Source organism: Brucella cytisi (assembly GCF_038433355.1).
Lineage (GTDB): Bacteria > Pseudomonadota > Alphaproteobacteria > Rhizobiales > Rhizobiaceae > Brucella > Brucella cytisi.
Genome location: NZ_JBCAUP010000014.1, coordinates 1 through 113,775, shown reverse-complemented (window position 1 = coordinate 113,775; position 113,775 = coordinate 1). Strand labels below are relative to the sequence as shown.

The window sequence follows — 113,775 nt, the reverse complement described above, 5'->3', positions numbered from 1 at the left end:
CGAAACCGGCGTGCAGCCGGAATGGTTCTACAAGGGTGACGGTTCGGCGCTGGTGGCAACCGGCGGCGAACTGGTTTCGCCTTCCTTTGCCGAGGATGGTGGCGAAGAGCCGGAGCTGGCAGGCATCTACCTGATTGGCCCGGATGGTACGCCGTTCCGGCTTGGCTTCTGCCTTGCCAACGAATTTTCCGACCATGTGACCGAGAAGCAGAACTATCTCTGGCTTGCCCATTCCAAACTGCGTCAGGCCGCGTTGGGGCCGGAGCTATATGTGGGGGCGTTGCCTGACCATGTGGAGGGCGTTTCGCGCATTCGTCGCGGCGATCAGGTGATCTTTGAAAAGCCGTTCCTTTCTGGCGAAGCGAACATGTCGCACACGATCGCCAATCTGGAACACCATCATTTCAAATATGAGCTGTTCCGCCGTCCGGGCGTCATTCATGTTCATTTCTTTGGCACGGCAACCTTGTCGTTTTCGGAGGACGTAAAGACGGAAGCTGGCGACCAGTTCGAGATTTCCGCCAAGCCGTTCCGTTATCCGCTGGTCAACAGGCTGGCTCAGGCAGCAGCCGAAAACCTTGTCGTGAAGGCGCTCTGAAATGGCACGGGAACCGAACATCGCTCTCGCAATCGTCGGTCTGGGCAAGATTGCGCGTGACCAGCATCTGCCGTCCATTGAAGCCGTCGATGGCATTGAGCTGAAAGCCATTGCCAGCCGCAATGCCGGGCTGGATGGCCTGCCGTCTTTTCACGACATCGATGAGCTGCTGGGCAGCGACATTGCCATTGACGCGGTGTCGCTCTGCACACCGCCGCAAGGGCGCTTTAGCCAGGCCTACGCAGCCTTGAAGGCGCGCAAGCATGTGATGCTGGAGAAGCCTCCGGGTGCGACCATTTCGGAAGTGCAGGCGCTGGAGCGTCTTGCGCAAGCGGAAGACGTGACGCTTTACGCCACGTGGCACTCGCGCGAGGCGGCAGCGGTCGAACCGGCGCGGGAATTCCTGAAAGATGCGGAAATTCGTTCGGTTTCGGTCACGTGGAAGGAAGATGTCCGCCACTGGCATCCCGGCCAGCAATGGATCTGGGAACCGGGCGGCCTTGGCGTGTTCGATCCTGGCATCAATGCGCTTTCCATCGTCACGCATATTTTGCCGGAGCGCTTCTTCCTGACGCAATCCGATCTTTATTTTCCAGAAAACCGTGCGGCGCCCATCGCAGCCAACCTCAAGTTCCAAACGAAAAGCGGCATACCGGTTTCGTTCGAACTGGACTGGCGGCAGACCGGTCCGCAGACCTGGGATATTCGCGTCGAGACCGACAAGGGCACGGTTCTGCTCAGCCATGGCGGCAGCCGCCTCACCATTGCCGGGACCGAGAAAATGGCCGAGCCGGACCGCGAATATCAACGACTTTACAAGCGTTTCGTGCAATTGATCGGCGCGGGGCGTTCGGATGTTGATCTCGCTCCACTGACCCATGTGGCCGATGCGTTTCTGCTCGGAAAGCGGCATGTCGTCGAAGCTTTTGAAGATTAGGAATCGAGGTTGTCGTAACGCGGCCTCTCACCCACGCAGGACAATGAAATGAACAAGCCCGTCTCTCCGAAAACGCCAAAGCTCCGCTCGCGCGCCTGGTTCGACAATCCTGATAATGTCGATATGACGGCGCTCTATCTGGAGCGCTACATGAATTATGGCCTGAGCCAGGAAGAGCTGCAGTCCGGTCGTCCGATCATCGGCATTGCGCAGACGGGCTCCGACCTCTCACCTTGCAACCGTCATCATCTGGAGCTGGCCAAGCGCGTGCGCGAAGGTGTTCGCGAGGCGGGCGGCATTGTCATTGAATTTCCGGTTCATCCTATTCAGGAAACCGGCAAGCGCCCGACCGCAGGTCTGGACCGCAACCTTGCCTATCTTGGCCTCGTGGAAGTGCTTTATGGCTATCCGCTTGATGGTGTCGTGCTGACAATCGGCTGTGACAAGACCACGCCTGCCTGCCTGATGGCAGCTGCAACCGTCAATATTCCGGCGATTGCGCTGTCGGTGGGTCCGATGCTCAATGGCTGGTTCCGTGGCGAACGCACAGGTTCCGGCACCATCGTCTGGAAGGCGCGCGAGCTGCTTGCCAAGGGCGAAATCGACTATCAGGGCTTCGTCAAGCTGGTTGCTTCCTCGGCTCCATCGACCGGCTATTGCAACACGATGGGCACGGCCACAACGATGAATTCGCTCGCCGAAGCGCTCGGCATGCAGCTTCCGGGCTCCGCCGCCATTCCGGCGCCTTATCGCGACCGTCAGGAAGTTTCTTATCTATCGGGACGCCGCATCGTTGAAATGGTGCATGAGGATTTGAAGCCGTCGGACATTCTGACCAAGGATGCCTTCGTCAATGCCATCCGCGTCAATTCCGCTATCGGCGGTTCGACCAATGCGCCGATCCATCTGAACGCTCTGGCCCGTCATGTCGGCGTGGAGCTGACGGTCGATGACTGGCAGAAATATGGCGAGGAAATTCCGCTTCTGGTCAATCTGCAGCCTGCCGGTGAATATCTTGGCGAAGATTACTACCATGCGGGTGGCGTACCGGCCGTCGTCAATCAGCTGATGGGGCAGGGCCTCATCAATGAAGATGCGCTGACCGTCAATGGCAAGACCATCGGCGAGAATTGCAAGAACGCGATCATCGAAGACGGCAATGTCATCAAGACCTACGATCAGCCGCTGAAGAAGCATGCCGGATTCCGCGTGCTGCGCGGCAATCTGTTTTCGTCGGCGATCATGAAGCTCAGCGTGATTTCGGACGAGTTCCGCAATCGCTATCTGTCTGACGACAAGGACCCGAATGCATTCGAGGGTAAGGCGGTCGTATTCGATGGGCCGGAAGATTATCATCACCGCATTGACGATCCGGCACTGGAAATCGACGAGAATACGGTGTTGTTCATGCGTGGCGCTGGCCCCATCGGTTATCCAGGTGCGGCGGAAGTCGTCAACATGCGCGCGCCGAATTACCTTCTGAAAAAGGGTATCAGCTCACTGCCATGCATCGGCGACGGTCGCCAGTCGGGCACGTCGGGTTCGCCGTCGATCCTCAATGCCTCCCCGGAAGCTGCTGCTGGCGGCGGTCTTGCTATTCTGAGGACCGGTGACCGCGTGCGTATCGATCTTGGTCGCGGCAGCGCTGACATTCTGATCTCTGACGAAGAACTGGCGGAGCGTCGCAAGGCTCTGGAAGCTGCCGGTGGCTACAAATATCCGGAAAGCCAGACACCATGGCAGGAAATCCAGCGCGCCGTTGTCGGCCAGATGGAAACCGGTGCAGTTCTCGAAAACGCGGTCAAGTATCAGGACATCGCGCATACGCGTGGCCTGCCGCGAGATAACCACTAAGGTTCCCCGGATGGCTCTCGATAAAAAGCCATTTGCGGCAGTTGCGGACTGGGGCACCACCCGGTTCCGCCTCTGGACGCTGGATGTCGATGGCAATGTGCTGGGCGAAAGCCGTGGCGATGACGGTCTGCTGCAGGCAAAGGAAGCCGGTTTCGAGCCAACGCTCGAACGGCACCTTGCTTCTGTCGGCGCGTCGGACGATCTGCCGGTGGTGATCTGCGGCATGGCCGGTTCGCGGACCGGCTGGATCGAAGCGCCCTATATGAGCTTGCCCGCCGGGTTGGATGGCATCGTGAAGGCTGCGGTGCGCGTGCCTGCGCGCCGTCACGTCATCATGTTGCCGGGCGTCGCGCGTCGGGACGAAACGGCACCCGATGTTATGCGTGGCGAGGAGACAAAACTGCTCGGTCTTGTGCACGGCGGCACGCATGATGCGGTTGTCGTCATGCCCGGCACCCATGCCAAATGGGTGCGGATTGCCGACGGTGGCCTTGCCGATTACCGAACCTTCATGACCGGCGAAATGTTCGCTCTTTTGAAGGACAAGTCGGTGCTGGCCGGTGCGCTGGAAGGTGCTGCTGCGGTCGATCCGAATGGTGTGGCTTTCGCTGCGGGCGTCAGGGCGTCGCTCGAAAACCAGGCACTGATTTCCAACGCGCTGTTTTCCATTCGCGCAGGCTGGCTCGTCCATGATCGCAAGCCGACCGATCAGCTGGCCCGTTTGTCGGGCTTGTTGATCGGGCTGGAAGTGGCAGGCGGGCGCATGCTTTATGGCAAACCCGAAGAAGTGCTGCTCCTTTCAGACGACACGATGGGTGCGCTCTATGCCAGCGCGCTTGAAATTGCCGGGCTGACAGTCAGGCGCGTTGCAGCCGATGAGCTGGTGCGAAACGGTCTGTTCATGGCTGCAAAACACGCCTTCGGAGGAGTTGCGCAATGAGCGACCGCATTGCATGGCCAAAGCTGCGCTATCCGCTGGTCGCGATCCTGCGCGGCATTCGCCCGGAAGAAACGGAAGCAATCGTCGGAGCGCTGATCGAGACGGGTTTCGAGGCGATTGAAATTCCGCTCAATTCGCCGGAGCCTTTCGTCTCGATTGAGAAGGCGGCGAAGCTTGCGCCTGCGGGCGTGCTGATCGGGGCCGGGACCGTGTTGAGCGTCGAAGATGTGGACCGTCTCAACGATGTCGGCGGCAGGCTTCTGGTCAGCCCCAATGTCGAGCCGGATGTCATTCGTCGTGCCGGACAGCACGGCATGGTGACGATGCCCGGCGTTTTCACGCCGACGGAAGCCTTTTCAGCGATCCGGGCGGGCGCATCGGCGCTGAAATTCTTTCCGGCCAGCGTGCTCGGCGCGGACGGTATCAAGGCGATATCCGCCGTCTTGCCGAAGGATGTTCCGGTCGGCGCTGTGGGTGGTGTGTCCGAGACTGATTTTGCAACTTATCGGGCAGCGGGAGTGAGCTGCTTTGGACTCGGTTCCAGTCTTTACAAGGCCGGATTGACGGTTGCTGAGGTTCGCGAACGCGCTGAGCGCGCGGTTGCGGCATGGGACAAGATCGCGGGCTGACGGCCCCTTGAGAACTTGTTCCGGAGGAATTCCGCATGGCCGGAAGGCGGGGGCGGAAATTTTGGGAGAACGACAGGCGGAAAAGCCTGTCCCAATTTGGGAGTGAGACAATGGCAGGCATGAAATCTCTAACATTGGCAGTCGCGATGGCCGCGCTTGCCTTTAGCGGTCTGGCGCATGCGGAAGACAAGGGTCTTGTCGCCGTCGCCATGCCCACGAAGTCTTCGGCACGCTGGATTGCCGATGGCGACAACATGGTCAAGGTGCTGAAAGAACGCGGCTACCAGACCGATCTTCAGTATGCTGAAGACGACGTACCTAACCAGCTGGCGCAGATCGAAAACATGGTGACCAAGGGCGCCAAGGTTCTCGTCGTTGCATCCATCGACGGCACGACGCTTTCCGATGTTCTGGCCAAGGCACACGATGCGGGCATCAAGGTTATCGCCTATGACCGCCTCATCCGCGATACGCCGAATGTCGATTATTATGCGACCTTCGACAATTTCCAGGTTGGCGTGCTTCAGGCCCAGTCTATCGAAACGGCTCTTGACCTGAAGAACAAGCCGGGTCCGTTCAATGTCGAGCTTTTCGGCGGTTCGCCCGACGATAACAACGCCTACTTCTTCTACAACGGCGCGATGTCCGTTCTGCAGCCTTATATCGATAGCGGCAAGGTAGTCATCGGCAGCGGCCAGACCGGCATGGACAAGGTCGCAACGCTGCGCTGGGATGGTGCAACCGCTCAGGCCCGTATGGATTCCATCCTTTCGGCCTATTATTCCGACAAGAAGCTCGACGCGGTCCTGTCGCCTTATGACGGCATCTCCATCGGTATCCTGTCGTCCCTCAAGGGTGTAGGCTATGGCAGCGGTGACATGCCAATGCCGATTGTTTCGGGTCAGGATGCGGAAGTGCCTTCGGTGAAGTCGATCCTCGCTGGCGAACAGAATTCGACCATCTTCAAGGATACGCGTGAGCTCGCCAAGGTCACGGTTGACATGGTCGATGCGCTGATGACCGGCAAGGAGCCGGAAGTCAACGACACCAAGACTTATGACAATGGCGTCAAGGTCGTGCCGTCCTATCTGCTCAAGCCGGTGATCGTCGACAAGTCGAACTGGAAGCAGGTTCTGGTCGATAGCGGTTACTACAAGGAAGACCAGATCCAGTAATGCGGTTTCGGGCGTATCGGAGGATATGCCCGTAACCTTTCTGCGTGCCTTTGCCCCAAATCCCCAGCCTTTCGGCTGGGGTAGGCTCGGCGATTGACAGCGTTGTCTTTCTGTTGAGGGCAATGGCAAAGCAGATTTGTAATGGGAGCGAGCGATGAATGTAGCCAATCCTGTCCTGCGCGAGCAGCCTGACGGTAAGCCGGAAATCGCCGGCAAGCCGCTTCTGGAAATGCGCGGCATCAGCAAGTCTTTCGGCGTCGTCAAAGCGCTGAGCGATGTCAATTTCACGGTCATGCCGGGTGAGATTCATGCCTTTGTCGGCGAGAACGGAGCAGGCAAGTCGACCTTGATGAAGGTGCTGTCGGGCGTTTACCCGCATGGCAGCTACGAGGGGTCGATCTTCTTCGACGGAGAAGAGCGACAGTTTCGCGACATCAACGATTCCGAAGCGCTTGGCATTGTCATCATCCATCAGGAGCTGGCGCTCATACCGCTCATGACGATTGCCGAGAACATTTTCCTCGTCAATCCACCGGCAAGTTACGGGGTCATCGACCGCAGCACGGTGCACAAGCGCACTCGCGAGCTTTTGCAGAAGGTTGGCCTGTCGGAATCGCCCGATACGCTCGTCACCGATATTGGTGTCGGCAAGCAGCAGCTTGTCGAAATTGCCAAGGCATTGTCGAAGCGCGTGCGGCTTCTGATCCTCGACGAACCGACCGCAAGCCTCAACGAGACGGACAGCGCGGCATTGCTGGCGCTTCTGCGTGAGTTTCGTGCTCAAGGCATCACCTCGATCCTCATTTCGCACAAGCTCAATGAAATCCGCGAAGTTGCCGACAAGATCACGGTGCTGCGCGATGGCAAGGCAGTGGCCACGCTCGACTGCAATGCGGGCGAGGTCGAGGAAGACGATATTATCCGCAAGATGGTCGACCGCGATCTGGAAAGCCGCTACCCGAAGCGCGATCCGAAGATCGGTGAGGTGATTTTCGAAGTCGACAACTGGTCGGTGCATCACCCGCTGCATCCGGAACGGCACTCGGTCAAGAATGTGTCGTTTAAGGTGAGGGCAGGTGAAATCGTCGGTATTGCCGGATTGATGGGGGCGGGACGCACAGAATTCGCCATGAGCCTGTTCGGGCGTTCATGGGGCACGAATATCAGCGGCGAGGCGCGTATCAACGGCAACAATGCCGATATTTCCACTGTAGCGCGGGCCATCAAGGCGGGGCTCGCCTATGTGACCGAGGATCGCAAGAAGCTCGGCCTGGTCTTAGGCGAAAATATTTCGCGCAACATCTCGCTTGCGCATTTACGCGGCGTCAGCCCGAAAGGCATCATCGACGATATTCGCGAAATGAAGATCGCGAATTCCTATCGCGAACAGATGAGCATTCGCTGTCACAATGTCTATCAGGAGACGGGCACGCTTTCGGGCGGCAACCAGCAGAAGGTGGTGCTGTCGAAGTGGCTCTTCACCGGGCCCGACGTGCTGATCCTCGATGAACCGACGCGCGGCATCGATGTCGGCGCGAAATATGACATCTACACAATTATCAATTCACTGGCGGATAGCGGCAAGGGCGTGGTCGTCATTTCTTCGGAAATGCCGGAGCTGATCGGCATCTGCGACCGCATCGTCGTCATGCATGAAGGAGCCTTTGTCGGCGAAGTCGCTGGCGAGGAAGCAACGCAGGAGAACATCATGCGCGCCATCATGCAGAACAAGGGAAAACGGCCATGAGCGAGAATATCATCGGAAGCAGTGGATCGAAAGCTCCGGCGAGCAGCGTGGGGCGGTATCTCAAGAACAATCTGCGTGAATCCGGCATGCTGATCTCGCTTGTTGCGATCATGATCTTTTTCCAGATCGTGACTGGCGGTGTGCTGATGAAGCCGCTGAACCTCACCAATCTGGTTCTGCAGAACAGCTATATCGTCATCATGGCGCTTGGTATGCTGCTCATCATCGTCACCGGGCACATCGACCTTTCGGTCGGCTCGGTCTGTGGCTTTATCGGTGCGCTTGCCGCTGTGATGATGGTCAAATGGGGCGTGCCGTTTCCCATTGCAGCCATTCTCTGCCTGCTGGCCGGCGGCATTATCGGCGCAATGCAGGGCTTTTGGGTCGCCTATTTCAATATCCCGTCCTTCATCGTCACGCTGGCGGGCATGCTGGTCTTCAAGGGGCTGATGCTTGCCGTGCTTGGCGGCCAGTCGGTGGGGCCGTTTCCGGTCGTGTTCCAGAAACTATCGTCCGGCTTTATTCCGGAAATCATCGGCACGACGGGTGGCGTCTATCTGACATCGCTTATCATCGGCGTGCTGCTGGCCGGTTTCATGATCTGGCAGAATGTCAAATCGCGTCAGCGTCATATCGCGCATGAAGTGGAAACCGAGCCTTTTGGCCTTTTCGTCATCAAGAACATCCTGTTCTTTTCGGCGATTGCCTATTTGTCGTTGCTGATTTCAATGCATCGCGGCTTGCCGAACGTCCTCATCATTATGGCCGTTCTGATTGCGGCCTATGCGTTCCTCACCAATCGGACCGTACTCGGGCGGCAGATTTATGCGGTGGGCGGGAACCGGCATGCGGCCAAGCTTTCGGGTGTGAAGACCGAACGGCTGACATTTCTGGCTTTCGTCAATATGGGTGTGCTGGCGGCGCTTGCTGGCTTGGTCTTTGCGGCGCGCCTTAACACGGCAACGCCCAAGGCCGGTATCGGCTTCGAGCTGGACGTGATCGCGGCCTGCTTCATCGGCGGTGCTTCCGCCTATGGCGGTGTGGGCCGTGTGACAGGTGCCGTGATCGGCGCGCTCATCATGGGCGTGATGAACAACGGCATGTCGATCCTCGGCATCGGTATCGACTATCAGCAGGTCATCAAGGGGATCGTGTTGCTGGGGGCTGTCTGTATCGACGTCTATAACCAGAAACGCTGATATTTCGGCTCTGGCGGCCTGCAAATGGCGTTGTTTTGCGCTTCCGGTGCTCACGTACCTTGTTTAGGCACATAATCTTATCCGAAAAGTCTGCAACTTTTCGGGATTATGTTCAGAAGTACGCTGCGCTCCGGTTCTCAAACTTCACCATTTTCGGCTCGCCATAACCAAAATCTTAGCCGCTTCACTGGCGTGCGGCAGTTCAGTTTTCAGATTGCCGTGCGGCGGGCGTGATCGAGATAGATCTCGCGCAGGCGCTGGGCAACTGGACCGGGTGTTCCAGCGCCGATGGTCTTCTCGTCGATGACGGTGATCGGTGTGACGAATGTGCCAGCACTGGTGAGGAAAGCTTCCTTCGCCGCATAGGCTTCATCGATGGTGAAGAGGCGCTCTTCCAGCTTCATGCCGGTCTCGGCGATCAGCTGCAGGAGCGACAGCCGTGTGCAGCCGGGCAGAATGGAATTGCTGTTCGGGCGTGTAACGACGACATCATCTTCGGTCACGATATAGGCGGTCGACGATGCGCCTTCGGTTACATAGCCGTCTTCAATCATCCACGCTTCATCGCAACCGGCGTTCTTGGCGATTTCCTTGGCAAGCGCTTGCGGCAGCAGACAGACCGTCTTGATGTCGCGGCGCTTCCAGCGCAGATCACCCAGCGAAAGCACGCGGGCGCCGGTCTTCAGCGCAGGCTTGTCGAGCAGATTGGCTTCCTGCGTGAACAGGACAACCGAAGGCTTCATGCCTTTCGCGGGCACGAAATCACGGTCGCGTCCGTCGCCGCGTGTCACCTGCAGATAGACCAGACCTTCAGTCAGATTGTTGCGGCGGATCAGCTCGCGCTCGATGGCAACGATCTCGTCTTCGTTCATCGGCATCGGAATACCGATCTCGCCGGTCGAGCGGCGCAGGCGTCGCATATGCGGCTCGCTGTCGATGAGCTTGCCTTCGAGCACGGCAGTCACTTCGTAAATACCGTCGCCGAACAGGAAGCCACGGTCAAAGATGGAAATGCGCGCATCGCGGGCGACGACATATTCGCCGTTGACATAGACGATGCGGTTTTCAAGTTCTTCTGCTGAAACGGCCATGATTGGATGTGTCCTGAAACGAAAAGACTGCGATCACGTCGCAGTCTTTTCATAGGTCAGTCGGCTGCAATGGGAAACAGCTATTTTCAGGCAGCCTGCTTTGCTGCCGCAATGGCTTCGCTGCGGATTTCTTCGGTCAACTTCAGACGTAGTTCGGAGAATTCCGGGCTTGCCTTGACGTGGTAGGTACGCGGATGCACGATATCGACCGGTGTGATCGATTTGATCTTGCCCGGACGGGCCGTCATCGTAACCACGCGGGTTGCCATGAATATGGCTTCTTCAATATCGTGGGTGACGAAGATGACCGTCTTGTGCTCCCGCTCCCAGATGCCGAGCAGCAGCTCCTGCATCAGTCCGCGGGTCTGGTTGTCGAGCGCGCCGAACGGCTCGTCGAGAAGCAGGATCTTTGGGTCGTTGGCGAGTGCGCGGGCAATCGCTGTGCGCTGCTGCATGCCGCCCGAAAGCTGCTTTGGCCAGTGATCTTCAAAGCCGCGTAGTCCGACCTTGTCGATATAGCTGTCCACGATTTCACGCGCCTGCTTTTCCGACACGCCCTTCTCACGAAGCCCGAAGCCGACATTCTGCCGGATGGTGAGCCAAGGAAACAGTGTGTAGGACTGGAACACCATGCCGCGATCTGCACCCGGTCCGGTGACAGGATTGCCCTCCAGCATCACGCTGCCGGTGGTGGGCCTGTCGAGACCGGCGATGATGCGAAGAAGCGTGGACTTGCCGCAGCCCGAGGGGCCGAGGACGGTCACGAAATCATTTTTCGGGATGACGAGGTCGGTCGGCTGCAATGCCAGTGTCGGCTTGCCGCCATGCACGCCCGGAAAGGTACGGCTCACGCCCTTGATGACAAGTTCCTGGTCGCTTTTGGTAACCATTATGCGAACCTCCATGCAAAGAGCCAGCGGTTGAAATATTTGAAAGCGAGATCAGAAATCAGGCCGATAACACCAATCACGATGATGCCGAAGATGATCTGGCCGGTGGCCATCAGGGCCTGAGAGTTGATGATCATGTAGCCGATGCCGGACGATGCACCGATGAGTTCGGCAACGATCACATAGGTCCATGCCCAGCCAAGCACGAGGCGCAGCGTTTCGGCAATGTCCGGCGCACTGGCAGGCATAAGTACGCGGCGAATGATGCCGCTGTTCGACGCGCCGAGCGTGTAGGCTGCTTCGACAAGATCGCGACGCGTATTGGAGACCGTCACGGCGATCATGAGAATGATCTGGAACACCGCGCCGATGAAGATGACGAGCAGCTTCTGTGTTTCACCAATGCCTGACCAGAGGATCAACAGCGGAACGAAAGCCGAAGCGGGAAGATAGCGCGCAAAAGAGACGAAGGGCTCCAGCAGCGCCTCGATGGGCTTGTATGCGCCCATGGCGATGCCGAGCGGAATGGCAACGACGCTAGCGAGTACGAAGCCGCCCAGCACGCGCCAGACAGTCATTCCGATATCGGACATAAAGCCTTGATTGGCGATGAGATCCCAGCCGTCCTTCACCATGGTGATGGGGTCGGCAAGAAAAGTCGGGGAAACGAAGCCGCCCAGAGTGGCTATACCCCAGAACACAAAGAAGAGAATGAAGAATAGAATGCCCAGTAATATCCGGGTCTGACTGCCTATCGGCTGCAAGGGCTGCATATATTTTCCTGTTTAGTCGTGCATCCGCCGCACTCGACGGGCGGAAAATAAGGAAGCCCGGCCGTGTCGTCCGGGCCTGCATATGAAGCGATGTTACTTGATGAAGCTTGTATCCACGATGTCATCGAGATTGGGCTTCGACTTGATCACACCCGCCTTCAGCAGAAGATCGGCGGCTTCGGTTGAAAACTCCTTGAATTCACCTTCAAAGAACTTCTGATTGGCTGCCTTGTCCTGCCAGCGCAGATAGTCTGCCGACTTGCCGAAATCCTCGCCCGACTGCTTCACGTCCTTGCCCATGATTTCATAGGACTTCGCCTTGTCGGAAGCGATCATCTGCAGCGCTTCAAAGTAGCTGTCGGCAAGCGCCTTGGCGGCTTCGGGGTTCTTTTCAAGGAAATCGGGCGTGCAGCCGACCGTGTCCATGACCGCCGGATAATCGAGCGTGGTGGCAAGAATCTTGCCCTTGTCGGGTGCTGCGCGCACGGTGGAAAGATAAGGCTCGTAGGTCATGGCGGCATCGTTCTGGCCGGCCACGAAAGCCTGTGCAGCCGGTCCCGGCTCCATATTGACGACCTTGACGTCCTTGGTCGTCATACCGTTTTTGGCGAGCATGAAGGCGAGAAGGAAATAGGGCGACGTACCCGGAGCAGAAGCGGCAACCGTCTTGCCCTTCAGATCGGCGAAGGAATTCACATCGGCACGCACCGCAATACCATCGGCACCGTAGGACTTGTCCATCTGGAATATCTGCTTGGTCTTCACGCCAGCCGCGTTCCAGACAATCCATGTTTCAACGGTGGTGGCCGCGCACTGGATATCACCGGAAGCGAGGGCCAGATGGCGGCTTGCCTGCGGGATTTTGGTCAGTGTGACGTCGAGGCCATTCTTCTTGAAAATTCCGGCTTCCTTGGCAAGCGTCAGCGGAGCAAAGCCGGTCCAGCCGGAAAAGCCAAGGGAAACGGCCGTTTCAGCGTGCGCTGCAGACGTTAACGTGAAAGCTGCTAGTGCCGCCCCGGCAAGCAATGATTTCTTCATGTGTAGTACCCCTTTTATAGTGAGACTTTTTTGTCTCTTACTCCTGTCAAATTAACAGGACCGTATCGTCTGTCCAGAGAGTTCGTTGCGGTTCTTTGAATACTTCATTCTCGATGGAATAGTCGTAAACTACTGATCAGATTGGGCTAATCGAAATCAGGTAAGCGGCTCCCTTCCCCTTTAGCTCAAGAGGCAAGGCGTCGCAGTTTGTGGCAACCGCGCAATCATGCTGCTCAAGTTTTGTCGTTTTCGCCGCGAGTGTCAGATCGATCTGACCTTCGGCACAGAAAAGAAGAACCAGATTGCCATTGGCCTGGGTGAGCGTAGTGCCGTTGACGGGCAGGCGCCGGACCATATGGGCAAACCGTCCGCGCCGGGTCATCACATTGAGGTCGGTAATGGCCGATCCGATCAGCCGTGCGCTGGATTGAGCATCCGCAGCGAAGAACAGCGGTACGCTTTCGCAGGTGAGGGTGCTCTGCTGTCCTTCGACATCGAGCAAGATGCCGTCTCCTTCCAGCACCGACAATGTGCGGTCGATGCCGGGAAAGACGGAAAACGGGCCATCGCTGGCGACGGTCGCCATAGAAATGCGCCAGTCGAAATTATCGACTGACGCTCCTTTCGGATGGACGGCGATTTCGACCGTAACGCCACCGCCATTTTTCCATGGCATGCGGCGATGACTTTCGGCCTTGAGAATTTCGACCATCAACCGAGCCATCCATTGGATGCTGCCCAGAAGGCAATTGGTGCCGTTAGCAGGATGCTGAGTGCCGTGCGGATATACCAGATCACGATCAGGTCCCGGAACTTGAGCGGGATCGAGGTGGCAAGAACGCAAGGGATTGAGGCCGACAGGAAGAGAACCTGACTGACCGAGACAACGGCGGCGACGAACTTCAAAACGACATCGGCGTCCTTCAAGAGGATGGCTGGCAGGAACATTTCTGCAAGGCCGGACGCCATGGATTTTGCGGCAAGCATCGGATCGGCCAGTTGCGCAAGCCATGTAAACGGATAGAGCGCCAGACCCAGAAGATCAAAGATCGGCGTATATTTGGACGCAAGCAGACCGAGAAGCCCGACGGCCATAATGCTGGGCAGGATCATGGCTGCCATGCGCAGGCCATCAAGGAACGTCGCCCCGAGAAGCGGCAGAAGCTTGGGGGCATTTTGTGCCTGCTGGATGCCGGTGTCGATTGCCGTTTGAATACGGCCCTTGCCTTCGGGCAATGGGGTGTCGCGGTCGCCCGGATGATCCATGCGGCTCAATGGCCAGATGCGTGCGGTGATAGCAGACACGATGAAGGTCACGAAGAAAGTGGTCCAGAAATAGAGGTTCCACGCATCCATAAGGCCCAGCGTCTTTGCGACGATGATCATGAAGGTGGCTGATACCGTTGAAAAGCCGGTGGCGACGATTGCCGCTTCACGGGCGGTGTATTTGCCTTCCTTGTAGACGCGATCGGTGATGAGAAGTGCCAGCGAATAGCTGCCGACGAACGATGCCACAGCATCGATGGCCGACCAGCCCGGCGTGCGCCAGATCGGGCGCATGACAGGCTGAACGATGACGCCGGTAAATTCGAGCAGGCCATAGCCAATCAGGAAAGCCAGTGCCAGTGCACCGATCGGCACGATCAGGCCGACCGACAGTACGAGCTTGTCGAACAGGAACGGCAGCATATCGGGCGTGAAAAGTGCAGCCGGACCGATATTGGCGAGATACATGGCAGTTGCAATGAGGCCGAGCAGACGTAGAACGGAGAAAATTCTTTCGGTTACATTCTTTTTCCACGTGCCCGTTACGAAAGGTGCAAAGGCACCATAAGCGATAAGCAAGCAGACGAAAACGAGAGCGGCAGGGCGAAGCTGCGTGGCAATCGCGGTCGCTGCGTGATCGAGCAGGATGGTCGATTTACCGCCAATGGTGACGGGTACGAAAAAGAAAAATATGCCTATGAAGCTGTATATGACCAGTTTCAAAGCCGCCGATCCACGAGAGGGCTCATTACGGCCAAGCGCTACGTCTGTCATCGTTATTCCCCAGTATTTACGTATTATCCAGCTATGAAAAAGGCGGCCCCCGGAAGGACCACCTTTCATTGATTTCTTAGTTGCCAAGGATGGCTGGAAGGCGCAGGCCCTGCTGCTTCGCCCAGTCGAGCGCGATATCGTAGCCCGCATCGGCATGGCGCATGACGCCGGTGGCCGGGTCGTTCCACAACACGCGACCGATGCGCTGATCGGCGTCTTCCGTGCCGTCGCAGCAGATGACCATGCCGGAATGCTGGCTGAAGCCCATGCCGACGCCGCCGCCGTGATGGAGCGACACCCACGTTGCGCCCGAAGCGGTGTTGAGGAGCGCATTGAGCAGCGGCCAGTCGGAGACTGCGTCCGAACCATCCTTCATGGCTTCCGTTTCGCGGTTCGGCGAAGCCACCGAGCCGCTATCGAGATGGTCACGACCGATAACGATTGGTGCCTTCAGCTCGCCATTGCGGACCATTTCGTTGAAGGCGAGGCCGAGACGATGACGGTCACCGAGGCCGACCCAGCAGATGCGTGCTGGCAGGCCCTGAAACTCGATACGTTCCTTTGCCATGTCGAGCCAATTGTGCAGGTGCTTGTTGTCTGGCAGCAGCTCCTTCACCTTGGCGTCGGTCTTGGCGATATCTTGCGGATCGCCGGAAAGGGCAGCCCAGCGGAACGGGCCAACGCCGCGGCAGAACAGCGGGCGGATATAGGCAGGCACGAAGCCCGGGAAATCGAAGGCGTTTTCCAGACCTTCTTCAAGTGCCATCTGGCGGATGTTGTTGCCGTAATCGACGGTTGGAATGCCAGCATTCCAGAAGTCGAGCATGGCCTGAACCTGCAACTTTATCGAAGCGCGGGCGGCTTTCGCAACGCCCTTCGGATCGCTTTCCTGCTTGGCGCGCCATTCGGCGACGGTCCAGCCGATTGGCAGATAGCCATGCACCGGATCATGCGCCGAGGTCTGGTCGGTGACGATGTCGGGGCGCACGCCGCGCTTGACGAGTTCCGGATAGATTTCAGCCGCATTGCCGATGAGCGCGATGGACTTGGCTTCACCTGCCTTGGTCCATTCATCGATCTTGGCCAGCGCTTCGTCGAGGCTATGGGTCTTTTCATCGACATAACGGGTGCGTAGGCGGAAATCGGCGCGGGTTTCGTCGCATTCGACCGCAAGGCAGCAAGCGCCTGCCATGACAGCTGCCAGAGGCTGTGCGCCGCCCATGCCGCCCAAGCCGCCGGTCAGAATCCATTTGCCCTTGAGGTTGCCATCATAATGCTGGCGACCGGCCTCCACGAAGGTTTCGTAGGTGCCCTGAACGATGCCCTGCGCGCCGATGTAGATCCACGAACCGGCGGTCATCTGGCCATACATGGCGAGACCCTTCTTATCCAGTTCGTTGAAATGATCCCAGGTCGCCCAATGCGGCACGAGATTGGAATTGGCGATGAGAACGCGCGGGGCATCCTTGTGGGTACGGAACACGCCGACCGGCTTGCCCGACTGCACCAGCAAGGTTTCGTCGTCATTGAGCGTCTTGAGGGTCGCGACGATCTTGTCGAAATCATCCCATGTGCGCGCAGCGCGGCCAATGCCGCCATAGACGACCAGCTCATGCGGGCGTTCGGCGACATCGGGATCGAGATTGTTCATCAGCATGCGAAGCGGCGCTTCGGTCAGCCAGCTCTTGGCGTTGAGTTCGTCTCCGCGGGGCGCGCGGACTTCGCGCTCGTTATGGCGTGGATTGGACATGGTGTTCTCCTCAGGATTTCAGTTCTGCGGCTATTGTTTCCAGCCGCTGCAAAAGGGTTTTGAGATGCACGCGAAGCTTGTCCGCCTTGGCCTCGTCATAGGCGAAGGGAACCGCTTCGGTCGCAAGATGCGTGGATTGGGCAAGCTCCATCTGGATGGCATGAACACCAGTTTCCGGCTTGCCATAATGGCGCGTCGTCCAGCCGCCCTTGAAGCGGCCATTGAGAATCGACGTGTAGCCTTCGGCCCGTCCCGTAACCTCAACGGCGGCAGCTTCGATCTTCGGATCGCAGGTCTTGCCCATGTCCGTGCCGATGTTGAAATCCGGCAATTTGCCTTCGAACAGGAACGGAATATGTGAGCGGATCGAATGGCAGTCATAAAGGATGGCGACGCCGTGGATCGCCTTCACACGCTCGATCTCGGCGGCAAGCGCGTCGTGATAGGGCTTGTGGAAGCGCGTGATGCGGTCGGCAATCTCGGCTTCCTTTGGTGCTTCGCCGTCTTTCCAGATGGCAATGCCGTCAAAGTCGGTTTCCGGGATCAGCGTCGTGGTGTTCTGGCCGGGATAGAGGCTGACACCTGCCGGATCGCGATTGGCATCGATGCAATAGCGATGGAAGGTGGCGCGCACCGTGGTCGCGCCACCAATAAGGCCATCATAGAGCTGGTGAATATGCCAGTCGGTATCAGCAAGGATGCGGCCATTGTCATTGAGCCGTGACCAGATGTCGTCGGGAACATCCGTGCCCGTATGGGGAAGGCCCAGAATGACGGGTGACGTGCCCTGCCTGACTTCAAAGGCGCTCATGATCACGCCTCCAGAGAGGGCAGGATGCCGCTCGAAACCGCCCCGGTAAGTGCACCGTCAGCCACCAGCTCAGCGGCATTCTTGAGGTCGTCAGCCATATAGCGGTCGTCTTCCAGCGTCGGCACGCGGCCGCGCAGCGCGGCGATCACCTTGGCAAGCTCAGGGCTGGTGGTCAGCGGTTCGCGCAGTTCGACGCCGAGCGCACCGGTCAGCGCCTCAATGCCGATGATGGCGTTGAGGTTGGCGGTCATCTGCAACAGGCGGCGTGCGCCATGGCAGGCCATAGACACATGGTCTTCCTGATTGGCCGAAGTCGGGGTGGAATCGACCGAAGCCGGATGCGCCATCTGCTTGTTTTCGCTCATGAGTGCCGCAGAAGTGACTTCTGCGATCATCAGGCCGGAATTGAGGCCCGGCTTGCGGGCCAGAAAGGCCGGAAGACCGAAGGAAAGCGCGGGGTCAACCAGAAGCGCGATACGGCGCTGGGCGATGGCGCCGATTTCGCAGACGGCCAGCGCAATCTGATCGGAGGCGAAGGCAACAGGTTCGGCATGGAAATTGCCGCCCGATACGGCGCGACCGTCCGAGAGAACGAGCGGATTGTCGGTGACCGCATTGGCTTCGATTTCCAGCGTGCGTGCTGCCTGACGCAGAATGTCGAGGCAGGCGCCATCGACTTGCGGCTGGCAGCGAATGCAATAGGGGTCCTGCACGCGCTGGTCGCCCTCAAGGTGACTCTGGCGGATGACGGAACCTTCGAGCAGGGCGCGCAGTGCCCGGCCAGCGTCGATCTGGCCCTTATGGCCGCGTAGCGTGTGGATTTCCTCGTGGAAAGGTGCGTCCGATCCCATGGCGGCATCGGTGGACAATGCGCCGGTGATGAGCGCGGTCTGTGCTGCACGATGTGCACGGAAAAGACCTGCCAGTGCCAGAGCAGTCGAGGTCTGTGTGCCGTTGATCAGCGCCAGCCCTTCCTTGGCGGCAAGCACGACCGGCTTCAACCCGGCCTTTTCCAGCGCCTTCGCACCGGACAGGCGCTCGCCTTTATAGAAGGCTTCACCTTCACCGATCATGGCCGCAGTCATGTGCGCCAGCGGTGCAAGGTCACCGGACGCGCCAACGGAACCCTTTTCCGGGATCATCGGGATCACGCCTTTTTCCAGCATGTTTTCGATGAGGGTGATGACTTCAAGCCGCACGCCGGAAGCGCCGCGACCGAGCGAAATCAGCTTCAGCGCCATGATGACGCGCACGATATTTTCCGAAAGCGGTTCGCCGACGCCACAGCAATGCGACAGGATCAGATTGCGCTGGAGCGTGGCAACATCGCCTGCCGCAATGCGGATCGAGGCAAGTTTTCCGAAGCCGGTATTGATGCCATAAACCGGTTCATCCCCTGCCGCGATTTCTGCAATGCGGGCCGCAGCCTTTTCGACGCCTGCGTGAAAAGCAGTGTCGATGCGGACGGGGAGACCCTCGCGATAGATTGTTTCAAGTGTTTCAAGCGGCACGCTGCCGGGCTTCAATACGAGGGGCATGGAAAACTCCCAAAGAGCGCATCTCGAAAAACGTGAAGCGGTTTTCGAGATGCGCGTTGAAACAAAAACTCAGATTTGGCCTTTGAACACACGCTTCCAGAGCGGGTTGAAGCCGATGCGATAAACAAGCTCTGCCGGGCGCTCGACGTCCCAGATTGCGAGGTCGGCATCCTTGCCAATTTCCAGCGTGCCGGTCTGATCAAGAAGCCCGAGTGCGCGCGCTGCTTCGCGGGTCACGCCTGCAATGCATTCATCGACCGTCATGCGGAAGAGCGTTGCGCCCATATTCATGGTGAGCAGAAGCGAGGTCAGCGGCGAGGTGCCGGGATTGTTGTCGGTGGCGAGCGCCATCTTGGTACCCGCAGCACGGAAAAGCTCGACCGGCGGCTTTTGTGTTTCGCGAATGAAGTAGTAGGCGCCGGGCAGCAGCACAGCTACCGTTCCGGCCTTGGCCATAGCGGCAGCGCCGTCCGCATCCGTATATTCCAGATGATCCGCTGAAAGCGCATCATAAGATGCTGCAAGAGCCGCACCATGCAGATTGGACAACTGGTCGGCATGAAGCTTGACCGGAATATTATGCGCCTTGGCCGCATCGAATACGCGGGCGATTTCATCCGGCAGGAAGGCTATGCCTTCGCAAAAACCGTCAACCGCATCGGCCAGATTTTCAGCGGCGATAGCCGGTAGCATGTCGTTGATGACGTGGTCGATATAGGCGGCCTTGTCGCCATTCATTTCCGGCGGCAGGGCGTGCGCGCCAAGGAAGGTGGTGCGGACCGCCACGTCGCGCTCTTCGCCAAGACGGCGGGCGGCTTTCAACGACTTGATTTCGCTGTCACGGTCGAGGCCATAGCCGGACTTGACTTCAACGGTGGTGACACCTTCTGCAATCAGTGCATCGAGACGGGGCAGGGTTTCGCGCACCAGATCATCTTCGCTGGCAGCGCGCAGGTTCTTGACCGAGGAAACAATGCCGCCGCCTGCACGTGCCACTTCTTCGTAAGTGGCACCATTCAGGCGCAGCTCAAACTCATGGGCGCGGTTGCCAGCATGGACAAGATGCGTGTGGCAGTCGATAAGGCCGGGCGTGATCAGGCGGTTCTCGCAGTCGATTTTCTCGAAAGAAGCATATTCAGCAGGCAGTACATTTTCCGGGCCGACATAAGCGATCTTGCCGTCTTTCACGGCGAGCGCTGCATTGTCGATGAGCCCCAGACCCTCGGCGTTTTCACCCAAGGTGGCGATACGGGCGTTGCTGAAAATGTAGCTTGTTTTATCTGGCATGAGCGTTTTCTCGCTTCCCCTGTTTTTCAATAATGTATATACATATTAACGGAGCCGCCAAGAGAAAAAATGCATCCATTTGCGATCTGTTGAAAGATCGGCGTGTGAATTTGGCGAAATGAGGAGCTTGTTCGAATGTCTGCCGCAGCCACAAAAACGCAATTTATCCATGCCGGTCAGGCGCTTCTGCAAACAGGTTGGGCGGATGATGTGCGGCTTGGCATTGTCGATGGAAAAATCGCATCTGTGGAAACTGGCGTCAGCGCGCAGCCGGGCGACGAACACCATGCAGTGATCGTTTCAGGCATGCCAAATCTGCACAGCCATGCGTTCCAATATGGCATGGCAGGATTGGCTGAGCGGCGTGGACCTTCTGCTGACAGCTTCTGGAGCTGGCGCGAGATCATGTACAAGTTTGCGCTCACCATGTCGCCGGAACAGGCCGAAGCTGTGGCGCTGCGGCTTTATGTCGACATGCTGGAGGCCGGTTTCACCCGCGTTGGCGAGTTTCACTATCTGCATCATGACCGCGACGGCACACCTTACGGCAATATTTCCGAGATGGCGGATCGCATTGTTTCTGCGGCTGGGGCAGCGGGTATCGGCCTGACATTGCTGCCAGTGTTTTATGCGCATTCGACCTTTGGCGGTGCCGCTCCGAATGAAGGCCAGCGTCGGTTTATCAATGATGAAGCAAGCTTTGCGCGCCTAATCGAAGGCTGCCAAAAGGCGCTTGTCGGTTTCGATGGTGCCGTGCTTGGTGTCGCCCCGCACAGCTTGCGTGCTGTCACCCCCGATGAGCTGACATTTGCGGCAAAGCTTTTGCCGGATGCGCCTGTGCATATTCACATTGCCGAACAGGTCAAGGAAGTGGACGACTGCATTGCATGGTCGGGCCAGCGACCTGTTGAATGGCTGCTTGACCATCAGGAATTGTCGTCGCGCTGGTGCCTCATCCACGCGACCCATATGACCGATGATGAAACACAGCGTATGGCCGAGGCGGGCGCGATTGCTGGTCTTTGTCCTGTGACGGAGGCCAATCTTGGCGACGGAACCTTCAATGCCACGGTCTTCCACGAAGCAGGCGGCAAGTTCGGCGTCGGCTCGGATTCCAATGTGCTGATCGGCATTAGCGATGAGTTACGCCAGTACGAATATTCGCAGCGTCTCCTGCACCGCGCGCGCAATGTTCTGGCCGAGAACGCAGGCTCGACAGGCCGCGCATTGTTCGATGGCGCGGTGACCGGCGGCAATATCGCCATGGGACGCGCAGGCGATGGCTTGGAAGCGGGGGCTTCGGCCGATTTCATTGCACTTGATGCGGCGCGTCTGCCACATGCAAAAGGCGACGCAGTGCTCGATGGCTGGATTTTTGGCGGTCGCGCACGACCGTCGGATGTATGGGTGCGCGGCGTTAAACAGGTGGAAGGCGGGCGTCACCGCTTGCGCGATGAAGCCGAGCGTGCTTTCCAGACAGTGATCGGCGAATTACTCGCCTGACAGGAGATGGCATGGCTGGCGAAGATTTGATCGTAAAGGACGCACCGGTGCTTTCGCTGCATCAGCGTATTCTGGACGATATAGAATCGCGCATCCTGTCGGGAGAATGGCTGCCCGGTCATCGCATCCCGTTCGAACACGAGCTGACGGAACAATATGGCTGTTCACGCATGACCGTGAACAAGGCGCTGACGCAGCTGGCAAAGGCCGGTCTGATTGAGCGCAAGCGGAGATCCGGCAGTTTTGTTTCCTTTCCGCAATCGCAGGCCGCAATCCTCGAAATCCACGATATTCGCGATGAAGTAGCAGCGCTTGGCGCCGCTTATCGGTTCGAGCTGACGAGCCGGTGCGAGCGATTGAGCGGACCAGCCGATGCAAGGCATATCGACATGCCGCGCCATACGCCGCTGGTTGAACTCGTCTGCCGTCACTATGCCGGCAAGCGTGTTTTCGCTCTGGAAGAGCGCATCATCAGTCTGGATGCGGTTCCGACCGCTGCGCAGACTGACTTTGCTGAAAATTCGCCGGGGCCATGGCTGGTTTCGTGCGTGCCGTGGAGTAGCGCAAAACACTCGATATGTGCGATTGCCGCCACGCAGGAAAATGCTGGCATGCTCGGTATTCCGCTGGGCGCTCCCTGTCTGGTGATCGAGCGCCAGACCTGGAACGCTGACCAGCCGGTAACACATGTACGCTTTACCTATCCCGGCGACAGCCATGCGCTGGTGGCGAATTTCACGCCATCGCAAGGAGGATAAACAGCTGGTCGTGCACATTACGGCCCGGCAAACGCATCGGCGCGTTTTTCCTCATGGTTTGACTGTTAGCTTTCCGATCATATCGGGGTGAAAACGGCAGTAAAACTTGACCGCTTCTGGCGATTTCAGAACCTGTCTCGTAACCTTCCGGGGTGGCAGCAGAATATCCCATTCTCCCTTTACGGTTGCGGTGTGCTGCATGGGGTCCTTGTTGTTCCATTCGATCACATCGCCCACATTTGCCTCAATGTTCTGCGGCGAAAAAGCAAGTTTCTCGACCGTAATCTCAATCGTTTTCGCCTCTGCCGGGACACTGATAATCAGCAGCCCGGCAAGTATGGTGACAGCTTGAACATATCTCATCGGACTGGCCCTATTTCAAAGACATGGCGATGTGTTCGGCATGTTGCTCATGGCTCTGGAACAGTTTGAGACCGGTTTCGAGCAGGCTCTTCAGTTCAGTGTTGCTGGCGGACGGGATAAGCGCGGTTTTCAGCGCCTTGTTCACTTCCTTATGATAGGCAACCTCGTTGTCGACATAGGATTTGTCGAAAGCTGCGCCATCGAGCTTGCTCAACCTGGTCAGTTCTTCTGCTGCCGCTTTGGACAAGGCTTTGCTTGTGTCGTTATCCTCCGGCGTGACGTTCAGTTTCTTGACCAGAGCGAGCGCCTGCTGATTGACCGCTTCATGATCACGCATCATGGTCTGTGCGAACTCAAGCACCGTTTTGTTTTTGGATTTTTCGAGGGCCTGTTTGGCAGCCGCGACATCGATGGCGCCTGCCGTGTAGGCGATATGGGCTATCGCCGGATCGTGTAATTTTCCGTCATGGGCAATTGCCAAAGACAGACTGCCGCAAATGCAAATTGCAGCAACGGATACAACTGAACGAATAGACATGGAACTCTCCCTTGTCCGGCGCCTTTTTACGGGCTCCAGATAGTTGTTTCGTCGCATTATCCTGCGCAAAACCGCTTCGCACTTTTGCTGGAAATGCTCTAGTGACAACTATTGGATGCAGGAGAGTTCAAAAGGTTCCTGACATTATGTCAGTTCGTCCAGCCGCGCCAAAACGGCGGTTATAATCCGCTCGCAGCGTTTGCCTGCGAAGGGAAAGGCATCCAGTAATACAGGGCCGATTTTCTCGTCCAGCTGTTTTCGCAACAAATATCGGGCGCGGTGAAGACGTGTCTTTACGGTTTGCGGGCGCAGATTCAACAATTCGGCTGTTTCATCCACGCTCAAGCCTTCAATGACCCGTGCGACGAATACGAGGCGAAAAATTTCCGGCAGATTATCCGTTGCCTGTTCGACCAGCTGCAATATCTGGCGCTGCGCAAAACTGCGTTCGGGGTCATTCACGCTCATGTCGGATGGAAACGGGATGATATTGTTTGTGTCGGGCGTGGTCTCAAGAAGCTTCTCGACCTTCCGGGTTTTGCGCAGACGACCGAGGGCTTCGTGAATTGCAATACGGGATAGCCACGTGGTCAGGCTGGATTGGCCGCGAAAGCGATCAAGACTCCTGAAAGCCAGAAAATAGGTCTCCTGAACCACATCTTCCGCTTCGCTGTCGTTGCGCACGATGCCGCGAGCCAGACGATAGAGCCGCTGATTGTTGGTCTGCATGATTTTGCGCAGCGCTTCCAGATCGTGCATTTTTGCGCACTGGGCGAGGACAAGATCATCCTGAAATGTTGGAGAGGTGGCGGGTAACGCTGTTTTTGCACGCATGGGTCAAACTCCTGTGGAGTTTCATTGGATGTATGCGAGGCCAAAAGGTTCCCGAAACAAGACAATATACGTTCTGAATAGTATCGCGGTTTGATATTTCCCGATAGCGGCGAATGAATTGCTGTTATCAGAAAAAAAGCCGCCGCAGGGGAACAGCGGCGGCGAGCGCATCGGTCCAAAAATCGATGCGTAGTTTAAAAATAGAGCGCATCTTGTCCGAAAACCGTTTCACACTTTTCGGGATGCGCTCTAAAAGGCAGCATGACTTGGGTGAAGGTCAGGCTGCGCGTTTGATGGCGTCACCGATGACGGACACGATCGTGTCGATCTGTTCCTTTTCCACGATCAGCGGTGGCGAAAGCGCGATCACATCGCCGGTTACACGGATGAGCAGGCCCTTCTTGAAGCAATCCACGAAAACATCGTAGGCGCGGGCGCCCGGTGCATCCTTGCGCGACGAGAGTTCTATGGCGCCAACCAGACCGAGGTTGCGAATGTCGATGACGTTCGAAACGCCCTTGAGCGAATGGAGTGCCTCCTGCCAATGATTGGCAAGTTCTGCACCGCGCGTCAGCAAGCCTTCCTCGGCATAGACTTCCAGCGTTGCAAGGCCGGCAGCAGCGGCAACCGGATGGCCGGAATAGGTGTAGCCATGGAACAACTCGATGGCGTTTTCGGGGCCGGTCATGAGGCCATCATAGACCTTGCGGGCAGCGAAGACTGCGCCCATCGGGATGGCGCCATTGGTCAGGCCCTTGGCGGTTGTCACGAGGTCGGGCACGACGCCGAAATAATCAACGGCAAACGGCGTGCCGAGGCGGCCGAAACCGGTGATGACTTCGTCGAAGATCAGGAGGATGCCATGCTTGTCTGCCGTAGCGCGGAGGCGTTCCAGATAGCCCTTCGGTGGCAGGATGACGCCAGCCGAACCGGACATCGGTTCAACGATAACCGCAGCGATCTTTTCAGCGCCATGCAGCTGGACGAGACGTTCCAGATCGTCGGCAAGTTCGATGCCGTTTGCAGGCAGGCCCTTGGAGAAGGCGTTCTTCTCGATATCGAGCGTATGACGCAGATGGTCGGCAGGAATCTGCGGGAAGACGCGGCGGTTGTTGACGAGGCCGCCGACGGAAATGCCGCCGAAACCAACGCCGTGATAGCCCTTTTCGCGGCCCAGGACCATGGTGCGGGTACCCTGGCCGATGGCGCGCTGATAGGCGATGGCGATCTTCAGTGCGGTATCGACCGATTCCGAACCGGAATTGGTGAAGAATACGCGGTCGAGTTTTGCATCCGGTCCGCCCGGCGCGATGGCTGAGAGCTTTTCAGCAAAGTCGAAAGCCACATTATGGCCCATCTGGAAGGTCGGTGCGAAATCCATGGTCGAAATCTGGCGCTCGACAGCTTCGGTGATGCGCTTGCGGCCATGACCGGCATTGCAGCACCAGAGACCAGCCGTGCCATCCAGAACCTGATTGCCATCGGTGTCGGTGTAATACATGCCCGAAGCACTTGCGAGCAGGCGAGGCGCTGCCTTGAACTGCCGGTTCGCGGTGAACGGCATCCAGAAGTTCTCAAGGCTTGGCGTGTTGGTTTTGGTGAGCATAATTACCTCCTATTTGTAAGCAGCAGGCCACGCTTTGCGAGGTGCAACAAGTCCTTTTCTTCAAGGTATTAAGCTATTGTTTTTATGTGGGATAATTATCAAGTTTGTGCTATACCGAACATCATAAACATGGGGAAGAGTTCGATGAGCATCGATATCGGCGGGAGGCTTCGTTATGTGCGCATGCGGCAGAATCTGTCGCAGCGTGAGTTGGCCAAAAGGGCAGGTGTGACCAACTCCACCATCTCCCTCATCGAGGCCAATCAGTCCAATCCGTCCGTCGGTGCATTGAAGCGCATTCTCGACGGTATTCCCATCGGCATGGCCGAGTTTTTCGCGCTCGAACCGGATGCTCCACACAAGGTATTCTATCAGGCCGAGGAACTGGTGGAAATCGGCAAGGGCCCAATTTCCTATCGGCAGGTGGGAGACCATCTGTTTTCGCGCTCTTTACAGATGCTGAAGGAGCGTTATGAGCCGGGTTCCGATACGGGAAAAGTGCTTTTGATGCACGAGGGCGAGGAAGGCGGCATCGTCATTTCTGGCCGCATCGAAGTGACGGTCGGCAGTGAACGCCGCATTCTGGGGCCGGGTGACGCCTATTACTTTTCCAGCAAGCTGCCGCACCGGTTCCGTTGCGTCGGACCGGTGCCATGCGAAATCGTCAGCGCCTGCACGCCGCCGAGTTTTTGAAACGCCTTGAGGAAGGCGATTCAATTTCGTGCAAATAGTCTATTCGTAGCGGGAAATACCGAGATCGTCGGCCCGGATATCCGGCTTGTTGCCGGAAATAAGGTCGGCGAGCAATTTGCCGGAACCGCACGACATCGTCCAGCCGAGCGTTCCGTGACCGGCATTGATGAACACGTTGTCGTAGCGCGTTGCACCGATGATCGGCGTGGAATCCGGTGTCATCGGGCGCAGGCCGGACCAGAAGGTTGCCGCTTTCAGATCGCCGCCGGGGAACAGGTCCGTTACCGACAGGTCGAGCGTTGCGCGCCGCGCGGCAGGCAGGTCCGTGGTGAAGCCCGAGACTTCCGCCATGCCGCCAACGCGGATGCGGTCGCCAAGACGGGTGATCGCAATCTTGTAGCTCTCATCGAGAACGGTCGAAACCGGAGCGCGATCCTCGTCGACAATCGGTGCCGTGATGGAATAGCCCTTCACCGGATAGATCGGGGCGTTAAGGCCAAGCGATTTGACGAGCGCAGGCGTATAGCTGCCAAGAGCGACGACATAACGGTCGGCGGTCAGGATACCCTCGGAGGTCTCGACGCCGGAAACCTTGCCGCCGGACATCAGTAACGACTTGATGTTGACGCCGAAGCGGAATTTTACACCGAGTCCTTCGGCAATCTTTGCCAGCGCATTGGTGAACTTGAAGCAGTCGCCGGTTTCGTCATGCGGAAGACGCAGGCCGCCGACGAACTTGTCCTTCACGCGGGCAAGTGCCGGCTCCACCTTGGCGCAGCCTTCGCGGTCGAGGACTTCGAACGGCACGCCATCCTGACGCAGTACCTCAATATCCTTGCCGATACCGTCGAGCTGATACTGCTCGCGGAAAAGCTGGAGCGTGCCCTGCATGCGCTGGTCGTATTCGATGCCGGTTTCCTTGCGCAGATCGACAAGGCAATCGCGCGCATATTCGGCTACGCGCACCATGCGGGTCTTGTTGACCTTGTAACGGCTGTCGGTGCAGTTCGCGAGCATCTGCAGGAGCCAGCTATACTGAACCGGATCGCAAGTCGGACGCAAAACAAGTGGCGCGTGCTTCTGGAACAGCCATTTCGCGGCCTTGAACGGAATGCCGGGCGCGGCCCATGGCGAGGCATAGCCCGGCGAAACCTGACCGGCATTGGCAAAGCTCGTTTCCAGTGCGGGGCCTTCTTCGCGGTCGACAACGGTTACCTCGTGACCGAGCTTGGCGAGGTAGTAGGCGGTCGTAACGCCAATGACGCCGCTGCCGAGAATGGTGATCTGCATGTTCGCCTCTTGTCTTATACTTTTATGTCGCTCGCGCCGCTCTCCACGTAGACACGTGCATAACGGTTGCCGAGCGCAGTCAGAATTTCATAGGGAATAGTGTCGCAATCGCGCGCCACGTCTTCGAGGCGCTGGTGCGGGCCGATCAGCTCCACAAGACTGCCGAGTTTCAGCGTGCCTTCCGGCAATGCGCTGACGTCGAGCGTGATTGAGTCCATCGACACACGGCCGATGATCGGCAGTCGCGTATCGCCAAAGAAGGCCGCACCCTTGTTGCTGAGAGAACGGAACCAGCCATCGGCATATCCGACAGCAATCGTTGCAACCCGCATCGGCCCTTCGGCGATATAGGCGCCGCCATAGCCAACCGCCGCCCCCTTGTCGATCTCGCGCACCTGAATGACGCGTGCCGAAAGGGTGAGGACAGGAATGATCTCGCTTTTCGGTCCAACGCCATAAAGCGCGACACCGGGGCGGGCGAGGTCGAAATGATAGGTCTTGTCGAGGAAGCTGCCGCCGGAATTGGCAAAAGCAACCGGCAGTTTTGGCAGGCGCGCAAGCAGCGCGGTCATATTGGCAAGCTGACGGGCATTTGCCGCATTTTCCGGTTCGTCACCGCTGGCCAGGTGGCTGATGACAAACTTGATGTCGATGGCATCCAGAAGCGTGGCGTTCTCAAGAAAGCGTTCAAATTCCTTCGGCGACAGGCCGAGACGCGACATGCCGGTATCGAGCTGGAGCAGGGCGGGCAGCTTCTTGCCCTGTCTGGTGGCGAGTGCCGCCCAGTTTTCAATCTGTTCCAGCGAGTTGAGAACTGGCAGAATGCCTTCGCGGGCGCAGGCTTCTTCGGTTCCCGGTTGAAGACCGTTCAAAACGTAGAGCGTCGCGTCGGGCTGGAGAAACGGCTTCAGCGCTATCGCTTCGCCGAGATGGGCGACGAAGAAGTCACGGCAACCGGCATCGTAAAAAGCTGGCGCAACACGACTGGCGCCGAGCCCGTAGGCATCTGCCTTCACAACGGCAGCAGCGCGGGTGGGGGCGATATGACGGGCAATGGCCGAATAATTGTGACGCAGCGCCGACAGGTCGATGGTCAATACGCCACCGGCGGCAAGATCGCGCTCATCCTGTGAAAATTGCATCGACATCTCAACCATTTGCACGGTTCTTTCCAAACTGCTCACTACGCTACGAGAACGCCTGGAAGGTCATTGTCGATATGGATCGTCTGCCGCCCAAAGCATATAAGCCTCGGTTGAGAAACCTTGTGACTCCTCACTCCCAAAGCTTGCTCGCATATTAGTCGAAGACTATTCGAATGTTTTTGCTATTTGTCGCATATTATGCGAATTTTCGCACATCTTGCGCATATTTTAGCTCCAGGGTTGAAGATTATTCATGCCAACGCTCGACAGTATCGACCGCAATATCATCCGTTGCCTGCGCCGTGATGGGCGCATGACCAACAGCCATCTCGCCAGCGAAGTAGGGCTTTCGCAGTCCGCCTGTCTGCGGCGGGTGCAGATATTGGAAGAAAGCGGCGTTATCCGTGGTTATACGGCCATCGTCGGTTCATCCGACGGCGATGAGCGGCTCGTCGCTATCGTACGCATTACGCTTGACCGGCAGACAGAGGAGTTTCTGAATCGTTTCGAGGAAGCGGTGCGGCGGCACCCCGAAGTTCAGGAATGTTATCTCATGACAGGCGATGCGGATTACATTTTGCGCGTCGAAGCCGAAAACGCTGCGGCTTATGAGATCATTCACAAGGAAATCCTGTCGCGATTGCCCGGTGTCGCGCGCATCCATTCCAGTTTCGCAATCCGCACGGTGCTTCTGTCAAAAGCACCGACTTCACGCGGCTGAAATGAAAAAAGCCCGGCACTGACCGGGCTTTCTATCCGAAAGGTCACTTTCTTTAACGGAATTCGTAGCGAAGACCGGCGCGGATCGTGTGCATGTTGAAGCCATTGTCTTTGGCCTGCGTTCCCGTAGCGCCCGGTCCTTCGGCATTGCCGTAAGGGTTGGTGCTGCGATCGGCTGCGTCAAAACCGTAGGCTTTGCCACCGTTGATGCGCATATAGCGGTAACCGACATCAAGCTTGAGCTGCTCGGTGAGATCGTAGCTGACACCGGCCATGAGAGCCATTGCGAAGCGCCAGCTGTCGAGGCCGTCCTTTTCGCTGGAATAGGTGCAGCCTGCGCAGACTTCGTGGGTTTTCCAGTCGTCATATTGCACATAAGCGGCGCCAAGACCCGCGCCGAGATAAGGCGTCACAGGTCCTACACGCGGCAGGTCGACATAGGCGTTTGCCATGGCCGTCCAGATATTGGCTGTCGAGGAATCCTCGTAGTTGCAGTTGTCCTCGACCGGATTGAAGCCCTTGGCAGATTTCACATAGCTCGGACAGGCGGTGCGACCGTTGATGCCTGCACGGAAGAAGTCGAGTGTGGCATCGGCGCGGAACATATCGGTGAAGCGGTAACCGACACCCACGCCGTAAGTTGCGCCTGCTTTGAGGTCGAAATCATCGTAGCGCAGCGTGTCGTCAATGCCGCGATAGGGCGGATCGAACTGGTTCCAGAAGCTCCAGTCGCCATCCGTGCTGGATTTGAAATTGTAACCGAGATCGCCACGAATATACCAGCCGGACGAATTAACCGGTTCCGGCATGGGTTCAATAACAGGGTCTGCAATTATGTCGGCGGCAAACGCCGCTCCTGATCCCGCCATCAGACTGATAGCCACGATGGCAATGGCGGAAGTGCACTTCATCGGTTCCCACTCCAAATCCGAACAGAAAAACGGCTCACAAGCCGTACTGCCGGATATGGTAAAGAGATATGTTTAACACTTGGTTATTTTTAAGTAACCTTGCGGTGCATCAGTCGCCGGTACTCGCGTGTGACGCGATGTTAGGCAAGCAATTTCTAAAGTATAGGAGCCGACGCGAGGTCGGCTCCTGTCGTTATCAGAAGTTTATCGAATGGATGATCGACTTGTCGATATCGTTGATATCCCGCTTGCCGCAGAGCGCCATCGTGACATCCAGTTCCTTGCGGATGATGTCGAGTGCCAGCGTTACGCCGTCCTTGCCCATGGCGCCGAGGCCATAGAGGAACGGGCGACCGATATACACGCCCTGAGCGCCAAGGGCGCGGGCCTTGAGCACATCCTGGCCGGAGCGGATGCCGCCATCGACATGCACTTCGATCTTGTCGCCAACGGCATCAACGATCGGCTGCAGCATGGATATCGAGGACGGTGCGCCATCCAGCTGACGTCCGCCATGGTTCGACACGATGATCGCGTCGGCACCTGATTTGGCTGCCATCTTGGCATCTTCCACATCGAGAATGCCTTTAAGGATCAGCTTGCCGCCCCATTGTTCCTTGATCCAGGCAACGTCGTTCCAGTTGAGCTGCGGATCGAACTGTTCAGCCGTCCATGAGGAGAGCGAAGAAAGGTCGGTAACATTCTTGGCGTGACCGGCAATGTTGCGGAACGTGCGGCGCTGCGTGCCCATCATGCCGAGGCACCAGCCGGGACGGGTTGCCATCTGCCAGATATGCTTCGGGGTGAATTTCGGCGGGGCGGAAAGGCCGTTGCGGATATCCTTGTGGCGCTGGCCGAGAATCTGGAGATCGAGGGTAAGCACAAGAGCCGAACAGCCTGCCGCCTTGGCGCGACCGATCAGGTTCTTCACGAAATCGCGGTCCTTCATCACGTATAGCTGGAACCAGAACGGCTTCTTTGTCACCGAAGCGACGTCTTCGATGGAACAGATGCTCATGGTCGAAAGGGTGAAGGGAACGCCAAAGGCTTCGGCAGCCTGTGCTGCCAGCATTTCACCGTCCGCGTGCTGCATGCCCGTCAGGCCGGTCGGCGCAAGAGCCACCGGCATGGACACTTTCTCGCCGATCATCGTTGTTTCCAGCGAACGGTTCGTCATGTCGACGAGAATGCGCTGGCGCAGCTTGATCTTCTTGAAGTCGTCTTCATTTGAGCGATAGGTCGACTCGGTCCATGCGCCAGAATCCGCGTAATCAAAGAACATCTTGGGGACGCGGCGCTGGGCAAGCCGCTTCAGATCGGCGATTTCAACGATGTTGGGCATCTATCCCACCCCTTGTGGTAATTTTTCTTGACCAATCGCATGACGGATCGCGCGGCCGAAATCAAGTACGAACAAGTATCGAATAACAATTGCCTCGCGGTTAATTGAAGGACCGTGTAATTCCACTTATGATATTGGCACCCGCCCAAGGCATCTTTGCCACTCGAAGAAGGCGGTCCCGCAACTGGGTTAGAGGGTAACGGATGAGCAAGGCCACCAAAACCGGTTTCATCGGCAAGCGATCCGCTGCAGCGGGTGGATGGGGTGCATTGAAAAGCTGCGGCAAGCAATTGCTTGCAAGTGGCGCTCCTCTTTCCGGCGCGCGCACGCTTCTCAAGGCGAACCAGCCGGACGGTTTCGATTGCCCCGGTTGTGCCTGGGGTGATCCGGAGCATGGCTCATCTTTCGAGTTTTGCGAAAACGGTGTGAAGGCTGTCGCCTGGGAGGCGACCGACCGGCGCACGACGCCTGCCTTTTTTCGGGAGCATACGGTTTCGCAGCTGCGCAACTGGACGGATTACGATCTGGAAAATACCGGGCGCCTGACCCATCCGATGCGGTACAATGCTTCGACCGATCAGTATGAAGCCATCGAATGGGATGAGGCGTTCAGGACTATCGGCGACATTCTCAAGAGTTTCGACAGCCCAAACCGGGTCGAGTTCTATACGTCGGGCCGCGCCTCGAACGAGGCTGCGTTTCTGTATCAGTTGTTCGTACGCGCCTATGGGACCAATAATTTCCCCGACTGCTCCAACATGTGCCACGAGGCTAGCGGCGTTGCGCTGAAACAGTCGGTTGGCGTCGGCAAGGGGACTGTCCTGCTGGAAGATTTCGAAATGGCCGATGCCGTTTTCGTTGTCGGTCAGAATCCGGGCACCAACCATCCCCGCATGCTGGGTGATTTGCGTCGTGCTGCAGAGCGCGGTGCGCGCATTGTCGTTTTCAATCCGATCCGCGAACGCGGGCTGGAGCGTTTTGCCGATCCGCAGAACAAGCTTGAAATGCTGCATGGCGGCAGCGAAGCCATAGCGAGCGATTATTTCCAGCCGCGTCTTGGCGGTGATCTTGCCGCTTTCCGCGGTATGGCCAAGGCGGTTTTCGCAGCGGATGATGCCGCACTCGCCGCAGGCAAGCCATCAATCCTCGACCGGGAATTTCTCAGCGCACATACAGCGGAACTGGAAGCCTATCGCGCTGCGGTGGACAGCACGTCGTGGGAAGAAATCGAAGACCAGTCGGGACTTCTCCGGCAGTCGCTTGAGTGCGCCGCAAAGATCTATATGGAATCGGATCGGGTCATCTGCACCTGGGCGATGGGCATCACCCAGCATCGTCATTCGGTGATCACGATCCGCGAAATCACCAATTTCATGCTGCTGCGCGGCAATATTGGCAGGCCCGGTGCGGGTCTCTGTCCGGTGCGCGGTCATTCCAATGTGCAGGGTGATCGCACCGTCGGCATCAACGAACGGCCTCCAGTCGCATTTCTTGATGCGCTGGAAAAGGAATTTGGCTTCAATGTTCCGCGTGAGCCGGGGCACAACGTTCTGGGTGCCATAGGTGCCATGCTCGACGGGTCGGCTCAGGCATTTATCGGTCTCGGCGGCAATTTCGCCCGGGCCACTCCGGATAGTCCGTTGATTTCAAAAGCGCTTTCCGGCCAGCGCCTAACGGTTCATGTCGCAACCAAGCTCAACCATTCGCATCTGGTGCCGGGGCAGGAATCTTTCATCCTGCCTTGCCTTGGCCGCACCGAGATCGACCTCAATTCCAGAGGTGTGGCCCAGATCGTAACAGTCGAAGATTCCATGAGCATGGTGCACGGTTCGGGCGGCATTAATGCGCCTGCTTCATCACATCTTCGTTCGGAAGTGGCGATCATTGCGGGTATGGCGCAGGCGACGCTAGGGCCGCAGCCAGTCAACTGGCTGGAGCTTGCCGACGACTATGATCTTATCCGCAACCATATCGCCCGTGTGTTGCCGGACTTCTACGATTTCAACGCTCGTGTACGGGTTCCGCGTGGCTTCCATTTGCGCAATTCCGCCCGTGAGCTGGAATGGAATACGACAAAGGGCAAGGCCACATTCTGGACCGGCGCCCTTCCGGAAGCTGTCGAGCATCAGCAGGCACGCGGTACGCCGGGGCGTTATGTGCTGCAGACCTTCCGCAGCCACGACCAGTACAACACCACCATTTATGGCATGGATGACCGCTATCGCGGTGTCTATGGCGAACGACAGGTCGTCTTCATGAATGAAGCTGACATGGCGGATATCGGTGTCGAGGCCGGTGACCGGGCTGATATTGTTGGCGAATTCGATGACGGCGTGGAGCGTATCGCGCGCGATTTCCGCTTCGTGCCCTATGACATCCCGCGCGGTTGTATTGCGGGCTACTATCCGGAAATGAACGTGCTGGTGCCGCTCGCCAGTTCTGGTGATGAAAGCTACACGCCCACATCGAAATCGGTGATCGTTTCGTTCCGCCCCCTTAAATCGGCAGCTGCATGATGGATGAGGGCGAAGCGGAATATATGGCGTTCGTCGACGCTTTGATGACGGTGTCCAGCAATTTGACCGGGCTTGGTGCCGGGATCATCGCCGCGCTGGCGCTGGATATCGCGTCGGATAGCCGAACTTTTGCGCGTTCGCTGGGGATCGCTCATGCACTTGTGCTTCGGGAAATTTCAGTGCTCGGGCAGGACCATGGTTATGTGCGGATCAAACAGCGCGATCCGCGCACGCAACGCACACGTTACGAATTGAATGTTGCCGGTAAAAGGCTTGTCGAGGAGGCAACGAGTTAGCCGCCGCCTATATTCTTGAAATTCAACACAACTATATATTTCTACTTATAAATTCTCTGATCGAAGGCAATGCCTACCGATTGCTCCTGAGTAAGTGTTTTCGAAAAGACTTTAATAGCGATAACTATGATTCATCATCTTTTACAACGCCGCTTTTCTCTGCAAAGCTTTAGTTGCATTCTCAACAGAACCAAACCAGTGAGAATCGTGTAAATGGCAGCAAAACCATTCATTTACAGCGTGCAGAATGGGTGGAGGCGCGTTATGGGCCAGCTTGCTCCCCATTTCAAAGCACCCCGTATACTGCTCTTTTGCCTGGGGCTGCTTGCGCCGGGCGCAATGTTGCAGGCGCATGCCGACTCGCTCGACATCGTGCCGGTGGCAGCGGTAAAGGCAGTCGCCAGCGATTATCAACCGAAACTGACCTTATCCGGCGCCATTGCGGCACGGTCGCTTGTCAATGTCTCGTTTCGTTTGAACGGTCAGGTTGTGCAGCGTCTGGTCGAGATCGGCCAGCACGTGGAAAAGGGGCAGCCTCTCGCCAGCATCGATAATGTTGAGCAACAGGCCAATCTGCGCGTTGCACAGGCGTCGAAAGATGCCGCGCAGGCGCAGCTGGTGCAGGCCCAGGCCAATTTTGCGCGACAGAAGGCATTGCTGGCACAAGGGTTCACCACTCGCAGCACCTACGATCAGGCAAACCAGAACCTGCAAACGACGCAAAGCGCTCTTGCCAGCGCTGAAAGCCAGCTCAACGATGCACGCGATCAGCTCTCCTACACTGAATTGCAGGCACCCGTTTCAGGCGTGATTACGGCGCGCAATGTCGAGGCTGGTCAGGTCGTGCAGGCTGCGCAGACAGCGTTCTCGATTGCCGAGGATGGCCCACGTGACGCGGTCTTCGATGTGCAGGAAACACTGGTCAATCATGCCAAAATTGGAATGGACGTAACGATTGCGCTGCTGTCCGATGCGTCGATAAGTGCCGAAGGCAAGGTTCGTGAGATTTCGCCGGTGGTCGATGCGCAGACTGGAACCGTACGGTTAAAGGTCGGCATAGCGCAAACCCCGCCTCAGATGGCACTCGGGGCCACAGTGACCGGCACGGTTCATATGGACACGGTGAAGGTGGTCGTTTTGCCATGGAGCGCAATGACTTCGGATGCCGGGCGTACAGCCGTCTGGAGGCTCTCGAAGGATTCCAAGGTGGCAACGCTGGTTCCGATCAAGGTGCTCTCATACGAAAAGGGGCGACTACTCGTGGAAGGCGGGCTGCAGGAAGGCGAGCTGATCGTCACAAAAGGCGCACAAATGCTGCGTTCCGGCGAACCGACCGAAGTCGTGCAGGAACAGGAAGGACAAGTTGCGCAATGAAGGCGACAATCCAGTTTCCTAACATCCGCACCATGAGCAGTATTGCTGTTATCGCTGCCATGCTTGCGCTTGCCGCTTGCGGAAAAGGTGAAGAGAACACGGCTGAGACGGACCCTGTCCGTCCGGTTCTTTATATGGTGGTCGAGCCCAAGCCCGTAACGCAGACGGGTTTTGCAGGCACGATTGAGCCACGCTATTCCACTGATCTTGCATTCCGTGTGCTCGGGCGAATTATCAATCGGCCTGTTCAGGTGGGGGATATTGTGAAAAAGGACGAGATGGTTGCGATGGTTGATCCATCCAACCTCGATCTTGCCGTTCAGTCTGCGAGGGCTGATCTGGCGAGCGCCGAAGCACAATATGCCAACGCTGCGGCGAGCGAAGAACGCCAGAGCATCCTGCTTAAGGGCAACAACGTTTCGCAAGCCGATTATGATGCCGCCAGACAGGCGCGTGACAGCGCAGAGGCCGGGTTGGAAAAAGCCAGGGCAGGGCTGAAAAAGGCGCAGGATCAGCGCAGTTACGCTGTGCTGCGTCCGGATTATGATGGCGTCATTTCTGCAACGAATGCCGAAGTCGGGCAGGTGGTTGCCGCTGGCCAGACGGTTATGACGGTTGCGCGTCCCGATATTCGCGAAGCAGTGCTCGATATTCCTGACAGCATGACGCAATATTTTGAGCAGGGCACGCCATTCAATGTACAGCTCCAGGCCGATCCGAAAGTGACAGGGCAGGGAACAGTACGCGAGGTGGCGCCGCAGGCTGATGCGCAGACACGCACACGCCGTGTGCGTATTGCTCTCGACAACCCTCCGGAAGGCTTTCGCCTTGGTGCGACGATCCGGGCAGCCAAAGCCGCACCTGAACAGAATCTTGTGACGATGCCGATACAGGCTTTGCTCGACGAAAACGGCAAGACAAGCATCTGGGTCATCGATCCGCATAAACAGACGGTCTCTCTTCATGACGTGCAGGTGACTGAACGGCGCGGCAACAGTTTCGTTGCCGGTGGCGTGGATATCGGAAGCTATGTTGCGATTGCCGGTGTGCATGAGTTGAAAGAAGGACAGAAAGTCCGCCTGGACGAGAAAGGAACGGGCCTGTGAAGAAGGGATTTAATCTGTCTGACTGGGCTCTGAATCATCGGTCTCTGGTCTGGTATTTCATGCTCGTCTTTCTGGTGGCGGGCCTGATTTCCTATCTTGACCTTGGTCGTGAGGAGGATCCGGACTTCACCGTCAAGACGATGGTTGTACAGGCCAACTGGCCCGGCGCCTCCGTCGACGAAACGCTCAATCAGGTCACGGACCGGCTGGAAAAGAAGCTCGAAGAACTGGATACGCTCGATTATACGCGCAGCATAACCACGGCGGGCAAGTCGGTCGTGTTCGTCTTTCTGAAAGACACGACGCGGGCCGAGCAGGTCAAAAAGTCATGGACCGAAGTGCGTCATTTTCTGAACGATATTCAGAATACGCTGCCTCAGGGCGTTCTCGGACCGTATTTTAATGACCAGTTCGGTGACGTTTACGGAAACGTCTATGCATTCACATCGGATGGTCTTTCCATGCGACAGTTGCGGGACTATGCCGAAAGTACGCGGACGAAAATTCTGACATTGCCCAATGCGGGCAAGGTCGAACTGATCGGCGCGCAGGACGAAGCGATCTATCTGGAGTTCTCGACGCGCCAGATTGCAGCGCTTGGACTGGATCAGCAGGCAATCCTGCAGGCCTTGCAGGACCAGAATGCCATTACGCCGTCCGGTGTAGTGGAAGCCGGGCCGGAGCGCATCAGCGTGCGCGTCAGCGGACAGTTCAATTCGGAAGCGGATCTGCGTGCGGTAAACCTGCGCGTTAATGATCGCTTCTTCCGTCTTTCCGACGTCGCGACGATTACGCGCGGCTATGTCGACCCGCCCGCATCCATTTTCCGGGTGAACGGGCACGATGCGATCGGCCTCGGCATTGGCATGAAGCCGAATGGCAACCTGCTCGAATTTGGCGCGGCACTCGACAAAATGATGAGCCAGGTGACGGCGGAACTCCCGGTCGGTGTCAAGGTCTTCAAGGTTGCCGACCAGCCGGAAGTCGTCAAGGACGCTGTTTCGGGCTTTACCGAAGCTCTGTTTGAAGCGGTTATCATCGTTCTGGCGGTGAGCTTCGTCAGTCTTGGGGTGCGAGCGGGTTTTGTCGTTTCGCTTTCGATCCCGCTGGTGTTGGCAATCACCTTCCTGGCGATGTCTTTGATGGATATTTCCCTGCAACGCGTGTCGCTCGGTGCGCTCATCATTGCGCTGGGCCTGCTGGTCGATGACGCGATGATTGCAGTGGAAATGATGGTGGCCCGGCTTGAGCACGGCGATCCCATCAACAAGGCTGCGACCTATGTCTATTCGCATACGGCTTTCCCGATGCTGACAGGCACGCTGGTTACGATTGCCGGGTTCATCCCCATCGGACTGAACAACAGTCAGGCGGGTGAGTACACGTTCACATTGTTCGTAGTGATTGCGGTTTCGCTGCTTGTTTCCTGGATCGTGGCAGTTCTGTTTGCGCCTTTGCTGGGTGTCACTTTCCTGCCGAAGAAAATGAAGGCGCATGAGGAAAAGCACAGCCGTCTTTTCCAGATATTTTCGCAGGTCCTGCTTGCGTCCATGCGGCACAAGTGGATCACGATCATTACGACCATTGCACTTTTCCTCGTTTCGGTTTTCGGCATGGGCTTTATCGAACGGCAGTTCTTCCCGGAATCCGACCGTCCGGAACTGGTGCTCGACTGGACCTTGCCTCAGAACAGTTCCATCACCGACACCAAGGCCCAGATGGAGAAGTTTGAAGCCACGATGCTCAAGGACAATCCCGATGTGGATCACTGGAGCACGTATATCGGGGAAGGTGCTATCCGTTTCATTCTCTCCTTCGACGTGCAGCCAGCAAATCCTTATTTCGGGCAGATGGTCGTTGTCGCGAAGGACCTCGAAGCGCGTGACAGGCTCAAGCAGAAATTCAACGAGGTTCTGCGCAAGGATTATGTCGGGACGGATGTCTATGTGAAGTATCTGGAGCTTGGACCGCCAGTTGGCCGTCCGGTGCAGTATCGCATCTCGGGTCCGGATGTCCAAAAACTGCGCGGTGTTGCACAGGACTTTGCCGGCATCCTCAGTTCCGACAAGCGGCTTGGAGTGGTGAGCTACAACTGGAACGAGCCGGGTCGGGTTATCCGCGTCGACGTCATGCAGGACAAGGCGAGAAAGCTCGGAATTTCCTCGAAGGATATTGCAACGACCCTCAACGGCGTTGTCGGCGGTATCACCATCACCCAGGTGCGGGATTCGATCTATCTGATCGACGTTATTGTGCGGGCACAGAAACACGAACGCGATTCGATCGATACGCTGCAAAGTCTTCAGATCGCAACCGGTAACGGGACGTCGGTGCCATTGGCCGCGATTGCCAATTTCCGATATGAGCTGGAACAGCCGGTTGTCTATCGCCGGTCGCGTATTCCTACGATCACGGTTGCTGCAGGCATTATCGACAAGACGATGCCGGATACGATCGTCAAGGATCTGGCACCTGCCATCAAGACTTTCGCCGACAAGTTGCCGTCCGGTTATCAGATCCAGATTGCTGGCACGGTGGAGGAGAGCGGTAAGAGCCAGGGGCCGATTGCTGCCGTGGTGCCTCTGATGCTGTTCGTCATGGCGACAATCCTGATGATCCAGCTTCAAAGCTTCCAGCGCTTGTTCCTTGTTGTCGCCGTGGCGCCGCTTGGACTGATCGGTGTGGTGGCTGCCTTGTTACCGAGCGGCAAACCGCTCGGCTTCGTGGCCATCCTTGGTGTGCTGGCACTGGTCGGTATTCTTATCCGAAACTCGGTCATTCTGATCGTGCAGGTCGAAGAGCATATCACCGAGGACATGCACCCGTGGGATGCGGTGACGCAGGCCAGTCAGCACCGAATGCGACCCATCGCGCTGACGGCGGCGGCAGCAAGTCTGGCACTGATCCCGATTGCGCGTGAAGTGTTTTGGGGACCAATGGCCTATGCCATGATGGGCGGCATCATAGCGGGCACGGCAATCACGCTTCTCTTCCTGCCGGCACTTTATGTCGCCTGGTTCCGGATCAAGGAGCCCGAGCATGGCGTAGATGAGCCACCAGCCGAGGCGCATCCCGCTCCGCAATCGCATTAAACAAAAAGCCCGGTCATGACCGGGCTTTTTTCATGAGATTGTCACTTGCTATTGGTTCTATATAGGTTCTATTATGTGAAGTATGAATAGAACCACATTGATCACGGCCATCGAAGAGCGCGGTTTGCACGATCCGCAGCTTACGGGGCCGCTTTACCGGAACCTTGCGCGTATTCTCGGTGAACTGATCGAGGAGGGGCAACTTGCGCCCGCTGTCGGACTGCCTCCGGAGCGCGATCTGGCGGAGCAGCTTGGCGTCGGCCGCATCACCGTTCGCAATGCGTATAAGGAACTGCTGACCCAGGGCGCGGTCGAGGCGCGGCGCGGCAGTGGCACCTTCGTTGCCGAACGCCCGGCCCGCATCAGCCAGCATCTCTGGCGCCTGACTTCGTTTTCCGAGGATATGCTGTCGCGTGGCAAGGAGCCGGGCGCACGCGTTGTCACCAACAAGGTTGACAGGCCGTCGCCCGACGAGGCTTTCCGGCTGGGAATCGGCGTTGATACGACGGTGGTGCGGCTGGATCGTCTGCGCCTTGCCGATGGTGTGCCGATGGCCTTCGAGCGGGCTGTGGTCCCGCGCCATTATCTGGATCAGGACCGCGTCGAAGAAGCCTCGCTTTATGGCGCATTGGCAAGGCGCGGCCACAAGCCGGTGCGCGCCTTGCAGCGCCTGACGGCGGTTACACTCGACCCCGGCACGGCACGCCTGCTTGGTGTGCACAGGGGCGCGCCAGCACTTTTGATCGAGCGTGTCTCGCATCTCGAGGACGACCGGATCGTCGAATATACCCGTTCGCACTATCGCGCCGATGCCTATGATTTCGTCGCCGAACTGAAAATTGGAGAATGACCATGAACAGCCCTTCCTCCCTGATGCTGCAGGAAACCGAACAGTCACCTGCCGTCGTCGCCGGTCTGCTTGAGAAGGAGGCAGGCACATTCTCGGAAATCGCGCGCATTTTCCAGAAGAACGAACCTGCCGTCATCACCACCGCCGCGCGTGGTTCGTCCGATCATGCGGCGACATTCTTCAAATATCTGATGGAAATCACGATGGGTATTCCGGTGGCATCCATCGGGCCTTCGGTGGCGTCGGTCTATGGTTCCAAGCTGAAGCTCAAGAACGGATTGCACTTTACCGTGTCGCAATCCGGCGCGAGCCCGGACATTGTTGCAGCGCAGGACGCTGCCAAAAAAGGTGGTGCAACCACAATTGCCGTCGTGAACGTTGTCGATAGCCCGCTGGGTAATGCCGCCGACGTGGTACTCGCGCTCAATGCTGGTGAAGAAAAGAGTGTTGCCGCAACCAAGTCGTTCATTGCTGCGGTTGCAGCGCTGTCGGGCGTAGTCGCTTCGGCCAGCGGCGATGCAAGCCTGCAGGCCGGGCTGCAACGCCTGCCAGAGGCGCTTGCTGCAACACGGCCTGACGGTCGCGAAGCGGTTGAAAATCTCCTTTTCAATGCCCGCTCGCTTTATACCGGCGGTCGCGGCACGGCCTTTGCAATCGCGCTTGAGGCTGCGCTGAAGGCAAAGGAAACCGCCAATATCCATGCGGAAGCCTTCTCTCTGGCAGAGCTGATGCACGGTCCGATGCGTCTGGTGGAAGAAGGTTTCCCGATTATTTCCTTCCTGCCGCGCGATGAAGCGTTCGACACCAACATGCAGGCCCTGAAGCGGTTGCATTCGTTTGGAGCGAGCATCGTGTCGCTATCCGATGCGGAAACGCCGGGCTTCCGACTGCCATCGGCTAGCACAGGCAATGCGCATCTCGATCCGCTGGTTTCCCTCATCAATTATTACCGCGTCATTGAAGCGGTCACGCGCCGCAAGGGTTTTGACCCAGACAAGCCGCGCAATCTCAACAAAGTTACGGTGACGGTATGACAAGAAAATCGGCAATAGCAGGCGCGCGCATTTTCGACGGCGAGCGATTTCACGACCAAAGCGCACTGGTGTTCAGCGATGGCAAGATCGAAGCCATCGTGCCGGAAGCGTCACTAGGCGAAGCCTATGATGTCGAGCGCCTGAACGGTGGCGTTCTGGCACCCGGATTCATCGATGCGCAGGTCAATGGCGGCGGCGGGCGTATGCTCAATGACCAGCCGACACCCGAGACCATGTTCACGATTGCCAAGGGGCATCGCAAATATGGAACGACGAGCCTTCTACCGACGCTGATCACCGACACGACGCCGGTGCGCGATCACGCCATTGAAGCGGCAATTGAGGCAGTCAAGGCCGACAAGGGCGTTGCCGGTCTGCATCTGGAAGGACCGCATCTGGCACCGGCTCGCAAAGGCGCCCATCTGGCGGAACTGATGCGCCCCGTCAACGATGCCGATATCGCGCTCTATATCCATACGGCAAAGCAGATCGGCATCTTGCTGGTCACGCTTGCTGCCGAACAGGTCACGCCTGATCAGGTGCGTCGTTTGAGCGACGGCGGTGTGGTCGTCAGTATCGGCCATAGCGACACGACGGCAGATGAGGCGTTCAAGCGTTTCGATGCCGGTGCGCGAAGCGTGACCCATCTTTTCAACGCCATGAGCCAGATTGGCCATCGTGCACCGGGGCTGGCTGGTGCGGCACTTGATCATCCCGACATCTGGTGCGGTATCGTTGCCGATGGCCATCATGTCGATCCGATGGCGCTGCGGCTTGCTCTTCGGGCGAAACGGGGAGATGCCCACCTGTTCTTCGTGACGGATGCCATGGCTCTGGTCGGTTCGGATTCCGAAAGCTTCGAGATCAACGGGCGTGCCGTCCGCCGTGTGCCAGGCGGCATCTGCTCCAAGCTTGTTCTGGCAGATGGCACCATTGCCGGTTCCGATCTCGATATGGCGTCGGCGGTGCGTTTCGGCGTGGCCGAACTGGAGCTGACGCTGGCCGAGGCACTGCGCATGGCGAGCCATTATCCGGCGCGCTATCTGCATCTCAACGATCGCGGAACGTTCCGTCCCGGCATGCGGATGGACGCCGTCCATCTTGACGATGGGCTGTTTGCGAAAGCCACATGGCTTTCCGGCGAAAAACCGATTTCGGGGTAAGGTCGATGACGGAAATTACGGATCGTTATTTTGATGACCTCATTGCGCGGCTCACCGGCCTGCGTAATCGCCTTGCCGAGCCGATGGCCAAAGCCGCCGAGCTGATTACTGCTGCCGCACTGGCAGACAGCCGCGTCTATGTGTTCGGTACTGGCCATTCGCACATGATGGCGGAAGAACTGCACTATCGCGCGGGCGGATTGGCAATCACTGTGCCGATCCTTTGCGGGGCAATCATGCTGCAGGACGGAGCGGCTGCCAGCTCGCATTTCGAGCGGATCGAAGGAGCTGTGCTGCCGATCCTCGAGCGCTACGGCATTCGCGAAGGTGACGTGCTGATCGTCGTGTCGAACTCCGGTGTGAATGCCGCTCCCATTGAGGCTGCGCGCTATGCACGGGAGAAGGGGGCTGCCGTTATCGCGGTCACTTCCGTCGCCTATTCCAACGTTATCGCCAAGGGCCGCACGCAACTGCTTTCTCTGGCCGATGTCGTGCTGGATAATGATGCGCCAGCGGGCGATGCGGTGCTGGAAGTGGAAGGCAGTGCTTTGAAGGTCGGTCCGGTTTCGACCGCACTTGGCGTCACGATCCTCAATGCCATTTTTGCCGATGTGGCGGCGAAGCTGGTGGGCAAGGGCGACGCACCAATTTATCTGAGCGCCAACATGCCGGGCTCCGGTGAGGTGAACCGGGAACTTGTCACCCGGTATCGTGACCGCAATCCGCATCTTTGATCAAATTAGAGCGATCTTTCTTCCAAAGTCGCTTGATAGCGCAATCCGGTCAGTGCATTACGCATTCTGGCATGGCGGAGGCCGCATCGTGAACTAGTTTCAAGGCGCGCGCTTTGGCTTGCGCCTTCGAAAATTGAGGAAGTCCGATGCATAATTTTGTCCTGACCGTCACCTGCAAGTCCACTCGTGGCATCGTTGCCGCAATCTCGGGTTATCTTGCGGGCAAGGGTTGCAACATCATCGATAGCGCCCAGTTCGATGATCTGGATACCGGTCGTTTTTTCATGCGCGTCAGCTTCATCTCCGAAGAAGGCATAGCGCTTGATGTGCTGCGTGAAGGCTTTGCGCCCGTGGCAGCTCCGTTCGAGATGGAATTTGAATTCCACGATAACGCCCAACGGACAAAAACCTTGCTGATGGTTTCCCGTTTCGGCCATTGCCTGAACGACCTGCTCTATCGCTGGAAGATCGGCGCTCTGCCAATCGATATTGTTGGTGTCGTGTCGAACCATTTCGATTATCAGAAGGTTGTCGTCAATCACGACATTCCGTTCCACCATATCGCCGTGACCAAGGCCAACAAACCGGAAGCTGAACAGCGCCTTCTGGATATTGTCGATGATACAGGCACCGAGCTGGTGGTTCTTGCGCGCTATATGCAGGTTCTGTCCGATCAGCTTTGCCAGAAGATGTCGGGCAAGATCATCAACATCCACCACTCCTTCCTGCCATCCTTCAAGGGCGCGAACCCTTACAAGCAGGCCTATGAGCGCGGTGTGAAACTGATCGGAGCCACGGCGCATTATGTCACCGCTGATCTTGATGAAGGTCCGATCATCGAACAGGATGTCGCCCGTATCACGCACGCACAGAGTGCGGCGGATTATGTGTCTATCGGACGTGATGTCGAAGCGCAGGTTCTGGCACGCGCTGTTCACGCGCATATTCATCACCGCTCGTTCCTCAACGGCAATCGCACGGTCGTATTCCCGGCTAGCCCCGGTTCTTTCGCCTCCGAACGCATGGGGTGATATTGCGGCTCTGGCAGCCTGCAAATCGCGTCTTTTTGCGCTTCCGGTGCTCACGTACTCAAGTACGCTGCGCGCCGGTTCTCAAAAGCCACGATTTTCGGCATGCCATAACCACAATCTCCGCTAATCGCTGATGTTGCGTCAATAAAAAACCCCGCCGAAGCGGGGTTTTCTTTTGATCTGAAATCAGATCGATTAGTCGATGTCGAAGGAAACGCCCTGTGCGAGCGGCAGAGCCTTCGAGTAGTTGATGGTGTTGGTTGCGCGGCGCATGTAGCCCTTCCACGCATCCGAACCCGATTCACGACCGCCACCGGTTTCCTTTTCGCCGCCGAATGCACCGCCAATTTCAGCACCCGAAGTACCGATATTGACGTTCGCAATGCCACAATCCGAACCCTCAGCCGAGAGGAAACGTTCTGCTTCCTGCAGGTTGAGCGTGAAGATCGACGAGGACAGACCTGCGCCAACTTCGTTGTGGCTTGCCAGTACGTCGTCGAAATCGGAATACTTCATGACGTAAAGGATCGGTGCGAAGGTTTCTTCAAGAACCGGACCTTGCTGCTTCGGCATTTCGACGATGGCCGGACGCACATAGTAAGCGTTTTCATGGCCAGCATCGACGCGTTCGCCGCCCTGTACCTTGCCGCCGTGAGCAGCAGCTTCCTTGAGGGCCTTCTGCATGTTGTCGAAAGCAACCTTGTCGATCAACGGACCGACCAGAGCGCTGGTTTCGAGCGGCGAACCAACGGTGACGCTGGCGTAAGCCTTCTGCAGACGCGGAACGAGAGCGTCGTAAACGCTTTCATGTACGAAGAGACGACGCAACGTGGTGCAACGCTGACCGGCAGTGCCCATTGCGCCGAAAGCAATCGCACGCAGAGCCATGTCGAGATCGGCCGACGGGCAGACGATACCGGCATTGTTGCCGCCGAGTTCGAGAATTGCGCGAGCAAAACGCTTGGCCAGACGCGGACCGACTTCGCGGCCCATGCGGGTCGAACCGGTTGCTGAAACGACCGGAACCTTCGGGCTGTCGACGAGGACTTCACCGATTTCACGGTCGCCGAGCAGAAGCAGCGAGAGGCCTTCCGGTGCATCGCCGAAACGCTTCAGCGCGCGCTTGAAGATTGCATCGCAGGCAAGAGCGGTCAGAAGGGTCTTTTCAGACGGCTTCCAGACAACCGAGTTGCCGCAAACGATTGCAAGGGCAGCATTCCACGACCAGACAGCAACGGGGAAGTTGAAGGCAGAGATAACGCCGACAACACCGAGTGGATGCCAGGTTTCCATCATGCGATGGCCAGCGCGTTCGGTTGCAATGGTGAGACCGTAGAGCTGGCGCGACAGACCGACGGCGAAATCGCAGATGTCGATCATTTCCTGTACTTCGCCGAGACCTTCGGAAGGAATCTTGCCAGCTTCGAGCGAAACAAGACGGCCGAGGTCTTCCTTGGAAGCGCGCAGTTCTTCACCGAGCAGGCGGATCAGTTCGCCGCGCTTCGGTGCCGGAACGTTGCGCCAGGCGCGGAAGGCTTCATCGGCCTTGTCGATGATCTTGACAGCATCTTCCTTGCTGTGGGTTTTGACCGCAGCAATCTGTTCGCCCGAAACAGGGCTGAAACCGGCAAGGTCGCCACCGGTATAAGCGGATGCATCGACGCCGAGTTTGGAAAGCAGATCGGCGGCTTCCTTCTTCACGTCGATTTTTCTAACAGCGGTGTTCATGGCTTTCCTCTCTGTATGAGTTGTTTGCGCATAGTCCTGTCCAAAAAGTCTGCAACTTTTCGGGGCTATGCGTTTATTCTGCCGCTTCGAGGCCCTTTAGGCCTGCCTGAACGGCTTCGATGGATTCGCGTTCGATGCGGGCATAGTGCTCGAACTCATTAAGCACTTTCGCACCCAGATCATCCTCGAAACGCTTCTGGTTCGGGCTTTCAACAAATTCCTGTGTTTCGTCGTCGCCCAGATTGGACTGGAATATACCGGCAGCACTCACCGGCAGGAAGTCTTCATAGATGATCGGGTCGAACTGAACCGCGCCAGCTTCAATCAGAACCTCAATATCGGTGCCCGGCTTGTAAGCTTCAAGCTTTGCAGCGTCCTTGACCGAATAGGCGAAGTAGCCGAGGCCTTCTTCGCGCACGCCAGCCCATGTGTCCGGGAAAGCCGCAAAAGTGCCGCTCAGCGCCTTCACATATTCAGCTGCATTCGAGCCGTCTGGGGCAGGGCGGGCAATGGCGCGGGTGTCGTTGAGCAGCTTGTCGTAAAGCGCGCGACCCTTCGGCGTAAGCGCTACGCCGCGCTGTTCGATTTCACCGAAACGGGCAGTGTGCGAGCCCGGCGTCCAGGTGCCGTCTGCATTGACGAAGGACACTTCTTCTTCCAGCGCCTTGAACGAGGTCTGGCGCAAAAGGATCGGGCACTTGCGGGTCGGAGGACCTTCGACGACGGCTTTCGGGTTAATACCACGATCCGGCATCTGAACCTGCACGGCGTCGATGTCGAGCGTGCGCGGCGTCAGATGGTTGATATGTGGGCCCTTGAACGACACGACATCGGCGATCAAGCGATGCGCGTCATGCAGGCGATGGTAAAGCTCGGCGCTGACATTGGCATGATCGTGCCAGCGGAAGGTTTCCAGTACTTCAGCAACAAAGGCTTTCGCGTCGTCGTCGTTGAGGCCGCCTTCGGCTTCAGCCTTTTCGACAAAAGCGATGGCTCCGGCAGTGAAGATGTTGCGCTTCAACAGGACTTCTTCCGATTCAGCGCGCAGCTTTTCATCGGCGATGAGGTCGAGGCGCAGAAGCGAGGTGAAGACACGGAACGGATTGTGCTTCAGTGCCGCATCGTCAACCGGGCGGAAGGCGGTCGAATGAACTGGAACGCCTGCGGCGCTGAGGTCGTAATAGCCGACCGGGAACATGCCCATGACCGCGAAAACACGGCGCATCATGGAAAGTTCAGCAGCAGTGCCGAGGCGGATCGCGCCGTGACGTTCTTCAGAGATGCGTTCAAGCGAATCTGTTTCCGTCAGACGTTCATGTAGGTGACTGTCATCAGCAAGCACCTTGGCGTTCACATCGGCAACGAGTTCCATCAATGTGCCATAAGCAGGTACTTCCTGCTTGTACATGGCGGACATTGCTGCCGAAAAAGCCGAGCGAATGGCGTCCGGTGAAACGAATTTCTGGTCTTTCATGGCGAAAATTTCCGTCGAGTGGGGCATCTTCGGGTGGTGCATGTCTTGTTTGGGAGGAACATGCATGGATTATGATGAAAATGTATCATATAGACCGTTTTGCGGTTATGCTTGCGACGAAAGCAACTATGTTAATGCGAGAATGGAATGAAGCTGAGCAGAAGACTGATCCCGGATATCGCCACGCTGCAGGCATTCGAGTGTGCCGCCCGTCACGGCAGTTTCACGCAGGCTGCGCATGAGCTCAATCTCACCCAGAGCGCTGTCAGCCGTCAGATCAAGGATCTTGAAAGCCAGCTCGGTGTTCTGTTGTTCGAACGCATCCGCCAGCGCATTCTGCTTTCCGACGCAGGCAGGAAATTTTTGCCGGAAGTGCGGCGTCTTCTGAACCAGACGGAGGACACGATGTTGCGCGCCATGGCTTCGGCGCAATCAACGTCTTCTTTCAGTGTGGCTACATTGCCGACATTCGGCACGCGCTGGCTGATGCCGCGTATTTCAGATTTCATCGAAAAGCATCCCGGCATTGCCATCAATGTCGCGTCGCGCTCCGGTGTCTTCGATTTCGAGGAGCAGCCGTTCGATCTGGCCATCCATTATGGACAGCCGGTGTGGGCACACGCCACCTGCACTTTCCTGTGCAGCGAGGTCATCGTGCCGGTTGCCAGCCCGGCCCTGTTGAAAGCGCGTCATCCGTCCGCCCCGGAAGAGCTTGAGAATGAGCCCTTGCTGCATCTTGCGACGCGGCCCAAAATGTGGGCGCAATGGTTTGAAAGCTGCGGTGTCGAGGGGCGGTCGGCCTATCGGGGACATCGCTTCGATCAGTTCTCGATGGTCATTGGCGCGGCGTTGGCCGGTCTGGGTTTCGCGCTTCTGCCGCTTTATCTGATTGAACAGGAATTGCTCAGCGGTGAGTTGGTCATGCTTTTCGAGAAGCCGATGCGAACCGAGAATGAATATTATCTCGTCGTGCCGGAAGGAAAGTTGGAAAATCCGCTGACGCAGGTGTTCTGTCAGTGGATCGCCGGGCAGGTAGGAAATACGGATTATTCGCCGTTGGTTCATTCCAAACCGGAATGAATTGTTGCGCAAATAACGCTGTCCAACCGGCTTTCGCGGCGTGAAATAGAAACAGTCGGGCAGGGTGCCCGTATTCCACTATTTAAAATGGTTGCTCTCAATGCTGAACGATCCGCGCTCCCATGGTCTTTGGGAAAAGACCGCCCCTGCCGCCCCCGAGACGAATGCGCTGCAAGGTGATCTGACTGCGGATGTCGTGATTGTGGGTGGAGGTTTCACCGGTCTTTCGACCGCTCTGCATCTGGCCGAAAAAGGCACGCGAGCCATCGTTCTCGAAGGTATCGAGATCGGTTATGGCGGTTCGGGCCGCAATGTGGGTCTGGTCAATGCGGGCATGTGGGTCATGCCGGATGATCTGCCCGGCGTGCTTGGCCAGAAATATGGTGACCGGTTGCTCGATGTCCTCGGCAATGCGCCGAAGCTCGTCTTCGAAATCGTTGAGAAGCACAAGATCGCCTGTGAAGTCGAGAAGCAGGGCACGCTTCATTGCGCTGTTGGCAAGAAGGGCCTGAAGGAACTTGAAGACCGCCATGAGCAGTGGGCGCGCCGCGGCGCCAATGTGAAGCTGCTCGACGCCAAAGAAACCGAAGCCAAGGTTGGAACCAAGGCCTATGCTGGATCGCTGCTCGATCTGCGCGCCGGTACGATCCAGCCGCTCGCTTACGTGCGCGGGCTTGCCCATGCCGCCATTACCGCTGGCGCGACAGTATTTACCGGAAGCCCGGTGATCGGTGCCGAAGAAAAGAACGGCAAATGGGTGGTCAAGACTGCCAAGGGTTCCGTGACGGCCAACTGGGTGGTTGTGGCGACGAATGCCTACACCAATGCGCCATGGCCGGAAGTGCGCGCCGAGCTTGTGCATCTGCCCTATTTCAACATGGCCACCAAGCCTCTTTCGGACAATATCAAGCGCTCCATTCTGCCGGAACGTCAGGGTGTGTGGGATACAAAGGAAGTCCTTTCATCCTTCCGTTTCGACCAACAGGGCCGCCTTGTCTTCGGAAGCGTTGGCGCGCTGCGCAATACCGGCGCTGCCGTGCATAAGGCATGGGCGAAGAAATCGTTGAAGCGTCTTTTTCCGCAGATTGGCGAGGTCGAGTTCGAAGCCGAATGGTATGGCAAGATCGGCATGACCAATGACAGCCTGCCGAAATTCCATCGCCTCGCGCGCAATGTGGTTGGATTCTCCGGTTACAACGGCCGTGGCATCGCGCCGGGCACAGTCTTCGGAAAACTGCTTTCGCAGCTTGTTTCAGGCGAGATTAACGAAGACGATCTGCCGCTGCCGGTCAGCGATCCGAAGGAACAGAATTTCCGCGGTCTGCGTGAAGCCTATTACGAGGCGGGTGCGCAGGTTGCACATGTCGCCGAGATTGTTATCTGATCTGTTGATCTTTTTACCGGGAATGCGTTTGCGGTTGTCATAAAACCGCATTGCAATTCCTCTAATGCCATCCGCATCTTCTCCATACTTGGAGATACGGATGGCTGTTCGGCAAAACATTCAATGTCTTACAAGCCTTCCGATGGTTATGATTCCGCCGGGAGGCTTTTGCTTTTCCGGGTTCACGTTGCAGGATGTTTGACAGGTGCACCATGAATGGAAATGATCGTGCCTATCGCCATGGCAGTATCTGCGCGCTATCACTTCGCACGCGTCAGGATTGTACCGGCATCGCTGGTCATGCTGGCGAACATTATACAGAAATTCGAGGAGCGAATCCCATGAACAAGATGCTGAAGCGGGCTGCTGTCGTACCTGCGCTTCTTGCTCTTTCCATTGCCGTGGCACAGGCTGATACGCTGACGCTCTATACGTCACAGCCGGAAGCGGATGCGACAAAGACGGTTGAAGCTTTCCGCAAGGCCAATCCGGACACCGATGTGCAGATTTTCCGCTCTGGCACGAGCGAACTCCTCACCAAGCTTGCCGCCGAGTTTTCGGCTGGCGCGCCGCAGCCTGACGTTCTGCTGATCGCTGATGCGGTGACGATGGAAGGTCTCAAGAAGGACAAGCGCCTGCTTAGCTATCCGGAAGCCAAGGTTGATGGTTTTGCTGCGGATAGCTATGACGCCGACAAGACCTATTTCGGCTCCAAACTGATCACCACTGGCATCGCCTACAACACGGGTGCCGCACAGAAGCCGGAACATTGGGCCGATCTCGCCAAGGCCGATTACAAAGGCCAGGTGGTCATGCCAAGCCCGCTTTATTCGGGCGCTGCTGCCTATCTCCTGAGCGGCTTTGCACTCAATAAGGATATTGGCTGGGATTACTTCAAGAACCTCAAGGCCAATGAGCTGGCAAGCGTTAAAGGCAATGGCGCCGTGCTGAAGTCGGTTGCGAGCGGCGAAAAGCCATATGGCATTCTGGTTGACTTCATGGCGCTCAATGCCAAGGCCAAGGGTTCGCCGATCGAGTTCGTCTTCCCGTCGGAAGGTGTGCCTGCCGTGACCGAACCGGTTGCGATCATGGCAACCGCCAAGAACGTCAACGGTGCCAAGAAGTTCGTCGATTTCATCCTGTCGGATGATGGCCAGAAGCTGGCATTGGAGCAGGGCTATCTGCCTGCCAAGGAAGGCGTTGGTCGCCCGGCATGGCTGCCGGAAGGCACCAAGATCAATATCATGTCTATCGACACCCAGAAGGTTCTCGATCAGACTGATGCCGACAAGAAGCAGTTTTCCGAGCTGTTCGGCGGATAAGGCATTTTAATGCGCATGTTCCGAGATCTTCAGGGCCGTGATGCGGCCCTGATTATTGGTGTAACGCTTATTGTTGCAGTGCTGTCGCTTCTGCCAATGGGCAGGCTGCTGGTCGAACTGGTCGCGCCGCAGGGGCAGTTTTCGACCTCGGCGCTGGTGGAAACGCTTGGCAGTCAATCGACCTGGGTAGCGACATGGCATTCGCTGCAGATCGGCATTGGCGGCACGCTGCTGGCGCTGGCGTTTGGCATTGTTGCGGCGCTGCTCGTCGGTCTCACCGACATGCGCGGGCGCAATGTCTTTGTGCTTTTCTACGTCACCCCGCTGCTGATTGCCCCGCAGGTAACAGCGCTGGCGTGGCTCCAGCTATTCGGGCCTTCCAGCCAGTTCCTCAAGATCATCGGCATGGCGCCGCCGCTTGGCAGCCGCAATCCGCTCTATTCTGTCTGGGGCATTATTTTTCTGCTTGGCGTACAATATGGACCGCTGGTCTTTCTGATCGTGCGGGCAGGCCTGCGCAAACTCCCACGCGAACTGGTGGAAGCGGGTCTGAGTGCCGGTGCCAGCAAATGGACAGTTCTGCGCACCATCATCCTGCCGCTGATGACGCCGTCGATCATCGGCGCAGCCGCTCTGGCCTTCGTCTCCTGCGTCGGCAATTTCGGCATCCCAGCCTTCTTGGGAATTCCGTCCAATTATCTGGTTCTGCCGACGCTGATTTATCAGCGTCTTGCGGGCGGCGGCCCAGCTGTGCTGTCCAGCGTCGCCGTGCTGTCGGTTCTGATCGGGCTGATTGCAATGGCAGGCATCGCCGCGCAGGAATATGCCTCGCGCCGCCGCGATTTTCGCATTGTTTCGACGTCGCTGCCTGCTGCACCCTTCGCGCTTGGCCGCTGGCGCGTGTTGGTGGAAGCCGCGGCATGGCTCCTGATTGTTATCGTGCTGTTTCTGCCGTTGATCGGTCTTACGTTGTCCGCTCTGGTTCCGGCCTATGGTGTGCCGCTGACATTTGCGACGGCAACAGCCGAGAATTTCCGTTTCGTGCTGCTTGAACATGCTGGTGCTGCGCGCGCTTTCCGCAACAGTGCGGTTCTGTCGTTGGCGGCAGCATTCTTTGCGGTGCTGATAGCAGTTCCGCTTGCCTATATGCTGGCATGGCGTAAACGGCGCTGGACGCCGATCCTCAATTTCGCAGCCGAGATGCCCTATGCGTTACCGGGCGTAGTTCTCGCGATTGCCTGTCTGCTGATGTTCTTAAAGCCGCTGCCAGTGGTTGGTGTTAGCCTCTACAACACGCTTTGGATCATACTGTTTGCCTATCTTGCGCGCTTCTTCGTGCTGGCGCTGCGGCCAACGGTTGCCGGGCTGCACCAGATCGACCGTGCTTTGGAAGAAGCAGCGCGCGTTGCGGGGGCGGGGCTTTTCTATCGGCTGCGGACCATTATATTCCCTCTGGTCGCCCCGGCGACGCTTGCAGGCGGCGTGCTCATTTTCATGACCGCCTTCTGTGAGCTGACGGTTTCAGCGCTTCTTTGGGCGTCGGGATCGGAAACGCTGGGCGTGGTGATGTTTTCTTTCGAACAGGCGGGCGATTCCGCCTATGCGGCTGCCATATCCATTCTGGCCGTTGCGGTGACATTCATGCTGATGCTTGCAACAAATCTGTTTGCGCGGCGTCTTCCAAACGGAGTGCTGCCATGGCGCGACTGAAAATCGCTTCTGTTTCCAAGGCCTTCAACGAGTTTCAGGCCCTGTCTGAAGTGTCGCTCGATGTGAAGGACGGCGAGTTTGTTGCTATTCTCGGACCATCCGGCTGCGGCAAGACCACACTTCTGCGGATGATTGCAGGTTTTGAAGACGTCGATGGCGGCGAAATCCACATTGGTGACAGCCGCGTTTCCCATGTTGACGGGAACGTGCCGCCGGAGAAGCGGCAGGTCGGTATCGTCTTCCAGAACTATGCGCTCTGGCCGCATATGACGGTCGAAGAGAATGTCGGCTATAGTCTGCGGGTGGCCAAAGTTGCCAAAGCCGAGCGCGAGGCTCGTGTGAAGCAAGCGCTCGCGCTGGTCGATCTCGACGGTTTCGGTGATCGCCGCCCGGCCAATCTTTCGGGTGGTCAGCGGCAGCGCGTGGCATTGGCCCGTTGTCTGGTGGCTGCGCCTTCGCTGGTATTGTTTGACGAGCCACTCGCCAATCTCGACGTGCATTTGCGTGCTTCGATGGAAAACGAGTTTGCGGCTTTCCACAAGCGTACCGGTACGACGATTATCTACATCACGCATGACCAGGCTGAGGCCATGGCGCTTGCCGACCGGATTGCGGTTCTCGACCATGGCAAGCTTCAGCAGTTCGATACGCCGCGCAAGCTTTACGAAGAACCGGCTAGCGAAATGGTCGCGTCCTTCATCGCGCACGGCATGGTTCTGCCTGCGGAGGTCGTGTCCTTTGCGCAAGCGGGACAGTGCGAGGCGCTGGTGCTGGGAAGCCGGGCGCAGGTGCGTTGTTCTGGCATTGAAATGCCGCGTGCCAATGCACAGCTCTGCGTTCGTGCAGAAGATCTGACATTGACCGAAACCGGCGGTATTCCCGTGCGGGTCAAGCGTTCGGTCTATCGCGGTGGCGGTTCGCGCATCGAGGCACATCCGCTCAGCAAGCCCGATATTCACCTGCATTTTGAAGTGTGCGATCCGGTAAGACTGGAAGAAGGCGATGAGGTTCGCATCGCTATTCGCGGTGGCTGGATCATTCCCACCGATGAAATGCCGGTGAGAAAAGTCTCAACCGGCTTTCCAATCGGCAACAAGATTTAGCTTATTTCTTCTTCATCGCTTCCAGAAGGGCTGCACCGAAACCGCCGGTTGATGGCTGTTCCTGTTTGCGCTGTGGGGTGAAGTTTTTGGCAGGTCGCTGGTCGCGGTTCGCAGGACCACGTGGGGCAGGAGCTTCGCCGCCGTCCTTTCTCATCGTCAGGCCGATGCGCTTGCGTGGCACATCCACTTCCGTCACGCGCACCTTCACCACATCGCCAGCCTTGACCACCTCATGCGGGTCTTTGACAAATTTATCCGCAAGCTGGGAGACATGGACAAGTCCGTCCTGATGCACACCGATATCGACAAAGGCACCAAAGGCCGCAACGTTTGTGACGGTGCCTTCAAGCATCATTCCGGGTTTCAGGTCCTTGATGTCATCGATGCCATCGGCGAAGGTCGCGGTCTTGAATTCAGGGCGCGGATCGCGGCCCGGCTTGTCGAGCTCGGCGATGATGTCACGCACGGTTGGCAGACCAAAACGCTCATCGACAAAGACACGCGGATCGAGCGCCTTGAGTGCTGCGCTATCACCCATGAGGCTGCGCACATCGCGGCCGCAGGCGGAAACGATCTTTTTGGCAACGCCATAGGCTTCCGGGTGAACGGAGGATGCATCAAGCGGCTCGGTGCCGTTGGCGATACGCAGGAAGCCTGCGCATTGTTCAAAAGCGCGGCTGCCTAGGCGGGCGACTTTCAGAAGTTCCCTGCGGTTCTTGAAGGCACCGGCGTCATCGCGATGCGCAACAATTGCTTCGGCGAGAGACTTTCCGAGACCGGACACACGCGCCAGCAGTGAGGCGGATGCCGTGTTGAGATCAACGCCGACAGCGTTCACTGCATCTTCGACCACTGCGTCGAGCGAACGCGCCAGACGGGACTGATCGACATCATGCTGATACTGGCCGACGCCGATGGATTTCGGCTCGATCTTGACGAGCTCTGCCAGAGGATCCTGCAGGCGGCGGGCGATGGAAACGGCACCGCGCAGCGATACGTCGAGCTGCGGGAATTCGGCCGCTGCGGCTTCTGATGCCGAATAGACTGATGCGCCTGCTTCCGACACAATGACTTTGAGCGGCTTTGGCGCTGGCAAGTCGTTGAGCATATCCACGACAAGCCGTTCGGTTTCGCGGCTGCCTGTGCCGTTGCCGATGGCAATCAGTTCGATCTTGTGTTTGCGGATCAGGCTTGCGAGCTCGGCCTGGGTACCACGCACATCGTTCTTTGGCGGAAACGGATAAACCGTCGTTGTGTCGAGCAGTTTGCCAGTGCCATCGACGATTGCGACCTTAACGCCGGTGCGGATGCCCGGATCAAGGCCCATGGTGGCCCGCGAACCGGCAGGCGCGGCCAACAGCAGGTCTTTGAGGTTGCGGGCGAAGACGTTGATGGCTTCTTCCTCGGCGCGTTCACGCAGGTCGCGCATCAGGTCGAGCGACAGGGAGAGCGAGAGTTTGACGCGCCAAGCCCAGCCTGCAACTTCCATCAGCCAGCGGTCGCCGGGCAGGGTTGCGCCGATATTATAGGCGGCTGCAATTTTGCGTTCGACCGGCTTTACCGGCGAGGTGTCGTCGGCGTCGATTTCAATGTCGAGCGACAGAAAATCCTCGTTGCGGCCGCGCAGCATGGCCAGAGCCCGGTGGCCCGCAACATTTGCCCAGCGCTCGAAATGGTCGAAATAATCCGAGAATTTTGCGCCTGCATCCTGTTTGCCATCGACCACACGTGAGCGCAGAACAGCGCGTTCCTTGAGATAGTTGCGCAAATTGCCGATCAGTTCGGCATTTTCCGCAAAGCCTTCGGCGATAATGTCGCGCGCACCATCCAGTGCTGCCTTCACATCGGCAACTTCACCGGTGACATATTGTGCAGCAATCTCGGTAGGGACCAGCCTGCGGTCAGTGAGAATGGATTCGGCAAGCGGTCCAAGACCGCGTTCGCGGGCGATTTCCGCTTTGGTGCGGCGCTTGGGCTTATAGGGAAGATACAGGTCTTCAAGCTCGGCCTTGGTCTGAGCGCCAGCTATTTTTAGTTCGAGTTCTGGTGTGAGCTTTTCCTGTCCGCGGATCGATTCCAGAATGGACGAGCGCCGCGCCTCAAGTTCGCGCAAGTAAGCGAGGCGCTCTGAAAGCTGTCGCAGCTGCGTATCATCAAGGCCGCCGGTGACTTCCTTGCGGTAACGGGCGACGAAAGGCACGGTCGCGCCTTCGTCCAGCAGGCCGATGGCCGCCAGTGCCTGATCCGGCTTTGCGTTGATTTCCGCCGCGATGATCCCGGCAATGCGCTTGGTAATGTCCGCCATGTATTTTCCAATTCTCGACTGTCACGGCGAACATAGTCGGATGCCGGTTCGGCGCAATCAAGGCAGTATTGATGTTCCACAGGAAAGGCGTCGCTTTTCCCGTTCACGCGCATGTGAACGGCAGACCCCTTTATAAATCGGATTCACTCAATACTTATATCGGGAAATGACGATACGTATCAAAAGATCAGCGAGGTGACTGCGATGTCGGATGTTCAATCTATACCCTTGGACGAGATACTCAAGGCGCTCGCCAATCCGGTGCGGCTCGACATTTTGAGCTGGCTCAAGGAACCGGAGAACCATTTCTCCGATCAGCACATGCCTCTGGAGATGGGCGTGTGCGCGGGCCAGTTCGAACGGTGCGGCCTCTCCCAGTCGTCCGTTTCTGCTCATTTGTCCGTGCTGACAAAGGCGGGGCTGATCATGCCCCACCGCGTTGGCCAATGGACGTTCTATAAGCGTGATGAAGAGGCGATAGCCGCCTTCATCAAAGCTATATCCGACCTTTAATTCACCAGTCCAATCTTTCCCATTTGCCCAATCTTTCCCATTTGAAGGAATGTATCCATGGCCACATTGTTCGATCCAGTTACAATCGGCGATCTGAAGCTTGCCAATCGTATTGTTATGGCACCGCTGACGCGTAATCGCTCACCTCGCGCCGTGCCGAATGATCTCAACGTCACCTATTACGAACAGCGCGCCAGTGCGGGCCTCATCATCACGGAGGCAACGCCGATCAGCCATCAGGGACAGGGCTATGCCGATGTGCCGGGCCTTTATTCCGCCGAACAGTTGGCAGGCTGGAAGCGCGTGACCGACGCAGTGCACAGCGCAGGCGGCAAGATCGTCGTGCAGATGTGGCATGTGGGGCGTATTTCACACAACACGTTGCAGCCAAATGGCGGCAAGCCGGTTGCGCCTTCGGCCATCATCGCCAAATCAAAGACCTATCTTGTGCATCCCGATGGCACCGGCGAATTTGCGCCAACCTCTGAACCGCGTGCACTTGAAAAGAGCGAGCTTCCGGAAATCATTGCGACCTATGCCAAGGCTGCCAAGGATGCCGTTGAAGTGGCTGGTTTCGACGGCGTCGAAATTCATGCGGCAAACGGCTATCTGATCGATCAGTTCCTGCGTTCGGACAGCAACCATCGTACCGATGAATATGGCGGCTCTATCGAAAACCGCGCCCGCTTCCTGTTTGAAGTGGTGGATGCGATCACCAAGTCGGTTGCGCCAGGCAAGGTCGGCATTCGTCTTTCGCCAGTTACGCCCGCCAATGACGCGTCGGATTCCGATCCGCAGCCGCTGTTCGACTATGTGCTCGACAAGCTCGCCGCTTACGGTCTTGCATATGTTCATATCATTGAAGGTGCAACGGGCGGTCCGCGGGACTTCCAACAGGGCCCGCAGCCTTTTGACTATGCGCGCCTGAAGCAGGTCTATCGCGATGCTGGCGGCGAAGCTGCCTGGATGGTCAATAATGGCTATGATCGAGAACTGGCGGAAGAAGAGATCGAAAGCGGTCGCGCTGACGTCGTGGCCTTTGGCAAGCCGTTCATCTCGAACCCTGATCTTGTGCGTCGCTTGAAGGATAATGCTCCGCTCAATGAGCTGGACCAGCAGCATATGTATGGCGGCGGCGCCAAGGGATATACGGATTATCCGATCCTTGCCTAACAGCGAAAAAAGCCCGGCGAATTGCCGGGCTTTTTGTTACAGACGCGCCCGCGTCGAACGCGGTGTGGCAAGCAGCAGGTTGGTTTCGCTGGCCTTGATGCCCGGCACCAGCCTGATGCGGCGCAGCACGGCATCAAAATCGGTGAGCGTCGCAGCACCCAGTTCCACTACCAGATCGAAGCGGCCATTGGTGGTGTGAACGGCGGAAACTTCCGAGAAACCGCCGAGCGCCTTGACCACACGGTCGGCGACATTGCCCTCGATTTCGATCATCATGATACCGCGTACCGGTAGATCAACCGCATCGGACCGCAGGATCACCGTGTAGCCGATGATGTCGCCGGACTGTTCCAATCGTTCCATACGGGCGCGGACCGTTGCGCGGGAAACGCCGAGATCGATTGCCACATCCGAAATACTGCGCCGTCCGTTGTGACGTAAAAGCGTGATGAGCTTTTCATCCAGATCGTCCATGTTTTCTCCATTTTGAAAAGCCAATCCGACATTCTGATAAACCAAACCGTTAAAATTGCCAATCCGGTTGCTTCACATCGCCAAGCGTAAATGGTCAATCTAGGGCAATAATTTCTCTGGAGTAGCAGTTTATGCATTGCAAGATTTTGGGATTGCCTGTTCAGGAAGGCACGGGCCGTCTGGGCTGCAATATGGGCCCTGACGGTTATCGCGCCGCTGGCATTGCGGATGCGATTCGCGAACTCGGTCACGAGTTTACCGATCTCGGTAATCTGGCCCCGGCCGAACTACGCCCGCTGGCCCATCCCAATCCTGTGATCAAGGCGCTGCCGCAGGCTGTTGCCTGGATCGAAGCCATCAGCGAAGCCGCATATCGTGAGAGTGAAGAAGGTTTCCCGATCTTCCTCGGTGGCGATCATCTGCTCGCTGCAGGCACTGTTCCGGGTATCGCGCGACGCGCTGCAGAAAAGGGTCGCAAGCAGTTTGTGTTGTGGCTCGATGCCCATACGGATTTCCACACGCTGGAAACGACTGGCAGCGGCAATCTGCACGGCACGCCTGTTGCCTATTACACGGGCCAGAAGGGCTTTGAGGGCTATTTCCCGGCCCTGGCAGCACCGATTGATCCCGCCAATGTTTGCATGATGGGTATTCGCAGTGTTGATCCGGCAGAACGCGCTGCAATCAAGCAGACCGATGTTGCCGTCTATGACATGCGCCTTATCGACGAACATGGTGTTGCTGCCTTGCTGCGCCGCTTCCTTAAGCGCGTGAAGGACGAAAACGGCCTTCTGCACGTCAGCCTCGATGTCGATTTCCTTGAACCTTCGATTGCGCCCGCTGTCGGCACCACGGTTCCGGGTGGCGCCACCTTCCGTGAAGCGCATCTCATCATGGAAATGCTGCATGACAGCGATCTGGTGACGAGCCTCGATCTCGTTGAGCTGAACCCGTTTCTCGATGAACGCGGACGCACCGCAACGGTGATGGTTGACCTGATGGCAAGCCTTTTGGGCCGCAGCGTCATGGACCGCCCAACCATCAATTATTGATTTCAGAAACTGCATTCACTGCTGGCGGGATCAAATGGTCTGCCGCTGAATGTTAAGGAGCAAGAATGACCCAACCGAACCTGAATATCGTCCCTTTTGTCAGTGTCGATCACATGATGAAGCTGGTGCTTTCCGTCGGCGTCGAGACTTTCCTCAAGGAACTTGCCGATTACGTGGAAGAGGATTTCCGTCGCTGGGAAAGCTTCGACAAGACGCCACGCGTGGCTTCGCATTCCGATGAAGGCGTGATCGAGCTGATGCCGACAAGCGACGGTACGATGTACGGCTTCAAATATGTGAACGGTCATCCGAAGAATACGCGCGACGGCCTGCAGACGGTTACGGCTTTTGGTGTTCTTTCGGATGTTGGCAGCGGCTATCCGATGCTTCTGACCGAAATGACCATCCTGACAGCGCTGCGCACGGCTGCTACCTCAGCGGTTGCCGCAAAGCATCTTGCGCCAAAGAACGCACGCACGATGGCGATCATCGGCAACGGCGCACAGAGCGAGTTTCAGGCCTTAGCGTTCAAGGCAATTCTCGGCATCGACAAGCTGCGTCTTTACGATATTGACCGTACGGCTTCGGAAAAATGCGCACGCAATCTTGAAGGTGCAGGTTTTGACATCGTGATCTGCAAGGATGTCGAAGAAGTGGTTGAGGGTGCGGACATCATCACCACCGTCACCGCCGACAAGGCCAATGCGACGATCCTGACCGACAACATGGTTGGCGCTGGCGTGCACATCAATGCAGTTGGCGGCGATTGCCCCGGCAAGACGGAACTGCACGGCGATATTCTGCGCCGTTCGGACATCTTCGTTGAATATCCTCCGCAGACCCGCATCGAAGGCGAAATCCAGCAGCTGCCGGAAGATTATCCGGTCAAGGAGCTTTGGGAAGTCATCACCGGGAAGATCGCCGGACGCAACGATGCCCGCCAGATTACGCTGTTCGATTCCGTCGGCTTTGCGACCGAGGATTTTTCGGCTCTACGCTATGTGCGTGACAAGCTGAAGGACAAGGGCTTCTACGAAAAGCTGGATCTTCTTGCCGATCCAGATGAGCCTCGCGATCTCTATGGCATGCTGCTGCGTCACGAAAAGCTGCTGGAAGGCGAAAAGACCAAGCCAGCGGCCTGATCCGGTCTTTTGAGCAGCTTCCACTTTTGGAAGACGGGCTCTACCTGTTGCAACCCTGCCGCGCTTGATGCACGGCAGGGGCACGTTTTCGCAGTCGCTGCGATAAATCCTTGGTGCCGTGCACGATTTCCATTATTGCAGGATGTGATTTCTGTGATGGGGTGCATCAGGCATGGGCGACAGGGTGGAAAACGAAACATCCTACAGGCAACCGGCGAATGTTGTGCGGTCTGCCGCCAGTCCGGTCGTCTTCTGCGACACGCTGGGCCTTTATCAGGCCCCTGTTGGCCCATCTCTTGATACGGTTGTCTTGTTCGCAAGCCCCTGGGGGCTGGAAGAGCTCTGCACGACACGCAAATTCTGGCGCATCATCGCCGACGGACTTTCGGTGCAGGGGATAGGCTCCTTCCGCTTCGATTGGCCCGGTACGGGCGATGGACGCGACGACATCGAATTTTCCAAAGGGCTGGAGCTCTGGCGCAATACGCTTGCTGAAGCTGCCCGGAAGGCGCGTGACCTGTCCGGGGCAAGCCGCGTCATCATCATTGGACAGAGCCTTGGTGCAGCGATTGCTGCCGAAACTGCGGCGCGGATCGAAGGCATCGCAGCGTTGGCGCTTCTGGCGCCGGTCATTTCCGGGCGGTTCTACACGCGTGAACTGGCCGTCTGGTCGAGTATGGTCGATGCCGATCTGGGCCTGACGGACGAGCAAAGGATCAAGAACAGCGTTTCCATCGCATCGCTGACAATGCAGCCGGAAGTGGCCGCCGATGTAAAGAAGATCAATCTTCTGTCGCTGGAGACGAAGCCTGCGCCTCAATGCCTTTTGCTGGCGCGGACGGACCGTCCGAATGATGCCGAATTGGCAACGCATCTGGAAAAGCTGGGCGCCGATGTGACGGTTGAAGCTTTTACCGACTACGACAAGCTGATTTCGAACCCTGTCATCTCGCGCCTGCCGCTGGAAGTCGCAGACCGGCTTGTCGACTGGGCGGCAGGTCTGGCAGGTTCGCAGCCTGCGCAGAACAAGCCGGATGAAAGGGCATTCGGCGGCACTTTGACGGGTGACGGTTTTGTGGAAACACCTGTCTCGTTCGGTTCCGGCAATCGCCTTTCAGGTGTTCTCTGCGCACCCGTGGGGGAACGGCGCGGCAGAACGGTCCTGTTCCTCTCCGCAGCCTATGATCGACGTGTCGGGTGGGGGCGTACGACCGTCGATATGGCGCGCAAGCTTGCGCGGGAAGGGATAGCATCACTGCGCTTCGATATTGCGAATGCAGGCGACAGCCCGCCCAATCCGGGGATGCCGGAACAGGTGCTTTATACCAATGGGGCAGAGGCCGATGTTGCCGAAGCACTCGACTATCTCGACACTATTGGTTGGGGCCGTCCCATTATCGCAGGACGATGCAGCGGTGCTTTTCTGGGGTTCCACAGTGCCTTGAAAGACGAGCGCATTTCCGGCGCGGTCCTCGTCAATCCGGAGACGTTCTACTGGGCGCCGGGGCGCTCGGTCGAAGAGGCCGTTCGCGACGGCAAGCGCACGCTGGAGGATTATGGCAGCCGCGCGCTCCGCGCCGAAACATTCCAGCGCTTGTTTCGCGGTGAACTGGATATCCGTGCCATCCTGCGTAACATCTCGCGCGGGGTTGTCGGGCGTATTCGCGGGCTTGCACGCAAGCTTCTGCGCAGCCGCACAGTGGAAGGACGGGCAGTCTATTCGGCTTTTGATGAATTGAAGCAGCGTGAGGTGCCGCTGGCGCTGGTCTATGCCGAAAAGGATATCGGGCGCGAACATTTCAATTTCTATTTTGATCAGGCGGGCACCAAGCTGCAGGGCTTCGACAATGCGTCAGTCGCCATCATTCCGGATGCCGATCATAATCTGACGCCGGAACATTCGCGCGAGATTTATATCGGCGCGATCCGCGCAATGGCCTTGCGGGGTTAGAACCAGACGATCCGTGACGAACCGGCGATGCGGATTTCTCCAGACGGTTTTTCGAGTGTTGCCTTACGTGGAGCAAGGGCGATGCGTTTCGTCTCGTTGGGAGCAAGGTGAAACCAGTTCTCGACAGCCCGCCAGTCACCTGCATCGATGCTGACAGATTGGGCCAGAACTGGCGTTTTCAGATCGAGGAACCAGTTTCCGTTCTCTTCGATGGGAGCTACCTCGATAGTGGCGTCGTGAAATGCCTTTGTTCGTCCGAGCGGAAAGTGAAATGCCTCGGCAATCGTAATGTCATTGCGCTTCAGTCGCGCAACGGTCACGTCATGGGCCGGAGGGCCGAAACGATAGGCGTAAGTGACATCGAAGAATGCGCCGAACAAATCCGTTGCGGCAATGGTGATCGCTGAACGACTGGCAATTGAAAGATCACGGCGGCCGGAAACCACCGGCTGCGAACCGGCGCGCAAACAGGTCAGTTCAAGCGAAAGATCAGCGGATTCTGCCTGCTCATTCAGAACATGAATCGCGAGGCCATTGACGCCTTCATCGGTCAAGGCGACCTGCTGTGGACGGAAGGCGCGTTTCAAACCATGCCATGAGGCTTTGGGTTCGCCGGTCGCATCGATCATGCCCCAACCGGCACCGGGCAGCAGGTCCTGAAACATCCAGAGAAGTGCACCGAAACAGGTGCTTCCCGGTCGTCTCCACTCGGCGAAGGTCGCTTCCATCACTTCCGCCGTGACAGCGCGGGAAAGGTGGAGATACTGTTCCACATCCTCGCGCCGCAGCCGTGCCGGATCATAGCCGTACAGCATCTCCAGATAGGCGTCCCGCACATCCTCGAAATCCCAGGACACACCACGGTCGCGGGGCACGCGTGCTTTCCAGCGCGGATCGTGAACCGGGGGTACATCGAGATGGGTTTTCAGCGTGCGCGCTTCGGGCACGTTGGAGAAGGCCAGACATTCGGTCGCAAAGCGTACTTCCGCGCGCCGCGCATCGTCCAGCGGACGGCAATAAGCGCTGACTCCATAGTAATGGCTGACGCCTTCATTGCTGATGAAGGGAAGGGCACCATCGCAGGGCGAGTTCGGCACATAGGGAATATTCGGGCAAAGTTTACCGGCGATACCGGGCAGGATTTCCTCGGTAAGCGGGCCTTTCCAGGTCGCTTCCGACAGGCCCATCATTGCGCCCTGCTGATAGATTTCGCTACCGCCGCAGAGGATGCTCAGCGAAGGCGCATGCCTGACAGCGGTGAGAAGCTGTGAAGCTTCGGCCTGCACTTTTGCGACAAACGCTTCGTCCTTTACCGGATAGTCGAAATTGGCAAACATGAAGTCCTGCCACACCATGATGCCCAGCTCGTCACAGAGGGCATAGAAATCTGGTGTCTCATAGGCAGTGATGCCGCTCAGCCGCAGCATGTTCATGCCCGCTTCCTGCGCGAGCTTCAGCCATGGTTCGTAATCGTCGCGCGTGCCGGGAAGGCGGACGATATCGGCAGAACTCCATACTGCGCCGCGACAGAAAACCTTCTCGCCATTGATCCTGAGTGCAAAACCCTTGCGGTCCGGTCCGCGATCGACCTCGATGCGGCGGAACCCAGTGCGCCCCAGCAGGCGTAGTTCGCCGTCGAGCGAAAGTTCGACATTGTGAAGCGTTGGATTGCCATGCGTGTGTGGCCACCATGGTTCAATATTGGGAAGCGTCAGCCTTGCCGTCCAATGATTGTCAGTCTGGCGCTCGCAGGCGATCTGCTGCCCCGCGCAATGGAGGCTGGGTATTCCGGCTTTGCCGCTATAGGTAAAACTGACCTGAAGTTCGCCATGGCCGGTTTCTGTCAGTCTTGCCTGAATGGCGATGTCGGATATGGTCTCCGTATCAGAACGGCTGATGGAAATCGGACGCCATGGACCCACGGCATGCACTTCCGGGCACCAGCCTGGCATATAGCCAAGCGCGGTCGTGCGAATGAGGCGCAGACCTTGCGTGTTCATCAGTTGCGTGCGCCAGCGGGCACGCGGGCCTTTTTGGCTGAGGCGAGTCGCGAGCGCGCGGAAACAGAGGGCAAGCTCGTCCTTGCCGGTCAGTGTAACGGGCAGATCATGGCCGAGAAACATGCTGTCGGTTTGCAGCAGCAATTCGCCATTGAAAAAGATGTCGCAAATCGTGGCAAGCCCGCCAAAATGGAGTGTGGCGGGGCCGGGTGTCTCCTCGATATCAAGGAAATACCAGGCTTGCCTGTTATCGAGCGCTACGGGATTGTTTCGGTCGAAATGCCCCGATTTTTCCAGAGCTTCCGCCACCGTGCCGGGCACCGGCGCACCATTGATCGCCGCACCGGACTTGGCATCATGCGGCGTTTGCGCCGCATCCGGCCCGGTGACAGCAAGCCGCCAGCCGGTCGAGAGCGGTCGGTTGGTCGGGTTTAGTTCAAGCCGCATCGCGACCAAGTTCCGCTACAAGCGCTGCCGCCATCCGATCCCAGGCATCTGCCGCCGGTTGTAGCGTTCCGGCCAATGCGTCGAATTTCTTGCGCATGACGGCGCGGGCGAGCTGGAACTGAACAGCCTTTGCCGTTTCCGCAATCTGCAAGGCATCTGCCGAGGCCGTTGCAAAGCGCCTGCCTTGTCCAAGCCAGTCGAAATGACTTGCCGCGAGTTCGAAATTCGCGCCGAGCTGGCGCAGCGTGTTGAATGCATACTTATGGAAGAAGCCGAACGGGCGTTCCGCGATTGCTTCAACCTGTCCCGGAAACACGCTGGCAAAGGCACGGATCGGGTTTTCCTTCGGCCTGCGGGCAAAGTGGCGGGGCAGAAGGATTTCGGCAACGCGTCGCTGATGCGCTTCATCCGGCACATGCTTCGGAAACCTGGCGAATTCCGTATAGGGTAGGAAGGGCAGGTCGGCTTCCGTCAGATGACGCTGGAAGACACCGTCGAAATCCTCACCTTCGAGATGATAGAAACCGCCATTGTGGAAATAGTCCAGCGAGCGGTTTTCGACGTCCATACGGTTGATGGCGATGGTCGTCTTGCCATGTTCCGTGCGATAGCTGACGCCATGCGTATCCGGCATGAAGTAGCTGTCCATTTCGATCATGCAGAGGCGTCCGCGCGCGATCTGCTCGGCGACATGGCTTTCCACACGGTCGAAAATCGCAAGCTCCGTCGCCCGCACTCCATAAAGGGCTTCGAGGTTTTCCAGCGGCACCTTGAAGAAGGTGAACTGGTCGCCCTCGAAATCCTGTGTCAGCGTGAAACCGAGCATGGCTTCCGGAGCGACACCCAATGTTGCCAGCACTTCGATCCAAAGATCGACATAGCAGTTTGTTTCCGGCCAGATACGCGTCTGGGCATGCAAAGTGTGCGGCGTGTAACGGTCGGGCGCGATGTTCGGAAAAACTGCCTGCATGGTCGTGATCAGCCCCACAATTCCTTGCGTACGTTTTCCGGCCAGATTTCAACATCCAGACCGTGATGATGGAAGAGCGCCAGCGCGATGCGCTCCAGTCCGAACCCGACGCAGGCCGTGTGCGCCACCGCACCGTCATCGAGGGAGAGGCCCCACTTCACGCCGAACTGGTCCTGATGATAGTTGAAGCTCATGCAAGCGGTCGGCTTTTCGACGCTGGTGATCGGGATTAGCAGCTCGAATTTCAGGTTCTGGTCGCGCTGGTTGTTGACCAGCAACTTGCCTGCGCGTCCGAAGAACGGATCGTTGGCGACGTCGATTTCGACCGGCAGTTCGACCTTCTTCATCATTTCCGTGCCACGGTCGATCCAGAGCTGGCGGAACGACATCACATCGGCTTCTGTGCCCATGCGCACATATTCACGCATGCGGAAAAGCTGCTGGCGGGCAGGATCGACCGACGGTTCATGACGGAAGCAATAGGATTGCAGGTCGTAAAGCCCGCCGCCCTGCGGCAGCGGTCCGCGTTTGGCAACAGTCGGATAGAGCGGATAACAGGCCGCAGGCGTCAGCACGATGTCTGTTGCCTTTTGCTCCAGCGTCCAGTCCGTGCCTTCATCCATGCATTTGATGAGATTGACGTGGTCAAGCTCGCAGCCACAGAAGCTGTGCACGGTGCCGGCCAGCTGCGGGAAGCTTTTCATGTAGCCGCTTTTTTCGAAAAAAGCGCGGTTCATGCCGGGCGGAAAGCGGATCGCTTCGGCGCCGTCATTGCCTCCGGTACGGTCGATCAGGCGTTCAAACGCCTGGATGACATCTTCGAATTGGCCGGAACGTCCGTATAGGCCTTCCACGCCGGTGTCGATCAGGAGACCGGAATCGAAAAGCCGGTCTAGAAATGATCTCTGAGCATCCATGGCAATTATCCCAAAAGGCTGGTGTTCTGTTTGTGAATGAGCAGCATGGTGGCTGTATTGCCGAGGATGCGCTCGTTTGAAATCATCAACTGCGCCGAATGCGCGTCACGCAGATGGCGGCCGAGGCTGAAAGGCGTACCGTTCTTGTAGCCCATGATGCCGCAGACCAGCATGGCATGATTGATGATCTGAAGGATCGTCTGCGATGCGGCAATCTTGAGATTGTTCATCGCAATCGCAAAGCCCATCGAGGCCAGCTTGTCCGGATCGTGCTTTGCTTCGCGATAGGTCTTGAGACAGGCGACGATTTCGGATTTCAGCATCTGAAGCATGTTGGACGCTTCGGCTACGCGCAGAGCGCCCGGTTGCGGCGCACCCGGATTGCGCTTTGCTGCGGCGCGCACGAATGCCTGCGCGCGGTTGACCGCATCGACGGCGATGCCATACCAGAGCGAACTCCACAGCGTATGCGACTGCGCCAGCATGGATTGGGCTGCGATTTCGGCAAAGGGATGCGGCAGGACCTGCACCTTGTCCGCCTCGCCACGGAATACAAAACCTTCCGAGCAGGTGCCACGCATGCCAAGCGTGTCCCAGTCATGGGTTTTTTCGAGCGTGTACTGGTCCTTCAGGAAAACGGTCATCACCTGATCCGACGACGCAGCATCCTTGTGAGAGCGCGATGTGATCAGAATGGCATCCGCATAGGTACCATAGGAAATGACGGTGGCGTTCTTTTCCAGACGGCAGATATCACCTTCGACCTCGATGGCGCAGATCGAGTTGCGCAGATCGCCGCCAATGCCGCCTTCGGTCGTAGCCGAAGCAAGCAGCAGCTGGTCCTTTGCGACCTTGCGCATGAAGTCCCGGTGCCATTCAACCGTCTGGCCGTGCTCCACCAGGCTTGAAAGCTTGATGTGATGCATGGCGAAAATCATTGCGCTCGATGCACAAGACTGACCAAGAACACAGCACAGTTCTGCAATCTGGTCGATCTCTGCACTCTCGCCGCCGAATTCGCTCGGCACCTGAATGCCCAGCAGACCTTCGGCCTTCATCGCATCGATTGCTTCACACGGGAAGCGGCCTTCCTTATCGACGCTATCGGAAAATTTACCCGCTATGGCCGCAACGCGGCCCACGCGCTCTGAAAGACTGTTTCCCGCCCCGGCATTCATTATGCGGCCTCTTTGTCCTTGAGAATTTGGGTGATCGTCTGTTCGATGGCCTTAATGCTCGCAAAAGATTTGCGATTGAGATACTGGTCCGGAAATTCGATGTCGAACTTGTCTTCCAAGCCAAGCATGAGCTGGACCGATGCAAAGGAGGACAGGCCCGCGCTGTAAAGGTCGGCATCGTCGGCGATGTCCGTCACCGGGCCCGGCAGGCCGCCGACCTTGGCCAAAAGTTCGCGAATGGATTCATTCATAGTTTAACTCCCTGCATATCCGCTCAAGTCGAAACTTCACGTCTGGGTTGACGCGATACACGATCTATCGAGCTTTCAAAAAAGCTGCGGTAACTGTTCGAAATTCTGCCCCTTTATGCAAGTGATATGTTGCGAATATTAGTTAATCCGCAAGCACACCATCGTGCGTCAGGCTTTATCTGCTCCCGCAAGCCTTTATTTTCTATTGACGTAACTGAATTGCGGCCCGGCTATTCTGCGGACGTGCTTATATAGTTAAATATTCGATGACAAGATGGGTGGCATTGCCCGCAAGGGTTGCGTCTTCTTGTGGTTAAAGAGGGCGGCGCGAATGCCGTGGTGCGGAAATCTGTCCCGTATTGGTAGCAATCGCCATTTCAAAACTGTCGGCAATGCGCCGTGCCCGGTCTATGAAAATGATCGCGGCTTCCGGCGGGAAGATTTCGCGTGCGGTTGTCTCGAAAAGGTCGAGCCAACGGTCGAAATGTTCGTTCTTGAGTCCCAGTTTCAGATGTGGCGCCATGGGGCGGCCTTCATAATCGCCGGTCTTGAGAATAACCGACGACCAGAACGCGGCGATCTGTGCGATGTGATGATCCCAATCATGAACCGCATCGGCAAAAATCGGCCCGATAACTTCATCCTCGCGTGCGCGTCCATAGAAAGTGGCCACTAGTTTCTCGATTGAAACCGGATCGATGGACGGGTGAGGCTGGTTGATGAGAACAGTCATGATCGCTTGTCGATTGTCTTTCGCCGGGTAGCGGGCTTTGGGTCGGATATAGTCGCTGCGCCGGCCACAATCCAGTGAAGTGTTGCCGCATGGCCATCAACTTCCCGTTGGCGAAACCGCTGCCACGATTTAATAGTCTAACTGTCTAATATAGTTGAGGGAGAGATGAATGCGGGTGTTTCTGCTTGCGGGTCTGTTGACCCTGGCGACAACGGGGGCAGGCTTTGCTGCTTCGTGCGAACAGAATTTCAAGTCCGAGGGTGTTCCACTCGTAACAGCGATTAGCTATCGCTCGACACAAAGCTTTGCCGGTGTGAAATCATCGACCGCCTTGCAGCGTCTGGCGCAAGCCGTCGCAGCCGAAGGCTTTTCTGGCATCAAGGTCAACAAGCAGCTCGCTTCGATTGACGCGTTTCAGGAAACAACCGGATCGGGTCGCATCCAGACCTTGCGCGTCACTGCACGGGCGCAGGGTAAAGGCACTCGTGTCGATGCGATCTTCAGTATTCAGGCGGGGCAGGCGACCAGCAAGTCGGTGGTACGCGAAGGGCTTTGTCGCATCATCGCTGCTGCAGCGAATTAAAACTTATAGCCTGATGGCCATCGCCGTCAGGCTATCTTTTGCATCAATTCGATACGATTGCCGAACGGATCGTGGATGTAGCAACGCTCATAACCGTGCAGCGGCTCATCCCCGATGGTTTCGATACCTGCTCGCGTCAGATGCGCGATCGTGTCATGGAGGTTATCGACCAGAAATGCAGGGTGTGCCTTGCGCGCAGGTGCGAAAGGGCGTTCGACGCCCAGATGAAGCCTGATTGCTCCATTCTCAAACCAGCAACCGCCGCGAGCTGCCAGATTCTCGGGCTTTGGAACTTCCGCAAAGCCGAGGGTCGAACCATAAAAATCGCGCGCTTTCTGCTCCTGACCTTCAGGCATTGCCAGTTGAACATGATCGAGAGCGATGATTTGCATGAATGTGCCGACGTTAAATAATGACGCGCACAACATAAAGCGCATCGATAGCCGGTCAAGCTATAGGGATTTGACACAGATGTCTGGAGAGGGAGAACGATGGTAGCGGAGGAGGGATTCGAACCCCCGACACAAGGATTATGATTCCTCTGCTCTAACCTACTGAGCTACTCCGCCACGCGTTGCTTTACAGAGACAACTTCATGATCGCCGTTTCCGGTGGGACAAATCGTTGTTCCTGCAAGGAATGGCGGCGGTATATGTGCGGAATGAAATGCTGTCAAGCACTCTTCGCATAGCTTTCGTCTTGTTTTCTATCATTTGCACCGATAAGGAACTTGGCATCAGCAAAGGCATAGTTTTATGGCACCTCGTATTGCGGTTTTGGGTTGCGGCTATTGGGGCGGCAATCACATTCGTACCCTGAAGAGCCTCGGTGCCCTTCAGGCAGTCTCGGACTCAAGGGCAGAACAGGCGGAACGCTTCGCGACCGAGTTCAATGTTCCGAGCATTCCCGTCGATGAATTGTTCACGCGTCCAGACATTGATGGCATAGTTCTGGCGCTGCCAGCGCAGTTTCATTCACAATATGCCATTCAGGCAGTGAAAAACGGCAAGGACGTTCTGGTCGAAAAGCCGATCGCGCTCGACATTCCGGCTGCAGAAGCCGAAGTGGAAGCTGCCCGCGAAAACGGTCGCGTGTTCATGGTTGGCCATGTGCTGCGTTTCCACCCGGCCTTCGAGAAGCTTCTCGACATGGTGAAAAGCGGTGAGCTCGGCGACATTCGCTATGTGCATTCGCATCGCGTCGGGTTCGGCAAGTTCCACAACGAGTTCGATGCCCTGTGGGATCTTGCGCCGCACGATCTTTCGATGATCCTGGCTATCACTGGGGAAGAACCGAGCGCGGTTCGCGGAGAGGGTGTTGCGACGCTCGATCATCTCACCGACATCGCCCATCTTCATCTCGATTTTCCGAATAGCATCCGCGGCCACCTGTTTGCGTCGCGCCTGAATGCCTATCGTGAGCGCCGCCTGACCGTTACCGGCACAAAGGGCATGGCGGTCTTCGATGACGGCGAACCATGGGATCGCAAGCTTGCGCTCTACAGCCATGAAGTCTGGCGGGAAAACGACCAGTGGTCTTTCAAATCCATCGAGCCGGTCTATATCCCGGTTGAGGAAGGCATGCCGCTGACACGCGAATTGCAGCATTTCCTGCATTGCATCGAGACGCGCGAAAAGCCGCGTACCGATGGCAAGGAAGCAATCAGTGTGCTGCGTATCCTCACGGAAGGCACTGTTCGGCACCCGCGCTAAAGGGGAGCCGTGCGATCCGTGTGAACTGCGTCAAGCGGTGTTACAGGAATCGCAAAACTTTGAACGCTCTGGCCATAGCGGGGCAGGGCGCAAGCGAATAAATAGGTTGCCGAGGATTCGCATATCCATTTGTGCGGGCCAGATATATTGGAGCCAACATGCAGTTTATTGATCTTGGAGCGCAGCGCGCGCGTATCGAAGACCGTCTCAATGCCGCCATTTCCAAGGTTGTTGCGGAAGGCCGTTATATTCTTGGACCGGAAGTGGCCGAATTCGAAAAGAAGCTCGGTGAATATCTGGGCGTGGAACACGTCATCGCCTGCGCCAACGGCACCGACGCCTTGCAGATGCCCCTGATGGCACGCGGCATCGGTCCAGGTGACGCCGTCTTCGTTCCGTCTTTCACCTTCGCTGCTACGGCGGAAGTTGTTGCGCTGGTTGGCGCAGAGCCGGTGTTCATCGACGTAGACGCGGATACATACAATCTGAATATCGAACAGCTTGAAGCTGCCATCGCCGCTATCCGTAAGGAAGGCCGTCTGCAGCCGAAAGCGATTATCCCGGTCGATCTGTTCGGTCTGGCTGCCGACTATAACCGCATCAGCGCCATCGCCGACCGCGAAGGCCTGTTCGTCATCGAAGACGCTGCACAGTCGATCGGCGGCAAGCGTGACAATGTCATGTGTGGTGCTTTCGGCCATGTCGGTGCGACGAGCTTCTATCCGGCCAAGCCTCTCGGCTGCTATGGCGACGGCGGTGCCATGTTCACCAACGACGCCGAACTGGCCGACACGCTGCGCTCGGTGCTGTTCCACGGCAAGGGCGAAACCCAGTACGACAATGTCCGTATCGGCATCAACTCGCGTCTCGATACGATTCAGGCTGCCGTCCTTCTGGAAAAACTTGCGATCCTGGAAGACGAAATGGAAGCACGTGACCGCATCGCCAAGCGCTACAACGAAGCGCTGAAGGATGTCGTCAAGGTTCCCGCCCTTCCGGCTGGCAACCGTTCGGCATGGGCTCAGTATTCCATCGAGAGTGAAAACCGTGACGGCCTGAAGGCGCATCTTCAGGCGGAAGGCATTCCTTCGGTCATCTATTATGTGAAGCCACTGCACCAGCAGACGGCATACAAGCATTACCCGGTTGCGCCGGGTGGACTTCCGGTTTCGGAAAGCCTGCCGAACCGCATTCTGAGCCTGCCGATGCACCCCTATCTGTCGGAAGCCGATCATGACAAGATCATCGGCGCCATCCGTGGTTTCCACGGAAAGAAGGCCTGATCTATCTCAACCTGATTGACGAAAAACCCGGCGAAAGCCGGGTTTTTTATTTGTCATGCCTGTAAGTTCAATTGCCAGGAAACGCCGTATTTGTCCTTGATCCAGGCGAAAAGCTTGCTGAACCCGTAATTGTCGAGCGGCATCAGCGTCTCACCACCTTCGGAAAGCTTTTCAAAAACGCTTGTCAGGCTTTCCTCATCATGGAAATCGACGAACAGCGATATGGATGGATTGAAATCGAACTGATGCGGAATGGGGCTGTCGATGACGATCAGCCGATGTTCGGCAAAGGTCACACGTGCAATCTGCACCTTGCCGGGACTGCCGCTCGCTTCGTCATAGATTTTGATCGACTCGATCAGGAAGTCGGGAAAGATCGAACGATATGTTTCCAGAGCTGCGCCTGCACTGCCCTGAAACATGAGATGGGTGCAAACCTGTGTCATGTCGAAAGCCTAACACGGCCCCGCCAGTTCCGGCAATCTGGCTGTTAGATGTTCTTCTTCGTAATTTGCTTATCGATGCGCGCAGCGATGAAGCGGGCGATGGCAGGGCCTGCCAGAAGCACGATGAAGAAGCGGCTGGTCTGCATCGCGATGATGAAGGGCAGGTCGACATTGCTTGATGCTGCGATGATTGCAACCGTATCGGCGCCGCCGGGACTGGTAGCGAGATAGGCGGTCAGTGGATCGAGTCCCAGCACGTGACCGAGCGCCATGCCGAACAGTCCGCAAACGGCAATGAGGAGCAGCGTGGATGTCAGCACCGCTGGAAAAGCCCGCGCGGCATGAGCGATGATGGCGCGTGAGAAGCCAAGGCCGATGCGCCAGCCGATAAGCAGGTAGCTGACCGCGAGCAGCCATGGTGGCAGGTCGATGGTGATGAAACCGGTGTCCTGAAGCAATGCGCCCAGTATAAGCGGCACGAGCATGGCGCCGGTGGGGATGCGGAGAATTTCTCCAAGGAACGAGCCGCCGACAATCAGAAGCACTGTCGGGCCGAGGGTGGACCAGTCGATGGGCGGAAACCAGACGATTTCGACAGGCGCAACGGTCTCCACGCCTGTGCTGAGTCGCAGGACGAGCGAAGCGGCTGTGGCGACCAGCACCACACGCAGATATTGCATGAAGGCGACGAGACGAGCATCGGCTCCATGGGCTTCGGCCATCAGCGTCATTGCGGTGGCAGCGCCCGGAGAAGACCCCCATACAGCAGTTGTTCCGGGCAGGATGCGAAACCGCGCGAGCAGATAGCCGATAAAAGTGCTGGTAAACAGCACATAGCCGACGGAGAGCAGGATAACGGGCAGGTGTTGCCCCATGCTGGTGAAAAACTCCGCCGTGATCGAACGGGCGATAAGGCAGCCGACAACGCCTTGGGCTAACAGCGACAGCCAGCGATGAACCCGCAAGGTGCTTTCACCTGCAGCCATCAGGATTGCGCCGAGCATCGCGCCGAGGAGCATCGCGGCAGGTAGCTGCAGCACTTCTCCTGCAAAAATCAGAATAGCGGAAAACACAGCCAGCAAGACCCATTGGATTGGCTTGGCTCTGTTCCTGAAACTGAATTTGCTTGGGGTCGAATTCGGCCCTGAGGGGGAGGTTTTCTGCATTGCCCTTCCTCACTACATCTGGGGAGGAAGCTATGCAAATCCGATTTTACTCGGGAAATATTGATTTCTAAATATCAATATACTGAGGAAAAAGAGGTGCTTGCAGCAAACGGCAAGACGCCGCTTTTCGACAAAAGCAGCGTCTTGAATTTCCGTATGACCGCTTCGATCAGCCGATCATGGCGCGGCGCTGGTTGACAGGGCGCTCGATCACTTCCCGCGGAGCCTTGCCACCGTCGCGTTCTTCGAGCGCTTCGGCTTTCGTCAGTTCGGTTTCCGCAGCCGACAATTCGGCTTCGGCCGCTTCCTTCTGGGACATCAGGTCGCGAATCGATACGAAGAGATTGTCGCGCCGCTGGCGTGCCGCCTTGGCGAAGGTCGGATAAGCGAAATGATTGATGTCAGTGATGCCAGCTTTTTTCTCTTCCGATAGAATCTGGGCGTCGAGTTCTCCGGCCATCCGTTCGAACTCGCCGATCATCAGGTCGAGCTGGCCCAGTTGACGGCGTTTTTCCTTCACCTGGAACAGTTTCAGCCTGACTAGGCTTTCACGTGGCTTCATACGCAATACTCCTTGAACACCAACCAGCTTCATGTGTTGGGGCGTTCCCCCCGACTTTATTAACAGGTGTAAACGAGCAAAACGCACCCGATCCACCGCCGAATCTCCCTGCGAATCCAAGCCCCTAAAGGGGAAATCATCGCAGCCGTTCTTCCGAAAGGGCTGAACAAGCGAAACAAAAAGTTAAGAATTCGCTCGTTTGGTAACCATTCCTTTACCGGCGAAGTTAATCATACGCGTTAGGACTTAAGGCTCGGTAAACCTCGTGTGGTTTTTCGGCAACAGGCGAAAGCTAGAGTCAGATGAATCGCTTAGCGAAGATTCTTAATGCGATGCTTTAGAGTCATCAGAATGAGAATGTCTTTATGATTCAGGCGCGTAAGAGAATTTTCTAAACAGGGCAGAAATATGCTTGCCAAGCAGAATCATATTTTGTTAACCATTTGCTGGCACCTTCATGCACAGGCAACGATAGTTCCGTGTGCTGCCGTGAGGGACATCGGGTCGGCTGCGGAAAGGGGATAAGAGATGCGCGTCCTTTTGATTGAAGACGACAGTGCTATCGCACAGAGCATCGAGTTGATGCTTAAGTCCGAGAGTTTTAATGTCTACACGACCGATCTGGGCGAAGAAGGCATCGATCTCGGCAAGCTATATGATTACGATATCATCCTGCTGGACTTGAACCTGCCGGATATGTCTGGTTACGAAGTTCTTCGCACCTTGCGTCTGTCCAAGGTGAAGACGCCGATCCTTATCCTTTCCGGCATGGCCGGTATCGAGGACAAGGTTCGCGGTCTGGGCTTCGGCGCCGATGACTACATGACCAAGCCGTTCCACAAGGACGAGCTGATCGCACGTATTCATGCGATTGTGCGCCGTTCCAAGGGACATGCTCAGTCGGTCATCACGACGGGCGACCTGGTGGTCAATCTGGATGCGAAGACGGTCGAAGTTTCCGGCCAGCGCGTTCATCTGACCGGCAAGGAATACCAGATGCTGGAGCTTCTTTCGCTCCGCAAGGGTACGACGCTCACCAAGGAAATGTTCCTCAACCATCTCTATGGTGGCATGGACGAGCCGGAACTGAAGATCATCGACGTCTTCATCTGCAAGCTGCGCAAGAAGCTTGACGCTGTTTCCGGTAGCCAGAGCTACATCGAGACTGTCTGGGGTCGCGGCTATGTGCTGCGTGAGCCGGATGCGGAAATGCGCGAAAGCGCCTGATCGGCAACAGGCTTCGAAATGTAAAAAGCTCCGCTTCGGCGGAGCTTTTGCTTTTTGGGGACTGCTTTTGGATTTAGGCGGACAGGATGCCTGAAAATTGTTCGGTGAGATAGGCGCGGTCAAACGGCTTCAGGATGTAGCCATTGGCGCCTGCGCGCTTCGCCCGCATAATGCGGGTCACATCGAGTTCATAAAGACACAGGATGACGCGGGGGCGGTCGCCGCCCGGCATAGCGCGGAGCTCGGTCACGACTTCCAGCGCCGTCATGTCCGGAAGGTCATAGTCGAGCAGAACGACGTCTGGCATGCGCGCAAAACAGGTTTCGAGCGCTTCCCGGCCGGTTGAGGCCTCAGCAAATTCTGCAATGGTTTCGGAAAGGACGCGGCGCGCGACTTTGCGAATGACGGAGGAATCGTCGACCAGCAGGCAATAACCTGTCATTGGTTCATTCGCCATGCAGTCCCCCTCCACAAATGCGTGTTGGCTGTCACGCCTTCGCTGAACATCTTCTGACGCATATCTCACTGGAAATGCGTTGCCTGACTGATAGAGGGTTTTATGACTGTTTGCCAGTGTGAGCGCGGGGCCGACCCGCGCTCAGGGGCGCTTATTCAGCAGAAAATACGATGTCTTCCGCAGTGGCGTGGATGGAAATTTTCATACCGGCTTCTTCGGCCAGAAGCAGAGTGTAGTAAGGCTGGACGGAATGGGCGTCGATCGGCTCTTCCGGGGCAGCACCCGAATGAAGCTCAAGGAACTTCGGTGGAACGCGCAGCATGCGACCCTTCACGGTGATGACGAAGCGCGGTTCGGTATCTCCGCCTTCGAGGCGCACAGCCAGTGAGCCGCCACGTGGTATGGCTGCATTGCCGATCAGAAGCATGTTCAGGAGCAGCTTGACCTTGTTCTTGGGCAGAAGGACTCGCGTCCCTTCCCAGGTGAATTCCGGCTTTTCGTTTTTGAAATATTCAGTGGCGACGTTCTGTGCGTCGCCTGTGTCGATCTGCACGCCAGCCGAGCCTGCAGCGCCAAAAGCGATGCGGGCAAACTGAAGGCGGGCGGAGGCATTGCGGGCGCTCGACTTGATGAGCGCCATGGCGTCTTCGTCGGCTCCGCCTTCTTCCAGCAGTTCCAGGCCGTTATTGATCGCGCCAACCGGCGAAATGATGTCATGACAGATCCTGCTGCACAGAAGCGCACCGAGGTCGAGCGCAGAAAGGGTAACGGGCATTGGCATGGCGTTTTCTCCGGAACGCGGATCGATCCCGCTCGTCCCAGCGTATTGGATGAGCAGACCGTTATCGGTTGACGAGACAGTTCGCAAAGCCAGAGTTTGCGCGCTGCATGAAGGTGGGCGAATCGCCCAGAATATCGATTTAACTGGATACACGCGCCATCGGACCGCCGCAACAAAGCTCTCTTTTCGGTTCTTTCGGGCTCGGGCATTCCCTCACATCAGTGTGAAAAGCTGGAAATCGTATGCCTTCGTAAAGCCAATTTCGATGCTTAAAGGTTTGGACAATAAATTCGGGTCTAAAATAGGCGCGATTCGACCGAAATGTCCGTAAGAGACGTGGTCTGGCTTTTAACAGGGCCGTCAGACAGAGGAGCGGAGAGCCAAAAGGAATTTTACATGGCCATACAATCCCTGTCGCAAATCAGATTCCGCAATGCGGCGTGCTTCGTTGCGTTTTTTGCGGCGCTGTTTGTTTCTTTCATCGCTCTGCCAAATCAGGCCAGAGCACAGAACACATACACTGCCGAGGAAATCGTCGAATCTGGTCACAGGTTCTTCGGGTCGACTTCGGGTGGCATCGCAAGCGCGGTCGAAAAAGCGTTCCAGAGTTTTGGTCTGCCCAACGGCTATATTCTTGGTGAAGAAGGCTCCGGCGCTTTCATCGGTGGCCTGACCTACGGCGAAGGCACGCTCTATACCAAGAACGCAGGCGACCATAAGACCTACTGGCAAGGCCCTTCGCTTGGCTGGGATTTCGGCGGGCAGGGTTCTCGTGTGATGATGCTCGTCTACAATCTCGACGACATCCAGAACCTTTACGGTCGTTATGCCGGTGTTGCAGGCTCTGCCTATGTCATTGCGGGTGTCGGCTTCAATGTCCTGAAACGCGAGAACATCATGCTGGTGCCGATCCGCACCGGTGTGGGCGCGAGGCTGGGTGTGAATATCGGTTATCTGAAGCTGTCCGCTGCGCCGACGTGGAATCCGTTTTAAGGATTAGTTGCGCATAGGTGTCTTTTCAGCCGGAGATTGTTTTAGCTGGCTGGAAAGACGGTCGATTGCGCACTATGAATAGGAAATACTTGTCTGAAACCGTTCGGGCCTATTTGAAATCGTGATCCAGTCCGCTCTCTTTTTCATATTCGGCGTTCTTGTGACAGTTTTCGTCGTGGTTCTGCTCGGCCCTTCGGTCTGGCGCCGCGCCTTTTTTCTGGCGCGCCGGCAGGTTCAGGCGGAACTGCCGATAACGCTGGCCGAGATACGTGCCGACCGCGACGGGTTGCGCGCCGAACACGCCGTTGCGGTCAGCCGTCAGGAACAATTGCTGAAGCTCGAACGCCACAAGAACGCGGAACAGAAGGTGACGCTCGCCCGGCAATATGAAGAGCTGAAACGCATTCCGCTGCTCGAAGAAAGCCAGGCCGAGATCGAGAAGCAACTGGAAGAGCACGAGCGGGTGACGAAAGAAGCCGAGACGGCGCGTGACACGGCGCTGGAAAAGGCAGAAATCCTCCAGGCGGAACTGGAACGGATGCAAAGCCACTACGGCGCGCTCGAAGGACTGGCGGATACCTTGCGTATCGAAATAAGTGGAAGCGAGACGGAGTACAGCCGTCTGACAAACGAGATGACTGAAATGCGTCGAGATCGCAAGGAAGCCGCAGCACGTTACAACGAAGTTTCGACCCAGTTGACCTCTGCACAAACGGAGCTGAAAAGCGAAAAGCGGCGCAATGGTGAACTGCAGCAGAAGCTTGAAAAGCTCATATCCGAGCTTTCCGACGCGCAGGAAAAAATCGAGCGCTATAGCCGTAAGAATGCTGGCGCGAGTGACAGCCCCGAGTTGGCCGAAATCGAACGCGAGAATGCAGCGCTTCGTGAAGAAATGGCCGTGCTCGCCGCCCGTATGGTGGCTGCGACCGCTGAAAAAGAAGGACCGGAATCTCCGATCCATTCAATTCTTGAAGCGGCAGAAAAATCCGACGCAGGAAAAGACAAGAAGTCCGGCTCCAAAAGTCTGGCGCGCCGCATTCGCGACCTGCAATAGAGCAATTCCAGTTTAAATCGAATCGTTGGAAATGCTCTATCTATTTGTTTTTACATGCATCTTTATCCCATTGGTGCGAAATCAGAAATCAGTCCAGTGGACTGATTTCCCCCCGCGAAGGCGGTTCCCACTTTTGGGAGACATGCTTTAGTTCGCAATTATTCCTTACCGAAAACATCCGACCAGTCGGGATGACGCATCGCCTGCGCGTGCATGAAGCTGCAGCGCGGGATGATTTTCCATCCGCTGCGCCGCGCGTCCAGAACGGCATTCTTGGCAAGCGCCTGCGCGACGCCTTTGCCACGCATCGTATCCGGCACGAAAGTGTGGTCGATGGAAATCAATGAGGGACCAAGCTTCGTATAGGTCATTTCGGCTTCGCTGCCGTCAAGAACAGCCGCATAGCGTCCGCCGTCGGAGCTGTCTTCCTTGCGAATCTCGATAGTCCCGCTCATGCCATCCTCCTGAACAAATACGTGTCCTGATCAACGCATCAAGTTCACAACATAGGAAGGGAATGTGCAAATAAAAACCGGCCACGTGGGCCGGTTTTCGATTTGTCGATCCATGACAAGCGCGGAAGATATTGTTCCACCGAGGCCATGATCCCCGTCCTTCCAAAACCTGTCCCGGTTTTGGCGAGACAGGTCTTAGTGACGATATTGTTGTATTCTGGTGGTCCTGAGACCGGCGAGACCATGCTCGTCGATCGAGGATTGCCAGCCAAGGAACTCCTCCACCGTCAATGTATAACGCTGGCATGCCTCCTCAAGGCTCAGAAGTCCGCCGCGAACAGCAGCGACAACTTCGGCCTTGCGGCGGATGACCCAGCGCCTTGTATTGGCGGGGGGAAGGTCCGCGATGGTCAGCGGGCTGCCATCAGGACCGATAACATATTTTATACGCGGTCTTACCAGATCGGTCATTGTACTCTCTACACAACACTCAAGGACCTAATCGAGTGTGAGACTAACGCGACAGCTTTAAAAATTACCTAAGCAGCTGGTAACTCTCTGGTAAGACTTGGAAAAATTTTCGTTTTCGCCCTATTGCCGGCGTTTTTGCGACATATGTCTGGAAAACCTCACGGGGAAGTGTGCCTTGCCTGTCGCAATCTGGACAATGATTGTTCCCGGACCCTTGGCAAATTGCCGCACTTTAGCCTATATAGGGCGCAGAAATCTAAATTTTGAGAAGCAGGGCGTATGCCCGGAAGCTGGAATCAATCATGAGCCTGAACAGCCTCGATCTGCCGGGAAAGCCGGAAGACACGCGCGTTGTCGTCGCCATGTCGGGCGGCGTCGATTCATCTGTTGTGGCCGGGATTCTCAAACGTGAAGGTTACGATGTCGTTGGCGTGACGCTGCAGCTTTATGATCATGGCGCAGCCGTTCATCGCGCTGGTTCCTGCTGTGCGGGACAGGACATTGAAGATGCCCGCCGCGTTTCGGAAAGTCTCGGCATTCCGCATTATGTGCTCGATTACGAAGCGCGTTTCCGCGAAGCTGTGATCGATCCATTTGCGAATTCCTATGTCAGCGGCGAAACACCGATTCCATGCGTCTCCTGTAACCAGACGGTCAAGTTCGCCGATCTTCTCCAGACCGCACGCGATCTTGGCGCCGACGCGCTGGCGACAGGACATTACATTCGCAGCCGCGCCAATGGTGCGCACCGTGCGCTTTATCGTCCGGTCGATACGGATCGCGACCAGAGCTATTTCCTGTTTGCAACCACGCAGGAGCAGATCGATTATCTGCGCTTCCCGCTCGGTCATCTGCCGAAGGCACAGGTGCGTGAAATTGCAGAGGAAATGGGCCTGACTGTCGCCAAGAAACAGGACAGCCAGGACATTTGCTTCGTGCCGCAGGGCAAATATTCCGACATTATCTCCAAACTGAAGCCGGAAGCGGCCAATCCCGGCGATATTGTCCATATCGATGGCCGTACGCTCGGCCGTCACGATGGCATTGTGCACTACACCGTTGGCCAGCGCCGTGGCATTGGCGTTGCCACGGGTGAACCGCTTTATGTCGTGCATCTCGATGCCGCCAATGCGCGGGTTATCGTCGGTCCGCGTGAAGCGCTGGAAACGCACAAAGTCTTCCTGCGCGACATCAACTGGCTGGGCGATGCGCCGATCAGCGATTTGCCTGAAGGCGGAATGGAAGTATTCGCGAAGGTTCGCTCGACCCGACCGCCACGCCCTGCCGTGCTGCGCCATGCCGATGGCCAGACCTGGGTTGAGCTGGTCGATGGTGAAAGCGGTATCGCTCCGGGACAGGCCTGCGTGCTTTATTCCGATGAAAGCAACACTGCGCGCGTCTTTGGCGGCGGCTTTATTGGCCGTTCGGAACGCGAGCCGCAGGCAGAAGAGATGTTGCGCCGCCTTGTCGCCAACACGGCAAGTGCCTCGGCAGCTTGAAGCTTTTTGTGATCGATGAATGAAAAGCGGGTGCGAGAGCATCCGCTTTTTTTATGTGTGTCAGCAAGATGCAATCTCAGTTAGAGCATTCGTTGTTATGCATGTCTTTATTCCGAAATCGGTTTCCACTTTCGAGATACATGCTCCAGAGTTTGAAAGCGACAAACGGGAAGTCAATTGCACTGGCTGCGCCTAAGCTCATAGTGAGCGGTATTTTGAGCGCGTTTTGATCCGGCCGAATCAGATCGGCGCTCCAACTTTTTGTTTTGATGCGCATCCCGAAAACCGTTCCACGCTTTTCGGGATGCGCTCCAAGCTTTGGCTTCAGAGGTCTTGAAGATGACGGCGCAGAAAATGATGGGGTGGAAGGAATGGACGATGCTTCTTGTTCTTTCCGTTCTCTGGGGCGGTTCATTCTTCTTCAACGGCATTGCTGTTCGAGAATTGCCGCCTTTCAGTATCGTCACGCTTCGGGTGGGGCTGGCTGCGCTCGCTTTGGTCGTATTGATTCGCATGATGGGCCTGTCGCTGCCGAAAGACCGCCGTGTATGGCTGGCGTTTTTCGGAATGGGCTTTCTCAATAATCTGCTGCCTTTCTGTCTCATCGTCTGGGGGCAGACCCAGATTGCCAGCGGGCTGGCTTCCATCCTCAATGCCACGACACCGCTCTTCGGCGTTATTGTCGCGCATTTTCTGACGGCGGATGAAAAGATCACCCGGAACAAGATTGCTGGCGTTTTGATCGGCTTTTGCGGTGTAGCAATCATGATCGGACCCGATGCCATCGGCGGGCTTGGAGGCAATCTGTGGCCGCAGCTTGCGATTCTGTGTGCTGCTTTTTCTTATTCGCTGGCGGGAATTTTCGGTCGCCGCTTCAAAGCGATGGGGGTCGCGCCGTTGATAACCGCTACCGGCCAGGTGACGGCCACGACCGTCATGCTCATCCCGGTGGCTTTGTTGGTCGATCATCCCTGGACGCTGGCCGCTCCGAGCGCGGCAGTCTGGGGAGCGCTGGCTGGTATCGCGCTTCTTTCAACAGCACTCGCTTATGTTCTCTTTTTCCGTATTCTTTCGACGGCGGGCGCGGTCAATCTCATGCTGGTGACGTTTCTCATTCCCGTTAGTGCAATCCTGCTCGGAGTGCTCTTTCTTGGCGAGACTTTGCAAGCCAAGCATTTGATCGGCATGGCAATGATCGCCGCAGGATTGGCAGCTATCGACGGCCGGTTGATAGCAGCGGTATTGCCATCGTCAGGCAAACGAGAAATCTACTGAAACTTGCTGAAGCGCGACAAGGCGATGCCGGATGCGGTTGCAACATTCAGGCTGTCGAACGCAGTGGACATGGGAATTCGCGCTGTTTGCAGCTTCTCAAGCAGGCGTGGCGGTAATCCTTCGCCTTCCGTGCCGAGCAGGAGCGCCTGTCGGCCGTGCTTGGTCGCATCGTAGACACTGAGCGACGATGACGGGCTTAGCGCAAGCAGGTTGAAGTCGGCATCGCCCAGCGCAGCGATGATCTCATCAATGCTTCCACCGTGGAAATAGGGAACTTTCAGCGTGGCGCCGACCGATACCCGAATAGCCTTGCGGTAAAGCGGGTCGCAGCACGTATCGTCCATCAGGACGCAGTCGGCTTCGAAAGCGGCGGCATTGCGGAAGATCGAACCGACATTGTCGTGATTGGAAATGCCGCACAAAACGACGACGAGTGATTTTGCGGGCAGGGTATCCAGCATTGCCTGAAGGCTTGGCGGCGTCTTGCGACGGCCTACTGCAAGAATGCCGCGATGGACATGAAATCCCGCGACCGCATCCATAACAGTTTGTGGAACGGAATAGACAGGAACCTCTGAGGGCAATTGGCTGAGTTGTTCGCCGAGGCCCGCAAGCCGGTTCTCCAGAACGAGCAGTGATTCTGTCTCAAAACCTGCCGAAGATGAGAACAGGACGTTCAGAACCACTTTACCTTCAGCGATAAACCGCTGCTGGCGTCCTACAAGATCCTTTTCGCGAATATCGCGATAAGGGGACAAGCGGATGTCGTTCGGATCGTCGACCTGCTGGACGCAGCCGTGCGAATGAGTGTCTTGGTTCATCGCACGGCTGTGACCTCATGTGATTATGCGTGAGCGACTGCCGCCAGATTATGTCTGCGCGGTGTTGGACTCATATACAGACTTGAAAGTGTCGACAACATCAACTCGATATGCGGCGAAGAGACCATATAATAGATGGTCTGCGCGTCGCGACGGGTAGAAACGAGGTCAAGGGCTCGCAATTTTGCCAGGTGCTGAGACAAGGCGGATTGGCTAAGGTCAATCGCCTTGGCAAGCGCACCTACCGACATTTCATTATGAAGCAACTTACATAAAATTAGTAATCGCTTATTGTTAGCAAGTGCCGACAGGAAGTCGGCAGCCTGATCTACATTTTCAATTAAATCAAAGAAAGTATTCTCGTTGCTCATTTGCCGTCATACCCCCGTAAGACTCGACAAAGTTAAAAATATACATGCGAATTTTCATAAGCATGCATATTGAAAATAATGCCATATGCAGAATTTGAAAAGCCCTTGCTTATATTCAATCCAGTATAAAGACGTGCAATTTCGTCCCAAAAAAAATGCGGTTTTGTTTCAGGGGGCTTTATTTACTGTTTGGTCAGTGCTGTAACGGCTTCCCTTACGGAAGGTGGATTCGAAGGAAAAACGTAACGCAGAACAAGGTCGCCATTGGCGATGTCGATGCCATCCGGATCCAATCCTATCACCTTCTGCTGATCTTTGACGGTTCCTGCTTTTAAAAGCTGTTGAGCAATTTGCGCAATTTTTGGTGCGTGATACTCGTTCATGCTGTCGAGCGCATTTTGCTCGCTTTCGGCAAAGTCCGCGCTGATCGACGCTGCGCAGAGCAAGTCGTCCTGTGTCAGGTTGAATGCCTTGCCAAAGCCACCATTCAAGCTGGCGCTTTCCAGTTCAAGCCGGAAAAAGACAAAGTCTCCGAGATCCACATAAAGCGAACCCTTCGGATTGTGATTGAGATAGCGTCGCCGAATGCGGGGGTAGTCAGCCGCTGTTCTCTCAACTTTCCGGGCCTGACAATGAAGCGTGACGCGCGCATGGGCGAGGGGGTCTCCCTTGCCAACCTCGCCGAGCAGAAGCGAGCAGGCCGGGTTTGCCAGCAGCCCCGGTGTGTGTGCCGCCAATCCGGAAACCAGAATGAGAGGCGTTCCGTCCATATCCGTCGCTACGGAGACACGACTTGCCAGTGGCCTGCCGGTCGCAGCGTCGAAAACGGCGATGGCACCGTAGCGCGATGTCCGCAACAGGGTTTTGGCAAGCTGAATGGCTTCAGGCGTGGTCGGGCGAATTGGATTGGTTTCAGGCATGGCTGTCAGACTCAAATATGACTCATATTGTCCACTTAATACTGTGCCTTATTCGATAGAGCCAGCGAATTCGGTGGAGTCCTTATGCCGGACGTTCAAAACTGCAAGCAATTTCCGATTGATCGGCCGCATTGATGTCGCGCCTGAGTCGGTGATGCATAAGTTGCATTATCCCATGCAAAATGCGTGCGAATAATATTATAAATCAAGGTGCTTTAGCGCAATATTTCGAAATTGTGTCGATTGATGGAATAAAAATCTAACCATTGGGGCCAAAACCCGTTGAGAATGTGAACTGGTTCTACAGATTGCGCTTGCAAAGTGACAGTCCACGCGTTTCGATAAGCGCAAGCTGCGGGCAATGGGGTGCGCGCGGCATGCTTTTCCGTGGAGGCGGACAATAATGAAATTCTACCAAAAACTCCTGGCAGCAACCGCGCTGGTGGCTCTGATGAGCGGTGCTGCATCGGCAAAGACCTTTGTATATTGCTCGCCGGCTTCGCCTGAAGGCTTCGATCCGGCTGCCTATACCGGCGGCGATACGTTCGATGCCTCGGCGCATCCGGTCTACAACCGCCTTGCCGAATTCGAAAACGGAACGACGAAAGTTGTGTCGGGTCTCGCAGAAAGCTGGGATGTTTCCGCCGATGGTCTGGAATACACTTTCCATCTGCGCAAGGGCGTTAAGTTCCATTCGAACGACTATTTCACGCCGACCCGTGATTTCAACGCCGACGACGTGATTTTCTCGTTTGATCGCATGCGCAACAAGGACAATCCTTGGCACCAGTACACCGCTGGCATCACCTACGAATATTTCGACAGCATGGAAATGGGTGCGCTGATCAAGGAAATCACCAAGGTTGACGATTATACCGTCAAGTTTGTGCTGAACCGTCCAGAAGCACCGTTCCTCGCAAATATCTCGATGCCTTTCGCTTCGATCATTTCGAAGGAATACACGGACAAGCTTGCCGCCGACGGCAAGAAGGACGATCTCAATCAGGTTCCGGTCGGCACTGGTCCTTTCCAGTTCGTTGCCTACCAGAAGGACGCCGTCGTCCGCTTCAAGGCCAACGAAAACTATTGGGGTGGCAAGCCGAAGATCGACGATCTCGTCTTCGCAATCACGACCGATCCTGCTGTTCGCGCGCAGAAGCTCAAGGCTGGCGAATGCCACCTGATGTCCTATCCTGCTCCGGCAGACATCAAGGGCCTGCAGGCCGATTCCAACCTCAAGGTTGACGAACAGGCTGGCCTCAATGTGGCTTACTTCGCGTACAACACGCTGAAGGCACCTTATGACAAGCCGGAAGTGCGCAAGGCGCTGAACCAGGCTATCAACAAGCAGGCCATCGTCGATGCCGTGTTCCAGGGTCAGGGTCAGGTTGCCAAGAACCCGATCCCGCCGACAATGTGGGGCTACAACGACAAGGTCGAGGACGACAAGTACGATCCGGAAGCTGCCAAGAAGGCTCTCGAAGCCGCTGGCGTCAAGGATCTGAAGATGAAGCTGTGGGCCATGCCTGTCAGCCGCCCGTATATGCCGAACGCACGTCGTACTGCTGAACTCATGCAGTCCGATCTGGCCAAAGTTGGCGTCAGCGCTGAAATCGTTTCGATGGAATGGGGTGAATATCTCAAGAAGTCGTCCGACAAGGACCGCGACGGCTCCGTCATCCTCGGCTGGACCGGTGACAACGGCGATCCGGACAACTTCCTGGGCACGCTTCTCGGCTGCGCCGGTGTTGGCAATAACAACCGCGCCCAGTGGTGCTACAAGCCGTTCGAAGACCTGATCCAGAAGGCCAAGGTTTCGACCAGCCAGGAAGAGCGCACGAAGCTTTACGAAGAAGCGCAGGTAATCTTCAAGGAGCAGGCTCCTTGGAATACAATCGCTCACTCGACGGTCTTCGTGCCGATGTCGGCCAAGGTTACGGGCTTCAAACAGAGCCCGCTCGGCGATTATCGCTTCGAAGACGTTGATATTTCCGAGTAAAATCTGACAACACAAGCGGCCGGGTGTAGGGTGATCCCCTGCACCCGGTCGGAGTTTTTGTATGTTCCGTTTCATATTCAACAAACTCGTCTATCTGGTTCCGACCTTCATAGGCATTACAATCGTAGCCTTCGCCTTCGTCCGGGTTCTTCCCGGCGATCCTGTGCTACTGATGGCCGGCGAACGCGGCGTAAGCCCTGAGCGCCATGCCGAGCTGATGGCGCAACTTGGGTTCGATCGCCCGATCTGGCAGCAATATCTGGACTATGTCTGGAACCTGCTGCACGGCGATTTCGGTCAGTCTCTGGTGACCAAGAAGCCTGTTCTCGTCGAATTTTTCGCGCTGTTTCCTGCAACTGTTGAGTTGTCCATCTGCGCGATCATCGTGGCTATTCTCCTTGGCATTCCTGCCGGCGTCATCGCTGCTGTCAAGCGCGGCTCGTGGTTCGATCAGGGCCTGATGGGCATTTCGCTGGTCGGTTATTCGATGCCGATTTTCTGGTGGGCGCTGCTGCTCATCATTTTCTTCTCGGGCGTGCTGCAGTGGACACCGGTTTCCGGTCGTATATCGCTGCTCTATTTCTTCCCGCCTGTGACCGGTTTCATGCTGATCGACAGTCTGCTGTCGGATCAGAAGGGCGCTTTCGCCTCGGCGGTCTCGCATCTCATCCTGCCGACCATCGTGCTTGCGACCATTCCGCTCGCCGTTATCGCGCGTCAGACCCGCTCTGCCATGCTGGAAGTTTTAGGCGAGGACTATGTGCGCACCGCTCGCGCCAAGGGCCTGCCGGTTCGTCGCGTTGTCGGACTGCACGCACTTCGCAACGCGATGATCCCTGTTATCACGACCATCGGCCTGCAGGTCGGCGTTCTGATGGCTGGTGCGATCCTGACCGAAACGATCTTCTCATGGCCCGGTATCGGTAAATGGATGCTCGATTCCATTTTCCGTCGCGATTATCCGGTCGTGCAAAGCGGACTGCTGCTGATTGCATTCATCATCATGCTGGTGAATCTGGTCGTGGATCTGCTGTACGGCCTTATCAATCCGCGTATCCGGCACAAGTGAGGGTATCATGACACACTCAGCTATTCAGCCGGAAGCCGCGAACGACATTGGCAAGATGCGTGCGCTGAAGGACTTCTGGTTTTATTTCAGCGTCAACCGTGGCGCTGTGATCGGTCTTTTCGTATTCCTCGCGATTATTCTGGTGGCGATCTTCGCTCCATTGATTGCGCCGCACGATCCTACGGAACAGTTCCGTCAATTCGTGAAAGTTCCACCCTTCTGGGAAGATGGCGGTTCGACCCAGTTCCTTCTGGGAACGGATGCTGTCGGGCGTGATATTCTGTCCCGCCTGATCTATGGCGCGCAGTATTCGCTGCTCGTGGGCTTTGTCATCGTCATTATTTCGATGTGCCTCGGCATCACCATTGGCCTCATCACCGGCTATTTCGGTGGCGGCGTCGATACGGTGTTCATGCGCATCATGGACGTTATCCTGGCATTCCCGTCGCTCCTGCTGGCTCTGGTTCTGGTGGCGATCCTCGGGCCGGGTCTGATCAATGCCGTTCTGGCGATCACGCTGGTTCTGCTGCCGCACTTCTCGCGTCTCACCCGCGCTGCCGTCATGGCGGAAAAGGAACGCGAATATGTGACCGCGGCCAAGCTTGCCGGTGCAAGCAAGCTGCGCCTGATGTTCAAGACGATTCTGCCGAACTGCCTTGCTCCGCTTGTGGTGCAGGCAACGATGTCGTTCTCCAACGCCATCCTCGACGTTGCGGCTCTGGGCTTTCTTGGCATGGGCGCGCAACCGCCAACGCCAGAATGGGGCACGATGCTTGCCGAAGCGCGTGAGTTCATCCTGAGTGCCTGGTGGATCGTTACTTTCCCCGGCCTTGCTATCCTGATTACTGTTCTCGCCATCAACCTGATTGGCGACGGTCTGCGCGATGCGCTTGACCCGAAACTGAAGAGGAGCTGATCGATGGCTCTGCTTGAAATCAAGAACCTCACGGTTTCTTTCGACACCTCGACCGGCCCGTTCCGGGCGGTCGACGGGATCGACATAAGGGTCGACAAGGGCGAAGTGCTTGCGATTGTCGGCGAGTCCGGTTCGGGCAAGTCGGTCGGCATGCTTGCCGTCATGGGGCTTCTGCCCAAGACGGCAACTGTTACCGCAGACACCATGACCTTCGATGGCAAGGACTTGCAGGCAATGTCCGACAAGGAGCGCCGCAAGATCATCGGTCGTGATATTTCGATGATTTTCCAGGAACCTGTCGCCAGCCTCAACCCCTGCTTCACGGTCGGGTATCAGCTTGAGGAAGTGCTGAAGCAGCATATGGGCATGAACGGCTCGGCGAGCCGTGCGCGTGCTATCGAGCTTCTGGAACTCGTCGGCATTCGCGATGCAGCGGAACGCCTGAAAAGCTTCCCGCATCAGATGTCGGGTGGCCAGTGCCAGCGCGTCATGATCGCTATCGCGATTGCCTGCAACCCGAAGCTCCTTATCGCCGACGAACCGACAACGGCTCTCGACGTTACGATTCAGAAGCAGATTCTCGATCTTCTGATGCGGCTTCAGGTGGAACACGGCATGGGTCTCATCATGATTACCCACGATATGGGTGTCGTGGCTGAAACGGCGGACCGTGTGATCGTGCAGTACAAGGGCCACAAGATGGAGGATGCCGACGTGCTGTCGCTGTTCTCTGCGCCCAAGCACCCTTACACCCGTGCGCTGCTCTCGGCCCTGCCAGAAAATGCGACCGGTGATCGTCTTCCGACGGTTTCCGATTTCGTCTTTGAAAATAATGGTGCGGGAGAAGCGCGATGAGCGAGATTGTTCTCGAGGCGCGCGACATCAAGCGCGATTATCATGTTGGCGGTGGTCTGTTCGGCAAGGCAAAAGTGGTTCATGCCGTCAAGGGCGTGAGCTTCAAGGTCGAAAAAGGCAAGACGCTGGCGATCGTTGGTGAATCGGGTTGCGGCAAGTCCACGCTGGCCCGCATTCTCACCATGATCGACCCGCAGACATCCGGCGAACTGAAGATCGGCGGCAAGGATGTGGATATCGCTCGCGATGGCCTGACGCCCGAAATGCGCCAGAAGGTGCAGATCGTTTTCCAGAACCCGTATGGCTCGCTCAATCCGCGCCAGAAGATCGGTGACGTTCTGGCTGAGCCTCTGCTGCTGAATACGAACATGTCAGCCGAGGAGCGTCGCGCGAAGGCTATGCAAATGTTGTTGAAGGTCGGCCTCGGTCGCGAACACTTCAACCGCTATCCGCATATGTTCTCCGGTGGCCAGCGCCAGCGTATTGCCATTGCGCGGGCGCTGATGCTCAACCCGAAGCTGCTCATTCTCGACGAGCCGGTTTCCGCGCTCGATCTGTCCGTGCAGGCGCAGGTTCTGAACCTGCTGTCTGATCTGCAGGAAGAATTTGGTCTCACCTATGTTTTCATCAGCCATGACCTTTCGGTCGTACGCTACATCGCCGATGAGGTGATGGTGATGTATTTCGGTGAGGTGGTTGAATACGGCTCGCGTGACGACGTTTTCAACAATCCGCAGCATGACTATACGAAGAAGCTTTTTGCTGCGACGCCGCGTGCGGATGTCGATGCCATCAAGGCTCGCGTGGAAGCACGCGCTGCTGCCAGACAGGCAGCGCATAGCTGATCTACATCTATATGCAGTCTGAAATGAAAAAACCGCACATGAAAATGTGCGGTTTTTTGTTTTGAGCATCTCCAGCAAAAGCGCGAACGAATATAAGCGCATTCCGCTCTAGCTGGACGTTCCGCGTTGCTGATGCCAGGCGAGGGCGCGCACGATGTCATCTGCTGCAATCTTGCCGACGATGGCGCCGTTTTCGATGATGCCAACATCGCCGCTGCTGTCTGCCACCGCATTCATCAACTCGCGCACCAGCGTTTCGCGCCGGGCAGTGGCCGCAAAAGGACGTGGCGCTGCTTGGCGATCGAAGGGCACCATGATGTCGCCTGCCCGAAGCACGCCGAGCGGGTTCATATGGGCAACGAAGTCAGCGACATAGTCGTCGGCAGGCTGCAGGAGAATCTCCTGCGGCGTGCCGCACTGAACGATACGCCCGCCTTCCATGATGGCGATGCGATTGCCGATCTTCATGGCTTCATCGAGATCGTGGCTGACGAAAACGATGGTCTTTTTCAATCGTGACTGGAAGGCCAGCAACTCGTCTTGCAGACGCGTGCGGATCAGCGGATCGAGGGCCGAGAATGGCTCATCCATCAGCAGAATCGGTGCGCCGGTTGCAAAAGCGCGGGCAAGCCCGACGCGTTGCTGCATGCCGCCGGAGAGTTCTCCAACCTTGCGCTTGGCCCAGTCCTGCAGACCGACAAGTTCAAGCTGGTCGCGCGCTTTGGCAAGGCGGTCTTCCTTGCCCATACCGGAAATTTCCAGGCCGAAAGCGACGTTTTCTTCAACCGTACGCCAGGGCAGCAGGCCGAACTGCTGGAACACCATGGAGACGAGTTCGGTGCGCAGATGGCGCAGGGTTCCGCGGTCGGCCTTGCCGACATCTATGGCGCGCTCGCCTTCCCGTACGAGAACGCGCCCGCGCGAAATCGGATTGAGCCGGTTGATTGCGCGAAGAAGGGTGGATTTGCCCGAGCCTGACAGCCCCATCAGAACGAGGATTTCACCTTCCTCAATGTTGAGTGTGCAGTTGTGCACGCCCAGCACGAGATTGGTTTCAGCCTGAATCTGGGAACGGGTGGCGCCGCGATCCGCAAGAGCAAGTGCGTCATCGACATTGCTGCCGAAAATGATGCAGACGTCTTCGAGTGCGATGATGGTCATCCGCGTGCTCCTGATCTTTGTTGGAGCATGATCTGTTCCGAAAACCGGTTTCCACTTTTCGGGATCATGCTATTTCTCGCGTCCGGCGCGGAAGATACGGTCGAGCACGATGGCGACCACGACGATAACAAGTCCAGCCTCGAAACCGAGTGCGGTATTGACCGAATTCAAGGCCCGGACAACCGGTACGCCAAGGCCGTCGGCGCCGACAAGGGCTGCAATGACCACCATCGAAAGCGACAGCATGATTGTCTGAGTCAGACCGGCAAGAATTTGCGGCATGGCATAAGGCAGCTCAATCTTCCACAAGAGCTGAGAACGCGACGCACCGAACGCTTCACCCGCTTCGATCAGCGATGAGGGCGTGGACGATATGCCGAGGTGGGTCAATCGCACCGGCGCAGGCAGAACGAAGATTGCCGTTGCAAGCAGGCCCGGCACCATACCGATGCCGAAGAAGACAATGGCCGGGATCAGGTAGACGAATGTCGGCAGGGTCTGCATCAGATCGAGCACAGGACGCATTGCGGCGTAAAGCGCGGGGCGATGGGCTGCGGCGATGCCGAGCGGCACGCCGATGGCCATGCAGAGAAAGCAAGCTGACAAAACGAGGGTCAGGGTTTCGAGCGTTCGATCCCAGTAACCCTGATTGATGATGAACAGGAAGCCGATCACGGTCAGCACGACCACCGAGATACGACGCTGGATCAGCCACGCGATGACAGCGAAGATTGCGATGAGAAGCAGAGGGTGCGGGAGCTTGAGAAGAAAAAGCAGCCCGTCAATGAGGCTCTGCATGACGGCGGCGAGGGTATCGAAAAAGCCGCCCATATTGTCCGTCAGCCAGTCCACCACGGATTTGGCGGTCGGTCCGACAGGGATCTTGTAGTCCGTCAGCCAGTTCAACGATCAAGTCTCCTGCTGCGTGCTAGAGCATTTCCGGCAAAGGTGCGATGCGATTTGCGTAGGATAATGCGTAAAACAAAGAGAAAGGGTGCGGGCATCCTTGAAACTGCCGGGCCGCGTTTGTCACCGCCCGGCAGCATGTCGGGATTAAAGACCGAGTGCCGCCTTTACGGCTGGCAGGCCTTCCTTGCCGTCGACGGTGGTTACACCGGCGAGCCACTGGTCGAGAGCGCCCGGATTGGCTTTCAGCCAGTTGGTCGCAGCCTTCGAAGGCTCTTCGCCATCATCGAGAATCTTGCCCATGATGTCGTTTTCGATATCGAGCTTGAATTCCAGATTGGTGAGGAACTTGCCAACATTCGGGCATTCCTGCGTGTAGCCGGTGCGAACGTTGGTTTCGACCTTGGCGCCGCCGAGATTGGGGCCGAAGAAATCGTCGCCACCGGTGAGATACGCGATTTCGAAACGCTTGTTCATGGGGTGCGGTTCCCATGCCAGGAACACGACTGGTTCCTTGCTCTTGATGCTGCGCGCAACCTGCGCCAGCATACCCTGTTCGGACGATTCCGCCAGCTCGAACGACTTGAGGCCGAAGGCATCCTTGCCGATCATATCGAGGATCAGGCGATTGCCGTCATTGCCCGGCTCGATGCCGTAGATCTTGCCGCCGAGCTTATCCTTGAACGTGGCGATGTCCTTGAAGTCCTTGAGGCCTTCGTCATAGGCGTATTTCGGCACGGCGAGCGTGTATTTCGCGCCGGTCAGATTGGTGCGCAGTGTCTCGACGGTCTTGTTGTCCAGATAAGGCTGGAGGTCGGCGGTCATGGACGGGTTCCAATAGCCGAGGAAGACGTCGATATCCTTTTTGCTCAGTGACGCATAGGTCACCGGCACGGAGAGAACCTTGATGTCGGTTTTGTAGCCGAGACCTTTCAGGATTTCTGTCGCCACCGCCGTCGTCGAAGTGATGTCAGTCCAGCCGACATCCGAGAAGCGGACGGTCGAGCAGCTTTCAGGTTCGGCGGCGAAACCGGTTGCAGGCGCGCTTAGCATTGCCGTTCCCGTGGCAAGCCCACCCAAGGCAAGCGTAAGCATATAGGTCGATACGGACTTCATTGTTCTCTCCATTTACCGGGCCGTTTTGACGGATTGATTGTTTTTCCGGTTCCAGCTTTAGCAAACACCAAAGATTGCGCCATTCAAGTACCACAGCGGCGAAAATGTTCTCGATTGCGACGTTGGTCGCAGTTTCCGGCGGAAAACCGTTTCGCACCTGACTTGAAACTGCTGTCACTCATCATTTTCCGGAACCGTCGGCCAAGGGGAAACGGGCTGGATTGCCACGCATTTGGCCGAAGCGAGTTGGCGCCATGTTACGGATCGGCCCTCGGGATTCAACCCTGTCAGCGGAAAATGACGGATAAAATCAGTTGGATGACCGTTCCAGGTTGTCGAAAAGATGAGCACACTCTATTTGAGAGCGTGAAGCCTTTTCAGGTTTGGCTGCTTGCGAACGGGACTTGTAATGCATAGGTCCATGGGCGATGCAGAAGCGATGGAAAGCCCGGATTTTCGGGCAAAAGGAAGGATTTTTTACAGTGTGGAATGCAGTAAAGGGCGTTTTTTCCTTCCTGGGCCGTTTCATCGCCGCGCTTGCTCGCCTGATTGCCATTCCGCTCGGCGGTTTGTGGCGGCTTTTCCTGCGGCTCGGAATTTTGTGGAAAGTTGCGGTTGCGGTCGTCGTGATCGGTCTTGGCGGTCTTTACGTCTATTTCATCTGGCAGACTCAGGTATGGACGAATTTCGATCCCGACTATCCGGCCAAGTACAGCTATCAGGATGCGACCACGCCCGGCGAAGAGGTAAAGGCGCAGGCCGCACCGGCTGAAGCGCCGTCCACCGCAGCACCCGTGGAACAGCCTGCTGCCACGCCTGAAACCAATCAGACTGGCGATGCGGCTCCCGCGAATCAGTCGGTTCAGGCGGCACAAATCCCGTCTTCGGCTCGCAAATGCTCACGCTCGGCGATAGCGGAAGTTGCCGCTGATCTCACCGATTTCAACGTGAACCAGAACGCGTGGATTTCATCCATGCTGCTCTACAAGACCGGTCTTTTCGGGCTGGACTGGGATCGCACGCCATTCCTCGACAACAAGGCGTCGTTCCAGCGCGGCATTAATGCAGCGGTACGCCGTACCGCGATTGAACTCGTCGACAATATCGGCCGTCTGCGCGGCACGTCGCAGATCGACGGCGATCTGCAAAAGGCGCGAGGTAATCTGCAGTTTGCCGAAGATTCCTGGTATTTCGGCCTGAGCCCGTTCGGCCCGAAGACGCCGACGCCGAGCTATTACCGTTCGGCGATCAAGGATCTGCGCTCCTTCAACGGACGGCTTGAAAACTGTCAGGCTACCTTCGATGCCCGCGCCGACAATCTGATCCAGTTTGTCGACCGTATCGCAAGCGACCTCGGTTCGACTTCGGCCATCCTCAAGGACCGTGCCGAGAATTACCACGCCGGCTGGTTCGATACGCGTGCAGATGACCGTTTCTGGTTCGCCTATGGTCAGCTCTATGCCTATTACGGCCTGCTGCGCGCCGCACATTCGGATTTCCGCGGCGTTCTGGCCGAGAAGCACCTCGACGGTGTGTGGGACGAGATGGAAAAGCAGATGCGTGCCGCGCTCGACATGCAGCCTTTCATCGTTTCCAACGGTAGTCCGGATGCATGGTTCACGCCGTCGCATCTGACTACGATGGGCTTCTACATTCTGCGTGTCCGTTCGAATCTGGTCGATGTGAAACAGGTTCTGGAGCGCTGACCGGCAATGGAACTGCCAGCTTCATTGCGACAGGCGGTGGATGCTGCGCTTGAGGGCGTGGCATTGGCCGATCTGAAGCGCGCATCTGAAATGCTTTCACGCCGTTACCGCGCCGAGACGCGGGACGGACGCATGCATATTTCCGATGATCTTGCCGCGAAGGCCTATCTGGCAGCACGTTTGCCTGCGACCTATGCGGCGGTTCGCGCCAGTATGGACAGTGCAGCAGAGGTTTGTCCCGATTTCGCGCCGCAATCCATGCTCGATGTGGGTGCAGGACCGGGAACCGCCCTTTGGGCGGCAAAGCAATGCTGGCCCATGCTTCATTCGGCAACGATGATCGAGGCAAGCCCTGCGATCAGAGCTGTGGGCAGCGATCTTTCGCAAAATTGCGGATTTTCCGACCTCGACTGGCGGGCAGGGGATGTAGTTCGGGAGAAACTTGATTTTCCGCAAGCCGATCTCGTGACCATTGCCTATGTGCTTGACGAGCTTGCTCCTGAAAAGCGGCAGGCACTGATTGAGCGCTTGTGGGCGTCGGCACGGCAAATGCTGGTGATCGTGGAACCCGGCACACCGGCAGGCTGGCAGCGCATTCTCGATGCACGCCGGGCGCTTATTGCGGAAGGCGCAAACATTGCAGCGCCTTGTCCGCACCAGCTCGATTGCCCGCTGGTCACCCCTGATTGGTGCCATTTTTCGCGCCGCGTTGCGCGCTCGCGTATTCATCGTCTGACCAAGGAAGCCGAAGTGCCGTGGGAGAATGAGAAGTTCATCTATCTTGCTGCGGTGCGCGAGACGGTCGATGAAGTGGAAGTGCGGGTTATCGCGCCGACACGGGTTGGCGGCGGCAAAGTTTCGGTTAAGCTCTGCAAGGATGACGGCAGGGCGGAAGAACGCCTTCTGACCAAGCGCGACGGCGATCTGTTCCGTTGGGCACGTCGCGCCGACTGGAACGATGCATTATTGAAAGATTGAGCTGGAACCAAAGCCCGGAACCAAAGCGATGAAGATCAGTCTGGTCCAGTTACGTTTGCTTGAAGTTGTCGCGGAAACCGGCAGTGTCGGTGCTGCTGCGCGGCGCTTGCGGCTCACGCAATCGGGAGCCAGTCAGGCGATTGCGACATTGGAAAAAATCCTCGGGGTCGACGTGCTGGCGCGAAAGCGCGATGGAGCCGTCCTGACGGCGTTCGGGCAATCGATCCTTGCCGATACCAAGGCCGCCCTCGCGGCAGTCGACCGGATAGAACTGCAGGCACGGTGCAGTGCTTCCAGCGCGCCCGAACGGCTGCGCGTCGCGGCAATTCCAAGTCAGCTTGAATATGTTCTGCCCGGTCTGCGAAAGACGTTTCAGCGGCTTTATCCCGGCATTGAATTCAGCGCTTTCGAGGGCGGGCACGACGATGTGAGTCTATGGGTGCGCGATGGTATTGCCGATCTCGGCATTACATCGCTGCCGACGCCCGAGCTTGAAGCACGGGAAGTTGGCCGTGAAGAACTTGTCGTGGTGGGACGGCGTGATGACCCCTTCATGAGCAACGACACAATCACTGCCGGGGACCTGCGGGATCGCCAGTTGATCGCCGCAGCAGGCTGCGAAATGATTATCGACAGGATCATTCATGGCGATGGCGAAATGCGCAGCGAGCAGGTGCGCACCCGCGACGTTGCCACGGTGCTGGAAATGGTGCGCCATGGCATCGGCACGACGCTTCTGTCAGAAATCAGTCTGCCGGGGGCCGATCTGCATGGATTGCGGGCGCGCCGCCTCAATCCGCCGACGTTTCGCACCGTCTATATTGTTTTTCGGGCCGACAGTCCGGTCCGGCATCTGGTCGAACGGTTCTGCGACGTGGCGCAGGACGCCAGAAGCAGAGCGGCATAAGAAACTCTAATATCTCATATCTCGCTTATCCGTGACGCTCGCGCATATCAGGGATGCAATAGTCTGCGCTCTTCCCTCATCCTGCAGCGAGTGACCATGACGGCAATTACCGAAACCACCCCGACAAGCCCGACTTCCGATACCATACGCGGTCTGGCCTGGGGGCTGTCCGGGGTTCTCGTGTGGTCCGGTTCGTTCGTCCTGACCCGTTTCGGGTTCAAGACCGCACTGACGCCTTTCGACATCATTGCGTTGCGTTTCGGCGTGGCGGGGCTGGTGCTGTTGCCGGTGGTTCTGATGAAAGGGTTCGGCTTTCGCAAGCTCGGTCCGCTCGGCTTTGTGCTTCTGGTTTCCGGAGCAGGTGTTCCCTATGCGCTGCTGACCACCTGTGGTCTGCAATATGCTCCGGCATCCCATGCAGCAGCACTCATTCCGGGGCTGATGACAGCAATGGTTGCCGTTCTGGGCATGGCGCTTCTCAAGGAACGTCTTGCGCCGTCGCGCTGGTCCGGGGTCGTGCTGATCCTGATCGGCGCCATGCTGATCGCCGGTCTGTCGCAACTGGGCGGACCGGAAATGCTCGGGCACTTTTTCTTTCTCGTCGCGGCACTCGTGTGGGCGATTTATGTCATGGTGTTTCGCAGAAAGGGAATGGACGGGCTGCATGCGACCGCTATCGCGGCCGTCACCTCGGCAATTGTCTATCTGCCGATCTATATGCTCTTCCTGCCCAAGGGGCTTGGCGCGACATCCTGGGGTGATATTGCCCTGCAGGGTTTCTATCAGGGCGTACTTACTTCGGCCTTTGGCGTCTTTGCCTTCAACCGTGCCGTTGTGCTGCTGGGAACGGCGGCAGGGGCAGCGCTATCAGCACTGATCCCTGTCGTCACTCTGGTTCTGGCGCTTGTTCTTCTGGGCGAGGTGCCCGGTTGGACCGACACGCTCGCCGCCTTCCTGATCAGTCTCGGCGTGCTGGCACTGAACAGGAAGGGCAGGAAGCGTATGGCATCATGAAGCCTGCAGGACTGGCCTTGCAGCAGGACGGTTGATGATGAACACCATGGCCGCAGCGGCAAAACACATGGCACCGGCGAGGATCAGGGCAGGGGTGTAGCTGTCATAGTCGGTACGCACGAGCCCGGCGAAAGCGGCTGCGGCTGCGGCACCGATCTGATGGCCGGTGAACACCCAGCCGAAAACCAGCCCGGCCTTTTCCGGGCCGAAACGCTCGGCGGCGAGCTTGACGGTTGGCGGCACGGTCGCCACCCAGTCCAGCCCGTAAAAGACGGCGAACAATGCCAGTTCGTAGACGGTGAAGTCGGTGAAGGTCAGATAGATCAGCGAGAGACCGCGCAGCGCATAGAACCAGAACAGAAGCCAGCGATTGTCGAACCGGTCGGAAAGCCAGCCGGACATGATCGTTCCGATCAGGTCGAATGCGCCGATCACGGCAAGGATGCCAGCCGCACCGACCGGCGCAATTCCGAAATCACCGCAAAGTGTGATCCAGTGCGTCTGGATCAGGCCGTTTGTGGAAAAGCCGCAAACGAAGAAGGTCAGGAACAGGACCCAGAAAGTTGCCGTTGAAGACGCTTCGCGCAACGTGACGAGGGGTGAGGCCAGCATGGTGCCGAAGCTCATTCTGGGTCCGGGTGCCGGGAGCGGTGCCGTGCGACCGTAAGGCTTCAAGCCGATATCCGCCGGATGGTCACGCATCAAAGCGAGAACCAGCACAAGCGCGGCAACAAGGAAGCAGACGACGATGGTGAGCGACGTTCGCCAGCCGATGGTCTGGCTGACACTGGCAAGGATCGGCATGAAGACGAGCTGGCCGGTGGCATTACTGGCTGTCATCAGGCCGACGACCAGACCGCGCCGCTTTTCGAACCAGCGTGCTGCAACGGTTGCACCGAGCACGAGCGCCGTCATGCCGGTGCCAAGGCCGATGACCACGCCCCAGAGCGCAACCATCTGCCATTCCTCAGTCATGAAAATGGAACCGACAAGCCCCAGTGAAATCATGACGAGAGCGGCTGCAACCACGCGGCGCAGGCCGAACTGGTTCATGAAGGCTGCCGCAAACGGCCCCATCAGGCCGAAAAGAACGAGGCGAAGCGCCATTGCGAACGAGATATTCGCATTCGTCCAGCCGAATTCACGCTGGAGCGGTTCGATCAGGATACCCGCAGACCCCATGGCAGCTGCTGTCGCCAGCATGGTCAGGAAGGTGATGGCGGCGACGACCCATCCGTAATGGATGTTCCTCTGGGCGAGAAAGCTGGCAAGGCGGGCAGAAATCATCTTTGGCGCTTTCGGGTTCAAGCTGGTTTCAAGCTGGCTTTTGGCCAGTCATACGTTTGATGGCGAAACCGTTCGCTCCATAACGGGCGTGTGGCTTCAGGTCATTGTTTTCAGTCAAGGGACAACCGGTCTTCGGTCAATCGAGGCTGCGTAACAGGCTTTCCAGCTGTTCCACGCCATCCTCTCCCAGCCTGGCTTCGATTTCTTCCTGCGCCTGATCCCAGAGCGGGCCGCCGCGTTCCACAAGATCGCGACCGTCTGCCGTCAGCGTTACGCTGGTCTCGCGATGGTCGTCGCTGGCCGCAGGCTCGATCAGCCCCATGCGCTGCAGAACCTTCGCATTGCGGCCCATGGTCGACCGATCCAGCTCGGACAGATGTGCAAGCTCGGTCAGCGAGATGGAACCCGCACGACGGATTTTTCGCAACGTACTGAACTGCGCGACATTGATGCCAAGCGGCGCCAGAGCGTTGTCATAGACGCTCGATGTCTTGCGGGCTGCCTGGCGCAGAAGGATACAAAAACACGGATGTGACATATTGCGGGTATATACCCGTAAATAAGCGATAGCAAGTTGGAAGTGAAAAGTAGGGAGTTCGTTGCTGCCATTCTGCTGACAGCAACGATGTCTTCAGGAAGGGCTTGTCGCCGGTTCAGACGGCGATATAGGCGGTTTCCTTCACTTCCTCCATCACGGCGTAAGTGTGCGATTCCCGCACGCCGGGCAGAGAAAGAAGCGCCTCCGAAAGGAAACGCCGATAGTGATCCATGTCGGATACACGGGCTTTGACGAGATAATCGAAGCCGCCCGCAACCATGTGGCATTCCAGAATGTCGGGATTGTTGCGGGTGAAGGTCGAGAAGGTTTCAAAGACTTCCGGCGTGGTGCGATCAAGCTTGATCTCGATAAAGACCAGCATGGCCCGGTCGAGCATCTTGGGTGAAAGCCGTGCCGAATAGCCGAGAATATACCCTTCGCGGGTCAGTCGTTTGACGCGTTCGGCAGTTGCCGTCTGCGAGAGATTTATGCGATCGGCCAGTTCGGTATTGGTCAGACGCCCGTTCTCCTGAAGGGCGCGCAAAATACTCCTGTCCATCGCATCGAGATTCTTCATCAGTTGTCCCCAATGGCCGCTTATGTGTGACGGCTCTGTTCTTGATTTTTGCATATGTGTTTGAGTTGCCACGGAAATCAATCCGAAATCGGTCCCCGACGCAAGATGAAACTTGTTGGGTGGTCCTACAAATTTTTGAACTACTCGGATGAATTCGGCTTAAACGTAAGCATATATGCAAATAACAATCACAGGTTGTAAATTATGCGCAACCTGTGATAAGGATAGTGCGCATACTGAAAGTTATATTGCACCTGTAAATTTTGGCATGGGGTAAGGGGTGTTTGAAACTGGAGGAATCGTCCCATTCCTTCCGTTTCGTTTATCCCGGTTCTGAGGAAATCCGGACAGCCCCAAACTGTCCGGATTTTCTTTTGCGAGACCTGTGGAACTTTGTCCCGAAGATGGCCTGCGTGGCACATTTGGGTGGCTGAATTTTCCGGTTGCAAGCGAACACATTGAACGCTAACAGTACGTCCATGAACATTTCGCGCAATATCGTCATCAACGGTTGGTGGTGGGCCCGCTAAAAGCGGCCACGCAGGCGTTTGTGCATTTGCGTTTAGAAAACAGGCCGCTGGGATTATCCGGGCGGCCTTTTTGTTTGGCTGTTTGAATAAGACTGGCGGGGAAACCGGGTTCTGGAAATATTCGGAAACAGTTGAGATTTGGGATAGCCGATCATGAATGCGAAGATTGCGGATAGCGAGATATTCCAGCACGAGACGGCAGGCGGCATCGTCGTCGAGCGCGTGCGTCACCTCACTGCCTATAAGGGCGCGATCGAGACCTATATCGATGCGCTGAACGAACGGCGTGGTGCGGTGTTTTCGTCGAACTACGAATATCCGGGCCGCTATACGCGATGGGACACGGCTATCGTCGATCCTCCGGTGGTCATCACCTCGCGCGCCCGCACCATGCGCATCGAAGCGCTGAATGCCCGCGGCGTCATTCTTCTGCGGCCTATCCTGGACACAGTGAAGGCGCTTGCCGAGGTGGCGGTCGACAAGGCCGAAGAAAACCGCATTGAGCTGACCATTGCCGAGCCGAGCGGAACCTTCACCGAGGAAGAGCGCTCGCGTATGCCTTCGGTCTTCACCGTTCTGCGCGCCATTGTCGGTCTGTTCTTCTCTGAGGAAGACGCCAATCTCGGCCTCTACGGTGCCTTCGGTTACGATCTGGCGTTCCAGTTCGATCCCGTTCAGTACAAGCTGAAGCGTCCCGACGATCAGCGCGATCTGGTGCTGTTCATTCCTGATGAAATCTTCGTGGCCGATCACTATGCGGCGCGTGCCTGGGTGGATCGTTATGAATTCGCCTGCGGTGGCTCATCCACGCATGGTCTCGCACGGGCAACGCCTGCACAGGCCTTCAAACCATCGGAAGCCAAGCTTGCGCGCGGCGATCACAATCCGGGCGAATATGCGAAACTCGTAGAGCGCGCCAAGGAAAGCTTCAAGCGCGGCGACCTCTTTGAAGTGGTCCCGGGCCAGACCTTCTATGAGCGCTGCCATACCGCGCCATCGGAAATCTTCCGCCGGTTGAAGACGATTAATCCGTCGCCCTATTCGTTCTTCATCAATCTGGGTGACAACGAATATCTGGTCGGCGCATCGCCGGAAATGTTTGTGCGGGTCAACGGACGGCGTATCGAAACCTGCCCCATCTCCGGCACGATCAAGCGCGGCGAAGATGCGATTTCGGATTCGGAACAGATTCTGAAACTGCTGAATTCCAAGAAGGATGAATCCGAGCTGACGATGTGCTCGGACGTGGACCGCAACGACAAGAGCCGTGTCTGCGAGCCGGGTTCTGTACGCGTCATCGGTCGCCGTCAGATCGAGATGTATTCGCGCCTGATCCATACGGTCGATCATATTGAAGGGCGGCTTCGCGACGGCATGGATGCTTTCGACGGGTTCCTCAGCCATGCATGGGCTGTGACCGTGACCGGCGCACCGAAGCTGTGGGCGATGCGTTTCCTCGAGGAAAACGAACGTAGCCCGCGTGCATGGTATGGCGGCGCCATCGGCATGATGCACTTCAATGGAGACATGAACACCGGCCTGACGCTGCGCACCATCCGCGTGAAGGATGGCGTGGCCGAAATTCGGGCTGGTGCAACGCTTCTGTTCGATTCCAATCCGGAAGAGGAAGAAGCCGAAACCGAATTGAAAGCATCGGCGATGATCTCGGCTGTGCGTGAAGCACAGAAGAGCAATCAAATTGCCGAAGAACGCGTGGCGGCAAAGGTGGGTGAGGGGATATCGATCCTGCTGGTTGATCATGAAGATTCCTTCGTGCACACGCTCGCCAATTATTTCCGCCAGACCGGCGCTACGGTCTCGACGGTGCGTTCGCCTGTTGCCGAAGATGTGTTCGACAGGGTCAAGCCTGACCTCGTGGTTCTGTCACCCGGACCGGGCACGCCGCAGGATTTCGATTGCAAGGCGACCATCGACAAGGCGCGCAAGCGGGAACTGCCGATCTTCGGTGTCTGCCTTGGATTGCAGGCACTGGCAGAAGCCTATGGCGGTACGCTGCGCCAGTTGCGTATTCCGATGCACGGCAAGCCGTCGCGCATTCGCGTGTCGAAGCCGGAGCGGATATTCTCGGGCCTGCCAAAAGAAGTGACGGTCGGGCGCTATCATTCGATCTTCGCCGATCCGGAACGTCTGCCGGACGATTTCCTGGTCACAGCGGAAACGGAAGACGGTGTCATCATGGCTTTCGAGCACAAGGAGGAACCGGTTGCCGCCGTTCAGTTCCATCCGGAATCCATCATGACCCTTGGTCATAATGCCGGAATGCGCATGATCGAGAATGTGGTGACGCATCTGGCGGGCAAGAACAAGGCGCGCCGTACCAACTACTGATCGAACGCTTTTCGTTCCGATTTCGAGCCAGCCGCAGCCATCGCTGCGGTTGGCTTTTTTGTGCGCTTGCTATGCTTGCCCATTGCCTGCTTTGGCAACTCATTTGCAACTGTAATGCCTTGCATTTGCAGGAGAAAATTAAATGCCGTAACTGAAAAAACAGGGGTACGAAGTTTCGCTTTTCTGGGGTATAGAACGGCGGTGAATTGCTGCTGCATATGCCAGATGCGTTGTGGATGTGTCCCGCGCGCTGGAGCGTATCCCGAAAAGTGTGAAACGGTTTTCGGATCAGATGCGCGGTTCAAAACAAACACGTAGAGCGCCGATCTGATTCAATCAGATCGAATCGCGCTCTAGCAAATGAGTGAAGGGCTGTGCGTAGGCCCGTCTCGGTTTCGGGACAAGATAACGATATTCAAAGGTTCATCATGGACGCGAGTGCAAAGGTTCGGCGGCTTGCCGCTTGGTCTATTCCCGTTGCTTTTGGTGTGATGGGTCTGAAATATCTGGCCTATGCATTGACCGGTTCCGTGGCCCTTTATTCGGACGCGCTGGAATCCATCGTCAATGTGATCGCGGCAATCGGCGCTTGGTGGGCCATTCGTGTCAGCTATCTGCCAGCCGATGACAATCATCCCTTCGGTCATCACAAGGCTGAGTATATTTCGGCTGTTGTGGAAGGCGTTCTGATTACGGTCGCCGCACTTTTGATCTTCCGCGAAGCCTGGTTTGCGCTTCAATCACCGCGAACGCTCGATGAACCCTGGCTTGGCCTTGGCATCAACACGGTAGCCGCAGTCATAAACGGCTTGTGGGCATCATTGTTGATTCGCACTGGTCGCAAGTTCCGCTCACCTGCGCTGGAAGCCGATGGCAAGCACATCATGACCGATGTGTTCACCTCCGTGGGCGTTCTGGTCGGTCTTGTCGGTGCGGTCGTGACCGGTTGGGCCATACTCGATCCGCTGCTTGCTATTCTGGTGGCAATCAACATTCTCTGGCAGGGCTGGCATGTCATCAATTCCTCGGTGCAGGGATTGATGGATATCGGCGTCGAGCCGACCGAGGAAATGCGCATTCGCGATGTGATTTCGGCCAATGCGGGCGGCGCTATCGAAGTTCATGACCTGAAGACCCGTATCGCTGGCCGTGTCACCTTCATCGAGTTTCATCTGGTCGTTGCGGCGGAAATGAGCGTCGGCGATGCCCATGTGATTTGCGACCGTATCGAAGATGCCCTGAAGAAGCAGATCGACAGCGCGCGCGTGGTGATCCACGTCGAGCCGGAGGATGAGGCCAAGCTGCCGCCGGGAACCAGCGCGGTGCCCTTCGCCTGAATGAAATACTGTCTTGCACAGTACAAATCGCGCGTGTAAAAGCTTTTCCATGACGATCAGAAACGCAACATCCTTGGAACATTCCGCAGCTGCCTTCGGCGCGCGCGTTGATGTTTGCGTTCTAAACTCGCTTCTTACCCTCGGCCTTAGCGGCGATCGCCGGGCTCGCTGAAAGGAGCGTCCGGCGGTCGATCTCCGGTCGCAGGCCTGTGCTCCTTTCCAGAAAACCCTTATAATCGATCAGTAGTATCCGCGCTTGACGGGCTTGAATGCCGTCGAAAGCCGGGAGGAAACGAAAATGAATCAGTCCGTCGCCACGCCGCAATCGAAATCCATTTCCGAGCGCAAAGGCATGCCTACTGCAGGCAGCAAATATTCGCCTTTCCCGGTTCCGCAGCTCGATGACCGCACCTGGCCGTCCAAGCGTATCGAAAAGGCACCGATCTGGTGTTCGGTCGATCTGCGTGATGGCAATCAGGCCTTGATCGACCCCATGGGCCATGACCGCAAGGAGCGCATGTTCCGCCTGCTGGTCGATATGGGTTTCCCGGAAATCGAAATCGGTTTTCCGTCTGCTTCGCAGACGGATTTCGATTTCTGCCGCTGGGCCATCGAACAGGGCAATGTTCCCGACGAAGTGGATTTGCAGGTTCTGGTCCAGTGCCGCCCAGAACTGATCACGCGCACTTTCGAAGCGCTTGAAGGGGCGAAGACCCCCATCATCCATTTCTACAATTCCACCAGTGAATTGCAGCGCCGCGTGGTCTTCGCCAAGGATGTTGGCGGTATCAAGCAGATCGCGACCGACGCTGCAAAGATGATCATGGATATGGCTGCGAAAGCGGGGGGCGGTTATCGCTTCCAGTATTCGCCCGAAAGCTTTACCGGCACTGAGCTGGATGTGGCGCTGGAAATCTGCAATGCGGTCATCGAGATCGTGAAGCCGACCGCAGACAACAAGCTGATCGTCAACCTGCCTTCGACCGTCGAGATGAACACGCCGAACATCTATGCCGACCAGATCGAATGGATGTGCCGCAACCTCGACAATCGTGAGAACCTGATTGTCTCGCTGCACCCGCATAATGACCGTGGCACGGGCATTGCTGCAACCGAACTGGGCTTGATGGCTGGTGCCGACCGCGTTGAAGGCACGTTGTTCGGCAATGGCGAACGCACCGGCAATGTCGATGTGGTGACGCTGGCGCTCAACATGTATACGCAGGGTGTGGACCCTGAGCTGGACTGCACCGACATCAACCGGATGAAGGAAGTCTATGAATATTCGAACCAGTTGAAGATTGCCGAGCGTCATCCTTATGTCGGCGAGCTGGTCTATACGGCTTTCTCCGGCTCGCATCAGGATGCGATCAACAAGGGCATGAAGGCGCGCCGTTCGGCCAATTCGCCGATCTGGGAAGTGCCCTATCTGCCGATCGACCCGCAGGATGTGGGCCGTTCCTATGAAGCGATCATTCGCATCAATTCGCAGTCGGGCAAGGGCGGTATCGCCTATATCCTGCAGGCGGATTATGGCTTGAACCTGCCGCGCAACCTGCAGGTCGAGTTCCGCGAGATCATCCAGAACATTACCGATGAAGAAGGCAAGGAACTGCCGTCGAAGCGCATTCACGAGGCGTTCCAGCAGCTCTATGTGACGCAGCCCAATGCCCGCATCAAGTTCGTCGATCATCACACCATGCCCGATCCGGAACAGAAGGGCCGTCGTATCCTGACCGCCGAAATCACCGATAACGGCGTGACCAAGAATATCGAGGGCAAGGGAACGGGACCGATTGACGGCTTTGTCGACGCGCTGTCGAAATATCTCGGCGTGAAGATGTCGGTCGTTGACTATTCCGAACATTCGCTACAGCAAGGTTCGGATGCTTCGGCCATCTCCTATGTCGAAATGGCTCATCCGGGCGGCAAGTTGTTCGGAGCCGGTATCAACGACAATATCGTCAGCGCTTCGCTGGAAGCTATTATCTCGGCTGCCAACCGGGTGATTGGTAAGTAGTTTCAATAGCATAACGCTAGTGAAAGGCGGCACATCGTGCCGCCTTTTTCCTATCTTGTGGTAATTATCAATTGTTGAGGCGGTTCACGAAAATAGCCTCCAATTATTAGCCTTTGAAATGTGATAACGTTTCATTTAGATCGATTAGTGTATTATTTAAAACTAATTGGTGTTCAATGAATCGTTTTTTACTATGTTTTGTTTCTTTAACCGTTATTTCCGGATGTGCGTCGCAGGCAAATAAAATTGAACCAAGTTACGCATCATCAGCGGCTTATGGTTCTCTTTCCTGTCGTGCTCTCAAAGAAGAAGGTGTTCGTCTTTCTGCCAGCGCGGCGACGGCGGTTGGGCGTCAAAACTCGGCAGCAAAAAATGATGCAATCAAAACAGGCGTCGGCCTGGTGTTGTTCTGGCCAGTATTGCTGTTCAATGAGGGAAATGGTGTCAAGGCTGCCGAAGTTGCTCGTCTAAAGGGCGAGATGCAGGCTCTGGAACGAGCTGCAGGACAGAAGGGGTGCAACATCACGTTCCGCAATTCTTAGAAATCAGTTGGAGCTGCCGTTCCCGGCGAAAACTGCGTCAACTTTAGGGAATCAGCCAAAATCGGACAAGAAACGGCGCTTCGGCGCCGTTTTTGTTTTGGAATTAATAAAGCACGCGCTCGTTGAGCTTGGTTATTTTCTCGCTGGCATCGGAAACGCCGTGCTCTTCCATGAGGCATGACCAGCTGCCGTCAGACCGCTTATCGATACTGAATATATTATAGCGGGCAGCCGGTTTATGGCCGCCGAAATTCTGGCTTGCAGACGGCACGCTGATAACGGGAATCTTGCCGTTCGGCCCGTCGATCTCGTAATGCGTGATAAGATGCGTATGGCCGTGAAGAACCAGCTCTGCACCGTGTTTGCGTATGATCTTCTGGAAACGGCGAATACCATAGAGGCGTTTATGGGCAGGCGTTGCACCATAGATCGGCGGATGATGGATCATCACAATACGGAAGAGCCCACGAGCGCCAGCTTCATCCAGCATTGCGGCCAGACGTTTTCCTTGTTCAGACCGGAAGTCGCCGCTCGCCATGAAGGGGGCCGTCGCACGCGCTGACGAAACGCCGATCAGCGCAACGGGTCCGCGTACGCGCATATAGGGAAATTGCGGGCGATTGTCTTTGTTGTCGATGCCGTCGCCACGCATCCACGGTTCCCACTTCCGGCACGACTTGTCGAGCGCACCCGGAACATAGGCATCATGATTGCCGGGAACGACCGATACATCGTCCGGACTACCCAGTTTGGACAACCAGTCGTGGGCAATATCGATTTCGAGATTGAGAGCCAGATTGACGAGATCGCCCGTCACCGCGATATGATCCGGCGTTTGCGCCTGCATATCATCAATGAGAGTGTCCAGCACGGTTCCGTGCATCGCGTTTTTGCGATTGCGCAGCCAGTTGATATAGCCGGTGATACGCTTCGATGCCAATTCGCGATATCGCACGCGCGGCAGAGGCGAAAGGTGTATATCGGAGATATGGGCGAGACGAAACATAAGGCCCATTTACTGGATAATGCGTGAAACCGAAACCTGTTTAGCGACTTTTTGTTGATGTCATTGCTGTTTTGGATAGAGGTATATTGCCTCGCGGAGAGACGGTATGCGCTTTCGTCATTTCATATTTCATGCTTATTTTCTAATGCGACGTCCGATGACGCTGGGCGTCAGGGCTATTGTCTTCGATGAAAAGAAGAATTCCGTTTTTCTTGTGAAGCATACCTATGTGCCCGGATGGCAACTGCCGGGCGGAGGCGTCGAACGCGGCGAGACCTTCGGGCAGGCGCTGGAAAAGGAACTGCGCGAGGAGGCCAACATCGTTCTGAAAGGCCCACCGCAGCTTTTTGCGCTTTACAAGAATGCGCATGCGTCGCCGCGCGACCACGTGGCGCTTTATGTATGCCGGAAATTCGAACAGACGGCCCCGCGTTTGCCGGACCGGGAAATCGCAGAATGCGGTTTCTTTCCTCTGGACGATTTGCCGGAAGGGACGACGCCGTCAACCAAGCGGCGTCTGCAGGAAGCGCTTCACGATCTGGAACCGCTTCCGCTTTGGTGAAGGCACATTGGCTGCGCCTTCACCGTGACATGCGTAATTTTAGAAGCGGTAGGTAACACCCGTACCGATCAGCCATGGATTGAGCTTGGCCTTGCCGCTGACTTCCGTGCCGCCGATCAGGGTGGCATCGAACTTGGGCTCCAGGAACAGCTTCTTGACGTCGAAGTTCACGCCCCAATGCTCGTTGAGCATGTAGTCGAAGCCAATCTGCAGCGCACCGCCGAATGCATTCTTGACCTTGAGATACTCAACGCCGGTCGCATCCTGATTGTAGAACATGGTGTAGTTCACGCCCGCGCCGACATAAGGCTTGAAAGCACCGAAATTGGTGAAGTGATATTGCAGGGTGAGGGTCGGAGGCAGAATCCATGCCTTGCCGATCTTGCCCAATCCGTCGATTGAACCGGCGCCATTGATATTGGCATAGGTCGTGCCGAGAATGAGTTCGGCAGCGAAATTATCGGTGAAGTAATAGGTGATGTCGAGTTCAGGTGTGATCGACTTCGAATAGTCGAGATCAGAACCCGAAATGCCGTTCACATAGCCGGAATTCTGGGGGATGACGCCGAGTGCGCGCACACGGATCTGCCATGGCGACAGGGCTTCCGGAATGGCCTGAATTTCAGATGCAGGCTGCGCTACAACGGCGTCCGCAGCAAATGCTGCCGGCGCGGCAAAGGTCAGCGCGGTTGCGGCCAGCAATCCCCTCGTGAAGCGGTTCATCTTCTCTCTCCTTAAGTCGTGTTCGGTCTTGTCAGTCTTGTTAGCCTTGGGGGGGGGTAGTGATGTGTGCAATCTGGACCGCGCAACGAAACGCCCCATTGATCGAAATCAAAGGGGCGCAAGAGATTTGAGAGAGTGCTGATGTTCTAACAATAGTGTTGCAGGAAAAACGCAGTCCCGTCTGGTCAGGCTTTCGAAAACCGATCGCGGTCATGCGGCGCAGAGAAGTCGATCTCCGGTCCGAGCGGCACAATGCCCGTCGGATTGATGTTCTTGTGGCTGCGATAATAGTGGCCCTTGATATGCTCCATGTTCACGGTCGAGGCCACGCCCGGCACCTGATAGAGTTCACGCGTGTAATTCCAAAGGTTCGGGTAATCGGCAATACGGCGCAGATTGCACTTGAAATGGCCAACATAGACCGGATCGAAACGCAAGAGCGTCGTGAACAGCCGCCAGTCCGCTTCTGTCATGCGGTCGCCGGTCAGATAACGCTGGCGCGAAAGCCGATCCTCAAGCGAATCGAGTGCCGCGAACAATTGCCCGAACGCTTCCTCATAGGCCTCCTGCGTGGTGGCGAAACCGGCGCGATAAACCCCGTTGTTGATATTGGGATAGACGAAATCGTTGAGGGCATCGATTTCACCGCGCAACGCTTCCGGGTAAAGGTCGAGCGAAGCGTCACCGAAATCGTTGAAAGCAGTGTTGAGCATGCGGATGATTTCCGCTGACTCGTTGGACACGATTGTCTGTCGCTCTTTGTCCCAGAGCACCGGCACCGTGACGCGGCCGGAATAATTTGGATCGGCACGAGTGTAGATCTCATGCAAACGCTTCGCACCGTAAAGTGCATCGCCGGTGCTGCCGGTCGTGCCGTAGAAGGTCCAGCCTTCGTCCGCCATCAGGTAGTCCACGACCGATACCGAGATGACATCTTCAAGTCCCTTCAGGGCACGGAAGATCAGCGTGCGATGCGCCCACGGACAGGCATATGAAACGTAGAGATGGTAGCGCCCAGGCTCGGCCTTGAAGCCGCCTTCGCCCGTCGGACCGGCGCTGCCGTCTGCCGTTACCCAGTTGCGGAATTGCGATTTAGAACGTTCAAAACGGCCTTTCGTGCTCTCGGTGTCGTACCAGACATCGTGCCACTTGCCATCGACCAGAAGTCCCATGTGATTTCTCCAATGAAAGAACACAAGGGATAAAACACCAGCGTTGGCGGCGTTTCCTTGGGTTCTGGTTGTGTTTTGACCGGCGTTGGCGCCGATCGGCATAGTCTTTTTTCCCGCAGGACAAAGGTGCCCTTCGGTTCTCGAACCGTTCTCCAATTCGTGACCCTGATGCCTTCTTGGCTTCGGTCACAGAGTGGCGTTCGGCTCCCGGTTTCCCATTCTCCTTTAAGAGCGCAGTCCGGCGTTGCCGGGCTCGCTAGCAAATCATCAGGACAACCGGGATATCGTCGACGCGCCTTCCGTGGTGGTGATGCCGCGCGGCTCGTAAGCGCGCTGGTCACGCAGAATCTGGAAGGCGATCGTCAAAAGCTTGCGCGCGATGGCAACCCGCGCCTTGTTTGTTCCTCTGATCTTCAATTGTTCATACTGGGTGCGAAGCTGCGCATCGCTCGCGATGGCAGGCGCGACCGCCTCGACGAGGGCCCAGCGCAGCCACTTGTTGCCCTGCTTGATGATCTTGCCGTGATAAGTCTTGCCACCGGAGGAATAGGTCGATGGCACAAGCCCGGCGTAGGCAGCAAACTTCCTGGCATTGCGGAAGCGGCTGACGTCGTCGATCTCGGCATCGATCAGCCGGGCGAAGAACTCGCCAATGCCGGGGATCGTCTTCAACAGCTTCACATTGGCATTGGCCTTGGTCATCACCCGGATCGTCGTTTCCGACTGCTTGATCCGCTCGTTGATGTCGCCGATGAACGCGAGGCCGCGGTCGATTTGGACACGGTCAATGTCCGAGACGTTCACTTCGGCAAGCTGGATGCGGTCGGCCTTGCCAAACAGGTCGCCGAGTTTCTTCAGCTGGGCTGTTTGCTCCGGATACCGGTCAAACACCGTGACGATCCGGTTCTTGGTCATCGTGCGCAGTCTTACGTAAAACATCCGTTCGCGCAGCGCGACGCGAAGCTCCCGAGATTTTTCGCTGGGTGCCCAAGCCTCCGGCACCAGGTCGGCCCGCAGCAGATGCGCCAGTACCGTCGCATCGATCTTGTCGGTCTTGATCTTGGCGTCGGCGATCGCCTTGACCTTCAACGGGTGGGCGAGAACGACATCATCACAAATGTCGTCGAGCCAATCATACATCACCATCCAGTTGCGCGTCGCCTCGATGACCGCATGCGAGTTCTCGCGGTAGCGTTCGAGGAACCCGCCAAGCGAATGGCGATCGTTCTTAACCCGGCCGGAGCGCAGCGTCTTGCCGCTACTGTCCTGGACCACCAGGTGGCTGTAGGATTTGTGGTAATCGACGCCGATATGGTAATCATAAGAGGCAGTCATGCTTTCAACTCCCTTGTTGAGATCTGCGAAACCCCAACAGGATAAGCCGAAAGGCTGGAAGTGTGACTGTCCCTCGATCATTACCTGCATCTCACTGATCCGTTCTCTCAACGGGCGCGGCCTCTTTCATGCCACCTCCTTTTGCA

Annotated in this window: 104 protein-coding genes and 1 tRNA gene (1 of these 105 only partly in view); 54 read left to right on the top strand and 51 right to left on the bottom strand. The window is 56.9% G+C overall.

All coding sequences use genetic code 11. The annotated features are described in order from the left end of the window. The 8 genes from araD1 to mmsB all read left to right on the top strand — a co-directional run. Positions 1 to 598, top strand: partial view of an AraD1 family protein gene (gene araD1 / locus AAE521_RS15300; RefSeq protein WP_342061763.1) — the 3' portion only. Its footprint begins 395 nt before the window's first position; the window shows 598 of its 993 coding nt (coding positions 396-993); the start codon falls outside the window, past its left edge; its stop codon occupies positions 596 to 598. Position 599: 1 nt separating this feature from the next. Beyond that, positions 600 to 1,535: a Gfo/Idh/MocA family protein gene (locus AAE521_RS15295; protein WP_342061762.1), complete on the top strand. Its 936-nt coding sequence runs from the start codon at positions 600 to 602 to the stop codon at positions 1,533 to 1,535. Positions 1,536 to 1,583: 48 nt separating this feature from the next. After that, positions 1,584 to 3,389: an IlvD/Edd family dehydratase gene (locus AAE521_RS15290; RefSeq protein WP_342061761.1), complete on the top strand. Its 1,806-nt coding sequence runs from the start codon at positions 1,584 to 1,586 to the stop codon at positions 3,387 to 3,389. A 10-nt stretch (positions 3,390 to 3,399) separates the two neighbouring features. Further along, the gene (locus tag AAE521_RS15285) at positions 3,400 to 4,329 is read left to right on the top strand and encodes a 2-dehydro-3-deoxygalactonokinase (protein WP_342061760.1); all 930 of its coding nucleotides are present in this window, start codon (positions 3,400 to 3,402) and stop codon (positions 4,327 to 4,329) included. Beyond that, complete coding sequence (locus AAE521_RS15280) at positions 4,326 to 4,958, top strand: 2-dehydro-3-deoxy-6-phosphogalactonate aldolase (protein WP_342061759.1); 633 nt, start codon at positions 4,326 to 4,328, stop codon at positions 4,956 to 4,958. The genes AAE521_RS15285 and AAE521_RS15280 overlap by 4 nt, the downstream gene beginning before the upstream one ends. A 110-nt stretch (positions 4,959 to 5,068) precedes the next feature. Then, positions 5,069 to 6,133: a multiple monosaccharide ABC transporter substrate-binding protein gene (gene chvE, locus AAE521_RS15275; RefSeq protein ID WP_342061758.1), complete on the top strand. Its 1,065-nt coding sequence runs from the start codon at positions 5,069 to 5,071 to the stop codon at positions 6,131 to 6,133. A 154-nt stretch (positions 6,134 to 6,287) separates the two neighbouring features. Next, positions 6,288 to 7,880 (top strand): multiple monosaccharide ABC transporter ATP-binding protein, encoded by a 1,593-nt coding sequence (gene mmsA, locus AAE521_RS15270; RefSeq protein ID WP_342061757.1) that lies wholly within the window; start codon positions 6,288 to 6,290, stop codon positions 7,878 to 7,880. Continuing rightward, positions 7,877 to 9,079, top strand: a complete 1,203-nt coding sequence (mmsB, locus tag AAE521_RS15265) for a multiple monosaccharide ABC transporter permease (protein ID WP_010659495.1) — start codon at positions 7,877 to 7,879, stop codon at positions 9,077 to 9,079. The genes mmsA and mmsB overlap by 4 nt, the downstream gene beginning before the upstream one ends. Before the next feature lie 209 nt (positions 9,080 to 9,288). On the opposite strand, the gene AAE521_RS15260 is transcribed toward mmsB, so the two are convergent. From AAE521_RS15260 to hutI, 10 genes are all read right to left on the bottom strand, one after another. After that, a complete protein-coding gene (locus tag AAE521_RS15260) occupies positions 9,289 to 10,170 on the bottom strand; it encodes a D-amino-acid transaminase (protein WP_342061756.1) in 882 nt (293 codons plus the stop codon). A gap of 86 nt (positions 10,171 to 10,256) precedes the next feature. Next, positions 10,257 to 11,060, bottom strand: coding sequence for an ABC transporter ATP-binding protein (locus AAE521_RS15255; protein WP_342061755.1), 804 nt, complete (start codon positions 11,058 to 11,060; stop codon positions 10,257 to 10,259). Continuing rightward, positions 11,060 to 11,833: an ABC transporter permease gene (locus tag AAE521_RS15250; protein ID WP_012091494.1), complete on the bottom strand. Its 774-nt coding sequence runs from the start codon at positions 11,831 to 11,833 to the stop codon at positions 11,060 to 11,062. Before AAE521_RS15250 ends, AAE521_RS15255 begins: the two co-directional genes overlap by 1 nt. Before the next feature lie 93 nt (positions 11,834 to 11,926). After that, positions 11,927 to 12,871: an ABC transporter substrate-binding protein gene (locus AAE521_RS15245; RefSeq protein ID WP_012091495.1), complete on the bottom strand. Its 945-nt coding sequence runs from the start codon at positions 12,869 to 12,871 to the stop codon at positions 11,927 to 11,929. A 136-nt stretch (positions 12,872 to 13,007) separates the two neighbouring features. Continuing rightward, positions 13,008 to 13,586 (bottom strand): HutD/Ves family protein, encoded by a 579-nt coding sequence (locus AAE521_RS15240; protein WP_342061778.1) that lies wholly within the window; start codon positions 13,584 to 13,586, stop codon positions 13,008 to 13,010. After that, positions 13,583 to 14,911 (bottom strand): YjiH family protein, encoded by a 1,329-nt coding sequence (locus AAE521_RS15235; RefSeq protein ID WP_010659501.1) that lies wholly within the window; start codon positions 14,909 to 14,911, stop codon positions 13,583 to 13,585. Before AAE521_RS15235 ends, AAE521_RS15240 begins: the two co-directional genes overlap by 4 nt. Before the next feature lie 76 nt (positions 14,912 to 14,987). After that, positions 14,988 to 16,661, bottom strand: coding sequence for a urocanate hydratase (gene hutU / locus AAE521_RS15230; protein WP_342061754.1), 1,674 nt, complete (start codon positions 16,659 to 16,661; stop codon positions 14,988 to 14,990). Positions 16,662 to 16,671: 10 nt separating this feature from the next. Next, positions 16,672 to 17,472, bottom strand: coding sequence for an N-formylglutamate deformylase (gene hutG, locus AAE521_RS15225; RefSeq protein ID WP_342061753.1), 801 nt, complete (start codon positions 17,470 to 17,472; stop codon positions 16,672 to 16,674). A gap of 2 nt (positions 17,473 to 17,474) precedes the next feature. Then, positions 17,475 to 19,010, bottom strand: coding sequence for a histidine ammonia-lyase (hutH, locus tag AAE521_RS15220; RefSeq protein ID WP_342061752.1), 1,536 nt, complete (start codon positions 19,008 to 19,010; stop codon positions 17,475 to 17,477). A gap of 69 nt (positions 19,011 to 19,079) precedes the next feature. After that, positions 19,080 to 20,297 (bottom strand): imidazolonepropionase, encoded by a 1,218-nt coding sequence (gene hutI / locus AAE521_RS15215; RefSeq protein WP_342061751.1) that lies wholly within the window; start codon positions 20,295 to 20,297, stop codon positions 19,080 to 19,082. Positions 20,298 to 20,432: 135 nt separating this feature from the next. Between hutI and AAE521_RS15210 the strand changes: the two genes are divergently transcribed. Together AAE521_RS15210 and hutC are read left to right on the top strand one after the other, a co-directional pair. Beyond that, positions 20,433 to 21,800 carry a formimidoylglutamate deiminase gene (locus AAE521_RS15210; protein ID WP_342061750.1) on the top strand — a complete coding sequence of 456 codons (1,368 nt, stop codon included), beginning with the start codon at positions 20,433 to 20,435 and terminating at the stop codon, positions 21,798 to 21,800. An 11-nt stretch (positions 21,801 to 21,811) separates the two neighbouring features. After that, positions 21,812 to 22,558, top strand: coding sequence for a histidine utilization transcriptional repressor HutC (gene hutC / locus AAE521_RS15205; protein ID WP_342061749.1), 747 nt, complete (start codon positions 21,812 to 21,814; stop codon positions 22,556 to 22,558). 51 nt (positions 22,559 to 22,609) lie between these two features. Here the strand turns inward: hutC and AAE521_RS15200 are convergent, their stop codons facing one another. From AAE521_RS15200 to aptA, 4 genes are all read right to left on the bottom strand, one after another. After that, positions 22,610 to 22,921: a cupredoxin domain-containing protein gene (locus AAE521_RS15200; protein ID WP_342061748.1), complete on the bottom strand. Its 312-nt coding sequence runs from the start codon at positions 22,919 to 22,921 to the stop codon at positions 22,610 to 22,612. A gap of 10 nt (positions 22,922 to 22,931) precedes the next feature. Beyond that, positions 22,932 to 23,459 (bottom strand): DUF4142 domain-containing protein, encoded by a 528-nt coding sequence (locus AAE521_RS15195; protein ID WP_029929237.1) that lies wholly within the window; start codon positions 23,457 to 23,459, stop codon positions 22,932 to 22,934. 144 nt (positions 23,460 to 23,603) lie between these two features. Further along, positions 23,604 to 24,293: an RNA polymerase sigma factor gene (locus AAE521_RS15190; protein ID WP_012091505.1), complete on the bottom strand. Its 690-nt coding sequence runs from the start codon at positions 24,291 to 24,293 to the stop codon at positions 23,604 to 23,606. A gap of 277 nt (positions 24,294 to 24,570) precedes the next feature. Then, positions 24,571 to 25,899 carry an omega-aminotransferase AptA gene (gene aptA, locus AAE521_RS15185; RefSeq protein WP_342061747.1) on the bottom strand — a complete coding sequence of 443 codons (1,329 nt, stop codon included), beginning with the start codon at positions 25,897 to 25,899 and terminating at the stop codon, positions 24,571 to 24,573. 144 nt (positions 25,900 to 26,043) lie between these two features. Between aptA and AAE521_RS15180 the strand changes: the two genes are divergently transcribed. Further along, positions 26,044 to 26,592, top strand: a complete 549-nt coding sequence (locus AAE521_RS15180; protein WP_010659512.1) for a cupin domain-containing protein — start codon at positions 26,044 to 26,046, stop codon at positions 26,590 to 26,592. Between the two features lie 39 nt (positions 26,593 to 26,631). On the opposite strand, the gene AAE521_RS15175 is transcribed toward AAE521_RS15180, so the two are convergent. Beyond that, on the bottom strand, positions 26,632 to 27,882 hold the full coding sequence (locus AAE521_RS15175) for a D-amino acid dehydrogenase (RefSeq protein ID WP_342061746.1): 1,251 nt from the start codon (positions 27,880 to 27,882) through the stop codon (positions 26,632 to 26,634). A 14-nt stretch (positions 27,883 to 27,896) separates the two neighbouring features. Then, on the bottom strand, positions 27,897 to 29,039 hold the full coding sequence (alr, locus tag AAE521_RS15170; RefSeq protein WP_010659514.1) for an alanine racemase: 1,143 nt from the start codon (positions 29,037 to 29,039) through the stop codon (positions 27,897 to 27,899). A gap of 241 nt (positions 29,040 to 29,280) precedes the next feature. Here alr and AAE521_RS15165 point away from each other — a divergent pair, with 241 nt between their 5' ends. Next, on the top strand, positions 29,281 to 29,748 hold the full coding sequence (locus AAE521_RS15165) for an Lrp/AsnC family transcriptional regulator (RefSeq protein WP_010659515.1): 468 nt from the start codon (positions 29,281 to 29,283) through the stop codon (positions 29,746 to 29,748). 52 nt (positions 29,749 to 29,800) lie between these two features. On the opposite strand, the gene AAE521_RS15160 is transcribed toward AAE521_RS15165, so the two are convergent. Both AAE521_RS15160 and AAE521_RS15155 read right to left on the bottom strand, forming a co-directional pair. Continuing rightward, positions 29,801 to 30,658: an outer membrane protein gene (locus tag AAE521_RS15160; protein ID WP_010659516.1), complete on the bottom strand. Its 858-nt coding sequence runs from the start codon at positions 30,656 to 30,658 to the stop codon at positions 29,801 to 29,803. 196 nt (positions 30,659 to 30,854) lie between these two features. Then, the gene (locus AAE521_RS15155) at positions 30,855 to 32,000 is read right to left on the bottom strand and encodes an alpha-hydroxy acid oxidase (protein ID WP_036585574.1); all 1,146 of its coding nucleotides are present in this window, start codon (positions 31,998 to 32,000) and stop codon (positions 30,855 to 30,857) included. 203 nt (positions 32,001 to 32,203) lie between these two features. On the opposite strand from AAE521_RS15155, the gene AAE521_RS15150 reads away from it, so the two are divergent. The 10 genes from AAE521_RS15150 to purU all read left to right on the top strand — a co-directional run bounded on the left by AAE521_RS15150 (position 32,204) and on the right by purU (position 45,196). Next, complete coding sequence (locus tag AAE521_RS15150; RefSeq protein WP_342061745.1) at positions 32,204 to 34,516, top strand: FdhF/YdeP family oxidoreductase; 2,313 nt, start codon at positions 32,204 to 32,206, stop codon at positions 34,514 to 34,516. Beyond that, on the top strand, positions 34,513 to 34,812 hold the full coding sequence (locus tag AAE521_RS15145) for a hypothetical protein (RefSeq protein ID WP_342061744.1): 300 nt from the start codon (positions 34,513 to 34,515) through the stop codon (positions 34,810 to 34,812). Before AAE521_RS15150 ends, AAE521_RS15145 begins: the two co-directional genes overlap by 4 nt. A 339-nt stretch (positions 34,813 to 35,151) precedes the next feature. Next, a complete protein-coding gene (locus AAE521_RS15140) occupies positions 35,152 to 36,186 on the top strand; it encodes an efflux RND transporter periplasmic adaptor subunit (protein ID WP_373418740.1) in 1,035 nt (344 codons plus the stop codon). Positions 36,187 to 36,218: 32 nt separating this feature from the next. Then, positions 36,219 to 37,292 carry an efflux RND transporter periplasmic adaptor subunit gene (locus AAE521_RS15135; protein WP_374864810.1) on the top strand — a complete coding sequence of 358 codons (1,074 nt, stop codon included), beginning with the start codon at positions 36,219 to 36,221 and terminating at the stop codon, positions 37,290 to 37,292. Next, entirely contained in the window at positions 37,289 to 40,384 is a 3,096-nt protein-coding gene (locus tag AAE521_RS15130; protein ID WP_342061742.1) for an efflux RND transporter permease subunit, read from the top strand. Before AAE521_RS15135 ends, AAE521_RS15130 begins: the two co-directional genes overlap by 4 nt. An 82-nt stretch (positions 40,385 to 40,466) precedes the next feature. Continuing rightward, complete coding sequence (locus AAE521_RS15125; RefSeq protein ID WP_151663750.1) at positions 40,467 to 41,234, top strand: GntR family transcriptional regulator; 768 nt, start codon at positions 40,467 to 40,469, stop codon at positions 41,232 to 41,234. 2 nt (positions 41,235 to 41,236) lie between these two features. Next, positions 41,237 to 42,268, top strand: a complete 1,032-nt coding sequence (locus tag AAE521_RS15120; RefSeq protein ID WP_125300025.1) for an SIS domain-containing protein — start codon at positions 41,237 to 41,239, stop codon at positions 42,266 to 42,268. Next, a complete protein-coding gene (nagA, locus tag AAE521_RS15115) occupies positions 42,265 to 43,431 on the top strand; it encodes an N-acetylglucosamine-6-phosphate deacetylase (RefSeq protein ID WP_342061741.1) in 1,167 nt (388 codons plus the stop codon). Before AAE521_RS15120 ends, nagA begins: the two co-directional genes overlap by 4 nt. A gap of 5 nt (positions 43,432 to 43,436) precedes the next feature. Next, complete coding sequence (locus tag AAE521_RS15110) at positions 43,437 to 44,165, top strand: SIS domain-containing protein (RefSeq protein ID WP_342061740.1); 729 nt, start codon at positions 43,437 to 43,439, stop codon at positions 44,163 to 44,165. Positions 44,166 to 44,311: 146 nt separating this feature from the next. After that, a complete protein-coding gene (purU, locus tag AAE521_RS15105) occupies positions 44,312 to 45,196 on the top strand; it encodes a formyltetrahydrofolate deformylase (protein ID WP_342061739.1) in 885 nt (294 codons plus the stop codon). 195 nt (positions 45,197 to 45,391) lie between these two features. Here purU and amaB read toward each other — a convergent pair whose 3' ends face one another. Continuing rightward, entirely contained in the window at positions 45,392 to 46,924 is a 1,533-nt protein-coding gene (gene amaB, locus AAE521_RS15100; protein ID WP_010659528.1) for an L-piperidine-6-carboxylate dehydrogenase, read from the bottom strand. 73 nt (positions 46,925 to 46,997) lie between these two features. Next, entirely contained in the window at positions 46,998 to 48,398 is a 1,401-nt protein-coding gene (gene hglS, locus AAE521_RS15095) for a 2-oxoadipate dioxygenase/decarboxylase HglS (protein WP_342061738.1), read from the bottom strand. 147 nt (positions 48,399 to 48,545) lie between these two features. Between hglS and AAE521_RS15090 the strand changes: the two genes are divergently transcribed. The 5 genes from AAE521_RS15090 to AAE521_RS15070 all read left to right on the top strand — a co-directional run bounded on the left by AAE521_RS15090 (position 48,546) and on the right by AAE521_RS15070 (position 54,997). Continuing rightward, positions 48,546 to 49,478 (top strand): LysR family transcriptional regulator, encoded by a 933-nt coding sequence (locus AAE521_RS15090; RefSeq protein WP_010659530.1) that lies wholly within the window; start codon positions 48,546 to 48,548, stop codon positions 49,476 to 49,478. A 100-nt stretch (positions 49,479 to 49,578) separates the two neighbouring features. Beyond that, complete coding sequence (locus tag AAE521_RS15085; protein ID WP_125300028.1) at positions 49,579 to 50,862, top strand: NAD(P)/FAD-dependent oxidoreductase; 1,284 nt, start codon at positions 49,579 to 49,581, stop codon at positions 50,860 to 50,862. Positions 50,863 to 51,203: 341 nt separating this feature from the next. After that, entirely contained in the window at positions 51,204 to 52,184 is a 981-nt protein-coding gene (locus AAE521_RS15080) for an ABC transporter substrate-binding protein (protein ID WP_029376048.1), read from the top strand. A gap of 9 nt (positions 52,185 to 52,193) precedes the next feature. After that, positions 52,194 to 53,894: an ABC transporter permease gene (locus AAE521_RS15075; RefSeq protein WP_010659533.1), complete on the top strand. Its 1,701-nt coding sequence runs from the start codon at positions 52,194 to 52,196 to the stop codon at positions 53,892 to 53,894. Next, complete coding sequence (locus tag AAE521_RS15070; RefSeq protein WP_010659534.1) at positions 53,882 to 54,997, top strand: ABC transporter ATP-binding protein; 1,116 nt, start codon at positions 53,882 to 53,884, stop codon at positions 54,995 to 54,997. The genes AAE521_RS15075 and AAE521_RS15070 overlap by 13 nt, the downstream gene beginning before the upstream one ends. Before the next feature lies 1 nt (position 54,998). On the opposite strand, the gene AAE521_RS15065 is transcribed toward AAE521_RS15070, so the two are convergent. Continuing rightward, positions 54,999 to 57,302: a Tex family protein gene (locus tag AAE521_RS15065; RefSeq protein ID WP_342061737.1), complete on the bottom strand. Its 2,304-nt coding sequence runs from the start codon at positions 57,300 to 57,302 to the stop codon at positions 54,999 to 55,001. 204 nt (positions 57,303 to 57,506) lie between these two features. On the opposite strand from AAE521_RS15065, the gene AAE521_RS15060 reads away from it, so the two are divergent. Together AAE521_RS15060 and AAE521_RS15055 are read left to right on the top strand one after the other, a co-directional pair. After that, positions 57,507 to 57,815 (top strand): ArsR/SmtB family transcription factor, encoded by a 309-nt coding sequence (locus tag AAE521_RS15060; RefSeq protein WP_342061736.1) that lies wholly within the window; start codon positions 57,507 to 57,509, stop codon positions 57,813 to 57,815. 57 nt (positions 57,816 to 57,872) lie between these two features. Next, positions 57,873 to 58,988 carry an alkene reductase gene (locus AAE521_RS15055; RefSeq protein ID WP_342061735.1) on the top strand — a complete coding sequence of 372 codons (1,116 nt, stop codon included), beginning with the start codon at positions 57,873 to 57,875 and terminating at the stop codon, positions 58,986 to 58,988. Positions 58,989 to 59,024: 36 nt separating this feature from the next. Here the strand turns inward: AAE521_RS15055 and AAE521_RS15050 are convergent, their stop codons facing one another. Beyond that, positions 59,025 to 59,462 (bottom strand): Lrp/AsnC family transcriptional regulator, encoded by a 438-nt coding sequence (locus tag AAE521_RS15050; RefSeq protein ID WP_010659538.1) that lies wholly within the window; start codon positions 59,460 to 59,462, stop codon positions 59,025 to 59,027. Positions 59,463 to 59,593: 131 nt separating this feature from the next. Between AAE521_RS15050 and rocF the strand changes: the two genes are divergently transcribed. From rocF to AAE521_RS15035, 3 genes are all read left to right on the top strand, one after another. Further along, positions 59,594 to 60,514 (top strand): arginase, encoded by a 921-nt coding sequence (gene rocF, locus AAE521_RS15045; RefSeq protein WP_029929208.1) that lies wholly within the window; start codon positions 59,594 to 59,596, stop codon positions 60,512 to 60,514. Positions 60,515 to 60,579: 65 nt separating this feature from the next. Next, positions 60,580 to 61,656, top strand: a complete 1,077-nt coding sequence (locus AAE521_RS15040) for an ornithine cyclodeaminase (protein WP_342061734.1) — start codon at positions 60,580 to 60,582, stop codon at positions 61,654 to 61,656. Positions 61,657 to 61,828: 172 nt separating this feature from the next. Beyond that, a complete protein-coding gene (locus AAE521_RS15035) occupies positions 61,829 to 63,607 on the top strand; it encodes an alpha/beta fold hydrolase (RefSeq protein WP_342061733.1) in 1,779 nt (592 codons plus the stop codon). Here AAE521_RS15035 and AAE521_RS15030 read toward each other — a convergent pair. From AAE521_RS15030 to AAE521_RS15005, 6 genes are all read right to left on the bottom strand, one after another. Next, positions 63,604 to 66,054, bottom strand: a complete 2,451-nt coding sequence (locus AAE521_RS15030; protein ID WP_342061732.1) for a glycoside hydrolase family 2 protein — start codon at positions 66,052 to 66,054, stop codon at positions 63,604 to 63,606. The genes AAE521_RS15035 and AAE521_RS15030 overlap by 4 nt on opposite strands. Then, entirely contained in the window at positions 66,044 to 67,024 is a 981-nt protein-coding gene (locus AAE521_RS15025) for a DUF1839 family protein (RefSeq protein WP_342061777.1), read from the bottom strand. Before AAE521_RS15025 ends, AAE521_RS15030 begins: the two co-directional genes overlap by 11 nt. A gap of 8 nt (positions 67,025 to 67,032) precedes the next feature. Beyond that, entirely contained in the window at positions 67,033 to 67,941 is a 909-nt protein-coding gene (locus AAE521_RS15020; protein WP_071633097.1) for an amino acid--[acyl-carrier-protein] ligase, read from the bottom strand. Between the two features lie 5 nt (positions 67,942 to 67,946). Then, positions 67,947 to 69,119, bottom strand: coding sequence for an acyl-CoA dehydrogenase family protein (locus AAE521_RS15015; RefSeq protein ID WP_071633096.1), 1,173 nt, complete (start codon positions 69,117 to 69,119; stop codon positions 67,947 to 67,949). Next, positions 69,119 to 69,370, bottom strand: a complete 252-nt coding sequence (locus AAE521_RS15010; protein WP_006467457.1) for an acyl carrier protein — start codon at positions 69,368 to 69,370, stop codon at positions 69,119 to 69,121. The genes AAE521_RS15015 and AAE521_RS15010 overlap by 1 nt, the downstream gene beginning before the upstream one ends. 313 nt (positions 69,371 to 69,683) lie before the next feature. After that, positions 69,684 to 70,103, bottom strand: a complete 420-nt coding sequence (locus AAE521_RS15005; protein WP_071633095.1) for a group III truncated hemoglobin — start codon at positions 70,101 to 70,103, stop codon at positions 69,684 to 69,686. Between the two features lie 169 nt (positions 70,104 to 70,272). Between AAE521_RS15005 and AAE521_RS15000 the strand changes: the two genes are divergently transcribed. After that, the gene (locus AAE521_RS15000) at positions 70,273 to 70,686 is read left to right on the top strand and encodes a hypothetical protein (protein ID WP_071633094.1); all 414 of its coding nucleotides are present in this window, start codon (positions 70,273 to 70,275) and stop codon (positions 70,684 to 70,686) included. A gap of 26 nt (positions 70,687 to 70,712) precedes the next feature. Here the strand turns inward: AAE521_RS15000 and AAE521_RS14995 are convergent, their stop codons facing one another. Together AAE521_RS14995 and AAE521_RS14990 are read right to left on the bottom strand one after the other, a co-directional pair. Further along, complete coding sequence (locus AAE521_RS14995; RefSeq protein ID WP_010659548.1) at positions 70,713 to 71,078, bottom strand: VOC family protein; 366 nt, start codon at positions 71,076 to 71,078, stop codon at positions 70,713 to 70,715. A gap of 100 nt (positions 71,079 to 71,178) precedes the next feature. Further along, positions 71,179 to 71,255: transfer RNA gene (locus AAE521_RS14990), tRNA-Met, on the bottom strand. Positions 71,256 to 71,441: 186 nt separating this feature from the next. Here AAE521_RS14990 and AAE521_RS14985 point away from each other — a divergent pair. Continuing rightward, the gene (locus AAE521_RS14985) at positions 71,442 to 72,398 is read left to right on the top strand and encodes a Gfo/Idh/MocA family protein (protein ID WP_342061731.1); all 957 of its coding nucleotides are present in this window, start codon (positions 71,442 to 71,444) and stop codon (positions 72,396 to 72,398) included. A 158-nt stretch (positions 72,399 to 72,556) separates the two neighbouring features. After that, positions 72,557 to 73,681, top strand: coding sequence for a DegT/DnrJ/EryC1/StrS family aminotransferase (locus AAE521_RS14980; protein ID WP_010659550.1), 1,125 nt, complete (start codon positions 72,557 to 72,559; stop codon positions 73,679 to 73,681). Between the two features lie 53 nt (positions 73,682 to 73,734). Here the strand turns inward: AAE521_RS14980 and AAE521_RS14975 are convergent, their stop codons facing one another. The 3 genes from AAE521_RS14975 to AAE521_RS14965 form a co-directional block, all read right to left on the bottom strand. After that, positions 73,735 to 74,127: a VOC family protein gene (locus tag AAE521_RS14975; RefSeq protein WP_012091620.1), complete on the bottom strand. Its 393-nt coding sequence runs from the start codon at positions 74,125 to 74,127 to the stop codon at positions 73,735 to 73,737. A 44-nt stretch (positions 74,128 to 74,171) separates the two neighbouring features. Further along, entirely contained in the window at positions 74,172 to 75,293 is a 1,122-nt protein-coding gene (locus AAE521_RS14970; RefSeq protein ID WP_071633932.1) for an AbrB family transcriptional regulator, read from the bottom strand. Positions 75,294 to 75,462: 169 nt separating this feature from the next. Continuing rightward, positions 75,463 to 75,855 carry a hypothetical protein gene (locus AAE521_RS14965; RefSeq protein ID WP_006472627.1) on the bottom strand — a complete coding sequence of 131 codons (393 nt, stop codon included), beginning with the start codon at positions 75,853 to 75,855 and terminating at the stop codon, positions 75,463 to 75,465. Between the two features lie 528 nt (positions 75,856 to 76,383). Here AAE521_RS14965 and ctrA point away from each other — a divergent pair. After that, entirely contained in the window at positions 76,384 to 77,082 is a 699-nt protein-coding gene (gene ctrA / locus AAE521_RS14960) for a response regulator transcription factor CtrA (RefSeq protein ID WP_010659553.1), read from the top strand. A gap of 73 nt (positions 77,083 to 77,155) precedes the next feature. Here ctrA and AAE521_RS14955 read toward each other — a convergent pair whose 3' ends face one another. Both AAE521_RS14955 and chpT read right to left on the bottom strand, forming a co-directional pair. Then, entirely contained in the window at positions 77,156 to 77,539 is a 384-nt protein-coding gene (locus AAE521_RS14955; RefSeq protein WP_342061730.1) for a response regulator, read from the bottom strand. A 151-nt stretch (positions 77,540 to 77,690) separates the two neighbouring features. Beyond that, positions 77,691 to 78,320: a histidine phosphotransferase ChpT gene (gene chpT, locus AAE521_RS14950; protein ID WP_006467394.1), complete on the bottom strand. Its 630-nt coding sequence runs from the start codon at positions 78,318 to 78,320 to the stop codon at positions 77,691 to 77,693. A 396-nt stretch (positions 78,321 to 78,716) separates the two neighbouring features. On the opposite strand from chpT, the gene AAE521_RS14945 reads away from it, so the two are divergent. Together AAE521_RS14945 and AAE521_RS14940 are read left to right on the top strand one after the other, a co-directional pair. Beyond that, on the top strand, positions 78,717 to 79,313 hold the full coding sequence (locus AAE521_RS14945; RefSeq protein WP_010659556.1) for a DUF1134 domain-containing protein: 597 nt from the start codon (positions 78,717 to 78,719) through the stop codon (positions 79,311 to 79,313). A gap of 145 nt (positions 79,314 to 79,458) precedes the next feature. After that, positions 79,459 to 80,367: a coiled-coil domain-containing protein gene (locus AAE521_RS14940; RefSeq protein WP_206044347.1), complete on the top strand. Its 909-nt coding sequence runs from the start codon at positions 79,459 to 79,461 to the stop codon at positions 80,365 to 80,367. Between the two features lie 158 nt (positions 80,368 to 80,525). On the opposite strand, the gene AAE521_RS14935 is transcribed toward AAE521_RS14940, so the two are convergent. After that, complete coding sequence (locus tag AAE521_RS14935; RefSeq protein ID WP_010659558.1) at positions 80,526 to 80,822, bottom strand: GNAT family N-acetyltransferase; 297 nt, start codon at positions 80,820 to 80,822, stop codon at positions 80,526 to 80,528. A 195-nt stretch (positions 80,823 to 81,017) separates the two neighbouring features. Beyond that, positions 81,018 to 81,293: a CtrA inhibitor SciP gene (sciP, locus tag AAE521_RS14930; protein WP_010659559.1), complete on the bottom strand. Its 276-nt coding sequence runs from the start codon at positions 81,291 to 81,293 to the stop codon at positions 81,018 to 81,020. Positions 81,294 to 81,595: 302 nt separating this feature from the next. On the opposite strand from sciP, the gene mnmA reads away from it, so the two are divergent. Both mnmA and AAE521_RS14920 read left to right on the top strand, forming a co-directional pair. After that, positions 81,596 to 82,792, top strand: a complete 1,197-nt coding sequence (gene mnmA / locus AAE521_RS14925; RefSeq protein ID WP_012091625.1) for a tRNA 2-thiouridine(34) synthase MnmA — start codon at positions 81,596 to 81,598, stop codon at positions 82,790 to 82,792. 339 nt (positions 82,793 to 83,131) lie between these two features. Then, a complete protein-coding gene (locus AAE521_RS14920; protein WP_071633928.1) occupies positions 83,132 to 84,067 on the top strand; it encodes a DMT family transporter in 936 nt (311 codons plus the stop codon). On the opposite strand, the gene AAE521_RS14915 is transcribed toward AAE521_RS14920, so the two are convergent. The 3 genes from AAE521_RS14915 to AAE521_RS14905 all read right to left on the bottom strand — a co-directional run bounded on the left by AAE521_RS14915 (position 84,061) and on the right by AAE521_RS14905 (position 86,179). Next, complete coding sequence (locus AAE521_RS14915; protein ID WP_342061729.1) at positions 84,061 to 84,888, bottom strand: TrmH family RNA methyltransferase; 828 nt, start codon at positions 84,886 to 84,888, stop codon at positions 84,061 to 84,063. The two genes, AAE521_RS14920 and AAE521_RS14915, sit on opposite strands and share 7 nt — an antisense overlap. A 23-nt stretch (positions 84,889 to 84,911) precedes the next feature. Continuing rightward, positions 84,912 to 85,259: an ArsR/SmtB family transcription factor gene (locus AAE521_RS14910; protein WP_010659564.1), complete on the bottom strand. Its 348-nt coding sequence runs from the start codon at positions 85,257 to 85,259 to the stop codon at positions 84,912 to 84,914. A 182-nt stretch (positions 85,260 to 85,441) separates the two neighbouring features. Further along, complete coding sequence (locus AAE521_RS14905; protein ID WP_374864808.1) at positions 85,442 to 86,179, bottom strand: HugZ family pyridoxamine 5'-phosphate oxidase; 738 nt, start codon at positions 86,177 to 86,179, stop codon at positions 85,442 to 85,444. 403 nt (positions 86,180 to 86,582) lie between these two features. Here AAE521_RS14905 and AAE521_RS14900 point away from each other — a divergent pair, with 403 nt between their 5' ends. From AAE521_RS14900 to AAE521_RS14880, 5 genes are all read left to right on the top strand, one after another. Then, positions 86,583 to 88,178 (top strand): ABC transporter substrate-binding protein, encoded by a 1,596-nt coding sequence (locus tag AAE521_RS14900; protein ID WP_342061727.1) that lies wholly within the window; start codon positions 86,583 to 86,585, stop codon positions 88,176 to 88,178. A gap of 61 nt (positions 88,179 to 88,239) precedes the next feature. Then, positions 88,240 to 89,247 carry an ABC transporter permease subunit gene (locus tag AAE521_RS14895; protein ID WP_010659567.1) on the top strand — a complete coding sequence of 336 codons (1,008 nt, stop codon included), beginning with the start codon at positions 88,240 to 88,242 and terminating at the stop codon, positions 89,245 to 89,247. A 7-nt stretch (positions 89,248 to 89,254) separates the two neighbouring features. Then, on the top strand, positions 89,255 to 90,163 hold the full coding sequence (locus AAE521_RS14890) for an ABC transporter permease subunit (RefSeq protein ID WP_010659568.1): 909 nt from the start codon (positions 89,255 to 89,257) through the stop codon (positions 90,161 to 90,163). 3 nt (positions 90,164 to 90,166) lie between these two features. After that, positions 90,167 to 91,018: an ABC transporter ATP-binding protein gene (locus tag AAE521_RS14885; protein WP_010659569.1), complete on the top strand. Its 852-nt coding sequence runs from the start codon at positions 90,167 to 90,169 to the stop codon at positions 91,016 to 91,018. Further along, positions 91,015 to 91,863 carry a dipeptide ABC transporter ATP-binding protein gene (locus AAE521_RS14880; protein ID WP_010659570.1) on the top strand — a complete coding sequence of 283 codons (849 nt, stop codon included), beginning with the start codon at positions 91,015 to 91,017 and terminating at the stop codon, positions 91,861 to 91,863. The genes AAE521_RS14885 and AAE521_RS14880 overlap by 4 nt, the downstream gene beginning before the upstream one ends. 108 nt (positions 91,864 to 91,971) lie before the next feature. Here AAE521_RS14880 and choV read toward each other — a convergent pair whose 3' ends face one another. From choV to AAE521_RS14865, 3 genes are all read right to left on the bottom strand, one after another. Continuing rightward, positions 91,972 to 93,024: a choline ABC transporter ATP-binding protein gene (choV, locus tag AAE521_RS14875; protein ID WP_010659571.1), complete on the bottom strand. Its 1,053-nt coding sequence runs from the start codon at positions 93,022 to 93,024 to the stop codon at positions 91,972 to 91,974. Between the two features lie 69 nt (positions 93,025 to 93,093). Beyond that, positions 93,094 to 93,930: a choline ABC transporter permease subunit gene (choW, locus tag AAE521_RS14870; RefSeq protein WP_012091632.1), complete on the bottom strand. Its 837-nt coding sequence runs from the start codon at positions 93,928 to 93,930 to the stop codon at positions 93,094 to 93,096. A gap of 147 nt (positions 93,931 to 94,077) precedes the next feature. Further along, positions 94,078 to 95,046, bottom strand: a complete 969-nt coding sequence (locus AAE521_RS14865) for a choline ABC transporter substrate-binding protein (protein WP_342061726.1) — start codon at positions 95,044 to 95,046, stop codon at positions 94,078 to 94,080. Between the two features lie 428 nt (positions 95,047 to 95,474). Between AAE521_RS14865 and AAE521_RS14860 the strand changes: the two genes are divergently transcribed. The 4 genes from AAE521_RS14860 (at position 95,475) to AAE521_RS14845 (ending at position 99,651) form a co-directional block, all read left to right on the top strand. Continuing rightward, positions 95,475 to 96,752 (top strand): DUF2333 family protein, encoded by a 1,278-nt coding sequence (locus AAE521_RS14860; protein WP_342061725.1) that lies wholly within the window; start codon positions 95,475 to 95,477, stop codon positions 96,750 to 96,752. 6 nt (positions 96,753 to 96,758) lie between these two features. Continuing rightward, positions 96,759 to 97,730, top strand: coding sequence for a small ribosomal subunit Rsm22 family protein (locus tag AAE521_RS14855; protein WP_342061724.1), 972 nt, complete (start codon positions 96,759 to 96,761; stop codon positions 97,728 to 97,730). Positions 97,731 to 97,758: 28 nt separating this feature from the next. Next, the gene (locus AAE521_RS14850) at positions 97,759 to 98,637 is read left to right on the top strand and encodes a LysR family transcriptional regulator (protein WP_342061723.1); all 879 of its coding nucleotides are present in this window, start codon (positions 97,759 to 97,761) and stop codon (positions 98,635 to 98,637) included. Positions 98,638 to 98,733: 96 nt separating this feature from the next. Further along, positions 98,734 to 99,651 (top strand): DMT family transporter, encoded by a 918-nt coding sequence (locus AAE521_RS14845; RefSeq protein ID WP_342061722.1) that lies wholly within the window; start codon positions 98,734 to 98,736, stop codon positions 99,649 to 99,651. Here AAE521_RS14845 and AAE521_RS14840 read toward each other — a convergent pair. The 3 genes from AAE521_RS14840 to AAE521_RS14830 form a co-directional block, all read right to left on the bottom strand. Then, positions 99,646 to 100,938: an MFS transporter gene (locus tag AAE521_RS14840; RefSeq protein WP_342061721.1), complete on the bottom strand. Its 1,293-nt coding sequence runs from the start codon at positions 100,936 to 100,938 to the stop codon at positions 99,646 to 99,648. The genes AAE521_RS14845 and AAE521_RS14840 overlap by 6 nt on opposite strands. A 136-nt stretch (positions 100,939 to 101,074) precedes the next feature. After that, entirely contained in the window at positions 101,075 to 101,476 is a 402-nt protein-coding gene (locus tag AAE521_RS14835; RefSeq protein ID WP_012091638.1) for a MarR family winged helix-turn-helix transcriptional regulator, read from the bottom strand. 115 nt (positions 101,477 to 101,591) lie between these two features. Then, positions 101,592 to 102,053 carry an Lrp/AsnC ligand binding domain-containing protein gene (locus AAE521_RS14830; RefSeq protein WP_006472719.1) on the bottom strand — a complete coding sequence of 154 codons (462 nt, stop codon included), beginning with the start codon at positions 102,051 to 102,053 and terminating at the stop codon, positions 101,592 to 101,594. A gap of 683 nt (positions 102,054 to 102,736) precedes the next feature. Between AAE521_RS14830 and AAE521_RS14825 the strand changes: the two genes are divergently transcribed. Further along, complete coding sequence (locus AAE521_RS14825; RefSeq protein WP_342061720.1) at positions 102,737 to 104,932, top strand: anthranilate synthase component I; 2,196 nt, start codon at positions 102,737 to 102,739, stop codon at positions 104,930 to 104,932. Here AAE521_RS14825 and AAE521_RS14820 read toward each other — a convergent pair. Then, positions 104,926 to 105,246: a hypothetical protein gene (locus AAE521_RS14820; protein WP_125300050.1), complete on the bottom strand. Its 321-nt coding sequence runs from the start codon at positions 105,244 to 105,246 to the stop codon at positions 104,926 to 104,928. The two genes, AAE521_RS14825 and AAE521_RS14820, sit on opposite strands and share 7 nt — an antisense overlap. A gap of 114 nt (positions 105,247 to 105,360) precedes the next feature. Between AAE521_RS14820 and AAE521_RS14815 the strand changes: the two genes are divergently transcribed. The 3 genes from AAE521_RS14815 (at position 105,361) to AAE521_RS14805 (ending at position 108,831) form a co-directional block, all read left to right on the top strand. Then, complete coding sequence (locus tag AAE521_RS14815) at positions 105,361 to 106,269, top strand: cation diffusion facilitator family transporter (RefSeq protein WP_010659582.1); 909 nt, start codon at positions 105,361 to 105,363, stop codon at positions 106,267 to 106,269. Positions 106,270 to 106,567: 298 nt separating this feature from the next. After that, positions 106,568 to 108,289 (top strand): 2-isopropylmalate synthase, encoded by a 1,722-nt coding sequence (gene leuA / locus AAE521_RS14810; RefSeq protein ID WP_342061719.1) that lies wholly within the window; start codon positions 106,568 to 106,570, stop codon positions 108,287 to 108,289. A 176-nt stretch (positions 108,290 to 108,465) separates the two neighbouring features. After that, positions 108,466 to 108,831, top strand: coding sequence for a hypothetical protein (locus AAE521_RS14805; protein WP_342061718.1), 366 nt, complete (start codon positions 108,466 to 108,468; stop codon positions 108,829 to 108,831). 103 nt (positions 108,832 to 108,934) lie between these two features. Here the strand turns inward: AAE521_RS14805 and AAE521_RS14800 are convergent, their stop codons facing one another. Further along, a complete protein-coding gene (locus AAE521_RS14800; protein WP_342061717.1) occupies positions 108,935 to 109,837 on the bottom strand; it encodes a metallophosphoesterase family protein in 903 nt (300 codons plus the stop codon). Positions 109,838 to 109,943: 106 nt separating this feature from the next. Between AAE521_RS14800 and AAE521_RS14795 the strand changes: the two genes are divergently transcribed. Then, the gene (locus AAE521_RS14795) at positions 109,944 to 110,399 is read left to right on the top strand and encodes an NUDIX domain-containing protein (RefSeq protein ID WP_342061716.1); all 456 of its coding nucleotides are present in this window, start codon (positions 109,944 to 109,946) and stop codon (positions 110,397 to 110,399) included. 39 nt (positions 110,400 to 110,438) lie between these two features. Here the strand turns inward: AAE521_RS14795 and AAE521_RS14790 are convergent, their stop codons facing one another. The 3 genes from AAE521_RS14790 to AAE521_RS14780 form a co-directional block, all read right to left on the bottom strand. Continuing rightward, entirely contained in the window at positions 110,439 to 111,122 is a 684-nt protein-coding gene (locus AAE521_RS14790) for an OmpW/AlkL family protein (RefSeq protein WP_012091644.1), read from the bottom strand. Positions 111,123 to 111,307: 185 nt separating this feature from the next. Then, positions 111,308 to 112,294, bottom strand: coding sequence for a glutathione S-transferase family protein (locus AAE521_RS14785; protein ID WP_342061715.1), 987 nt, complete (start codon positions 112,292 to 112,294; stop codon positions 111,308 to 111,310). A gap of 267 nt (positions 112,295 to 112,561) precedes the next feature. Next, positions 112,562 to 113,629, bottom strand: coding sequence for an IS110 family RNA-guided transposase (locus AAE521_RS14780; protein WP_342061714.1), 1,068 nt, complete (start codon positions 113,627 to 113,629; stop codon positions 112,562 to 112,564). Positions 113,630 to 113,775: the final 146 nt, after the last annotated feature.

What these genes read in the sequence shown, in the direction of transcription:
- AAE521_RS15295 (WP_342061762.1), top strand. Translation starts at nt 600, where the DNA reads ATGGCACGGGAACCGAACATCGCTCTCGCAATCGTCGGTCTGGGCAAG.
- AAE521_RS15290 (WP_342061761.1), top strand. Translation starts at nt 1,584, where the DNA reads ATGAACAAGCCCGTCTCTCCGAAAACGCCAAAGCTCCGCTCGCGCGCC.
- AAE521_RS15285 (WP_342061760.1), top strand. Translation starts at nt 3,400, where the DNA reads ATGGCTCTCGATAAAAAGCCATTTGCGGCAGTTGCGGACTGGGGCACC.
- AAE521_RS15280 (WP_342061759.1), top strand. Translation starts at nt 4,326, where the DNA reads ATGAGCGACCGCATTGCATGGCCAAAGCTGCGCTATCCGCTGGTCGCG.
- chvE (WP_342061758.1), top strand. Translation starts at nt 5,069, where the DNA reads ATGGCAGGCATGAAATCTCTAACATTGGCAGTCGCGATGGCCGCGCTT.
- mmsA (WP_342061757.1), top strand. Translation starts at nt 6,288, where the DNA reads ATGAATGTAGCCAATCCTGTCCTGCGCGAGCAGCCTGACGGTAAGCCG.
- mmsB (WP_010659495.1), top strand. Translation starts at nt 7,877, where the DNA reads ATGAGCGAGAATATCATCGGAAGCAGTGGATCGAAAGCTCCGGCGAGC.
- AAE521_RS15260 (WP_342061756.1), bottom strand. Translation starts at nt 10,170, where the DNA reads ATGGCCGTTTCAGCAGAAGAACTTGAAAACCGCATCGTCTATGTCAAC.
- AAE521_RS15255 (WP_342061755.1), bottom strand. Translation starts at nt 11,060, where the DNA reads ATGGTTACCAAAAGCGACCAGGAACTTGTCATCAAGGGCGTGAGCCGT.
- AAE521_RS15250 (WP_012091494.1), bottom strand. Translation starts at nt 11,833, where the DNA reads ATGCAGCCCTTGCAGCCGATAGGCAGTCAGACCCGGATATTACTGGGC.
- AAE521_RS15245 (WP_012091495.1), bottom strand. Translation starts at nt 12,871, where the DNA reads ATGAAGAAATCATTGCTTGCCGGGGCGGCACTAGCAGCTTTCACGTTA.
- AAE521_RS15235 (WP_010659501.1), bottom strand. Translation starts at nt 14,911, where the DNA reads ATGACAGACGTAGCGCTTGGCCGTAATGAGCCCTCTCGTGGATCGGCG.
- hutU (WP_342061754.1), bottom strand. Translation starts at nt 16,661, where the DNA reads ATGTCCAATCCACGCCATAACGAGCGCGAAGTCCGCGCGCCCCGCGGA.
- hutG (WP_342061753.1), bottom strand. Translation starts at nt 17,472, where the DNA reads ATGAGCGCCTTTGAAGTCAGGCAGGGCACGTCACCCGTCATTCTGGGC.
- hutH (WP_342061752.1), bottom strand. Translation starts at nt 19,010, where the DNA reads ATGCCCCTCGTATTGAAGCCCGGCAGCGTGCCGCTTGAAACACTTGAA.
- hutI (WP_342061751.1), bottom strand. Translation starts at nt 20,297, where the DNA reads ATGCCAGATAAAACAAGCTACATTTTCAGCAACGCCCGTATCGCCACC.
- AAE521_RS15210 (WP_342061750.1), top strand. Translation starts at nt 20,433, where the DNA reads ATGTCTGCCGCAGCCACAAAAACGCAATTTATCCATGCCGGTCAGGCG.
- hutC (WP_342061749.1), top strand. Translation starts at nt 21,812, where the DNA reads ATGGCTGGCGAAGATTTGATCGTAAAGGACGCACCGGTGCTTTCGCTG.
- AAE521_RS15200 (WP_342061748.1), bottom strand. Translation starts at nt 22,921, where the DNA reads ATGAGATATGTTCAAGCTGTCACCATACTTGCCGGGCTGCTGATTATC.
- AAE521_RS15195 (WP_029929237.1), bottom strand. Translation starts at nt 23,459, where the DNA reads ATGTCTATTCGTTCAGTTGTATCCGTTGCTGCAATTTGCATTTGCGGC.
- AAE521_RS15190 (WP_012091505.1), bottom strand. Translation starts at nt 24,293, where the DNA reads ATGCGTGCAAAAACAGCGTTACCCGCCACCTCTCCAACATTTCAGGAT.
- aptA (WP_342061747.1), bottom strand. Translation starts at nt 25,899, where the DNA reads ATGCTCACCAAAACCAACACGCCAAGCCTTGAGAACTTCTGGATGCCG.
- AAE521_RS15180 (WP_010659512.1), top strand. Translation starts at nt 26,044, where the DNA reads ATGAGCATCGATATCGGCGGGAGGCTTCGTTATGTGCGCATGCGGCAG.
- AAE521_RS15175 (WP_342061746.1), bottom strand. Translation starts at nt 27,882, where the DNA reads ATGCAGATCACCATTCTCGGCAGCGGCGTCATTGGCGTTACGACCGCC.
- alr (WP_010659514.1), bottom strand. Translation starts at nt 29,039, where the DNA reads ATGGTTGAGATGTCGATGCAATTTTCACAGGATGAGCGCGATCTTGCC.
- AAE521_RS15165 (WP_010659515.1), top strand. Translation starts at nt 29,281, where the DNA reads ATGCCAACGCTCGACAGTATCGACCGCAATATCATCCGTTGCCTGCGC.
- AAE521_RS15160 (WP_010659516.1), bottom strand. Translation starts at nt 30,658, where the DNA reads ATGAAGTGCACTTCCGCCATTGCCATCGTGGCTATCAGTCTGATGGCG.
- AAE521_RS15155 (WP_036585574.1), bottom strand. Translation starts at nt 32,000, where the DNA reads ATGCCCAACATCGTTGAAATCGCCGATCTGAAGCGGCTTGCCCAGCGC.
- AAE521_RS15150 (WP_342061745.1), top strand. Translation starts at nt 32,204, where the DNA reads ATGAGCAAGGCCACCAAAACCGGTTTCATCGGCAAGCGATCCGCTGCA.
- AAE521_RS15145 (WP_342061744.1), top strand. Translation starts at nt 34,513, where the DNA reads ATGATGGATGAGGGCGAAGCGGAATATATGGCGTTCGTCGACGCTTTG.
- AAE521_RS15140 (WP_373418740.1), top strand. Translation starts at nt 35,152, where the DNA reads ATGTTGCAGGCGCATGCCGACTCGCTCGACATCGTGCCGGTGGCAGCG.
- AAE521_RS15135 (WP_374864810.1), top strand. Translation starts at nt 36,219, where the DNA reads ATGAGCAGTATTGCTGTTATCGCTGCCATGCTTGCGCTTGCCGCTTGC.
- AAE521_RS15125 (WP_151663750.1), top strand. Translation starts at nt 40,467, where the DNA reads ATGAATAGAACCACATTGATCACGGCCATCGAAGAGCGCGGTTTGCAC.
- AAE521_RS15120 (WP_125300025.1), top strand. Translation starts at nt 41,237, where the DNA reads ATGAACAGCCCTTCCTCCCTGATGCTGCAGGAAACCGAACAGTCACCT.
- nagA (WP_342061741.1), top strand. Translation starts at nt 42,265, where the DNA reads ATGACAAGAAAATCGGCAATAGCAGGCGCGCGCATTTTCGACGGCGAG.
- AAE521_RS15110 (WP_342061740.1), top strand. Translation starts at nt 43,437, where the DNA reads ATGACGGAAATTACGGATCGTTATTTTGATGACCTCATTGCGCGGCTC.
- purU (WP_342061739.1), top strand. Translation starts at nt 44,312, where the DNA reads ATGCATAATTTTGTCCTGACCGTCACCTGCAAGTCCACTCGTGGCATC.
- amaB (WP_010659528.1), bottom strand. Translation starts at nt 46,924, where the DNA reads ATGAACACCGCTGTTAGAAAAATCGACGTGAAGAAGGAAGCCGCCGAT.
- hglS (WP_342061738.1), bottom strand. Translation starts at nt 48,398, where the DNA reads ATGAAAGACCAGAAATTCGTTTCACCGGACGCCATTCGCTCGGCTTTT.
- AAE521_RS15090 (WP_010659530.1), top strand. Translation starts at nt 48,546, where the DNA reads ATGAAGCTGAGCAGAAGACTGATCCCGGATATCGCCACGCTGCAGGCA.
- AAE521_RS15085 (WP_125300028.1), top strand. Translation starts at nt 49,579, where the DNA reads ATGCTGAACGATCCGCGCTCCCATGGTCTTTGGGAAAAGACCGCCCCT.
- AAE521_RS15080 (WP_029376048.1), top strand. Translation starts at nt 51,204, where the DNA reads ATGAACAAGATGCTGAAGCGGGCTGCTGTCGTACCTGCGCTTCTTGCT.
- AAE521_RS15075 (WP_010659533.1), top strand. Translation starts at nt 52,194, where the DNA reads ATGCGCATGTTCCGAGATCTTCAGGGCCGTGATGCGGCCCTGATTATT.
- AAE521_RS15070 (WP_010659534.1), top strand. Translation starts at nt 53,882, where the DNA reads ATGGCGCGACTGAAAATCGCTTCTGTTTCCAAGGCCTTCAACGAGTTT.
- AAE521_RS15065 (WP_342061737.1), bottom strand. Translation starts at nt 57,302, where the DNA reads ATGGCGGACATTACCAAGCGCATTGCCGGGATCATCGCGGCGGAAATC.
- AAE521_RS15060 (WP_342061736.1), top strand. Translation starts at nt 57,507, where the DNA reads ATGTCGGATGTTCAATCTATACCCTTGGACGAGATACTCAAGGCGCTC.
- AAE521_RS15055 (WP_342061735.1), top strand. Translation starts at nt 57,873, where the DNA reads ATGGCCACATTGTTCGATCCAGTTACAATCGGCGATCTGAAGCTTGCC.
- AAE521_RS15050 (WP_010659538.1), bottom strand. Translation starts at nt 59,462, where the DNA reads ATGGACGATCTGGATGAAAAGCTCATCACGCTTTTACGTCACAACGGA.
- rocF (WP_029929208.1), top strand. Translation starts at nt 59,594, where the DNA reads ATGCATTGCAAGATTTTGGGATTGCCTGTTCAGGAAGGCACGGGCCGT.
- AAE521_RS15040 (WP_342061734.1), top strand. Translation starts at nt 60,580, where the DNA reads ATGACCCAACCGAACCTGAATATCGTCCCTTTTGTCAGTGTCGATCAC.
- AAE521_RS15035 (WP_342061733.1), top strand. Translation starts at nt 61,829, where the DNA reads ATGGGCGACAGGGTGGAAAACGAAACATCCTACAGGCAACCGGCGAAT.
- AAE521_RS15030 (WP_342061732.1), bottom strand. Translation starts at nt 66,054, where the DNA reads ATGCGGCTTGAACTAAACCCGACCAACCGACCGCTCTCGACCGGCTGG.
- AAE521_RS15025 (WP_342061777.1), bottom strand. Translation starts at nt 67,024, where the DNA reads ATGCAGGCAGTTTTTCCGAACATCGCGCCCGACCGTTACACGCCGCAC.
- AAE521_RS15020 (WP_071633097.1), bottom strand. Translation starts at nt 67,941, where the DNA reads ATGGATGCTCAGAGATCATTTCTAGACCGGCTTTTCGATTCCGGTCTC.
- AAE521_RS15015 (WP_071633096.1), bottom strand. Translation starts at nt 69,119, where the DNA reads ATGAATGCCGGGGCGGGAAACAGTCTTTCAGAGCGCGTGGGCCGCGTT.
- AAE521_RS15010 (WP_006467457.1), bottom strand. Translation starts at nt 69,370, where the DNA reads ATGAATGAATCCATTCGCGAACTTTTGGCCAAGGTCGGCGGCCTGCCG.
- AAE521_RS15005 (WP_071633095.1), bottom strand. Translation starts at nt 70,103, where the DNA reads ATGACTGTTCTCATCAACCAGCCTCACCCGTCCATCGATCCGGTTTCA.
- AAE521_RS15000 (WP_071633094.1), top strand. Translation starts at nt 70,273, where the DNA reads ATGCGGGTGTTTCTGCTTGCGGGTCTGTTGACCCTGGCGACAACGGGG.
- AAE521_RS14995 (WP_010659548.1), bottom strand. Translation starts at nt 71,078, where the DNA reads ATGCAAATCATCGCTCTCGATCATGTTCAACTGGCAATGCCTGAAGGT.
- AAE521_RS14985 (WP_342061731.1), top strand. Translation starts at nt 71,442, where the DNA reads ATGGCACCTCGTATTGCGGTTTTGGGTTGCGGCTATTGGGGCGGCAAT.
- AAE521_RS14980 (WP_010659550.1), top strand. Translation starts at nt 72,557, where the DNA reads ATGCAGTTTATTGATCTTGGAGCGCAGCGCGCGCGTATCGAAGACCGT.
- AAE521_RS14975 (WP_012091620.1), bottom strand. Translation starts at nt 74,127, where the DNA reads ATGACACAGGTTTGCACCCATCTCATGTTTCAGGGCAGTGCAGGCGCA.
- AAE521_RS14970 (WP_071633932.1), bottom strand. Translation starts at nt 75,293, where the DNA reads ATGCAGAAAACCTCCCCCTCAGGGCCGAATTCGACCCCAAGCAAATTC.
- AAE521_RS14965 (WP_006472627.1), bottom strand. Translation starts at nt 75,855, where the DNA reads ATGAAGCCACGTGAAAGCCTAGTCAGGCTGAAACTGTTCCAGGTGAAG.
- ctrA (WP_010659553.1), top strand. Translation starts at nt 76,384, where the DNA reads ATGCGCGTCCTTTTGATTGAAGACGACAGTGCTATCGCACAGAGCATC.
- AAE521_RS14955 (WP_342061730.1), bottom strand. Translation starts at nt 77,539, where the DNA reads ATGGCGAATGAACCAATGACAGGTTATTGCCTGCTGGTCGACGATTCC.
- chpT (WP_006467394.1), bottom strand. Translation starts at nt 78,320, where the DNA reads ATGCCAATGCCCGTTACCCTTTCTGCGCTCGACCTCGGTGCGCTTCTG.
- AAE521_RS14945 (WP_010659556.1), top strand. Translation starts at nt 78,717, where the DNA reads ATGGCCATACAATCCCTGTCGCAAATCAGATTCCGCAATGCGGCGTGC.
- AAE521_RS14935 (WP_010659558.1), bottom strand. Translation starts at nt 80,822, where the DNA reads ATGAGCGGGACTATCGAGATTCGCAAGGAAGACAGCTCCGACGGCGGA.
- sciP (WP_010659559.1), bottom strand. Translation starts at nt 81,293, where the DNA reads ATGACCGATCTGGTAAGACCGCGTATAAAATATGTTATCGGTCCTGAT.
- mnmA (WP_012091625.1), top strand. Translation starts at nt 81,596, where the DNA reads ATGAGCCTGAACAGCCTCGATCTGCCGGGAAAGCCGGAAGACACGCGC.
- AAE521_RS14920 (WP_071633928.1), top strand. Translation starts at nt 83,132, where the DNA reads ATGACGGCGCAGAAAATGATGGGGTGGAAGGAATGGACGATGCTTCTT.
- AAE521_RS14915 (WP_342061729.1), bottom strand. Translation starts at nt 84,888, where the DNA reads ATGAACCAAGACACTCATTCGCACGGCTGCGTCCAGCAGGTCGACGAT.
- AAE521_RS14910 (WP_010659564.1), bottom strand. Translation starts at nt 85,259, where the DNA reads ATGAGCAACGAGAATACTTTCTTTGATTTAATTGAAAATGTAGATCAG.
- AAE521_RS14905 (WP_374864808.1), bottom strand. Translation starts at nt 86,179, where the DNA reads ATGCCTGAAACCAATCCAATTCGCCCGACCACGCCTGAAGCCATTCAG.
- AAE521_RS14900 (WP_342061727.1), top strand. Translation starts at nt 86,583, where the DNA reads ATGAAATTCTACCAAAAACTCCTGGCAGCAACCGCGCTGGTGGCTCTG.
- AAE521_RS14895 (WP_010659567.1), top strand. Translation starts at nt 88,240, where the DNA reads ATGTTCCGTTTCATATTCAACAAACTCGTCTATCTGGTTCCGACCTTC.
- AAE521_RS14890 (WP_010659568.1), top strand. Translation starts at nt 89,255, where the DNA reads ATGACACACTCAGCTATTCAGCCGGAAGCCGCGAACGACATTGGCAAG.
- AAE521_RS14885 (WP_010659569.1), top strand. Translation starts at nt 90,167, where the DNA reads ATGGCTCTGCTTGAAATCAAGAACCTCACGGTTTCTTTCGACACCTCG.
- AAE521_RS14880 (WP_010659570.1), top strand. Translation starts at nt 91,015, where the DNA reads ATGAGCGAGATTGTTCTCGAGGCGCGCGACATCAAGCGCGATTATCAT.
- choV (WP_010659571.1), bottom strand. Translation starts at nt 93,024, where the DNA reads ATGACCATCATCGCACTCGAAGACGTCTGCATCATTTTCGGCAGCAAT.
- AAE521_RS14865 (WP_342061726.1), bottom strand. Translation starts at nt 95,046, where the DNA reads ATGAAGTCCGTATCGACCTATATGCTTACGCTTGCCTTGGGTGGGCTT.
- AAE521_RS14860 (WP_342061725.1), top strand. Translation starts at nt 95,475, where the DNA reads ATGCAGAAGCGATGGAAAGCCCGGATTTTCGGGCAAAAGGAAGGATTT.
- AAE521_RS14855 (WP_342061724.1), top strand. Translation starts at nt 96,759, where the DNA reads ATGGAACTGCCAGCTTCATTGCGACAGGCGGTGGATGCTGCGCTTGAG.
- AAE521_RS14850 (WP_342061723.1), top strand. Translation starts at nt 97,759, where the DNA reads ATGAAGATCAGTCTGGTCCAGTTACGTTTGCTTGAAGTTGTCGCGGAA.
- AAE521_RS14845 (WP_342061722.1), top strand. Translation starts at nt 98,734, where the DNA reads ATGACGGCAATTACCGAAACCACCCCGACAAGCCCGACTTCCGATACC.
- AAE521_RS14840 (WP_342061721.1), bottom strand. Translation starts at nt 100,938, where the DNA reads ATGATTTCTGCCCGCCTTGCCAGCTTTCTCGCCCAGAGGAACATCCAT.
- AAE521_RS14835 (WP_012091638.1), bottom strand. Translation starts at nt 101,476, where the DNA reads ATGTCACATCCGTGTTTTTGTATCCTTCTGCGCCAGGCAGCCCGCAAG.
- AAE521_RS14830 (WP_006472719.1), bottom strand. Translation starts at nt 102,053, where the DNA reads ATGAAGAATCTCGATGCGATGGACAGGAGTATTTTGCGCGCCCTTCAG.
- AAE521_RS14825 (WP_342061720.1), top strand. Translation starts at nt 102,737, where the DNA reads ATGAATGCGAAGATTGCGGATAGCGAGATATTCCAGCACGAGACGGCA.
- AAE521_RS14815 (WP_010659582.1), top strand. Translation starts at nt 105,361, where the DNA reads ATGGACGCGAGTGCAAAGGTTCGGCGGCTTGCCGCTTGGTCTATTCCC.
- leuA (WP_342061719.1), top strand. Translation starts at nt 106,568, where the DNA reads ATGAATCAGTCCGTCGCCACGCCGCAATCGAAATCCATTTCCGAGCGC.
- AAE521_RS14805 (WP_342061718.1), top strand. Translation starts at nt 108,466, where the DNA reads ATGAATCGTTTTTTACTATGTTTTGTTTCTTTAACCGTTATTTCCGGA.
- AAE521_RS14800 (WP_342061717.1), bottom strand. Translation starts at nt 109,837, where the DNA reads ATGTTTCGTCTCGCCCATATCTCCGATATACACCTTTCGCCTCTGCCG.
- AAE521_RS14795 (WP_342061716.1), top strand. Translation starts at nt 109,944, where the DNA reads ATGCGCTTTCGTCATTTCATATTTCATGCTTATTTTCTAATGCGACGT.
- AAE521_RS14790 (WP_012091644.1), bottom strand. Translation starts at nt 111,122, where the DNA reads ATGAACCGCTTCACGAGGGGATTGCTGGCCGCAACCGCGCTGACCTTT.
- AAE521_RS14785 (WP_342061715.1), bottom strand. Translation starts at nt 112,294, where the DNA reads ATGGGACTTCTGGTCGATGGCAAGTGGCACGATGTCTGGTACGACACC.
- AAE521_RS14780 (WP_342061714.1), bottom strand. Translation starts at nt 113,629, where the DNA reads ATGACTGCCTCTTATGATTACCATATCGGCGTCGATTACCACAAATCC.